Raw genomic sequence first — 113,164 nt, 5'->3', positions numbered from 1 at the left:
ATAGTCGCGGGCAACAGGGATTCGCGGTATTTCGACACCAAAAATGCTGGTTTTCAGGGCTTCGGCCGGCGGCAGGCGCTCCGCATCGGCTGCAGCCAGATCGACCACGAGACTGACGGTCGCATGCTCCACGAAGTCGCAGCGGCGGATTCCGAGGCCCCGGATCTCGATCAGGCCCGCCAGGCGAGGCGCGGGGCGGACCTCAATTTCGTGGCCGAGTGTCGCCAGATGGACACGGTCGTCACCGACCAGAACGGCCCTTTCCACGATGCCCGAGCGCCCCGCCATGATCAGATCGAAGGCAAGCCGCGACTTGCCGGACCCCGAGGGCCCGCGGATCAGCACGGCGTAAGGCCCGACCTTGACGGCAGAGGCGTGAACGCTGGGCCCGCCTTCGTTCATAGCGCCGGCAGCCTGACCACGAAGCGCGCACCGGCAATTGTCGGAGTGCCGTCGGCGTCCGGCCGGCCAGGGCGGTTCTCCGCCCAGATCCGTCCGCCATGGGCGTCGACGATCTGCTTGGAGATCGAAAGGCCGAGGCCGGAGTTCTGGCCAAAGCCCTGATGCGGGCGGTCGGTGTAGAAGCGCTCGAAGATGCGCTCGAGCGCGTCCTCGCGAATGCCGGGCCCGTCGTCGTCGACCACGATCTCGATCTCCGAGCGGACGCGGCGGCAGGTGAGGCGCACCTTGCTGCCGCGTTCGGAGAAGGATTGCGCGTTGGAGAGCAGGTTGGAGACCACCTGTCCGAGCCGGGAATCGTGGCCGCTCACGGCGAATGTGTCGGTCGGGCCGCGGCCCTCGAAGCGCGTTTCGACCGCGACGTCGTGGCCGAGCTTGGTTTCGTTGGCGACGGAGGTCAGCGTCGTCAGCAGCCGGCGCAAATCGACCGGGATCGCATCCTGGCGCTGCAGCTCGGCATCGAGGCGGCTGGCGTCGGAGATGTCGGAGATCAGCCGGTCGAGCCGCTTGACGTCGTGCTCGATCACCTCGAGCAGGCGGGCGCGGCTGTTCTCGTTGCGCGCCAGCGGCAGCGTCTCGACCGCCGAGCGCAGCGAGGTCAGCGGGTTCTTCAATTCATGGGCAACGTCGGCAGCGAACATCTCGATCGCCTCGATGCGGCTGTAGAGCGCGCTGGTCATGTCGCGCAGCGCGCCGGAGAGGTGGCCGATCTCGTCGCGGCGGCGGGTGAAATCGGGAATCTCGATGCGGGCCTTGATGCGGCGGCGGACCCGTTCGGCGCTGTCGGCGAGCCGGCGCACTGGACCTGCGATCGTGCTCGCCAGCAGCAGTGACAGCATGATCATGACGGCGGCGGCGACGCCGCCGACCTTCAGGATGGCGAGGCGCTCGGCGGTGACCATCTGGTCGATGTCGTCGCCCTGCGTCGACAGCATCAAGGCGCCGTGGATGGCGCGCGAGCGCAGCACGGGGACCGCGACCGAGACGATCACCTCGCCGCGTGCGTTGACCCGCACCATCGAGCGTTTCTGGCCCTGGAGGGCGTCGCCCACTTCGGCATAGCCATTGCCGTTCTCGGGCCCGAGTTCGCGATAGAGCGGCAGGTCGCCGCGGTTCAGCCAGGTCCGCACCGCGACCTTGCCGCGCTCGATGATGCCGGGTTGCTCGGCCGGCGGCGGCAGAGGAAAGCGCAGCACGTTTTCCAGGTTGCGGCTGTCGAGCAGCAGGCTGCCGTTCGGATCGTAGATGCGGGCGCGCGTCTTGGTTGGCGAGATCAAGGTGCGCAGCACCGGCGCGACGCGCTCCGGATTGATCGGGAAGTCCAGCGGCGAATACTCGTCCGAGCCGCCATAGGTCTCGCCCGGCTTGAGGTCGAGCAGCCGGTCGGGATCGATGGTGATGGCGTTGGTCTGCACCGTGGCAGAGGCCGCGATCGCGCCGGCGATGATCTCGGCCTGGACCAGGAGGCTCTGGGCGCGGGCATCGATCAGGCCGGCACGGAATTGCGACAGGTACAGGATGCTCGCCACCAGCGCGACGAGGCCGGCGAGGTTGAGCGAGACGATGCGGCGGGTCAGGCTCGAGAAGGACAGCGCGAAGAAGAACTGCCCGGCGCGTTTCAGCCAGTTCAGCGGCCGGAAGCCCTGCGGCTTGTCGTCGGCAACGTGCTCCTGAACGCCGTCGGATGCGATCCCGGCGCTCTGGTTAGGGTCAGGCTGCGTTCGGTCAAGCAATGCTTACGCCCGCGTTAGGACGGCCCGTGCGAAGGTCCCCGCATCCTAGAGCGATCCTCGTCCCGATGGAACGAGAACCGGAGATGCTCTCGATCGCCGTAGAGGGGGCGCCCTCAGGCTTCCTTGAAACGGTAGCCGACGCCGTAGAGCGTCTCGATCATCTCGAACTCGTTGTCGACCACCTTGAACTTCTTGCGCAGCCGCTTGATGTGGCTGTCGATGGTGCGGTCGTCGACATAGACCTGGTCGTCATAGGCGGCGTCCATCAGCGCGTTGCGGCTCTTCACCACGCCGGGCCGGGTCGCGAGCGCCTGCAGGATGAGGAATTCGGTCACGGTGAGCGTCACCGGCTCGTTCTTCCAGGTGCAGGTATGGCGCTCGGGGTCCATGCGCAGCAGACCGCGGTCGAGCGCCTTGGCGTCGTTCTCCTTCGGCGCGACGGTCGGATCCTTCGGCGCCGAGCGCCGCAGCACCGCCTTGACGCGCTCGACCAGCAGACGCTGCGAGAACGGTTTGCGGATGAAGTCGTCGGCGCCCATCTTGAGGCCGAACAGTTCGTCGATCTCCTCGTCCTTGGAGGTGAGGAAGATCACCGGCAGGTCTGACTTCTGCCTGAGACGGCGCAGCGTCTCCATGCCGTCCATGCGCGGCATCTTGATGTCGAGGATAGCGAGATCGGGCTGGGTGGTGCGGAAACCGTCGAGCGCGGAGGCGCCGTCGGTGTAGGTCATGATACGGTAGCCTTCGGCTTCCAGCGCGATCGAGACGGATGTGAGAATGTTGCGGTCGTCGTCGACCAAAGCGATTGTGGGCATGAGCCTCTCTGCTTTCTGCTTTCCGTTTGGGTCGTGGCTTGAAACGGCGAGCGATCAGTGATGCGCCGCATACATGGGTGCCGAAGTGGCGTTCGAACCGTGTCACCGAGCAATGCAAGCTGGGCTGAAGTGTGACCAAGTTCCACGAAACACGGCAGATTCGCCGCATCTCGACCCATAACCGGGCCCCCGTTTACCTGAAAAAAGGCCCTCCTTGCAACCACCTGAGCCGAGAAAGCCGATGCAACCGACCCCCGATCTCGACCCCGCAAAGCTCGCCAAATCGCTGCTGAGGCGGTCCCGGCAGGGGGCTCTGGCGACGCTGATGGCCGGTAGCGGCGATCCCTATTGTTCCCTGGTCAATCTCGCCAGCCATCCCGACGGCTCGCCGATCCTGCTGATCTCGCGCCTTGCCGTGCACACCAAGAACGTCCTCGCGGATTCCAGGGTCTCGCTGATGCTGGACGAGCGCGCGGCCGGCGATCCCCTGGAAGGCGCCCGAATCATGCTCTCCGGCCGGGCCGGGGAGGCCAATTCCGACAAGGATATGCTCCAGCGACGGTATCTGAGTGCCCATCCTTCGGCAGAAGGCTTTGTTTCCTTTAAGGATTTCTCCTTCTTCCGGATCCGGCCCACGGGAACCCATCTGGTCGCCGGCTTCGGCCGGATCGTCGACCTCAAGCCGGAGCAATTCCTGACGGACCTCACCGGCGCCGAGGACCTGCTGGCGGCGGAGGCAAGCGCCGTCGAGCACATGAACGCCGACCATCGCGACGCCCTCAATCTTTATGCCACGAAGCTGCTCGGCGCCGCCGAGGGCGACTGGCGCTGTACCGGCTGTGATCCTGAAGGCCTCGACATGCAGGTCGGCCAGGCCACGCTGCGACTGGACTTCCCGGAGCGGGTGACGGATGGCACGGCGCTTCGCAAGATGCTGGTCCGTCTCGCTGGCGAAGCGCGAACGAAGGTGGACCAGGGCGCAACCGCTTGAACGCGGCTACCGATCGCCGCGACCCATGACCGTGATGGTTTTCGGGCTCGCAGCGAGAGGGGTCATGACGCGTCAACGTTTGGCATGGACGGCGGCTCTCGCGATCGCCATCACCACCTTGCTCGCCACGCCAGCCCTTGCGCAGAAAGGTCTCGCCGCGGAGAGCGCGCGGCTCAACGCGCTCATCGGTGCCGGAAAATATTCGGAAGCGCTGCCGTTGGCGCAGGCGATGGTCGCCAGCCTGGAGAAGGACAACGGCCGCGATCTCTCGGGCGCGTTGAACAATCTCGGCCAGGTCCATGCCGGTCAGGGACGGGACGATCTGGCTGAGCCGCTCTACAAGCGTGCGATCGCACTCATGGAAAAATCGCTCGGCTCCGACAACGCCCTGGTTGCGGCCGAGTTGACCAACCTTGCCGCGCTCTATCAGCGGCAGGGTCGCTTCGCAGAGGCCGAGCCGCTGTTCAAGCGTGCACTTGCCGTGCGCGAGAAGGCGCTGCCGCGCGAGCATCCCGACGTCGGTCAATCCCTCAACAATATCGCCACGCTCTACGCCAAGCAGCAGCGTCCGGCCGATGCCGAGCCACTGTTCCGCCGTGCGCTCGCGATCTATCAGAAGGCTGCCGGTCCCGAGCATCCCGCGGTCGCCACGGTCCTGAACAACATCGGACAGGTCGAGCGCGACCTTAATCGCGACGCCGATGCCGAAGCGCCGATCAAGCGCTCGCTCGCGATCCGTGAAAAGGTGCTGGGGCCTGAACACCCCGACGTCCCGCGCTCGCTCAACAACCTCGCCGGGCTGTATCAGCACCAGCAACGCTATGCCGATGCCGAGCCGCTGTATCGCCGCGCGCTGGCGATCCGCGAGCGTGCGCTCGGGCCTGATCACCCTGATGTCGCGACCTCGACGAGCAATCTCGCCGATTTTCTGCAGGCGACGGGACGGACGGCGGACGCCTTGCCGTTGGCGCAGAAGACGCTCGCGGCCAATCGTGCGCAGCTGCGCGTCGTGCTGCCGATCCTGTTCGCGGCACGGCAGCAATCGCTGCTGGCGAGCGAGAAGGCGCTCGACGATGCGCTCGCTGCGATCCAGCGCGGCACGCAATCCTCTGCCGCTTCTGCCGTGAACAAGCTCGCGGTGCGGCTCGCCGCCGGCAGCGACCGGCTCGCCGAGCTCGTGCGCAAGGATCAGGATCTCGCGGCCGAGTCCGAAGCGCTCGACAAGGCGATCATCGCTGCAGTGTCGAAGCCATCGGCGCAGCGCGACGTCGCGGCCGAGCAGCGCAGCCGCGTGCGGATCGCGGCGATCGCGGGCGAGCGCAACGGATTGCAGAAGACGCTCGCCGTCGAGTTTCCCGACTATTCCTCGCTGTCCAACCCGCTGCCGCTGACCATCAAGGACATCCAGCCGCTGCTGGCGTCCGACGAGGCGATGGTGGTCTATTCCGTCGTCGACAGGCGGAGCTATGTCGTCGCGATCACGCGCGAGAGCGTCGACTGGAAGGAGATTCCGCTCGGAGCGGACGCGGTCGCACAGAAGGTCACGGCTTTCCGCAGGGGGCTCGATGTTGGCAAGGCGCGCGATGCATCCGGCAAATCGGGATTGTTCGACCTCGGTCTTGCCAACGAGCTCTATGTCGCACTGCTCGGCCCGGTTGAGGCGCTGACCAGGGACAAGCGCAACCTGCTGGTCGTGCCGTCGGCGGCATTGACCGCATTGCCGTTTCATCTGCTGGTCACGGAGAGGCCGCAGGCTGCAATCCCGGACCGGCTCGAGGGCTATCGCAGCGCTGCCTGGCTGCTGCGGCGACAGGCCGTCTCGGTGCTGCCGTCGGTGATCAGCCTGAAATCGCTGCGCGCTTTCGCCCGCAGGGATCAAAGCGTCAAGCCGATGACCGGTTTCGGCGATCCCGTGTTCAACCCTGCAGCCGAAGGGCCCGCCGACCGGCGCGCCGCGAACGGCAAGGTCGCGGCACGCAGCATCGCGACGATGGCCTATGCCGACTTCTGGCGCGGCGCGGGCGTGGATCGTGCGCGGCTGGCCCAGGCGCTGCCGCAGCTGCCCGATACCGCCGACGAATTGAACGCGGTGGCGAGGGACGTCGGCGCTGCCGAGGCTGACATCCATCTCGGCCGCGACGCCAGCGAAACGACGCTCAAGCGTGCAGCGCTTGCCCAATACGGCATCATCTACTTTGCCACCCACGGCCTTGTCGCCGGCGACGTCAAGGGATTGGGGGAGCCCTCGCTGGCGCTCTCCATCCCCGACCAGCCGACGGAGCTCGACGATGGACTTCTCACCGCGAGCGAAGTGGCCCAGCTCAAGCTCAATGCCGATTGGGTTGTGCTGTCCGCCTGCAACACCATCGCGGGCGACAAGCCCGGTGCGGAGGCGTTGTCGGGATTGGCGCGCTCGTTCTTCTACGCAGGTGCTCGCGCGCTCCTGGTGTCCCATTGGGCCGTGGATTCGGAGGCTGCGACCCGCTTGACCACGTCGACGTTCGAGCTGCTGAAGAACGAGCCAAAGCTCGGCCGCGCCGAAGCCTTGCGCCGCGCGATGTTAGCCTATCTCGACGACGCCTCGTCGCCGCGCAACGCCTATCCCGCGATGTGGGGACCGTTCGCGTTGATCGGCGAGGGCGAGGTAAGATAGGGGTGTTGACGCAGTGATTGTGCGCCGCAATAACCAGACATAACGCGCAGATGTGCATTTGGTTGCGCGATCATCCGCACTTTCTCGATGCGGCCTTTCAGAGCTGACATGCGCGACGTTTGGCGCGGTCCTTGAATAAACCAAATCCTGCGGGATCAGCTTGGCAACGCCAGCGTTCATCAGTATTAGGTCGTTCAGCCGAGGCCGAACGGCCCATATTCACGGTGATCGCGACGGCGCCAAACTTGGCCGCGCTTGATGTCGCGGGTTCTAGGAGGATTTCTTCGTGCAAGAGACGGGCGTGCGCAACGGTGCCTTCGGCGCCGACAAATTCGGCTTAAAGAATCTCAAGCAGGTTCACTGGAACCTGGGTGCGCCGCAACTCTATCAATACTCGCTCGCAGCGGGTGAGGCAGTGCTCTCCGCCGATGGCGCACTCTGCGCCGACACCGGCGAGTTCACCGGGCGCAGTCCGAAGGACAAGTTCACGGTGCGCGACGCCACCACCGACAAGAAGATGTGGTGGGCCGGCAACCAGTCGATCACCGCAGAGCAATTCGAGACGCTCTACCAGGACTTCCTCAAGCACGCCGAAGGCAAGCGCCTGTTCGCGCAGGACCTCTATGGCGGCGCCGACCCGGCCTACCGGATCAAGACGCGCGTCTTCACCGAGCTCGCCTGGCACTCGCTGTTCATCCGCACGCTGCTGATCCGCCCCGAGGCGATCGAGCTGCCGACCTTCGTGCCGGAGCTCACCATCATCGACATGCCGAGTTTCCGCGCCGATCCTAAACGCCATGGCTGCCGCTCGGAGAACGTGGTCGCGATCGATTTCGCCCGCAAGATCGTCCTGATCGGCGGGTCTTATTATGCCGGCGAGATGAAGAAGTCGGTCTTCACGACGCTGAATTATTATCTGCCCGAGCGCGGCGTGATGCCGATGCACTGCTCGGCGAATGTCGGCGCCAAGGGCGACACCGCGATCTTCTTCGGCCTGTCGGGCACCGGCAAGACGACGCTATCGGCCGATCCCAACCGCACCCTGATCGGCGACGACGAGCACGGCTGGGGCCCGAACGGCGTCTTCAATTTCGAAGGCGGCTGCTACGCCAAGTGCATCAAGCTGTCGCAGGAAGCCGAACCTGAGATCTATGCCGCCTCGACTCGCTTCGGCGCGGTGCTCGAGAACTGCGTGCTCGATGAGGACACCCGCGTCGTCGATTTCGACGACGGCTCCAAGACCGAGAACACGCGTTCGGCCTATCCGCTCGACTTCATCCCGAACGCTTCGCGCACCGGCCGCGCGCCGCAGCCGAAGAACGTGGTGATGCTGGCCGCCGACGCCTTCGGCGTGCTGCCGCCGATCGCCAAGCTCTCCCCGGCGCAGGCGATGTATCACTTCCTGTCCGGCTACACCGCCAAGGTCGCCGGCACCGAGCGCGGTCTCGGCAACGAGCCGCAGCCGGAATTCTCGACCTGCTTCGGCTCGCCCTTCCTTCCCCTCGATCCATCCGTCTACGGCAACATGCTCCGCGACCTCATTGCCCAGCACAATGTCGATTGCTGGCTGGTCAACACGGGCTGGACCGGCGGCAAGTATGGCGTCGGCAGCCGCATGCCGATCAAGGTGACGCGCGCGCTGCTCACCGCGGCGCTCGACGGCTCGCTGCGCAACGTCGAATTCCGCACCGACAAATATTTCGGCTTCGCGGTCCCGACCGCGCTGCCGGGCGTGCCGGCCGAGATCCTCAACCCGGTCAACACCTGGAAGGACAAGGACGAGTTCGACAAGACCGCCCGCGCGCTGGTCGGCATGTTCCAGAAGAATTTTGCCAAGTTCGAAGCCCAGGTGGATGCAGAAGTGCGCGCAGCAGCTCCGGACGTGAAGCTCGCGGCGGAGTAAACGCTCTATCTTGACGCAAAAGGGCGGCCGAGAGGCCGCCCTTTTTTTGGCGCCATATCTCTGCACCGTCATTGCGAGCGCAGCGAAGCAATCCAGGAATTCCCTCCGCGGAGACAGTCTGGATTGCTTCGCTGCGCTCGCAATGACGAGTTTGTGGAAGCGGCTACGCCTTGAAATACGCGATCTGCGTCGTGGTCGCGAGCAGCCGGCCGTTCGGCGACCACAGCTCGGCGTTCTGGTCGGCGTAGCTCTTGTGCATGATCTTCGAATCCGCCGTCGTCAGCACGCGCGTGATGTCTTCAGCCGCGAGCTCCTCGGCGTCGGTGTGGAAATAGGTCGTCAGCGACACCGTGCCGAACGGCACCAGCTCGCGCCTTGCGTGGAAGATGCGGCCGAAGAAGGCGTCCGACATCGACATCAGCGACAGCATGTCGAGCTTGCGCGGCGTGCGGTCGCTGATCCAGATCTTCGAGTAGGTGCTGGCGGGCTCGGCCTGCGGCGGGCCGATCCGCATCTCGCCCTCGACGAAGCGGAATTCGTACTGGTTGGCCCAGGATGCCGAGATTTTTGGGAACGGCAGCGTCTCCTCGAACGGCTTGGCGTCCGGATATTGCGCCACCCTGTGCTCCCAGGACGGACGGCGTTCGGCGAACACCGCCGTGGCGAGCGTTGCGACCTCGCCGCCGCCCTGGCTGAGCTCGACGCTCCAGTGCTGGCTGGAGCGGTTGGCCTTGACGAGGCGCACGTCGAGATCGAACGGACCCTTGGCGATCGGCGCACAATAATTGACGGTGAGCGCGAGCGGATCGCCGGCGGCTTGCGGATGCTCGATCAGCGCCCGCAAAATGGTCGCGGCGGTGGCGCCGCCGAACGGGCCGACAAAGGCCCAGTAATCGTCGCTGGTGTGTCCCTGCCAGCTAGAGTCACCGGCGGTGACGCGCGTGGCCTCGTCGAAGGGGTGCGGGAGCTTGGCGTGCATGTTGGTCCTCGATGCCTCCACAGCCGTCATTGCGAGCGTAGCGAAGCAATCCAGACTGTCTCCGCGGAAGATTCTGGATTGCTTCGCTGCGCTCGCAATGACGGCGGTTGAGGTTGCGGCGTCGTGTCACAACGCCGCTTAGGGGATGATGACGATCATATCATCATCCCTCGCGAAGGATGCAATAACCTCGCAGGTAACGCCGCTTCCACGCCGCGGAAAAATCAGCCTGCGGCGTCGCGCAGGTTCGGCAGCAGCGGCGTGGTCGGATTGACCGGCACGTTCCAGATCTCCTCGGCATATTCGCGGATGGTGCGGTCCGAGGAGAACCAGGCCATGCGCGCGACATTGAGGATCGAGGCGCGGGTCCAGGCCGGCGCCACCTGCCAGCGCGCATCGACCGCGCGCTGCGCCTCGTAGTAGGAATCGAAATCGGCGCTGACCATGTAATGGTCGAGATAACGCAGCGCGTGCGCGATGGATTCGAAACGGCCGGGGTCGCCGGGCGAGAACTCGCCGGCGCCGATCGCGTTGATGGCACGCTGCAGCTTCGGCGACCGGCGGATCACGTCGGAAGCATCCAGTCCCTGCTTGCGCCGGATCATCACGTCGCCGGCTTCCATGCCGAAGATCGCGATGTTCTCGGTGCCGACATGGTCGCGGATCTCGATATTGGCGCCGTCGAGCGTGCCGATGGTGATGGCCCCGTTCAGCGCCAGCTTCATGTTGCCGGTGCCGGAGGCTTCCATGCCCGCGGTCGAGATCTGCTCGGACAGATCGGCCGCGGGAATGATCACCTCGGCGAGGCTGACATTGTAGTCGGGCAGGAACACGACCTTGAGCTTGCCGCCGATCGCGGGATCGTTGTTGACGATTTCGGCGACGTCGTTGATCAGCTTGATGATCAGCTTGGCGTAGCGATAGCTCGCCGCCGCCTTGCCGGCGAAGATCTTCACCCGCGGCACCCAATTGCCGTTGGGCTCGTCCTTGATCGCCTGGTACAGCGCGACCGTTTCGATGACGTTGAGCAGCTGGCGCTTGTATTCGTGGATGCGCTTGATCTGCACGTCGAACAATGCGCCCGGGTCGACCCTGATGCCGAGCCGTTCGCCGATCAGGCGGGCGAGCTGGGCCTTGTTGTGGTGCTTGACGCTGCGGAACTTCTTCTGGAACTCGACGTCGCTGGCGCGCGCCTCGATCAGCGAGAGCTGGGTCGGATCGTCGAGCACGGCATCGCCGCAGCTCTCGCGCAACAAATCGGTCAGCTTCGGGTTCGCCAGCATCAGCCAGCGTCGGAAGGTGATGCCGTTGGTCTTGTTGGTGATCCGTCCGGGATAGAGATGGTTGAGGTCGTGGAACACGGTCTCGCGCATCAGGTCCGAATGCATCGCCGAGACCCCGTTGATGCGATGCGAGCCGACGAAGGCGAGCTGGCCCATGCGCACGCGGCGGCCGCTCTTCTCGTCGATCAGCGAGACCGAGGCGCGGAAGTCGATGTCGCCGGGGCAGCGCGCCTCGGCGAGCGCCAGATGCTGCACGTTGATGCGGTAGATGATCTCCAGATGCCGCGGCAGCAGCCGCTCGAACAGCTCGACCGGCCAGGTCTCCAGCGCCTCCGGCAGCAGCGTGTGGTTGGTGTAGGAGAGGGTGGCGACCGTGATCTTCCAGGCCTCGTCCCAGCGGAAATTGTGGAGGTCGACGAGGATGCGCATCAGCTCGGTGACGGCAAGGCTCGGATGGGTGTCGTTGAGCTGCACGGCGACCTTGCCGGCGAGGTTGCGCAGCTGGCCGTCGGAGGCGAGATGCCGCTTCACCAGGTCCTGGAGCGAGGCGGAGACGAAGAAATATTCCTGGCGCAGCCGCAGCTCGCGGCCCGCCGGGCTCTCGTCGTTCGGATAGAGGAACTTGCAGATCGCCTCCGCGCGCGCCTGCTCGGCGCTGGCGCTGACGTAATCGCCTTTGTTGAAGGCGTCGAGCTTGAGCGGATCGGGCGAGCGCGCCGACCACAGCCGCAGCGCGTTGACGTGCTGGCCGCGCCAGCCGACGATCGGCGTGTCATAGGCGATCGCCTGCACGGTTTCAGCAGGATGCCAGATCGAGCGGTCGCGGCCCTTGTCGTCGACATGCTCGACGCCGCCGCCGAAATTGACGTCGTAGATCACCTCGGGCCGCTGCAACTCCCAGGGGTTGCCGAAGCTCAGCCATTCGTCGGGATATTCCTGCTGCCAGCCCTGATTGATGATCTGGCGGAACAGGCCGTAATCGTAGCGGATGCCGTAGCCGATCGCGGGGATCGACAGCGTCGCCATGCTCTCCATGAAGCAGGCGGCGAGCCGGCCGAGGCCGCCATTGCCGAGCGCCGCATCCGGCTCGCATTTGCGCAGCTCCGGCAGCGAGACGCCGAGATCGCCGAGCGCGACCTCGAAGATCTTGAGCAGGCCCATGTTGTTGAGCGCGTCGGTGAAGAGCCGGCCGATCAGGAATTCGAGCGAGAGATAGTAAACCCGCTTGCGGCCGGCGTCGTAGCTGTGCTTCTCGGCCGTGAGCCAGCGATGCACGATGCGGTCGCGCAGCGCGAGCGCCGCGGCCTGGTACCAATCGTGCCTGGTCGCCATGCCAGCGTCCTTGCCGATGGCAAGGCGCAGCTTTGCCAGGATTGCGCCCTTGATCTCGGCCAGCGCGAGTTCGTCGATGGGCTGCCCGGGGGCCGGAAAACTGGGCTGGAACGATGAATCCTGCAAAGCCGTTACTTCCTAGGTCGAAACAACTCTTAACTGTACGCGTCTTGCCCTTGCACCGGAACTGTCGCCCGCGTGGCCGTGCACTGCGCTGGCGCAAATTTATGCAAGGAATGGGCCGAATTGGGAACCCGGAGGAGCACGGAGAAACCCAGATTCGGTGCTAGATTACGAAAGATTCAGCCATCAGTGTGGAGAAGCGGACCGTGAGACTGCTGATCGAAATCGCCACTGCGGCCCTGCTCGTCGTCTGCATCAGCGCCACCAGTGCGGCGTTTGCCGCCGGCACGACCGGTCGCAGCGCCGATGGCCTCAGCTGCGGCTTCACAGTGCCGCAGAAGGCGTCGCCCGCAGCCCGCTGCGCTGCGATCAAGCGCCAATGCGGCGGCAAGTTCTACGCAAGCGCGTGCGGCGACAAGCTGATATCCGCAGCGAATTGAGAGCCGTAGGAGCTTTGGCGAGCTCAAGCCGCCTTGCTCTGCACCGCATCGCAAAACTCCGCGAGACGGTCCGCAAGCCGCAGCGTCGCCGGGCTCGCATCCGGCGAAGCCATCAGTGCGACCTCGGTCTTGTTGATCGGCGCAAAGCCGTCCTTCGCCGTCAGCACGCGGTGGTCGGTCTGGATCGCCATCTCCGACAGGATGCTGAGGCCCATGCCGGCGGCGACCGCGGCCTGAATGCCGGCGAGGCTCGATGAGGTGTAGGCGGTGTGCCAAGCGCGGCCGGCCGTTTCCAGCGCGTGGATGGCGCCGGCGCGGTAGATGCAGCCGAGCGGAAAGCCGATCAGCGGCACCGACGGCACGTTGACGTCGACCGGGTGGCTCTTGCTGGTGACCCAGTGCACCCGCTCCGGCCACACCGCGATCGCGTCCTTCGCGCCAGCCTCGCGCTTGTAGAGCGCAAGGTCGAGCTCGCCGCGTTGGAGATCGCGGGCGAGATGCTTGCTCTGGTCGGCGCGCACGTCCAGCCGCAATCCCGGATGCGAGCGCGAGAACGCGCCCAGCAGTTTTGCCAGCCGGTAAGCGGCAAAGTCCTCGGGGATGCCGAGCCGGATCGCGCCTTCGCTGTCAGGCTGGCGCAGCACGTCACGCGCCTCCTCGGCCAGCGAGAGCAATCGCCGCGCATAGGACAGCAGCCGCTCGCCGGCCTCGGTCGGGCGCACGTCCTTGCCGTCGCGGTGCAGCAGCACCTGACCGACATCCTCCTCCAGCCGCTTGATCTGCTGGCTCACGGTCGATTGCGTGCGGTGGACGCGCTCGCCGGCGCGGGTGAAGCCGCCGGCCTCGACCACCGAGACGAAGCTGCGCAGCAGCTCGAGATCGAGCATGGCCGCCTCCATTAAGAAATCCACTGGGCATGAGTTAATCATTTAATTTCCAAATGACAAGCAGCCTCCCTAGATCGAGGGCAGAAGAAAACATCCGAGAATGCCCCTCATGTCGCTCGCGACCTCGCTTCCCGCCCCCCGCAGCCGCTTCAACACATTGCCGCTCGCGATCGGCCTGTTCTGCCTGCTCTGGAGCTACGCCTTCATCGCTGGCAAGATCGGCGTCACCCATTGCCCGCCGCTGATCCTGCTCGCCGCGCGCTTCTCGCTCGCGGGTATCTTGATCCTGGGCGCCACGTTGATCCGCGGCGAAGCCTGGTCGTTGTCATGGCGCGATGCCGCGATCTTCGCGGTGCTCGGCATCGCCAACAACGCGCTCTATCTCGGCCTCGGCTACACCGGCCTGCAATCGGTCTCCGCCGGCCTCGGCGGCCTGATCGTGTCAGCCAATCCGGTGTTCACCGCGGGCCTTGCCACGCTGCTGCTCGGCGAAGGCATGACCTGGCGCAAGGCGAGCGGCCTCTTGCTCGGCATCATCGGCGTGACCGCAATCGTCTGGCACCGCCTGTCGGTCGGCACCGATTCGCTGCACGGCGTCGTCTTCACGCTGGCCTCGCTCGCTTCGATCGTGGCCGGCACCATCCTGTTCAAGCTGCTGGCGCCGAAGGGATCCCTGTGGATCGGCAATGGCGTGCAGAACCTCGCGGCCGGCATCGTGCTGACACCGGTCGCGCTCACCTTCGCCGATGTCGACGCGATCGACTATACGCCGAGCCTGATCGGCGCCTTCGCCTTTCTCGTGCTCGGCGGCTCGATCATCGCTTCTTGGCTCTGGTTTCGTCTCTTGAAGACGTGTGGCGCCACCGCCGCCAGCGCCTATCATTTCCTGATGCCGCCGCTCGGCATGCTGTTCGCATTCCTCGTCCTCGGCGAGCACATCGAGGCGCGCGACCTGCTCGGCATCATTCCGGTCGCGCTCGGCATCTATCTGGTGACGCGGCCGGCGAAGGCGGTGGTGTAGGTGGAGGCCCCGCTGTTCACTACCGTCATTGCGAGGAGCTCTTGCGACGAAGCAATCCAGACTGCCGCAGCGGAGGCAGTCTGGATTGCTTCGCTGCGCTCGCAATGACGGGGCTAGTCCTTCCTGAACACGATCGAGGCCATCCACCCCGTCATCAGCGCCATCGCCACGGTGGCGAGGCCGTAAATCAGGCCGTTCTGGCGGGCGGTGGTGGCGACGAACTGCTCGAAGCCGACCTTGACGATCTCGAAGGCGGTCTCGGTCTTGCCGATGAACGCGCCGTTGGCAAACAGCTTGATCTCGATCTCATAGGTGCCGATCGGCACCTCCGCGGGCAGCGGAATGCCGGTGCGGAACAGCGTCGGCGTCAAGAACGTGACCGCGCTTCCGTCTTCGCGATAGAGCCCGCGCTGGGTGCGCAGGCGAATGAAGGCCGAGCGGAACGCATCGTTCGGCACCACGTCGGCAAAGTCGCCGCTGACCCGCTGCGTCAGCAGCACGTTGTTGAGCCCGATCTGCTGTCGCCGCGCGATCTCGGGCGAGGTGATGGCGTCGAGCGGGCGGTTGGCGAACAGCGCGAGATAGCTCGGCACCTGCAGGAACTGGCGGTAGTCGGTGTTGATCCAGATGCCGAAGGTGCGCTCCTTCCGCCGCGTCACCATGTCGGCGCGCGGGCCCATCACGGTGACGACGAGATCGTAGGCCGTGCGGTCCGCGGGCGTCGTCGTATCCTTCTCGACCGAGCCGAACAGCACCAGCTCCTCGCCGGAATAGTTCGGCGTCACCGTGACGCGGTGATTCGAGACCGACACGATCAGCCGCTCGGCCCGCGCAGCGCCGCCGAGCAGCAGGACGAGGACGATGGCGAGAAGCATGCGCCTCATCGGCTCGCTCCGAGCTCGCGGATGGTGAAGAGATCGGAGGGCTGGATCACCAGCTCGATCGCGAAGCGGATTCCGACCGAGAGGATGAGCAAGCCCAGCAGCAGCCGCAGCTGCTCGCCGCGGATCTTCTGGCCGGCACGGGCGCCGAACTGCGCGCCGGTGACGCCGCCGACCATCAGGATCAGCGCCAGCACGGCATCGACCAGGTGATTGGTCGCCGCGTGCAGCATGGTCGCGAACAGCATGGTGACGACGGTGAGAACCATCGAGGTCCCGATCACTGTCGAGGTCGGCACCCTCAAGAGATAGATCATGATCGGCACCAGGATGAAGCCGCCGCCTATACCCATGATGGCGCCGATGAAACCGATCACGATGCCGACGATCACCACGGGGATGACCGAGAGATAGATCTTCGAGCGCTTGAACCGCATCTTCAGCGGCAGGCCGTGGATCCAGTTGTGGGTGCGGCGCGGCGGCAGCGCCCCGCGCCGGGTCCGCATCAAGGCGCGCAATCCTTCCGAGAACATCAGGCTGCCGACCGTGGTGAGCAGCACGACGTAGGAGAGCGCGATCATCAGGTCGAGCTGGCCGAGCGCGCGCAGCTGGGTGAAGGTCCAGACGCCGAGCGTCGTGCCGGTCACGCCGCCGCATAACAACACACTCGCCAGCGCCGGATCGATCGCGCGCCGCCGCCAATAGGAGAGGGCGCCGGAAAAGGAGGAGGCCGCGATGTGGCTCGCCACGGAGGCCACCGCGACCGCCGGCGTGATGCCGATGAAGATCAAAAGCGGCGTCATCAGGAAGCCGCCGCCGATTCCGAACATGCCGGAGACGAAGCCGACCGCAGCGCCCATGGCGAGCACCAGGAAGACGTTGACCGGAAGATCGGCGATCGGGAGGTAAAGCTGCATTGAACCTGCGCACCGGCGAGACGGATCGACGAACGCGGAATGCTCGCGGAGAGGACGGAACGATTACCGCGTCCTTCAATAGCGGAATTCGCCGGCGGGCGGGACCGGGAATTTCAGGCGTGGTGAATGGGTATGACGCGCGCGTGATGATCTCTGCGATCGTCCGCACTCCCGCTGCAGGCGGAGAGGCGAAAGGTCAGAACGGACTGACCGAGAAATACCGTAGCCAGAGATCAGTGTAGCGGCCTTTTTCCCAGATCCGGAACATCGCCCAGTTCAGGGCCTGGCGCAGCACGTCGTTGCCCTTGCGCACGGCGATGCCGATGCCCTCGCCGAAGAAGCGGCTCTCGACGAACGGACCGCCGGAGAAGGCGCAGCAATCGGCCGAATCCGTGCCGTTGATCCAGAACGCCAGCGAGATGGCGTCGCCGAAGATGAAGTCGACCTCGCCCCTGCGCAGAGCTGCGCGCATCGCATCGTCATTGGGGTAGGCGTGCAGCTCGGCGTCGGTGAACATCGCCTTGAGATACGCCTCGTGCGCCGAGCCGGCGATGGCGCCGACCTTCTTGCCCTCGAGATATTCGGGGCGGATCTCCGGCATCACCGCATCCTTGCGCGAGACGAAGCGCGCCGGCACGCGATAATAGGGATCGGTGAAGTCGACGCGGGCGCGCAGCTGCGGGCTCACCGCCATGGAGGCGATGATGGCATCGCCCCGGTTGGAGGTGAGCGCATCGACCAGCGTCTCGAAACGCCGCATCTGCACCGTGCACGTGACCTTGATCTCCTCGCACAGGGCGCGGGCGAAATCGACGTTGAAGCCGGCCGGGTTGCCGTCCGCACCGGTGTAGTTGAACGGCGGATAATCGGTCTCGGTCAGGAAGCGGATCACGGTGAGGCGCGACAGGTCAGGCCGTTCGGGGCGCCGGCGCGGGTCCCAAAACCCGGGCACCGCCTGCGGGGCGGCCTGGGGCGCCGCCTGAGGGGTGGTCTGAGGTGCCGTCGGCGGCCGCTTGGCGGGGGCTTGCGCGTTCGCCTCGGTGAGGCCGCCGAGCAGGCAAAGGCCGGCAACCAGCCCTGCCAGCAAGCCACGGACAGATTTGAGCGATTTCGCCTGTTGCGATGGAGCCATCGGCCGAAGGAATGAATTTCGTCGGGATCGGAGGGCCTTATAGACCATCCCGCCGGGAACGCGAGCGCCGATTGTAGCCAGCGTGAAGCTCAGAGATAGCGCTTCAAATCAACCGCTGCCTCTTCCGGCGTCCGCTTCAAATTGAACGGCGAGACGAACCTGCCCTCGCGGTCCATCAGGTAGATCAGTGCGGTGTGGTCCATCGTGTAGTCGCCGTCCTTGGTCGGGACCTTCTTGGCATAGACCCGGTAGGAGGAGATCACCTTGGCGGTCTCGGCGGGGTCGCCGGACAGGCCCTGGAGGTGCGGATCGAAGCTCGACAGGTAATCCTTCATCGCCGCCGGCGTGTCGCGCTCGGGATCGACCGAGATGAAGATGGCATTGACCTTGTCGGCGTCCTTGCCCAGCGCGCGCAGCACTTCCGAGATCTCGAACAGCGAGGTCGGGCAGACGTCGGGGCAATGGGTGTAGCCGAAGAAGATCAGGGTCGGCTTGCCCTTCAGGCTCTTGTCGGTGACGGCCTTGCCGTTCTGGTCGGTCAGCTGGAACGGGCCGCCGATCGCGGCCGGCTGTGCCACCTTGCCGACCCCGCCCATGGCCCAGAACATGATCAGGAGCCCGACGACGAGGCTTGCGGCGAAGGCGGTCGCGATCACCAGCGGACGGGTGGCGGAGCTCATGGGCGGAAAACTTCCTGTCGCAGGTCAGAAGCAGGCGGCAAAGCCGGTCCTGATCATTTCGAAGAACACCTGGCTGCCATAGTGGAACCAGAGCGCCAGCGCGCCGATCACGGCGAGTCCGCCGATTGCAGCGCCCGCCCACAGCAGCACGGATGGCATCCGCCCGGCAGTGGGCGAATTGTCCGATAGCCGATGTGCCGGGTGCAGCGGTTGAGCCATGACAACGATCGGGACGAAGGCCCCGGTTCCCTGGCTTTCAGATAGGCTTTGCGCCGGCTGCGGGCAAGGCGCCGCCAGCAGGCAAGACGCCGCGGCGGCGCCAAAGGACGCCGCCAGCCTGTGGATGTCAGTGGAGGAGCTGGCCCCGGGCGGATTCGAGCGGGTCCGCTTGCGGGAGCGACCGGCGCGACGGCCTGGTCGTCGAGGCCTGCGCGTCAAGGTAGCACGGCTTGTACATGGCCTGGAGCTGCTTGCCCCTCAGGAAGAGCATCCGCGGGGTGAGGCCGCCCCGCTGGCCGATCCAGCGCCTGATCTGCGAGGGATACATCGCGTACAGCATCTGGGTCGCTTCGGGATTGGTGATGGCGCGGCCGTTGGCGCCGAAATCCCAGGCGGCGTGGAAGCCCAGCGTCGCATGCGAGGTCACGCAAATCCGGTCGTGCGGGATAGCACCGAGGACGATGGTGCAGGCCGAGGCACAGAGGCCATCGATGATGACCGTCTCGCCCGATTGCCTGAGGTCCTGGTACTTGTCGACGTAGGTTCCGATCCGGCCGCCGCGGTCGTCCGCGATCCGAACCACCGCGTGAGAAGCCCCCATGCCTGCGATCAAGAGAACCGCCGCAAGCAACCCCGTCAGAAACTTCATTTTCCCCCGCCCCAGTCGAATTCGAATCTGTGTGTCAGGTGGTGATGCACGGCTAGCGTCGGTCGTAACCGAGGTTTTGTCTAGGCAGGTCTGCTGGCTCAAAACAAATTCAAATCCAGTGTTGCGTCCGCGCTGCACCCGGCCGGTCTCCATCCCAAAGTGGAACAAGTTAACGAGGTCTTGCGCGCCATACCCTTGATCTCAGTTGCCACCGCTGGCTTCAATCCGGGCAACTACAGGGGGGAACCCTTGGGGAGGAGAAGAACTTGGAGGGGGAAACGCATGGTTGAAGAAACGGATGTCATCGTCGTCGGCGCGGGACTATCGGGCCTCGTCGCCGCCACCGAGATCGCTGATGCGGGCAAGCGCGTGATAGTTGTCGACCAGGAAGGCGAGCAGTCGCTCGGTGGCCAGGCGTTCTGGTCGTTCGGCGGATTGTTCCTGGTCGATTCGCCCGAGCAGCGCCGGCTCGGCATCAAGGACTCCTACGCGCTTGCCATGCAGGACTGGCTCGGCACCGCCGGCTTCGACCGCGACGATGATTTCTGGCCGCGCCAATGGGCCGAAGCCTATGTGGCCTTCGCGGCCGGCGAGAAGCGCGGCTGGCTGCGCGCGATGGGCCATCGCTTCTTTCCCGTGGTCGGCTGGGCCGAGCGCGGCGGCTATGACGCGATGGGCCACGGCAATTCGGTGCCGCGCTTCCACGTCACCTGGGGCACCGGCCCGGGCATCGTCGAGCCGTTCGAGCGCCGCGCGCGCGAGGCGATGAAGACCGGCCGATTGATCTTCCGATTCCGTCATCGCGTCGATGCGCTCTCTATCAGCAATGGCACCGTGGATGGCGTCAGCGGCGTCGTTCTTGCGCCCGATGATGCAGAGCGCGGCAAGAGCTCCTCGCGCAACGTGGTCGGCGACTTCGCGTTGAAGGCGCAGGCCGTGATTGTCGCCTCCGGCGGCATCGGCGGCAACCACGAACTGGTGCGGCAGAACTGGCCGAAGCGGCTCGGTGAGCCCCCGAAGTTCATGATCTCCGGCGTGCCCGAGCATGTCGATGGGCGCATGATCGGCATCACGGAAAAGACCGGCGCGCGGCTGATCAACCGCGACCGCATGTGGCACTACGTCGAGGGCATCCAGAACTGGAACCCGATCTGGCCGCGCCACGGCATCCGCATCCTGCCGGGTCCTTCCTCGATGTGGTTCGACGCCACAGGCACGCGGCTGCCGGCGCCGCTATTCCCGGGCTCCGACACGCTCGGCCAGCTCAAATACATCATGTCGACCGGCTACGATTATTCCTGGTTCATCCTGACCCAGAGCATCATCAAGAAAGAGTTTGCGCTGTCGGGCTCGGAGCAGAACCCGGACCTGACTGGCAAGAGCTGGCGCATGACGCTTCGCCGCGCCACCAACAAGGGCGCGCCGGCGCCGGTGGAGGCGTTCAAGAGCCATGGTGTCGACTTCATTGTCCGCGACAAGCTCGATGAGCTCGTTGCGGCCATGAACAAGCTCGCCGGCAGCGATCTCCTCAAGCTCGAGCACATCAGGATGCAGATCGAGGCGCGCGACCGCGAGATCGCCAATCCCTACGTCAAGGATGCGCAGGTCATGAACATCCACAATGCGCGCCGCTATATCGGCGACAAGTTGATCCGCACCGCTTCCCCGCACCGCATCCTCGATCCCGCGCATGGACCGCTGATCGCGGTGAAGCTCAACATCCTCACCCGCAAGACGCTGGGCGGGTTCGAGACCGATCTCGACTCCCGCGTGTTCGGGGAGGAGGGCCGCGTCATTCCCGGCCTTTACGCCGTCGGCGAGGCCGCCGGCTTCGGTGGCGGCGGCGTGCATGGCTATCGCTCGCTGGAGGGGACTTTCCTGGGCGGCTGCCTGTTCTCGGGCCGCAATGCGGGCCGGGCCGCCGCCAAGACGGTGGGGTGACCGACGAGGTTGGCCGTGCACGGCCTCGCACCGGCCTCAACGGCGGCGAAGCATCTCCTGCAACAGGCGTTCAGTCAGTGAGAGCTGATCGAGCCGCAAATACAACAGCTCGTTCAGCTCAGCCATGTGGGCTCGAAGTCGCTCGGCCTCCTCCGGTCTGTCATCGAGATTTCGGACAAGGTCGCGGAGCGCCCTGAGACATTGCTGCATCGCCACGATGCCTTGCCGCAGCAAGTTGCAGTCTCTCATGGTGCTGGCGACCAGGCTGGTTTGGCGAAGCGGCAACGGGATGACGTTGTCGCGCGCGCCCGCTAGCGACTCTTGCGTGTTTCGATCGGTCATCGCGTTCGCTCATGTGGTCACGGCGGAGACCTGTCCCAGGGTCAGGCCGCGCGCACGGTGGTCAGGAACTGCTCGACCTCGGAGTGCAACCGCGCGCTGTCCTTCGACAGCATTTGCGCCGAGGCAAGCACCTGATTGGAAGCCGAGCCGGTTTCCGTCGCGCCGTGCTTCACCTCGGTAATGTTGGCGGCCACCTGGTCGGTGCCTTGGGCTGCCTGCTGGATGTTCCGGGCTATCTCCTGCGTGGCCGCTCCCTGCTCTTCCACCGCGGAGGCGATCGCAGACGATATCTCGGAGATTCGAGCGATTGTGCCGCTGATCTCCTTGATGGCGATCACCGAGTCCTGGGTGGCCGCCTGGATGTCTGAGATCTGATGGCCAATCTCTCCGGTTGCCTTTGCGGTCTGTTCGGCCAGTGCCTTGACCTCGGAGGCGACCACGGCAAAGCCGCGCCCCGCTTCGCCGGCGCGCGCCGCCTCGATCGTCGCGTTCAGGGCCAACAGGTTGGTCTGTCCCGCGATCGTGTTGATGAGCTCGACCACGTCGCCGATACGGGATGCGGCCTGCGACAGCTTGTTGACCTGGTCATTGGTCCGGTGCGCTTGTTCAACGGCTGCGCTGGCGATCCTGGCGGCATCCTGGACCTGGCGACTGATTTCACTGACCGACGAGCTCATCTCCTCGGTGGCGGAGGCAACAGACTGAACGTTGGTCGAGGCCTCCTCGGACGCGGCGGAGACCATGCCGGACAGCTCCTGCGTCGTCTCGGCCGTTTTGGTCAGGGTCCTGGCGGCGGCTTCAAGCTCCGTCGAGGACGACGAGAGCGTCTTGACGATGTCTCCGACCGTCTCCTCGAACTGACCGGCAAACTTGTTCATTTCCGCCTTGCGCTGAGCGGCGGCACGGGCTTCGGCCTGCGCCTGCTCGGCGCGCAGACGCTCGGTTTCGATCATGCTCTCCTTGAACACCTGGACCGCATCGGCCATCTCGCCGATCTCGTCGGCGCGACCCACGCCGGGGACTGACGTGGACATGTCGCCGGCAGCGAGCTTGCCCATGGCGGAGGTCATTCCTTGAATTGGGATTGCGATCGAACGCGAGGTGAGCAGCGCGATGATTGCGCCAAGCGCGAGTCCGAGCACAAGCAAGACCCACAAGACCAGCTTCAACAGCGAAATGCCCGACGCAACGTCGATGGCTTCCTGGATCAGCATCTTCTTCTGGTTGGACTTGATTCCACCCGAGCGCGTACCATCGCCACCTCTTGCGCCGTCAAGCAGGTCGAGAAGCTTGGCCGCACGAGGCGCTGCCTCGGTCACCAACAGGTAGACCGGCGCATTCCAGGCGGGAGACTCCCGAAGAGCGAAGATCTTCTCAAACAGCGGCGCGAACTCGGTCTTGGCCTTGGCGATCTTGTCGAAGGCGGCATGCTGTCCGGTCGTAAGCAGGTCCTTTCGCGAATGGACTCCGCCATAACCCTTCTCGAAAGCCTCCCAGGGCTTGAAAAATCTCTCCTTATCGGCCTGATCGCCCGTGAGCAGATACGTGCGGAGCTGGGCCGTTGCGGCAGCAAAATTGCCGCGCGTATCGGCCATCGCCTTGAGCAGCTTCTTTCGTTCCGCGGTGGCCTCCAGACCTTCCTCCTCATTGATCATCTTGGTGATCTCGGAAAAGATCGTTTCAGCACGCGGGGCCGCTTCGGTCGTCAAGAGCTTGGTCGCCGGATACGCGTCGGAGGTGAAGGCGATCGCTTCGGCCTTGTCCTGTGCGGCGCGAAACTCCCCGAGCAGCGTTCTGGCCTCCTGCCATTTCTGCTTGTTCTCTGGATTGGTGAACTGACCGGCCTTCTCGTCGAAAGCAGCAACCGTCGCATCCATCTCCTTCCACATCGCGGCGCGGTCGAGCTTGCCTTGCGGATTTCCGGTGAGCAGATAGCCTCGCAGGGTCGCCAGCGTGGAATAGAGATTGCCGACGAGTTCGGTGCTCGCGAGCGCGACCGGCACGCGCAGGTTCGCCATCCGATCGACGGTCATGGCAACTCCCCCCACCGCAAATACTGTATAGCCGACCGAAGCCGCAATGATCACGCATACCGCCGCAAAACCAGCGATCAATCTGCCGCGAATACGAAATTGAAAGAAGGACATAGGCAATACTCCTCAATATCCGAGTATCTCTTTGACACGCGTCGAAAGGCCACACGTGCCGATCGGGCAGCAGGCGATGATCCCTTCCACCGTCCACAGGGAATGAGGCAGATCAGCGTGACAGCGCTTGCCACAGCAATGAATGGAGCCGCTCCTTCGAGGCTGATCCATCCCGTTCTGCCGCTGCAAATTTGCCGATGCCACCGCCGGTCTAATAACAGCCCCGACCCCGATCATTACGTGTATCGGGAGGGTGGAAGAAGGTGCTTATCGCGACATTAAGAAAGATTTGCCGGCGACATTCGACGGACACGCAAAATTTGCGCTTACGGCCGCAAGCGCCTCAGTGCGGCGGCAGGGGAGCGCAATTTCGGCTCGGTTCGCCAGATCGTGGCGCACCACCATTCAAGAATTGCGGGTAAGACGAACTTAGTTTCATCTTCAAGGCGCAGGAAGTACGCAGGCCATCTTCGAATTTTTTTCTCCGATCATCGTGGCCTCACGCCCGGCTTGCCCACCGCGGGAAAAATGAACTCGACGCCCGCGGCCGAAAGTGTATCGCGAAGCTGGTTGATCGTCCCCTCGGGCATTCGCAGCATGCCATTCTGCTCCTCCAGCCGCCTGACCACCGCGGCGGAGAGTCCCGTTCGCGAAGCCAGTTGCTTGACCGACCAGTTCAGCATGCCGCGGGCTGCCCGCAGTTGCGCACCCGTAAGTTTCGCAGCTCCCGCAGGCTGAAGCGATAGTTTTGCCTGGTGCACATCCATGGAAATGCCGAGCCACTCCCGAATGACGCCGTCCGCCTCCGGGACCGGTACGGCCTTACAGCGGTACCAGCGGTAGGAGCCGTCGGGCTGGCGCAGCCGGTGCTCGACATCGTAGGGCCGCCCCGTTTCAGCCGCCACCAGCCAGTTGCGCAACGCCGTCTCGCGCTCCTCTTCGGGCAGGAGATCGATCCAACCGTTGCCGAACAATCGCTGCGCTTCCGCATTGTCGTCGGCCTTCAGAAGAGCCGTAATCCGACCGTCCTGGGTGCCAATCCACAGCACTCCACCCGTGATATCAATCAGCGCAGCGTAGCGGTCGGAGTCCATCTTGAGCGGCTGCAGCAATCTTCGTTGCTCGGTGATGTCGATAGCAAGGCCAAGCACGGATTCTTTCGCGCTGGCAGGATCCAGCAACACCTCCGACTGAATACGAATCCAGCGCAGCGCACCATTCGGCCGCACGATCCTAATCTCACCATTGAGCAAGGACCGGTCGAACATGAACTCGCGTGGATCGCGCTTCGGCCGGCGATCCTCCGGATGAATCCTTTTCTCGATCTCCGCGTAGGAGGGGGCAATCGTGAACGGATCGAGCCCAAGCAGGCGGTAGAAGCCGCGAGACCACTGCATCCGGCCCTCGGCGTCGTAGCGCCACAGACCAGCTCCGACCTTGTCTTCAAAAAAGCGAAGTATATCCCAGGGATCGAGATGATCTTGAAACTGGAGCAAGTCAGTGCCCCCAAACTAACAATGACCTATTTCAACCCTTAGTTGGGACAAACTCAATCCCCGATATACACGGAGCTTAAGATTTGAGCGGAAAACCTGCGACCGCCATGCAAGTCCGTGATGGCATTATTGAAACTCCAAACCAGGACGCGCCGCATTGAGCCTCGACCGGGTGCCAACCATGGCCTTTTCACGCCCCAGCTGGCTGTCTCCGCTTCTTTGCCTGACGATAATAATCTGCTGCGGTTTTCGCGCGTCCGCCGATACGGTCGACGTCAACGGGGTGAAGCGCTCCTACACCGCGCAGCTGCCGGCCAAGCGGCCCGCACCGCTCGTAATCGTGCTGCATGGCAAGACCCAGCGCGGCGCCGACATGGTTACACGGACGGCCTGGCCGCAGGTTGCCAAGCGCGAGGGCCTCGCCGTGGTGTTTCCGGACGGACTCAACAACGCATGGGCGGACGCGCGCACCAAGGCGGGGCCGGCCCTGCGCGGACCACCGGCGGGCACCGATGACGTCGCCTTCATCGCAAGGCTGGTCGAGAAGCTGGTGGCCGACGGCACGGCCGATGCGAAGCGCGTCTACGTCGCCGGCGTCTCCAATGGCGGTGCCATGGCGATGACCTTGGCCTGCGCGCGCGCCGATCTGTTTGCGGCGGTTGCGAGTGTCATCATGAATCTCAACGATGAAGCCGCCGTCACCTGTCATCCGTCGCGGCCGCTGCCGATGCTGCTCATGAACGGGACCGCCGATCCGCTGGTCCCTTATGAGGGCGGGCGCGGATCGAGCTATTTTGCCGCAGAGGGATTCTGGTCGACGGACGAGACGCTGGCGTTCTGGCGCAGGCTCAATGGCTGCGAGACCGACGACGCCGGGATCACCGACATGCCCGATGCGGCGCTGGCGGACCAGTCCACGGTGACGCGGATCAGCTCGCGCTGCCCGGCTGGGCACGACGTCGTGCTCTATCGCATCAATCATGGTGGCCACCGCATGCCAGGCTTCGCTCCGGATGCCCGCTTCCCGAAGGTCGCCAGGAACCTGCTCGGATCGCAAAACGGCGACATCGACGGCGCAGAAACGATCTGGACGTTCTTCAGTCGGTTTCCGTGAGCGGCGCAATGTTGGCCAACGCATGCGTGCCGGGCAACGCATGCGTGCCAGGGCTGGCACAGTGCAAATCGCTGGGCTAGACAGGGCCGCCATTCCAGTCAGGAGATCCCAGATGAGCATTCAGCGTTTTGAAACCGGCCCGCGCATGAGCCAGGTCGTCGTGCACGGCAACACCGTCTATCTCGCCGGTGTCGTCGCCAACAAGGCGGCCGGCGAAAGCGTGACGAAGCAGACCCAGGACATCCTGGCGACCATCGACGGCCACCTCGCCAAGGCCGGCACCGACAAGTCGAAGCTGCTCTCGGCCACGATCTACATCACCGACATGAAGACCTTCGGCGAGATGAACGCTGTGTGGGACGCCTGGGTCTCGCCCGGCAATACGCCTGCGCGCGCCACCGTCGAAGCCAAGCTGGCGGCCCCGCAATACACCGTCGAGATCATGGTGACGGCGGCGAAGTAATTTTTGCGAACACCTCACGCGCGTTGATGACCTCCGAGGTAATCGATCAACGCGCGTGAACCTTCGATAGTGACGGTCAGCCGGACAGCACGGCGCCATCGAAGGAGAGAACCATGACCGATCCCGTCACCATCGCCCGCCGCTACATCGAGCTCTGGAACGAGCGCAGCGCCGGCCGCCGCCGCGAGCTGCTGAGCGAAGGCTGGACGACGGATGCGAGCTACGTCGACCCCCTGATGAAGGGCGACGGCCAGGACGGCATCGAGGCGCTGATCGCAGGTGTGCAGCAGCGCTTTCCCGATTTCACATTCAAGCTGATCGGCGAGCCCAATGGCTACAGCGATCACATCCGCTTCTCGTGGGGACTTGGCCCTGACGGCGCCGACAGCCCGATCAAAGGCACCGATTTCGCCGTGCTGAAGGACGGCCGGATCAGGAGCGTGACCGGATTTCTCGATCAGGTCCCGGCCGGGGCGTGAGAGCGCTGGCCCTCGTCGCGCAGGCGAGGAGAGGACCGAAATTTGCACCTCACAAGCGGTCGTCATGCCCGGGCTTGTCCTGGGCATCCACGTTCTTCGTGCCGCGGGTAAGACGTGGATGGCCGGGACAAGCCCGGCCATGACGATGTCGAGTCTATCGTGCCTCAAATGGACAGCGCGTGAGCGATCGCCCTGTCGCAGGCCATAGTCCCCCTCGACGAAGCCATCCCTACGGCTTACCTGTCATGCCGTGCCGCCCCGTATCCTCCAGACATCGACCGAGCCGGCCGCCCTGCTGCCGGATCGCTTTCGGGCCTGGTTCGCAGCCCGCGGCTGGTCGCCGCGTGCGCATCAATTGGCGCTGCTGGAGAAGGCGGGCGAGGACCGGTCGGCGCTCCTGATTGCGCCGACCGGCGCCGGCAAGACGCTGGCGGGATTTCTGCCGACGCTGGTCGAGCTGTCGATGCAGCCGCTGACACGCGAGGCGGGTGCGAAGAAGAACCTCGTCTCCACCGGCCGCAGCGTGCAGCGCAGCGGCGGCCTGCACACCCTCTACATCTCGCCGCTCAAGGCGCTCGCCGTCGACATCGCGCGCAATCTCGAGCGTCCGATCGCCGAGATGGGCTTGCCGATCAAGGTCGAGACCCGCACCGGCGATACGCCGGTCTCGCGCCGTCAGCGGCAGCGGCGCTATCCGCCTGACGTGTTGCTGACGACGCCCGAGCAGCTCGCGCTGCTGCTCTCCTCGGACGACGCACCGTTCCTGTTCTCCTCGCTGAAGCGCATCGTGCTCGACGAGTTGCACGCGCTGGTCACGTCCAAGCGCGGCGATCTGCTCTCCCTCGGGCTGGCGCGATTGTGGCGCCTCGCGCCACAGATGCGCGCGATCGGCTTGTCTGCGACCGTAGCCGAGCCGGAGCAGCTCGCGCGCTTCCTGGTGCCACAGCCCGACGGCACGGAGCAGGCAGCCGACATCGTCCTCGCCGGCGGTGCCGCGCCGCCCGTGGTCGAGATGCTCGACACGCGCGAGCGGCTGCCCTGGGCCGGCCACAGCGCGCGTCATGCGCTCCCTGAAATCTACGAGCTGATCAAGGCCAACAAGACCACGCTGGTGTTCGTCAACACCCGCAGCCAGGCCGAGATGTTGTTCCAGAATCTCTGGAGCATGAACGACGATGGCCTTGCCATCGCGCTGCATCACGGCTCGCTCGACGTCGCCCAGCGCCGGAAGGTCGAGGACGCCATGTCGGCAGGCCGGCTGCGCGGCGTGGTCTGCACCTCCTCGCTCGACCTCGGCGTCGACTGGGGCGACGTCGATCTCGTCGTCAATATCGGCGCGCCCAAGGGCTCCTCGCGCCTGATGCAGCGCATCGGCCGCGCCAATCACCGCCTCGACGAAGCCTCGCGCGCGGTGCTGGTGCCCGCCAACCGTTTCGAAGTCCTGGAGTGCCGTGTCGCCATCGACGCCATCGCCGAGAATGCGCAGGACACGCCGCCCTTGCGCACGGGCGCCCTCGACGTGCTGGCGCAGCATGTGCTGGGCTGCGCCTGCGGCGAGCCGTTCTTGAGCGACGAGCTCTACGGCGAGGTCCGTACAGCCGCGCCTTACGCAAGCCTGTCGCGGCAGGATTTCGACGACGTCGTCGATTTCGTCGCCTCCGGCGGTTATGCGCTGAAGACCTATGAGCGCTTCGCCCGCATCAAGCAGGACAAGGAGGGACGCTGGCGCGTCGCCAATCCAAAGGTGCGGCAGAGCTACCGCATGAATGTCGGCACCATCGTCGAGGACGACATGCTGAAGGTGCGGCTGGTGCGCTCGCGCGGCAGCGGTGCAGGATCCACGGGCGTGATCGCGCGCGGCGGCCGGCTGCTCGGCGAGATCGAGGAAGCCTTCATCGAGGGCTTGAGTCCCGGGGATACCTTCGTGTTCTCAGGCGAGGTGGTGCGCTACGAGACCCTGGTCGAGGACCAGGTCTATGTTTCGCGCGCACATGACAAGGACCCCAAGGTGCCGTCCTACATGGGCGGAAAGTTTCCGCTCTCGACCTATCTCGCCGAGCGCGTGCGCCGCCTGCTCGATGATGGCCGCGCCTGGGGCGGCTTGCCAGAGCAGGTGCGCGACTGGCTGTCGCTGCAGAAGGATGTCAGCAGAGTGCCGGCGGTCCGCGAGCTCCTGGTGGAAAGCTTTCCACGCGCCAACAAGCATTATCTGGTCTGTTACCCCTTCGAGGGACGTCTCGCGCATCAGACCCTCGGCATGTTGCTGACGCGGCGGCTGGAGCGCGCCCGCGCGCGGCCGCTCGGTTTTGTCGCCAATGAATATGCCGTGGCAATCTGGGGCCTTGGTGATCTCTCCTTCATGATCCGCGACGGGCGGATCGACCTCGACGCGCTGTTCGATCCTGACATGCTTGGCGATGATCTCGAAGCCTGGCTCGCCGAATCCGCGCTGATGAAGCGCACCTTCCGCAACTGCGCGATCATCTCCGGCCTGATCGCCCGCCGCCACACCGGCGAAGAGAAGAGCCGCCGCCAGGTGCTGTTCTCGACCGATCTCGTCTACGACGTGTTGCGCAAGCACCAGGCCGATCACGTCCTGCTCCGCGCTGCGCGCGCCGATGCCGCGACCGGCCTGCTCGATTTGCGCCGCCTCAGCGACATGCTGATGCGCATCCACGGCCGCATCACGCACCGGGAACTCGACCACGTCTCTCCGCTCGCCGTACCCGTGATGCTGGAAATCGGCCGCGAGTCAGTTTATGGCGAAGCTGCAGACGAGCTCTTGGCCGAAGCCGCCGACGAACTCGTCAAAGAGGCGATGGATAGAAGCGGGTAAGACGTGACGGCAGGCGCGCTGATTTCGGGAGATGTCGAGGACATGCGCGTTTCCAGAGTCACGATCAGCGATGTGACCTTCGCGGCCGATCTCTCCGGCGCTCTGTTCTGGGACGAGCAGCGCCTGCTCGTGGTCTCCGACCTGCATCTGGAGAAAGGGTCGAGCTTCGCCACGCGCGGCGTGCTGCTGCCGCCTTACGATACCATTGCGACGCTCGGCCGGCTCGCTGCTGTCATCTCCCGCCATGATCCTCGAATCGTCATCGCGCTCGGCGACAGTTTTCACGACCGCAGCGCGCATGAGCGGCTGTCCGCCGAGGACCGCGACGCGGTGGCCGCACTCCAGAGCGGCCGCGACTGGATCTGGATCTCGGGCAATCATGATCCCATGCTGCCGCGCGATCTCGGCGGCACCATCGCGGTCGAAGTCGCGATCGGCCCGATCACCTTCCGCCACGAGCCCACCGGCGCCCACGGCGAGATCGCCGGCCATCTGCATCCGAAGGCGCGTGTCTCGGCACGTGGCCGCTCGATGGAGCGCCGCTGCTTCGCGAGCGACGGGATGCGGGCGGTGATGCCGGCATTCGGTGCTTACGCGGGGGGCCTCAGTATCCGCGACGCCGCCTTCGCCAAAATCTTTCCGGAGAACGGCTTTGTCGCCCATCTCCTCGGCGACCGCCGCGTCCACGCCATTGCGGCCTCGCGCTGCTGTTAAGGTGCCGGCCGAATTAGGACAGCACCACGATCGGTATTTTTCCGGAATCGCGCAAAGCCCGTTGTCGGTATTAAGGTCCGCCCTCGCCGGGGCTGGAATTTCATCCCGAACAAGATTGCAACCGGCAAGGGGTCGCCTCGGGCGGCCCCTTTCGATTCCGTACACGCCTGGAACAAATTAAGAACACTTTAGCAAGTCTTTGATATATCATTGTGATTCGGCGCTTCGCCGCTACAATATCTAGCGTCTGTCCGACTTTGCGAGGACTACATGTCCACGATTGCCTTCGACCAGTTTGCCCTCACCCGGATCGCCGATTTCGCGCGCTCGCTGTCACGGCTGCATCAGGCCGCGCGGCGCCAGAGGGTCGATGACGACCAGTTCGACCGCGAGTTCAACGCGGTGTGCCAGTCGATCTGGGGCTACACCATCAACGATATCAGCGACGATCTGTTCTCGCCCGAGGACCATCTGTTTTTGGACACGCTGGACGAAGCGCATGCGCGCATCTTCGCGGCCGAGCAGGGCTATGACCTCGTCGGCGATCAAGGCATGCTGACCGATTGGTGGGGCTTCTGCTGGATGATCCTGGCCGAGAAGCGCGGCCTCCTGACGCCGGAGAACCGCGCCGCCGCGCGAGCCGCGATCGAGGAGAAATATCTGGCCGCGCCCAATGTGATCGGGGTGATCATCGGGAGGTGAGCTCTCGTGCCCCGGACGCAGCGCAGCGCTTCTTCAGCGGTGCGCTGCAGAGCCGGGGCCCATCTCGCAGCATGCCGGGTCCCGGCTCGGCGTCGCGTCACTGCGTGCCGCGCCGCGTCCGGGACACGAAACTGCTACTCCAACCCCGCCCGCTTCGCCGGCTTCGCGGCGGTCTTCGGCACTGTCACGTCCGGCAGCGGTTCACGCACGATCTCGTTTGACGCCGGTGCATCTGCCGACACCGTCTCGGCCCGCACCGGCGCCACCTTCATCTCGCCAAGCCGGGCGCGAACCTGCGCGGTGAGACCGGGATAGGAGGCAACCGGGGTGAAATCCGCAGCCTGGTCGTTGCCGACGCGGACGCCGGTATAGGCAACGAGGCCGTCGCTGGTGGCGATCACGTCGCCGGCCTTCAGCGAGGAATCCAGCGCAAGGTCGACCGGGGCCAGGCCGACCGGTTCACGGCCGTTGCAGGTGCAATCGGCGCGCAGCGCCTTGCGGTAGGCGAACGCGTTCTCGCTGTCGGCGTAGCGCTCGCCGGTCTGGGAATAGGCACCGTCGATCGACGAGCCGAAATAGACCTTGGTCGCGCTGGCAGGGCAGAATGCCTGACACATCTGCGCGGGCGAGACGAGGCCGCGCATCAGCGGAAAGTATTTCCCGTCGCAACTGCGTACGCAGAAGGCCGGGCCCGAGCCGCCGGCCGCGGCCGAGCGAGTCGGCGGCACATATTGCGGCGTGGCGCCATTCTGCTGGCTGCTGAAGGGATCGACATAGGAGTTCGCCGGCGGCACCTCGCGCTGCGGCCGCTGCTGCTGCATTCCGCCGAAGAGGAAATCTAACAGACCTTCTGCCGAGACCGGGGCAGGAGCTGCGAGCAACGGCGCCGCCAGCATGGCGGCCACAAGCATCGCGCGACGCCGCCGGCGCGCATGGGACATGACTGTACGCAATGCTTACTCCACCCGACGCTACTGAACCGGCTGGGACCGAGAGGTCTCAGCACGCGATTCACCATAAAGCGGGATGGTAAATGAGCAGTTGAGCAGAGGCGGTTTCAAGACGAGGCGGTGGCCTCTTTAAGGCCGGGCGCAGCTTTGGACCGATGGTTGCTACCGGGACACATTGAGGCATGACGGCGGAGAAATTTCCGCCACTTCACCCCTTTAAGAATTCCGACGCCTTGTACAGCGAACGGAACGGCAGGCCGGCCGCACCGAAAGTGTCGGTGGCGCCTTCCTCGCGATCGATCATGGTCAGCACCAGCACGACATTGGCTCCGGCCTCGCGCACCGATTCCACCGCCTTCATCGCCGAGCCGCCCGTGGTGGTGACGTCCTCGACGATCACGACGCGCTTGCCCGCCAGCGTCTCGCCCTTGGGCAGGCCCTCGATCGCGAGCTTGGCGCCGTGCTCCTTCGGCTTCTTGCGCACGAAGAAGGCCGCGATCGGATGACCCTTGATCCAGGAGATCTGCGCCAGCGCGCCGGCGAGCGGCACCGCGCCCATCTCGAGCCCGCCGATGAAATCGAGCTGGTCGTCCTTCAGCGCCTCGTAGGTTAGCTCGGCGAGCAGCGTTGCGCCCTCGGGGTCGAGCATGGTCGGCTTGAGGTTGAAGTAGAAATCGCTCTTGCGGCCCGACGCGAGCGTCACCTCGCCGCGGCCGAATGAGCGCCGGCGGATGATCTCGAACAGGCGGGCGCGGGAGGCGGATTTCGACACGGCGGTCCCTCGAACAGCGTTTTTGGTGGGGGCGGAATTTATCCGCGACCGACGCGACATTCCAGAGGGGGCGTCTCCCGTCAACAGGGATCGGCCATCCCGGTCCGCCGGTTGTGAGGGCGCAACCTTCTGGAGTAGGTGAGGGGGCAAGCCTTCGGGCAAGCCTCTTGGGGAAGGACACGGAATGACCATCGAGCTCTATACCTGGAACACGCCGAACGGCCGCAAGATCTCGGTCGCATTGGAGGAGATGGGGCTGCCCTACAAGGTGATCCCGGTGAACATCACCAAGGGCGAGCAGATGGCGCCCGAGTTCCTCAAGCTCTCGCCCAACAACAAGATCCCCGCGATCGTCGACCCCGAGGGGCCCGACGGCAAGCCCGTCAGCATCTTCGAATCCGGCGCGATCCTGCTCTATCTCGGCGAAAAGACCGGCAAATTCCTGCCGAAATCGCTTATCCAGCGCATCCCGGTCTACGAATGGCTGATGTGGCAGATGGGCGGCTTCGGCCCGATGCCCGGCCAGGTGCACCATTTCATCGCACTCGAAAACGAGCAGGACCGGGCCTATGGCCTGAAGCGCTTCATGGCCGAGACGCGCCGGCTCTATTGCGTGCTCGACCGCCGCCTGGAGGGGCGCGACTTCGTCGCCGGCGAGCTCTCGATTGCGGATTTTGCCATCCTGGGCTGGGCCTGGCGCCATCCTCGCCACAAGGTTGATCTGGCCGACTTCCCCAACGTCAAGCGCTGGTACGACGCCCTGATGGCGCGCCCGGCCGTGAAGCGGGGGATGGAGGCGAAGCTGGATTGATCTCTCTTCTCCCTCTCCCCGTTCTTACGGGGAGAGGGTTGGGGTGAGGGGCCTCTCTCCCCATGCGAGATGGTCGAGAGACCTGTACCCCCTCACCCGAATTCGATCTGCGATCGAATTCGACCTCTCCCCGCAGGCGGGGAGAGGTGAAAACCATCCTCACACCCTCTTCGCTTCCACCGCCATCCGCACCGCGAGCCCGGCCAGCACGGTGCCCATCAACCAGCGCTGCACCAGCATCCAGCTTGGCCGGTTCGCCAGGAACAGCGCGATCGATCCGGCCGCGAGTGCGATCATCGCATTGACGCTGACGCTGATCGCGATCTGGATCGCGCCCAGCACCAGCGACTGCGTCAGCACGCTGCCGGCCGCGGGATCGATGAACTGCGGCAGCAGCGCCAGATACAGCATCGCGATCTTCGGGTTGAGCAGGTTGGTGACGAAGCCCATCGCGAACAATTTGCGCGGGCTGTCGATGGCGAGCTTCCTCACCTGGAACGGCGAACGCCCACCCGGCTTCACCGCCTGCCAGGCAAGCCACAGCAAATAGCCGGCGCCGGCAAAGCGCAGCGCGTCATAGGCGAAAGGAATGGCGAGCAACAGCGCCGTGATGCCGAACGCCGCGCACAGCATGTAGAACACGAAGCCAAGCGCCACGCCGCCGAGCGAGACGATGCCGGCCGCGCCGCCTTGCGTGATCGAGCGCGAGATCAGATAGATCATGTTCGGTCCCGGCGTGAGCACGAGGCCGAGGCTGACGAGGGCAAAGCCGAGCAAGGCGGAGGTGTGGGGCATGATTGAACCGGTGCGGGAGATGCAAAGGTTCTAATATGCGCGGGATCGCGGAGCCATCGCGCAATTGCTCGGAGGACAATTGAGCGCTTGCGCCGCGAATTCAGTGCGCTCCCTCGCTCCGTTCTTACGGGGCCGGGACGAGCTTCGCTCGCCCTGAGAGGGTTGGGATGAGGGGCTTTCTCCACACGGGCGGTCGTCGATAGACCTGTACCCCTCACCCGGATCGCAAGAGCGATCCGACCTCTCCCCGCAAGCGGGGAGAGGTAAAGGAAGAGCGCTAATGCGCCTCGTCCCAATTGTTCGCGGCGCGGGCGTCGACATGCAGCGGCACCGAGAGCAGCACGGCCGGGAACGGCGCGTCCTGCATCACCTTCTGCACGACGGGGAGCGTTGCCTCGACCTCGTCGTCCGGCACCTCGAAGATCAACTCGTCATGCACCTGGAGCAGCATTTGCGCCGAGAGCTTCTTCTCGGTGAGCGCATCCTCCACCCGCGTCATGGCGCGGCGGATGATGTCGGCGGCGGTGCCCTGAAGCCGCGCGTTGATCGCGGCGCGCTCGTTGAAGGCGCGCACCGAGGCATTCGAGGCCTTGATGTCGGGGTAGTGGCACTTGCGGCCGAACAGCGTTGTGACGTAGCCGTGGTTGCGGCAGAAATCGCGCGTCTCGTCCATATAGGCGCGGATGCCCGGGAAGCGCTCGAAATACTTCTTGATGTAGGCGGAGGCTTCCTCACGCGCGATGCCGAGCTGGTTGGCGAGGCCGAAGGCGGAGATGCCGTAGATGATGCCGAAATTGATCGCTTTCGCGCGGCGGCGGATCTCGCTCGGCATGCCCTTGATCGGCACGCCGAACATTTCCGATGCGGTCATGGCGTGAATGTCGAGCCCGTCGCGGAACGCCTGCTTCAGCACGGGAATGTCGGCGATCTCGGCCAGCAGCCGCAGCTCGATCTGCGAATAGTCGGCAGAGACCAGCTTGTGTCCGGGCGTGGCGATGAAGGCGCGGCGGATCTTGCGGCCGTCCTCGGTGCGCACCGGAATGTTCTGCAGGTTCGGCTCGTTCGACGACAAGCGTCCCGTCGTGGTCGCAGCCAGCGCGTAGGTGGTGTGCACGCGGTGGGTCTGCGGATTGACGTAGGTCGGCAGCGCGTCGGTGTAGGTCGATTTCAGCTTGGAGACCTGGCGCCACTCCAGAATCTTCTTCGGGAAGTCGTGGCCCTGCTCGGCGAGCTCGTCGAGCACCTGTGCGGTGGTCGACCACGCGCCGGTCTTGGTCTTGGTGCCGCCAGGCAATCCCATCTTGCCGAACAGGATGTCGCCGATCTGCTTGGGGCTGCCGACATTGACCGGCTCGCCCGCGATCTCCTGGATCTCGGCTTCGACGCGCGCCGCGGTCTGGGCGAAGTCGCCGGACAGACGCGACAGCACCTGGCGGTCGATCGAGATGCCGCGCCGCTCCATGCGCGCGAGCACCGACACCAGCGGCCGCTCCAGCGTCTCGTAGACCGCACTCATGTGCTCGGAAACGAGGCGCGGCTTCAGCACGCGCCACACCCGCAACGCAATGTCGACGCCTTCGGCTGACAGCGGTGCGGCCTTGTCGATTGGCACCTGGTCGAAGGTGATCTTGCCCTTGCCGCTGCCGAGCAGCTCGCTTTCCTTCAGCATGGCATGGCCGAACCATCGCTCCGACAACGATTCAAGCGCATGCGAGCCGCGGCCGGCATCGAGCACGTAGGAGATCAGCAGCGCATCGTCGATGTTGCGCAGGGTGATGCCGTGCTGCGCCAGCATCACGGCGGTGAACTTGACGTCGAAGCCGATCTTGAGGATGCCTGCCGATTCCAGCACCGGGCGTAGCGCTTCGATGGCATCGGTGTGCTTGACCTGGTCCGGCGCGAGGCCGGCATCGAACAGGCCGGCGCCGCCGCCGGATTGCTTGTGCGCCAGCGGCACGTAACAGGCCTCGTTCGGCGCCAGTGCCAGCGCGATGCCGCAGAGATCGGCCTGCATCGGATCGATCGAGCTCGCTCTGGTCTCGATCGCGACATGGCCGGCATCATGGATGCGCGCGATGAAGGCCTCGAGCTCCTTCAGCGTCTTGATGGTCTGGTATGTGCCGCGATCGACCGGAAGCTTGCGCAGCGCCTCTTCGCGCGCGGCGGCGAGGGAGATCGGCGCCCCCTTCGGGCTCGCAGCCTTGTCGTCCTTGCCCGCCGATCTATTGGGCTGGTTCGGCCGGGCTGGCGCTGGGGTTCCTGTGCCGGGTGCGGGCACGACGTCAGAGGGCGGCAGCGTCGTGAACACGCTGGCGCCGCTGGCATAGCCGGGATCGGCATCGACATTGGCGGGATCGATCTGCGCATATTCGGCGACGCGCCGCGTCAGCGTCGTGAACTCCATCGCCTTCAGGAAGGCGATCAGCTTGCGCGCGTCGGGCTCGTGGACGGCGAGGTCGTCCAGCGGCACCTCCAGCTCGACCTTGTCGTCGAGCAGCACGAGCTGCCGCGAGATGCGCGCCTTCTCCGCGTTCTCGAGCAGCGCCTCGCGCCGCTTGGGCTGCTTGATCTCGCCGGCGCGGAACAGCAATTGGTCGAGATCGCCATATTCGGTGATCAGCTGCGCCGCGGTCTTGATGCCGATCCCGGGTACGCCCGGCACGTTGTCGGTGGAATCGCCCGCGAGCGCCTGCACCTCGACCACCTTGTTCGGCGGCACGCCGAACTTCTCGATCACCTCTGATATGCCGATGCGGCGGTCCTTCATGGTGTCGTACATGGTGACGCAATCGGTGACGAGCTGCATCAGGTCCTTATCGGACGACACGATGGTGGCGCTGGCGCCGCGCTCGCAGGCCTGTCGCACATAGGTCGCGATGAGATCGTCGGCCTCGAAGCCGATCTGTTCCAGGCAGGGCAGGTCGAAGGCGCGCACGGCTTCGCGGATCAGCGCGAATTGCGGAATGAGATCGTCGGGGGCGGGCGGCCGGTGCGCCTTGTAGTCCGGATAGATCTTGTTGCGGAAGGTGATCTCCGACTTGTCGAAGATGATGGCCAGATGCGTCGGCCGGTTGTCCTCGGGCATCTCGCGGAGCAGCTTCCACAGCATGTTGCAGAAGCCGAGCACGGCGTTGACCTGGAGTCCGTCGGATTTGCGGTTCAGCGGCGGCAGCGCGTGATAGGCGCGGAAGATGTAGGAGGAACCGTCGACCAGGAAGACGTGGTCGCCCTTGCCGGCCGCCTTCGCCGCGACCGGTTTGGCAGCAGCTGTCGCGGGTGCCGCCTTGGCAGCAGGCTTATCGGCGGCCGCCTTCGGCTCGGCAATCTTGGTCTCAGCCTTGGCGGTGGTCTTCTGCGATGTCTTGGGCATGGCCGCAATGTATGAATTTTTGCGGGCTTTGACAGCCTTCGGAGGCGGATTTTTGGCGTGGTGACGCCGCTATCCCCACTGTCATTCCCCGCGAAAGCGGGGAATCCAGTACGCTGCGCCCCCATCGATCGACAACGACTGTCTCTGGAATACTGGATGCCCCGCCTTCGCGGGGCATGACGGTCACTCCGCCGCCTGCAACGCCGCTCCCGTCTTCTTTGGGGCAATCCAGAATGCCTCTGGCCGCTCGAACAGGAAGCGCGCATTGAACCGCAGCGCGGCCTGCCAGATCGCGAGCGCTCCGAGCACGCCGGCGACGGTGACGAGCAGCGACACCGTGCCGATATCGGCAATGACCCCCGTGCGCAGCAGCAGCGTCCGCGTCGCCGCCATCGGCAGGAAGAAGGCGAGATAGATCACGATCGAATGCTCGCCGCAGAAGCGGAGGAAGTTGAGCCAGTGTGCCCGCGCGAGCAGCGTGCCCGCCGCGATGATGGCGCAGGCGCCGGCGAAGCCGAGCGCGAGCGAGACGATCGCCCACTCGCTGGCGCCCGCTGCGACGAGGCCGGCATTGATCACCGCCCAGGCAGCGAGCGCTGCAAGCGCCAGCGCCGGATGCTTCCGCGCCCGGTCCGACAGGGCGAACACGTAGGGCGCGAACAAATAGCCCGAATAGAAATAGACGAAGCGCGCGCAGAACTCGTCGACGGCGGTCCAGCCGGTCGTGATGTGCGCGGTCTCCAGCGCGGCGGCGACGAGCCAGACCGCGAGCGATGGGACCTTGCGTGTCAGTTTCGTGACGACGAAGAAGACCGGCAACAGATAGATGAACCACAGCGTGCCGAACGGCTCGATGAAGGATTCGAGATACAGTAGGCCAACATGCTGCCAGCTGGTCTCGGCCGCAAAGGCCGGGGCCTTGAAGCCGAATTGGATTGTCACCCAGACGACATAAAAATAGGCGAAATGCACCACCTTGCGGTCGAGATAGGTTCGCCAGTCTCGGTCGATCACCAGAGACAGGAACAAGCCCGAAATCAGAAAGAAATCCGGCATCCGGAACGGCTTTGCGAAGGCTACGAGCACGTGCATGAACCCGGTCTGCCCGGCGGCAAGCTCCACCCCCAGCACCGAATGCATCATCACCACCATGACGATGCAGATGCCTTTGGCGTAGTCGACCCAGTCGATACGCACGGTCGAAGCGGCCGTGGAGGGGCTGGCCGCCGCGATTGTGCCTGATCGTGCCATGGTGTCCCTTTCCGAGGCGCGTTCCGCCCGTGCCTGTGCGGTCCTGGGGCAGTTTGGAGCCCAGTAGTTTCCGACTTCTTTACCGGTTCAAATCGCGGGCCGGTTTTTGCATGCGGACTGTTCCATGGCCTCGGGAAAATGCTAAACCGCCCCGGATTGGGCTGAGTTGGACGTCCGTTAACCAAGCTGGAACAGGATTTTTCATGCGAATTGCGATGATCGGCACGGGCTATGTGGGATTGGTGTCCGGCGCCTGCTTTGCGGATTTCGGCCACGACGTCACCTGCGTCGACAAGGACGAGAGGAAGATCGCGGCACTCCATCGCGGCGAGATCCCGATCTACGAGCCCGGGCTCGACGAACTGGTCGCGAACAACGTGAAAGCCAAGCGGCTCGACTTCACCACTGACCTGAAGCAGCCGGTCGCCGATGCCGATGCCGTGTTCATCGCGGTCGGCACGCCCTCGCGCCGCGGCGACGGACACGCCGACCTGTCTTACGTCTATGCCGCCGCAAAAGAGATCGCGCAGTCGCTGCAGGGCTTCACCGTGGTGGTGACGAAATCGACCGTGCCGGTCGGCACCGGCGATGAGGTCGAGCGCATCATCCGCGAGGCCAACCCCAAGGCCGACGTGGTTGTCGCCTCGAACCCAGAGTTCCTGCGCGAGGGCGCGGCGATCCGCGATTTCAAATTCCCGGACCGCATCGTGGTCGGCACCTCCGACGAGCGCGGCCGCAAGATGATGGGCGACATCTACCGCCCGCTGTCGCTGAACCAGGCGCCGCTGATGTTCACCGCGCGCCGCACCGCCGAGATGATCAAATACGCTGCCAACGCGTTCCTGGCGACCAAGATCACCTTCATCAACGAGATCGCCGATCTCTCCGAGAAGGCCGGCGCCAACGTTCAGGAGGTCGCGCGCGGCATCGGCCTCGACAACCGCATCGGCACGAAATTCCTGCATGCCGGTCCCGGCTTCGGCGGCTCGTGCTTCCCGAAGGACACCAAGGCCCTGATCAAGATCGCGCAGGACTACGACGTCTCCTTGCGCATCGTCGAATCGGTGCTGGCGGTCAACGAGAACCGCAAGCGCGCGATGGCGCGCAAGGTAGCCCAAGCGCTCGGCGGCAATCTGCGCGGCAAGACCGTCGCGGTGCTCGGCCTCACCTTCAAGCCCGACACCGACGACATGCGCGATGCGCCGTCGATCCCGCTGGTAACAGGCCTGATCGACATGGGCGCGAAGGTGAAGGCGTTCGATCCGGTCGGCATGGAGCAGGCCAAGGGCGAATTGCCCGATATCATCTATTGCGAGGACGCCTATGCCTGCGCGCAAGGCGCCGACGCGCTCGTCATCGTCACCGAATGGGTCCAGTTCCGCGCGCTCGATCTCGACCGGTTGAAGGCGACCATGGCGCAGCCGGTCGTCGTCGACCTCCGCAACATCTACCGCCCCGAAGACATGGAAGCTGCCGGCTTCGTCTACGAGAGCGTCGGGCGGCCGGCGGTGCAGGGCTGATTGCTGCATATTCTCATTGAACGAAGCCGTCATGGCCGGGCTTGTCCCGGCTATCCACGTCTTGTTCACTGCCAGACGAAAGAACGTGAATGCCCGGCACGGGGCCGGGCATGACGAACGGATAGATCTTGCCCCGCAGCTTCGACACGCCCCTCCCGATCGATGCCGTGCTCGACGATTTGTCGCGTACGCTGGAGGCCAGCAACGCTGCAGTGCTGGTGGCCCCTCCCGGCGCCGGCAAGACCACGCGCGTGCCGCTGGCCTTGCTCGATGCGCCCTGGGCCAAGGACAAGAAGATCATCGTGCTGGAGCCGCGCCGCATCGCCGCGCGCGCCAGTGCCGACCGCATGGCCAAATCGCTCGGCGAGCGCGCTGGCGAAACTGTCGGCTATCGTGTCCGCTTCGGCTCGAAGATCTCGCGCGCGACGCGCATCGAGGTGGTGACCGAGGGCATCTTCACCCGCCAGATCCTCGACGATCCCGAACTCTCCGGCGTTGCCGCGATCCTGTTCGACGAATTCCATGAACGCTCGCTCGACGCCGACATGGGCCTTGCGCTGGCGCGTGATGCGCAAACCGGCTTGCGCGAGGATTTGCGCATCCTGGTGATGTCGGCGACGCTCGACGGTGCGCGGGTGGCAAGGCTGCTCGGCGATGCCCCTGTCGTCGAAAGCGAGGGCCGTGCATTTCCGGTCGAGACACGCTATCTCGGCCGCAAGGCGGATGCACCAATCGAGCGGCAGATGGCGGATGCGATCGCATCTGCGCTGCGCGCCGATAGCGGCTCGGTGCTGGCCTTCCTGCCAGGCGCCGCCGAGATCCGCCGCACGCAGAATTTCCTCTCCGAGCGCCTGCAGGACGCCTCCGTCGAGATCGTGCCGCTGTTCGGCGCGCTCGATGCCGCCGTGCAGGATCGCGCCATCGCGCCGGCACCCAAGGGAACGCGCAAGGTGGTGCTGGCGACCTCGATCGCGGAGACCTCGCTCACCATCGAGGGCGTGCGCATCGTCGTCGATAGCGGTCTTGCCCGCGTTCCTCGCTATGAGCCCGATATCGGCCTGACCCGGCTCGAGACCGTGCGCGCCTCGCGCGCGGCGGTGGACCAGCGCCGCGGCCGCGCCGGCCGCACCGAGCCCGGCGTCTGCTACCGGCTCTGGGACGAGCCGCAGACCGCCTCGCTCGCGCCCTACACCCAGCCGGAAATCCTCAGCGCCGACCTGTCCTCGCTGGTGCTCGATCTGGCGCAATGGGGCGTCAGCGATCCCGCGGCTCTATCGTTCCTCGATCCGCCGCCGCAGCCGGCCTGGAAGGAAGCCAAGAGCCTGCTGAGCGAGCTCAACGCGCTCGACAGCGACGGTCGCATCACCGCCGAAGGCAAGAGCCTGCGCGCACTGGCGCTGCCGCCGCGGCTGGCGCGCATGATCGTGGATTCGCATCGCGCCGGCGAGGGCCAGGCCGCCGCCGAGATCGCGGCCATCATCACCGAGCGCGGCCTTGGCGGCGACAGCGTCGATCTCGAGCACCGGCGCGACCAGTTCCGCCGCGACCGCTCGCCGCGCGCGGCAAGCGCGCGCGATCTCGCGCGCCGCTGGGCCTCGCAGGTCGCGGCCTCGGAGAAGGTGGCGCTGCAGGAGGGTCTCTCGACCGGCCTGATGCTCGCTTACGCGTTTCCGGACCGCGTCGCGCGCAATCGCGGCAATGGCAGTTTCGTGCTGGCCAACGGCCGTGGCGCTTCCATCGAGCAGACCTCCTCGCTCGCCCGTGCGCCCTACATCGCGATCGGTGAGATGACCGGGACGGCGGCGAGCGGACGCATCTTGCTCGCCGCGCAAATCACCGAGGACGAGATCGAGCGGCATTTCGCCGAGCATATCGAGACCGCCGACGAGATCTCCTTTGATCGCGGCGCGATGGCGCTGCGGGCACGGCGCAAGCGCGTGCTGCACGCGATCACGCTGTCCGAGGCGACGCTTTCAGTATCGCCCTCGGAGGAGACCGCGCGCATCTTCGCAGATGGCTTGATCGCCGCGGGCCTCGACCGGCTGCCCTGGTCGAAAGCCGCCAAGCAATGGCGTGATCGCGTGACGTTCCTGCGCAAGGCCGAGGGCGACAGCTGGCCCGACCTGTCGGACGACGGTCTGATCGCGCGGCGGGATGATTGGCTGGTGCCGGCGCTCTACGACAAGATCGCGCTCAAGGACATCTCCGCGGGCGATCTCTCCGATGCCCTGATGGCCCTGTTACCGTGGGAGATGCGCGCGCGGCTCGATCGCGAGGCGCCGACCCATTTCGAGGCGCCTACGGGGAGCGTGCTCGCGATCGACTACGAGGCCGAGCAGGGACCGACCATCGCGGTGCGGCTACAGGAATTGTTCGGCCTCAACACCCATCCCTCGATCGCCGCTGGCAAGGTGCCGCTGGTGCTGGAATTGCTGTCGCCGGCTCAGCGGCCGGTGCAAGTGACGCGCGATCTGCCCGGCTTCTGGCGCGGCAGCTACGCCGCCGTCCGCTCCGACCTGCGCGGCCGCTACCCCCGTCACCCCTGGCCCGACGATCCCGCGAGCGCCGTGCCAACAAGGCGGGCGAAGCCGCGCGGGACGTGAGGTGGTAGACCCTCATGGTGAGGAGCGCGGAACGCGCGTCTCGAACCATGCAGGCCCCGCTCTCGCGTGCGGCCATCCTTCGAGACGCCGTTTCGCGGCTCCTCAGGATGAGGGCCTGGAGTAGCTGCAACGGCGCCCATTAACCCTCCGCTCATCCTTTTCGTCAAAATGACAGGAGCCCCGGCGTGCCCGCGCTCGCCGCCGGCCTCGTCGCGTGATGAAATCGAGCTTTCGGCTCGGAAGTGGTGTGATGCGTAACATTATGATCATCGCGGCCGTCATGATCGGCCTCGGCACCTTCATGGCGCAGATGGCGGACAAGATGAGCTCGGCTTCGGCCACGTCAGTGCCGCGCACGACGGTCGCAGTCGCCGCCACAGCGCCGGCCGGCGGCCGCAGCCTGGCCATTGCCCGTGACGCCCGCGGTCATTTTCAGACCGAGGGCCGCATCGACGGCCAGCGCATCGGCTTCATGATCGATACCGGCGCCTCCGTCGTTGCGCTGAACGAGACCTCGGCCGCCCGCTTTGGTCTCCGTCCCTCGCGCAGCGACTACAACGCCACCGTCTCCACCGCCAACGGCACCATCAAGGCCGCGCGAACCCGCATCGCCATGCTCGATGTCGGCGGCCTGATCGTGCGCGACGTCGATGCCATGGTGCTGCCCGACGAGGCGCTGTCGGAGAACCTGCTCGGACTCTCCTTTCTGTCCCGCCTGAAGCGTTTTGAATACGCCAACGGGCAGATGGTGCTGGAGCAGTAGAGGCACCCCGCGCCATTGCGCGGTCGTCGAATTCAAGAAGATATCATTGCTCTGGCCGCCGTCGCGGCACGTTTCTTCGTTACCAAACTGCCGCAATTATCGGCCATAAGCCTTCATTCCCGCCTTTCGCTGCGGCTTGGCGTTCGCTAAGCCTGCAGCAAATCCCGCCCCCTTTCCATGAGACCGAATCAATGTTCCCGAAGCCGAAATCCGTATTGTTGCCCAACACCTACGCCTTCGAATCCGAGCCGATGGTGAAGCCGACCGGCTTTCGCGAATACGACGCGCGCTGGTTGTTCCAGAAGGAAATCAACCTGATGGGTGTGCAGGCGCTCGGCATGGGGCTCGGCGCGCTGATCGCCGAGCTCGGCGTCCGCCAAGAGATCGTCACCGGCCACGATTTCCGCGGCTACTCGGCCTCGATCAAATACGCGCTGATCTCCGGCCTGATGGCGGCGGGCTGCAAGGTGCACGACATCGGCCTTGCGGTGACGCCGATGGCCTATTTCGCACAGTTCGATCTCGACGTGCCCGCTGTTGCGATGGTCACGGCCTCGCACAACGACAATGGCTGGACCGGCGTGAAGATGGGCGCCAACCGCCCGCTGACCTTCGGCCCCGACGAAATGACGCGGCTGAAGGAGATCGTTCTCAACGCCGAGTTCAAGAATAAGGCCGGCGGCTCCTACCAGTTCCACGAGAACTATCCGGCGCGCTACATCGCCGACCTCACCTCCCGCCCGAAGCTGACGCGCAAGCTCAAGGTGGTCGCGGCCTGCGGCAACGGCACCGCCGGCGCGTTCGCGCCGCAGGTGCTGGAAGCGATCGGCTGCGAGGTGATCCCGCTCGACACCGAGCTCGACCACACCTTCCCGAAATACAATCCGAACCCGGAAGACATGGAGATGCTGCACGCGATCCGCGACGCGGTGTTGCAGCACAAGGCCGATGTCGGCCTTGGTTTCGACGGTGACGGCGATCGCTGCGGCGTGGTCGACAACACCGGCGAGGAGATCTTTGCCGACAAGGTCGGCGTGATGCTGGCGCGCGACATGTCGGCGATCCATAAGGACGCGCAGTTCATTGTCGACGTGAAATCGACCGGCCTGTTCATCACCGATCCCGTGCTGCAGAAGCAGGGCGCGAAGACTGCCTATTGGAAGACCGGTCATTCTTACATGAAGCGCCGCACCAACGAGACCGGCGCGCTCGCGGGCTTCGAAAAGTCCGGCCACTTCTTCTTCAACAAGCCCTATGGCCGCGGCTATGACGACGGCCTGGTCTCGGCGCTCGCGATCTGCGACATGCTCGACCGCGCGCCCGGCAAGTCGATGGCCGATTTGAAGAACGCGCTGCCGAAGACCTGGTCGTCGCCGACCATGTCGCCGCATTGCGCCGACGAGACCAAATACGGCGTCATCGACAAGGTGGTGAAGCACTTCGAAGGCCTGCAGGCCAAGGGCGCGAAGATCGGCGGCCAGGCGATCCGCGACCTCGTCACTGTCAACGGCGTCCGCGTCACGGTCGAGGACGGCAGCTGGGGCCTGGTGCGCGCCTCCTCCAACAAGCCCGAGCTCGTCGTCGTGGTCGAGAGCCCGGTCTCGGAGCAGCGCATGCACGACATGTTCGAGATGGTGAACAGCGTGCTGCGCACGCATCCCGAAGTCGGCGAGTACAATCAGAAGATCTGATTGGTGACTGCCGCTGCGACGGCGGTGCGCTCCCTCGCCCCGTTCTTGCGGGGAGAGGGTTGGGGTGAGGGGCTTCTCTCCGCGGATTCGAATGTCGCGAGACCTGTACCCCCTCACCCGGATTGCTTCGCAATCCGACCTCTCCCCGCAAACGGGGAGAGGTGAACCTACGCCGCCACCACCGCCGGGATCGGCAGCGCCGTCACCGACTTGATCTTCTCCATCGCGAAGCGCGAGGTGACGTTCTTCAGCGGCACGGCGCTGATCAGCTTCTTGTAGAACACGTCATAGGCCTGCATGTCGGCGACCACGACGCGCAGCATGTAATCGACGTCGCCGGCCATGCGGTAGAACTCCATCACCTCGGGCATGGCACTGACGGCCTCGGCGAATCGCTTCAGCCAGGCATCCGAATGGTCGGAGCTCTCGACCGACACGAACACGGAGATCCCGAGCCCGATCTTGTTCTGGTCGACGAGGGCGACGCGCTTGATGATCACGCCGTCGGCCTCCAGGCGCTGGATGCGCTTCCAGCAGGGGGTCGAGGACAGGCCAACCCGGTCGCCGATCTCGGCGACGGAGAGGGAAGCGTCTTCCTGGAGGACCATCAGAATCTTGCGGTCGATGGCGTCGAGGCGGCGGCTGGTCTCGGGGATCTGGACGGCGACATCAGTCATTTGAAGAACTTTGTTCCATTTCAGGGGCAGATTTACCTGATATAGAGAAAATCCTTCCACGACAAGCCCATAATCTCGGCGCTTCCATGGAATCGCTCTACGGGCGATCGCGCAAAAACCCTTCAACTTCAACGCGTTGCGGGGCGGCCAGGCCGCCGCCATGGCGGGTGCATTTCAGCGCTGCGGCGGCCGTGGCGAATCGCATCGCTTCCCGCAACCCCTTACCCTCAGCGAGGCCGAGCGCGAACGCGCCATGGAAGACGTCGCCAGCGCCGAGCGTATCGACCGCCTGGACCGGGAAGGCTGGTGTTTCCTCCAGCGCGCCCGCCTGGTTCAGCCAGATCGTGCCGCGCGGGCCGCGGGTGACCGCGAGGAAGGCGGGCGTCAGCTCCGCCAGGCGCTTCAAGGCCGCGCCGTCGTCAGCGATGCCGGTCGTCTCCTGCAGCTGGGCGCTGGCGAACAGCAGATGCGAGGCGGCCGTGAGCAGGCCGTCCTGCAGCGCCATCGCGCGGTTGACGCCGACGATGACGGGAATGCCGCGCCGGCGTGCCTCGGCGCAAAGCGAGGTCGCGAACGCCGCACAGCGGCTTTCGACGAGCACCGCCTGACAATCGGTCAGCAAGGCGTCGGCCTCGGGTAGCCTCACGGTCCACAGCGCGGGATCGCGATAAATGGTGAGCGTCCGCTCGCCCGAGGGCTCGATCATGATCGCCGAGACCGGCGTGCTCAGGCCCGGCATGCGCACGATGTGCGTGCTATCGACGCCCTCCTGCGCCATCTGCGCGAGGATGAAAGCGCTCGACGTCTCCCGCGCATCACCCATCGGCCCCGCGAAGGCGAGGCGGCCGCCGAGCCGCGCCATCGCGATGGCAGCGTTGAGCGCGTTGCCGCCGCAGATCTCGGCGAGATGGCTGGCGTTCGCCTTGCTGCCACGTTCGGGCAAGGCCTCGACGCGCAGGATGAGGTCGCGCACCGGCATGCCGATGCAGAGGATGCGCGGCGCGGTCCCGGCCATCGTCGTTCGACTCAGCTGCTCTTGTCGTGCACCCAGCGGCCGAGCAGATGATGGGCGATGGCGAAGGGATGCGGACCGGCGAGCCCGTCAGGATGCGTCCGCGTCAGCATCTTCGCCGCCTCCTCGCGCGTGAACCAGCGCGCGTCTTCCAGCTCCATCCGATCGATGACGATGTCCTCGTTCAGCGCCTGCGCGCTGCAGCCGATCATCAGCGACGACGGATAGGGCCAGGGCTGGGTCATGTAATATTGCACGTCGGTGCAGCGGATCCCGGACTCTTCAAAGATTTCTCGGCGCACCGCGTCCTCGATGGTCTCGGCCGCCTCGACGAAGCCGGCGAGGCAGGAATACATCCCTGCCGGAAACTGCTTCTGGCGTCCGAGCAGGCACTTGTCGCCGGACGCCACCAGCATGATCACGACCGGATCGGTGCGCGGAAAATGCTCGGCCTTGCAACTCGGGCAGTCGCGCTTCCAGCCGCCTTCCTTCATGCTGGTGCGTACGCCGCAATTGGCGCAATAGCCGTGGCGCTGATGCCATCCCACCATCGACTTTGCCATCGCGACGGCCGAGAGCTCCTCGGGCGGGATCGCGCCCTGCATCGCCATGCCGCGCAGCTCGGTCACGGTATAATCCTCGCGGCCGACCAGCTTCTCGGCGGCGGCCTGCGACAGGCCCATGCCGAACACGGCCGCACCGTCGCGAAGCCCGAGGAACACCGTGCCGGGATTGGCACCGCATTTCAGCGCCTCGTCGATTCCGAGCAGCGCCCGCACCTTGTCGCCCTCGCGCTTCACCAGCAGCGAGTCGCGATAGACCACATAGGCGCGCGAGGACGGCTTCTGCTCCAGCGCGAACAGCTTTTCGTCGTCGCGGCGCAGATGCGCGGCGCGGTCGAGGACGTTGGTGACGAAGGCCGGCTGCCCCAGCGGAAACGCGTTGAATGCTGACATTATTGTTCTTTCAACCCAACCAGATCTTGCGGCGAAGCGCGCTGATGAAATTCTGAACCTCCGCGGCGTCATGCGCCAGCGGCGGCATCACGCCCCACACCGGCCGCGGCCAGGCCGCGTCACTGGTGCGGCGCGCGATGATGTGGACGTGCAGCTGCGGCACGAGGTTGCCGAGCGCGGCGATGTTGAGCTTGTCGCATTTGGTGATGTCCTTCAGCGCGCGCGAGACGCGGGAGATCTCCGTCATCAGCTGCGCCTGCTGCACCTCGTCGAGATCGATGATCTCGACCGTATCGGCGCGTCGCGGCACCAGCAGCAGCCAGGGATAATGCGCGTCCTTAATGACCAGCACCTTCGACAGCGGCAGGTCGCCGATATCGATAGTGTCCTCTTTCAGGCGGGAGTGCAGCGACCAGGCGGGTTCGGGCATGAAGGCTTCTCTGGATTGATTCTTACCGTCGCAGAGACCACGCCCCCAGACAACATCCGTATGCGCCATGGTCCTTATGCGCCGGACCCGGTGGGGCAGGCCGAATGAGGGCGAATTCGGCGCTGGAAGTCCCAAGCGCCGTCGGAACAGCCCCAGACCCCGCTTGCTTTCCGCTCCCTTTGGCCCCAAATAGGGACCGGGAGATTGGCGGTGGACGAGCCACTCGCCAACCGGGTCAGGTCCGGAAGGAAGCAGCCCTAACGAGGTCCGGATCGGGTCGCTCGTCAGTCTCCTACCTGTTTTCGAGCGAACCAGCGCCGGCGGCACCAGCCGCCAGCGCGCTCCTTTCCGCAAAAGCCGGCCAAGAGACATTTCATTGCGGATCGACCGATGACCGACGCTGGCGCCCCTCCCGATCCCGATAGCGCCGGCCAGGCCGGCAATGCGCCCTACCGGGTGCTGGCGCGCAAATACCGCCCATCTTCGTTCGATGATCTGATCGGCCAGGAGGCCGTGGTCCGCACCGTCTCCAATGCGTTCGAGACCGGCCGCATTCCGCAGGCCTGGATTCTCACCGGCGTCCGCGGTGTCGGCAAGACCACCACCGCGCGCATTCTCGCCCGCGCACTCAACTACGAGATGCCGGATGGATCGGTGAAAGGGCCGACCATCCACATGCCGACCCTGGGCGTGCATTGCCAGGCGATCATGGAAAGCCGGCACATGGACGTGCTGGAGATGGACGCGGCCTCGCATACCGGCGTCGACGACGTCCGCCAGATCAATGACAGCGTGCGCTATGCCCCGGCCAGCGCCCGCTACAAGGTCTACATCATCGACGAAGTCCACATGCTCTCGACGGCGGCGTTCAACGCCTTCCTGAAGACGCTGGAGGAGCCGCCGGAGCACGCCAAGTTCGTGTTCGCGACGACCGAGATCCGCAAGGTTCCGGTCACCGTGCTGTCGCGCTGCCAGCGCTTCGACCTGCGCCGCGTCGAGGCCGACGTGCTGATGAAGCACCTCGCCAGCATCGCGGCCAAGGAAAACGTCGAGATCGAGCCGGAGGCGCTCGGCATCATTGCGCGCGCCGCGGAGGGCTCGGTACGCGATTCGCTGTCGCTGCTCGATCAGGCCATTGCGCATGCGGCGGGGCAGGTGAAGGCCGATGCCGTCAGGCAGATGCTGGGCCTTGCCGACCGCACCCGCGTCATCGACCTGTTCGAGTCGCTGGCGCGCGGCGACATCGCGTCCGCCTTCAAGGAGTTCCGCGACCAATACGATGTCGGCGCCGATCCCATCGTCGTGCTCTCGGACCTCGCCGAGTTCGTCAATTTCGTCACCCGTGTGAAGGTTATCCCGGCGACCGCCGACAACGTCGCCTATGGCGAGACCGAGCGCGTGCGTGCCAAGGAGTTCGCCTCCAAGATCTCGATGCGCGTGCTGTCGCGGATGTGGCAGATGCTGCTTAAGGGCATCGCCGAGGTGCAGGCCGCAACGCGTCCCGCAGCCGCGGCCGAAATGGTTCTGGTGCGCATCGCCTATGTCGCCGACCTGCCGACGCCCGACGAAGCGATCAGGATGCTGGAGCAGAACGGCGGCGGCTCGCCGGTCGTGAACGGCGGAAGTAGCGCGCGCAGCGGCGCGCCCGCCGCGCCGGTTGCCTCCGCAGCGCCGATGTCGGCTGCGCCCGTGCGGATGCCGACAGCCTCGGCTCCAGCGTTTGGCGGTGGCGCCCGGCCGCAGATGGCGGCGCCCGCGCCGGATACGCAAGGGGCGGCGCCCCAGCTGCGCATCGCGAGCTTCACCCAGCTGGTTGCGCTCGCAGGGCAGAAGCGCGACATCATGACCAAGAGCGCGCTCGAAGGCGACATGCGCCTCGTCCGTTTCGAGGAGGGGCGGCTGGAAGTCGCGCTCGAGCCCAACGCTTCCAAGACCATGATCTCGGAACTTGCGAAGAAGTTCGAGCTGTGGACCGGCCGCCGTTGGACCGTGATCGTCTCCAACGAGCAGGGCCAGCCGACTTTGCGTTCGGTGAACCAGGCGGCCAAGCAGGAGCATGCCCGTACCGCGGAAGCCGATCCGCGCGTGCAGGAGGTGCTGTCGCGTTTCCCCGGCGCCAAGGTCGTCGAGGTCCGCAGGCTTGCTCCCGAGACCCCGGAAACCGATATTAACGCCGACTATGGCAGCGACGATCCGCCCGACGGTTCCGACGGCGACGATCTCTGAACCATTCTTTCCAAGGACACGCACCCATGGCTGATTTTCTCGGCATGATGAAACAGGCGGCGCAGCTGCAATCCAAGATGCAGGAGATGCAGGACCAGCTCGCCAACGTCGAGGTCGAAGGCATTTCCGGCGGCGGTCTCGTCGCCGTGCGCATGACCGCGAAGATGGACGTCAAGGGCATCAAGATCGATCCTTCGCTGATGAAGGCCGAAGAGCGCGAGGTGCTGGAAGACCTGCTCGTCACCGCCTTCGCTGATGCGCGCCGCAAGGCCGAGACCGCCATGCAGGAGAAGATGCAGGCCCTCACCGGCGGGCTCGGCCTGCCGCCGGGGCTGTTCGGCCAATAAAATGGGCGCTGTTGCAGGTCCCGAGATCGAGCGGCTGGTTCAGCTGCTCGCGCGGCTGCCGGGCCTCGGTCCGCGCTCGGCGCGGCGCGCGGCGCTGCATCTGATCAAGAAGCGCGAAGCGCTGATGATGCCGTTGTCGAGCGCCTTGCAGGTGGCGCTGGACAAGGTCCAGGTCTGCAAGACCTGCGGCAACATCGACACGCAAAATCCTTGCACCGTCTGCACCGATCCGAAGCGCGATCCGGCGATTATCGTCGTCGTCGCCGACGTCGCCGACCTCTGGGCGCTGGAGCGGGCCAATGCGACCCAGGGGCGCTATCATGTGCTCGGCGCGACATTGTCGCCGCTCGACGGCGTCGGCCCGCAGGATCTGACCATCGACGCGCTGGTGGCGCGCGCGCATGATTCGCAAGTGCGCGAAATCATCCTGGCGCTGAATGCGACGGTGGACGGCCAGACCACGGCGCATTACATCACCGACCTGCTTCAGGACGCCAATGTGAAGGTGACGCGGCTCGCCCACGGGGTTCCCGTCGGCGGCGAGCTTGATTATCTCGATGAAGGTACGCTATCGGCTGCGATGCGGCAGCGCACCCTGTTCTAGCCATCCAGACTTCACGGAACGGACGACATGACGAAACTTTTCGCCACACGCTTCGCTTTGGTCGCGACGATGCTGATGCTGGTGACCCCGGCCATCTCCGCGCAGCAGCGTGACGAGGCACCGCCGCCGTCCAAGCCCGGCAAGCCGATCAACACTGGCGACGTGCTCTCCGGCGAGCTGAACGCGATGAAGGTGCGCGACGCCAAGAACGGCAAGCGCGTCGCGACCTACCAGATCACGTCGGAACCGCGCCGCCTGCCGCCGCCGAACGGGCTGTGCAATCTCGAAACCGGCCCCGAGACGTTCCAGCTCGTCACCTCCAGCGAGGCGCAGGCCGCGCAGCTGAAATCCTTCGTCGGCAAGGAGATCTCCGTGAAGGTGGACGAGGTCGCCTGCGCCAGCGATCCCGGCCAAATGAGCGAGGCCGTGATCACGAAGTGGAGCCTGATCAAGAAGCAGTAGGGAGCTCCACTCCCTCGGTCGTCATTGCGAGGAGCCCTTGCGACGAAGCAATCCAGACTGCCTCAGCGGTGACAGTCTGGATTGCTTCGCTTCGCTCGCAATGACGAAAGAGAGAGGTGAGTCCTACACCCGCACCGGCCCCAGCGCCTCGAAATGCCCGCGCCTCTGCAAATACGCCAGCAGCATCAGGCTCGGGATGGCGACGAGGACGGAGATCGCGAAGAACATCGGCCAGCCCGTCGCTTTCGCCAGATAGCCTGCGCCCGACGACAAATAGGTCCGTCCCACCGCGGCGAGCGCCGTCAGCAGCGCATATTGGGTCGCCGTGTGCAGCGGGTTCTGGCACAGCGCCGAGAGATAGGCGACGAAGATTACGGTGCCGATGGCGTTGCAGAAATTGTCGGAGGTGATCGCGAGAGTCAGCGCCCATTCGTTGACGCCGACGAGCGCCAGCCACGAGAACGACAAATTGGACATCGCCTGCACGATGCCGCCGATCCACAGGCTGGTCGCGAGCGAATAGCGCCGGGCCACAAAGCCGCCGGCAAAGCCGCCGGCGAGGGTCGCGACGATACCGACGCCCTTGACGATCACGGCATAGTCGTTCCGCGTGAAGCCGATATCGATGACGAACGGCACGGTCATGTTGCCGGAAAACGCGTCGGTGAATTTGAACAGCACGACAAAGGCGAGCACGACCCATGCTTCCTTGCGTCGCAGGAATTCCGAGAACGCGCCCAGCGCCGCATGGAACACCCGCGTGAGCGCGCCCTCGTCCTGCGTGGCGGCCTCTGCGCGCGCGGATTGTGCGGGCTCGGTGGCGGCGAGCGCAGTCACCGTGCCGATCAGCACCAGAGCCGCCATCACTACATAGCCCCACATCCAGGCGGCGCCACGAGGAACGATCGCCTCGAAGCCGGTGACGATGAACAGGGCGCCTGCGGTCGATACCAACATGCCGATGCGATACGCGGCGACATAGGCGGCCATGCCGGCGGCCTGCTCGCTTTCGGGCAGGCTCTCGACGCGGAAAGCATCGACCACAATGTCCTGCGTCGAGGACATCGTCGCGACCAGCAGCGCGCCAAGCGCGACGAGCAGCGGCGATCGTGCCGGATCGGTCAGCGCCAACAGCAGAATCGCGCCGATCAGCAGCAGTTGCGAAAACACCAGCCACCCGCGGCGACGTCCGAAGGACTGCGTGAACAGCGGCACATGCAGCGCATCCACCAGCGGCGCCCACAGGAATTTGAGCGTGTATGGTGTTCCAACCAGTGCAAACAGCCCGATCGTTCCAAGATCGACCCCTGCTTCGGCCATCCACACCAGCAGCGTCGATCCCGACAGCGCCAGCGGCAGCCCCGAGGAGAAGCCGAGAAACAGCACGATCAGCACCCGCGGCTGCAGGTAAACGGCCAGGCCGTCGCGCCAGGAGGGCGAGGCGGCGGAAGTCGCGGCGGGGGAGGTCGCGTCGGGTGCGGTCATGGAGGGGTGTTAGCAGATTCTGGGGGAAATGACTCTTGCGAGCTCAGTGGGGCGGATGCTCTCTCCACCCTCTCGGTGTCATCGTCCGCGAAGGCGGACGATCCAGTATTCCGCGGCGTCTCGGTTCAATCACAACTGCTGCGGCGTACTAGATACCCCGCCTTCGCGGGGTATGACCGCCTTACGGTGGTCCGGCTATGCCAGGATAGAGATCATCCCAGTTTGGGTTATGCTGCTCGATCAAGCGGACCTTCCAGGCCCTGTTCCACTTCTTCAGCCGCTTCTCCCGCCTGATCGCGTTCTCGGGATCATCGAACTGCTCGAAGTAGACCAGCCGAACGACATCATACTTTTCGGTGAAGCTTTCGATGACCTTCAACTTGTGCTGCGCCACTCGGCGGACGAGATCGTTCGTCACGCCGATATAGAGCGTGCCGCCAATTCGGCTGGCGAGAATGTAGACGTAGTAAAGGCGTGCACCCATGTGACCATCTCACCGCCCTTATCGTCCGCGCGCAATTGCGCAGGGGGGCGGACGATCCAGTAACCACCAGCGTCTCGGTTCGATCACAACCGCCGCGGCGTACGGGATGCCCCGCCTTCGCGGGGCATGACAGTGTGCCCCAATCTCACTCCCCTGCCTGGAGCTTCCGCGGAAACAGCTCGGCCGCTCCCGTCGCCACCAGCCGCGGCGCCTCCGGCGCATCGCTCTTGCTGAAATCGAGTTCCTCGATGCGGCCTGCGCGCTTCTCGATCTTGTCGGCGGAGATCAGCACCTGGCGGACGTCCTCGCTCACGTCGGCGAAATGCTTCTGCAGCTTCAGGACGCGGTCGCGCAGTCGCCCCAAATCGTCGCCGAGCTTGATCACCTCCGTGCGGATCTGGTCGGCGGCATCGCGCATGCGCGCGTCCTTCATGATCTGCTGCATCACTTGGATCGCGAGCATCAACAGCGAGGGAGACACCAGCACGACGCGGGCGCGATAGGCTTTCTGGATCACGTCGTCGAAGCCGTCGTGGATCTCGGCGTAGACCGATTCCGACGGCACGAACATCAGCGCCATTTCCTGGGTCTCGCCGGCGACGAGATATTTTTCGGCGATGTCGCTGACATGCTTCATCACGTCGCTGCGCAGCCGCTGCGTGGCGACGCGTCGCTCCTCGTCGGTGCGGGCATCGTGCAGCGCCGTCATCGCCTCCAGCGGAAACTTCGCGTCGATGCAGAGCGGGCGCTGGTCGGGCAGGAACACGACGCAGTCCGGCCGTTTTCCGGTCGAGAGCGTGAACTGGAACTCGTAGGAGCCCTTGGGCAGACCGTCCTGGACGATCGCCTCCATCCGCGCCTGGCCGAAGGCGCCGCGCGACTGCTTGTTGGCGAGCACGTCGCGCAGAGTGGTCACCTGCGTGGTGAGGTCGGTGAGGTTCTTGTGCGCGTTGTCGATGATGCCGAGCCGTTCATGCAGCGCGCGCAGGCTCTCCATGGTGTTGCGGGTCGAATGTTCCATGGACTGGCCGACCCGATGCGTCACCGAATCAAGCCGCTCGTTGACCGCCCGCGCCATCTCGGCCTGGCGTCCCGCGAGCGCCTGGGTCATGGCGTCAACCCGCCCCGAGGCCTCGCTCTGGGCGCGCAGCACCTGGGCGAGGCGCTCCTCGAGCTCGTCGGCCCGGATCGCGTTCGCCATGGCGAGTTCCGCGCCACGCCGCCCCGAGCGCGCGATCACGACCGCAATCACAACCAGCAGGATGAGGACGAGCGCACCGAAGCCGATCAGCGCATCGACGATGCGCACCGGCCAGTCGCCCAGCATGACAATGATCTCGTTCATGCCGCCTTGTAGCCGATTCGCTGCACTCTCGCGAACGAAGAGGGAACATTCTGGGTTAACCGGCCCTTAATTTTCATGGTTAATGAAAGGTGAAGTTTTATGGTTAGCGAGGGGTTAACGGGTTCCGGGCCGCATTGACCGCATCCGGCGCGCGGCTTAAATCGCGGCCATGGCCCTCAGAGAAATCATCATCCTGCCCGACAAGCAGCTGCGCCTGGTCTCCAAGCCGATCGAGAAGGTCACGGCGGAGATCCGCAAGCTTGCCGACGACATGTTCGAGACCATGTACGACGCGCCCGGCATTGGGCTCGCGGCGATCCAGGTCGCGCAGCCGCTGCGCCTGATCACCATGGACCTCGCCAAGCGCGACGAGAACGGCGAGACCAAGCACGCGCCGCGCGTCTTCATCAATCCTGAGATTATCGCCTCGTCCGAGGAACTCTCGGTCTACGAGGAAGGCTGCCTCTCGATCCCGGAATATTACGAGGAGGTCGAGCGGCCCGCGAAGGTGCGCGTGCGCTTCACCGATCTCGACGGCAAGGTGCATGAGGAAGATGCCGAAGGCCTCTACGCCACCTGCATCCAGCACGAGATCGACCATCTCAACGGCGTGCTGTTCGTCGACTATCTGTCCAAGCTCAAGCGCGACCGCGTCATGAAGAAGTTCGAGAAAGCCGCCAAGCGCGCGGCGGAGTAGGCCTCGGCTCTCTCAGGTCGTTATGGCCGGCTTGACCCGGCCATCCACGCCTTGCTTGCTTTGTCGCCAAGACCGTGGATGCCCGGGACACGCCCGGGCATGACGGAGAACCAGAACTCTCACCGAACGCAGCTACATGCCCCTCCGCCTCATCTTCATGGGCACGCCCGATTTCTCTGTGCCAACGCTGCTCGAGCTGGTCGCTCATGGCCACGAGATCGCGGCGGTCTACACCCGCGCGCCGAAGCCGGGCGGGCGGCGCGGCCTGCAATTGCAGCCGACGCCGGTCGAGGAAGCCGCGCGAAAGCTGGGTATCCCCGTGCTGACGCCGAAGACGTTGAAGACCGAGCAGGCGCTGGCGGAGTTCCGCGCGTTTGATGCGGATGCGGCCGTCGTCGTCGCCTACGGCATGATCCTGCCGCAGGCGATCCTCGATGCGCCAAAACTCGGCTGCTACAATCTGCATGCCTCGCTGTTGCCGCGCTGGCGCGGCGCTGCGCCGATCAACCGTGCCATCATGGCAGGCGACGCCGAGAGCGGCGTGATGGTGATGAAGATGGATGTCGGCCTCGATACCGGCGATGTCGCCATGGCCGAGCGCATCGCGATCACGGACAATATGACCGCGCTCGACCTGCACGATCGCCTGTCCCGGCTGGGGGCCGACCTGATGGTGCGCGCGATGGCCGCGCTCGAACGCGGCGGGCTCCAGCTCAAGGCGCAGAGCGAGGACGGGGTCACCTATGCCGCCAAGATCGACAAGGCCGAGGCGCGGATCGATTGGAGCAAGCCGGCGCGCGCGGTGCTGCGCCACATCCACGGCTTGTCGCCATTTCCCGGTGCCTGGGCCGAGCTGGGGGATGCGCGCGTCAAAATCCTGCGTTGCGAATTGGCGCAAGGCTCCGGCGCGCCTGGCGAGGTGCTCGACGATCAGCTTACCGTCGCCTGCGGCGACGGCGCCATCCGCATCATCGAGCTGCAGCGCGAGGGCAAGGCCCGCATGCAGGCCGCGGACTTCCTGCGCGGCGTGCCGTTAAAGGCGGGATCCAAATTCACCTGACACTGTCATACCCCGCGAAGGCGGGGTATCCAGTACGCCGAGGCTTCTCGGTCAATCGGATAAGCTGCGGAGTGCTGGATTGCCCGCCTTCGCGGGCAATGACGACGAAACTGGACACGATGCCCCGCTACAAGCTCACCATCGAATATGACGGCGCGCCGTTCTTCGGCTGGCAGGTGCAGGACACGCTGCCGTCGGTGCAGGGCGCGCTCGAGGCGGCCGTGAAGGCGATGACCGGGGCGGATCTGCGCGTGCACGGCGCCGGCCGCACCGATGCCGGCGTGCATGCGCGCGGCCAGGTCGCCCATGTCGACGTCGACAAGCAGTTTCCGCCGGGCCGTTTTCGCGACGGGCTCAACGCGCATCTGCGCCCGCATCCGATCGCGGTGCTCGAGGCCGAGATCGTGCCCGACGATTTCGAGGCGCGCTTCTCGGCGGTTAAGCGCCACTACCGCTATCGCATCGTCAACACCCGCGCCAATCTCGCGCTCGATGTCGGCCACGCCTGGCGCGTGCCGCGCAAGCTCGACACTGAGGCGATGCATGCGGCGGCGCAGCGCCTGCTCGGCAAGCACGATTTCACCACGTTCCGCGACACCGAGTGCCAGGCCAAGTCGCCGGAGAAGACGCTCGACCAGCTCGACGTGATCCGCGATGGTCGCGAGATCAATGTCATCACCTCGGCACGCTCGTTCCTGCACAGCCAGGTGCGCTCGATGGTGGGATCCCTGGTCTGGGTCGGCGAGGGCCGCTGGACCGCCGACGATCTCTCCGCCGCGCTCAAAGCCCGCAACCGCGCCGCCTGCGGCATCGTCGCCCCGCCCGAGGGCCTGTATTTGATGAAGGTGGATTATTAGGCGAGCGGCGCAGAGAGCGGGCATGCTCTCGCCAAACCTCGGTGTCATGCCCCGGCTTGACCGGGGCATCCAGTACGCCGCGGCCTCTCGGCTCAATCACTGCCGTCTCTGGAATACTGGATCGCCCGGTCAAGCCGGGCGATGACGGTCGTGTTTGCGGAGGCAACAGTGCCTCAAGCAAAATACCGCGCCAAGATCCCGCGATACACCTTCGTCAACCTCTCCAAATCCGCCACCGGCACGCGTTCGTCGACCTGGTGCATGGTCTGCCCGACCAGGCCGAACTCGATCACGGGGCAATAGAAGGAAATAAACCGCGCATCCGATGTGCCGCCTGAGGTCGACAGCTCGGGCTTGCGTCCCGTCACCTCCTCGATCGCGGAGACCGCGAGATCGGTGAACGGCCCCGGCTTGGTCACGAACACGTTCGAGTTGGAGGGCTCCCACACGATGCGGGCCTTGATGCGGTTGCCGCAGGCTTTGGCGAGACGCGTCTCGACCAATTCACGCAAGCTCGCCTGGGTGTGGTTGTCGTTGTAGCGGATGTTGAATCTTGCGCGGGCCTCGCCGGGGATGACGTTGAAGGCCTTGTTGCCGACGTCGACCGAGACGAATTCGAGATTGGACGCCTGGAATTGCGCGCTGCCATGGTCGAGCGGCTCGTCGGAGATCGCGACGATCAGCCGCGAGATGTCCGGCACCGGATTGGAGGCGCGGTGCGGATAGGCGACGTGGCCCTGCACGCCGTCGACGACGAGCGTGCCGGATTGCGAGCCGCGCCGGCCGATCTTGATGGTGTCGCCGAGCGTCTCGACGTTGGAAGGCTCGCCGAGCACGCAGTGGTCGAATTTCTCGCCGCGCTCGGCGGCCCATTTGAGCAATTTGATGGTGCCGTTGATCGAGACGTCTTCCTCGTCGCCGGTGATCAGGAACGAGATCGAGCCCTTACCGTCGCTGCGCGGCTTGCCGCCGTTGGCGGCGAGATGCTCCAGCACCGCCGCGACCGAGCAGGCGATGCCGCCCTTCATATCGACCGCGCCGCGGCCATGCAGCACGCCCTCCTTCACCTCTCCGGAGAACGCCCCGACGCTCCAGGCGCTCTCGTCGCCGGGCGGCACCACATCGGTGTGGCCGGCAAAGGTGATGTGCGGACTTTCCGTGCCGATCCGCGCATAGAGATTGTCGACGTCGGCGGTACCAGGCTCGCTGAAGGTCACGCGGTGACAGGTGAAACCGGCAGCGCCCAGGATTTTTTCGAGCACCCCGAGCGCGCCGGCATCGGCCGGAGTGACTGAAGGGCAACGGATCAGGTCGCGGGCAATGGAGAGAGCATCGGTCATGCGCCCCGCTTAACATGCATGCCGCCGGGTGGGCTAGCATGGAGCGGGACAATTTCGATCTCGCGGCCCTGGTCCCAGCGTCTCGCAGGCGGCGTCAGCGAGGAGTCGTTCTGGGCCAACGGATCCGGACCGAACCGATTGGGCCCCCGGGTGCCGCGCAGGAAGCCGGTCTCGACGAAGCCGGCTAGGGGTAGGACGAAACAGGCCAGCGCGATGGGCGCTATCCAGTAACTGTCTGGAAGTCGCTCTTCGAACTGCTTGAACAGACCAGGCATCACGAAGTAGGCGAGCAGCCACCAGGCGGACTTGTCGCGGTCGTGGAGACGCTTGACGAAGGTCGCGGCGAACACCCACGTGAACAGTGGCGTGCCGATCAGCTTGGTCAGGACCAGCGGGAGATCGGCGCGCGACAGCGCGCGATAAGTGTCTGGGTCGAGCACCTTGAAGATGTCGCTGATCGAAATGGCGAACGAGCCGGCGCCGAACGCCACCGCGATTGCCGCCATGAAGATCATCCAGCAGAGGATGATCAGCCCGGCCAGCCAGAATTTGGCGCGGCCAATGCGCCCGTCGAAGCGGAAAAGGTACCGAGTCCAATCCATGCGAGTGGCTCCGGGCGGAACGGAGCCGCCCGGACATTGGTCGCCATGGAGAGTGGGTGGGTTCGATCCTAGCAGCGATTGGTGAATGGCGAATGGGGAAGAGGGTCCGCGCCCTATTCGCCACTGGCTACTCGCTGCTCGCCTTGCATCAATCCCGCAGCAGCTCGTTAATGCTGGTCTTGGAGCGCGTGCGCTCGTCGACGCGCTTGACGATGACGGCGCAGGCGGTGCTCGGGCCGATCTGGCCGTTCTTCATCGGCTTGCCTGGCAGCGCGCCGGGCACCACGACGGAATATTCCGGCACTTCGCCCATGAAGACCTCGCCGGTCTCGCGGTCGACGATCTTGGTCGAGGCGCCCAGGAACACGCCCATCGCCAGCACCGCGCCCTTGCGCACGATCACGCCTTCGGCGACTTCCGAGCGCGCGCCGATGAAGCAATCGTCCTCGATGATGACAGGCTCGGCCTGCAGCGGCTCGAGCACGCCGCCGATGCCGGCGCCGCCAGAAATGTGCACGCGCTTGCCGATCTGCGCACAGGAGCCGACGGTGGCCCAGGTGTCGACCATCGTGCTCTCATCGACATAGGCGCCGAGATTGACGAAGGACGGCATCAAGACGACGTTCTTGGCGATGAAGGCCGAGCGGCGCACCACCGCGCCCGGCACCGCGCGAAAACCGGCATCGCGAAAGCGGTTCGGACCCCAGCCTTCGAACTTCGAGGGCACCTTGTCCCACCAGCTTGCCTTGCCGGGGCCGCCGGGAATGACGTCCATGTCGTTGAGGCGGAACGACAGCAGCACGGCCTTCTTCAGCCATTGATTGACCTTCCACTTGCCGTCGCTGCCGCGCTCGGCAACGCGGGCCTCGCCCTTGTCCAGGGTCTCCAGCGCCTGGTCCACGGCCTCGCGCACCTCGCCCTTGGTCGAGGTCGAGATGCCGTCCCGCGCGTCGAAGGCGCTGTTGATGGTGGATTCGAGGGCTGCAAGGGACATCGTGATTTCCTCTGGGAAGCGCGTGGTTTCGCGAGAATTGGAGCGCTTTTTCGGGATTTGCAGGGGTGGAGTCAAGGCAAACTCCACTGTCGTCCCGGGCTCGCTTCGCGCCCCGGGATGACTTCGGTCATTGGGGCGACAGCCCCGCCAAAAACCCCGCCAGATCATCCGTGACGTGGTCGACATGGGCGGCGTCGCGGCCTTCCAGCTCCCAGTCCTCGCGCACCACCTCCTTGGTGCCGTCAGGCACCACCAGCACGGTGGTCATGCCGAGCTGGTGCGGGACAGTGAGGTTGCGGGCGAGGTCCTCGAACATGGCGGCGCGGGTCGGATCGACCGCATGCTGGCCGAGGAACTTGCGGTAGGTCTGCTCCGCCGGTTTCGGTTCGAACTCGGCGGCGATGATGTCGAACACGCCGTCGAAATGGCCGGCGAAGCCGAGCCGCGCCAGCACGGCATCGACATGGTCGACCGAGCCGTTGGTGAGGATCAGCTTGCGGCCCGGCAGCTTTGCGATGGCCGCGCCAAGCGCCGGGTTCGGCTCCAGCGGCGAGTGGTCGATCTTGTGGACATAGGCGAGGTAGTCGTCGGCGGAGACGCCGTGCAGGGTCATCATGCCGCGCATCGTGGTGCCGAAGCGGCGATAATAGTCTTTCTGGATCGCCCGCGCTTCCTCCGGGCCGACATTCAGCCAGTTGCAGACGAACTCCCCGATCCGCGCATCGACCTGCTGCCACAGATTGACGTGATGCGGATAGAGCGTGTTGTCGAGGTCGAACACCCAGGTGTCGACATGGCTGAAGCTGCGGGGTGGGCTCATCACAAGTCTCTCGCTCACGGTACGGCAAAGCGCAGCGTCTTGCCGCCGGTCGACATGTCTACCGCGCCGAAGCCCGTTGGTGCAAAGCCGCGCGCGCCGCAATCGGTCTGCTCGCTGGTCTCGAACTTGGTCTCGCGTGTGCAGAGCTGCCTGTCGCCGCCCCAATTCAGCGGCTTGTCCTTCAGCTTGACGATTCGGTTGTCGGCGTCGACCGCTTCCGCGAAGCTGAAGATCTGCTTCGGCTGGCCGGTCACGTCGGGATGCAGGCAGGTCTTGGGATCGATGCGATACCAGCCGCGGCTGGTCACGGCCTTGCCGTCGTCGGTCGCGATCGCCGCCATCACCTTGTGCGGCGTGTCGTTGCACCAGGTGAGGCCGGTCGAGGACGGCGTCTGTACGGCATCGACCATGGTCTTGAAGAAGGTCTGCGAGCCCACGATGTCGGACGACAAGCCCCGGCTCTTCAGGAATGCGGCCAGCGCGCTCTGCGTCTTCGGCCCGTCGACGCCGTCGATCGGCGCGGCGTCGTAGCCTGCGATCACCAGGAGCCTCTGGATGCCGGCGAGGCGCGCCTGCTCGTCGTCATATTCGGAATCCTCGGCGAGATAAGCGACGAGGTTGCCGTCCGGGCTTTGCGTCGGCGTCACCTGCGTGAAGGGAACCTGCGTCTGGCCGCTGCGGCACTGCCGCGCCGCGGCGATGACGAAATTGTCCTGCGCGACGCACAGCATGTCGTTGCCGCTTTGCGGGATCGGGGACGCGCCGTAGACGCCGAGCGCGCGGGCATTGAGCAGGATGCGGTCGGCGGTCAGCGTGCCCTGCACCACCACGCGGCAGGCCGCGGGATCGATCCTGAACCAGCCGCGCGTCGCGGTCGCCGCCTTGTCGTCGATGCCGATCGCGGCCTCGACCACATAGGACATGCGGTTGCAGATCTTGAGGTCGGCGATCGCCGGCGCCGAGGAGAAGAAGAAGGAGACAGCGGCCGCCGGCAGCGACATCAGGAAGCGGGTGAGGCGGGAGCGGCGGTGTTTCGACTTTCTCCGGTCGTCATGGCCGGGCTTGTCCCGGCCATCCACGTCTCGCTTCGGCAAAGAAAGAACGTGGATGCCCGGGACAAGCCCGGGCATGACGCCCTCTCTTCTTCGCTGCTCGTCTCTCACTTGTGGATCAGCGTGCCCGTGCCCTGGTTGGTGAAGAGCTCGAGCAGCACCGCGTGCTGCATCTTGCCGTCGATGATGACGACGCCCTCGACGCCCTGCTCCAGCGCGTAGATGCAGGTCTCGACCTTCGGGATCATGCCGCCGGAGATGGTGCCGTCGGCGATCAGTTTTCGCGCGTCCTTCACCGAGAGCTGCGGGATCAGCTTCTTCGACTTGTCGAGCACGCCGGGCACGTCGGTGAGCAGCAGCAGGCGCTTGGCTTTCAGCGCGCCGGCGACGGCCCCTGCAAAGGTGTCGGCATTGATGTTCAGCGTCTGGCCTTCCTTGGAGGTCGCGAGCGGCGCCAGCACCGGGATCAGCTCGTAGCCGATCAGCTGGTTGAGCAAAGTGAGGTCGACCTTTTCAGGATCGCCGACGAAGCCGAGGTCGACCGCCTTCTCGATGTGCGAGTCCGGATCGACGATGGTGCGCGTCGTCTTGGTCGCCTTCACCATGTTGCCGTCCTTGCCGGACAGGCCCACCGCCTTGCCGCCGGCCTCGTTGATGTAGCCGACGATCTGCTTGTTGACGGAGCCGGCGAGCACCATCTCGACGATCTCGATGGTCGCGGCATCGGTGATGCGCAGGCCCGCGGCGAATTCCGAGACGATCCCAAGACGCTTGAGCATGGTCGCGATCTGCGGCCCGCCGCCATGCACCACCACCGGATTGATCGCGGTCTGCTCCAAGAGCACGATGTCGCGGGCAAAGTTCTTCGCGGTCTCCTCGTCGCCCATGGCATGGCCGCCATATTTGATGACGATGGTTTCCTCGTCATATTGCTGCATGTGCGGCAGCGCTTCGGACAGGATGCGGGCCTGGTCGAGCGGAGAGATGTCGGTCATTCGCGGGTCTCGCTGCGGGTCGGTCGGTTGCGCGTTCTATCCGATTGGCGGGGACAGCGCAAAGCAGTCTTGGTGCCCCGGACGCAGCGCAACGCTCCTTAAGCGGTGCGCTGCAGAGCCGGGGCCCATGTCGCTTCTGGGTCCCGGCTCTGCGGAGCGTCACTGCGTGCCGCACCGCGTCCAGGACACGAGAGCATCACCTTTTCGCCGCCACCGCGGCCAGCGTCACCGCCAGCCAGCTCGCAATCATCACCATCCCGCCCGTCGGCGCCGCCATCGGAAACAGCGCGTGCCCGGCATACTGCCGCAAGGTGAGGTCGCCTGCGAACAGCGCGGCACCGATCGCGAAGCCGAACGTCGCCACGAGTCCAATTCCGTCGTGCAGAAGGCCGCGCGTGAGCAAGGCGATGGTCGCAAGTATGGCACTTGCATGAAACAGCAGCATGGCGCTGGCGGAGGCAAGACGGCTCGCGTCCGCGCCATGGGCGGACGCGGCGGCCAGCGCGACGGCGGCCGCGCCCATCAAGCCGGCAAGCCCGATCAGCAGGCGGTGCGCTGGCATCACGAGGCCCGCTCTTCCAGGAGCTTCGCCACGGCGGCGCGAAGCTCGGCCATGCCGGTCGCGCTCCGCGAGGAGGTCGCGAGCACGTTCGGGAACGCGGCCGGATGCTTGGCGAGCGCGGCCTCGGTCTCGGCGATGCGCGCTTGCAGCTCGGCGGCCTTCACCTGGTCGGCCTTGGTCAGCACGATCTGGTAGCTGACGGCGGAGCGGTCGAGCGTCTTGAGCACCTCGAGATCGACATCCTTGATCCCGTGCCGCGCGTCGATCAGCACGTAGACGCGCGCGAGACTGGCGCGTCCCAGCAGGAATTTGTGGATCAGCTCGGTCCAGGACGCGACCTGGCTCTTCGGCGCCTTGGCATAGCCGTAGCCGGGCATGTCGACGAGGCGCAGGTCGTTCTTGCCGGGGACCTCGAAGAAGATCAGCTCCTGGGTGCGGCCCGGCGTATGCGAGGTGCGCGCCAGCGCGTTGCGTCCCGTGAGCGCGTTGATCAGGCTCGACTTGCCGACGTTGGAGCGCCCGGCAAAGGCGATCTCCAGCCCCGCCATCGGCGGCAGCGTTTCGATCGAAGGCGAGGCCCAGATGAACTGCCAGTCGCGGGCGAACAGCTTTCGCCCGGCCTCGATCAGTCGCTCGTCGGTCTTCTCGTTCATGCGAGCGGTCTATCCTCTCGTCATGGCCGGGCTTGTCCCGGCCATCCACGTCTGTCTGTCGAGCATCCTCCCAAACGTGGATGCCCGGGACGAGCCCGGGCATGACAACGTGGAGGCACTTGCGCGCGCAATGACGACGCTTACGTCGCCTTCCTCGCGAACGTCGCCTTGAGATTGTCGAGTAACTCCACCTTCACGCCGTTGCGGCGCATGATGTAGCCCTGCTGGACCACCGAGAGCAGGTTGTTCCAGGCCCAGTAGATCACGAGGCCCGCCGGGAATCCCGCCAGCATGAAGGTGAAGATCAGCGGCATCCAGTTGAAGATGATCTGCTGGGTCGGATCCGGCGGCGTCGGATTCAGCTTCATCTGGATCCACATCGTGATGCCCATGATGATCGGCCAGATGCCGAGCGCGAGATAATAGCCGAACACCGGAATCGTGGTCGGATCGAACGGGAGCAGCCCGAACAGGTTGAAGAGGTTGGTCGGATCCGGCGCCGAGAGGTCCTTGATCCAGCCGAAGAACGGCGCGTGCCGCATCTCGATGGTGACGAACAGCACCTTGTAGAGCGCGAAGAATACCGGGATCTGGATCAGCACGGGAAGACAGCCGGCGACCGGATTGATCTTCTCCTTGCGGTAGATCTCCATCATCTCCTGCTGCTGCTTCACCTTGTCGTCGGGATAGCGTTCCTTCAGCGCCAGCAGCTGCGGCTGGATCGACTTCATCTTCGCCATCGAGGCGTAGGACTTGTTCGCCAGCGGGAAGAACAACAGCTTCACGATCACCGTCACCAGCAGGATCGAGACGCCGAAATTGCCGAAGAAGCGGAAGAAGAAGTCGAGGCCGAGGAACATCGGCTTGGTGAGGAAGTAGAACCAGCCCCAGTCGATCAGCAGGTCGAACTGGTTGAGGCCGAGCGCCTTGTTGTAGCCGCCGAGGCCCGCGAGCGGGAAGTTGATGCCGACCACGCCGGCTTCCTTGGCGCCTGCGAACAGCCGCGCGTTGGCCGTCGCGGTGCCGCCGATCGCGACGGTGACGGGGTCGAGCAGATAGTCGGTCTGGTAGGTATGGACCTTGCCGACCGGGTTCGACGAGAAGCGCGCCTGGAGCTGGGCATTGGTATCCGGCAGCAGCGCGGAGGCCCAGTATTTGTCGGTGATGCCGAGCCAGCCATTGGTGGCCTTGAAGTTCACCTGCTTGGCTTCGTCGATCTTGCTGTAGGCATATTCCTGCAGCCTGTGTTCGCCCAGATAGCCGATCAGGCCCTCATGCAGGATATAGTAGCCGGAGACATGCGGCGCGCCGTGGCGCGAGATCAGCGCGAACGGATAGAGCGTGACGGGCGCGTTGCCGACATTGCTCACCTCGTCCTTGATGGTGAAGAGATAATGATCGTCGACGGCGATGGTGCGGCGGAAGGTCAGGCCGTCGCCATTGTCCCATTTCAGCACCACGGGCGTCGACGGCGTCAGGCTGCCGCTGCCCTCCTGCTGCCAGACGGTCTGGGCATCCGGCATCTTTGCCGTCACGCCCGTCGCCGCGACCCAGCCGAACTCGGCGTAATAGGGCTCCGCCGTGCCCGACGGCGAATAGAGGACGATCGGGGGCGATTTCGGATCGACCGTCTCGCGATATTGCACCAGCGCGATGTCGTCGATGCGGCCGCCCTTCAGCGAGATGCTGCCGGCGATCCGCGGCGTCTCGATCTTGACGCGCGGGCTCGCTGCAATGGCAGTCTCGCGCGAAACGACCGCTTGGGGCGGGCTCGCGGCCGGCGTCGACGGCTGGGCCGCGCCGGGCTGCGGTGCGCTGCCCGGCGTCGGGGACGCGCCCGGCTGCGGCGTGCTGCCCTTCTGGAGCTCGGACTGCGCCTGCTGCTGGGCGCGCTGCTTCTCCATCTGCGGCACATTGTAGAAATACTGCCAGGCGATCAGCACCAGGCCGGACAGAATGACGGCGAGGATGGTATTGCGATTGTCGGTCATCTCGATTGTCTCGTCATCAATCCGGTTTGCGGCTGGTCGCTGCGGCGTGACCCGGCCTGTGGCCGCGCGCTTTGGCCGTATGCCGCGCGGGCTTCGTGAACGCTATGCGCAGATCGTCGAGCATGGTGGCGAAGTCGCGCGAGAGCGCGTCCTTTCGTCCAACCAGGACATAATCATGGTGGGGCTGCATCGATATCGGATCGAGCCGCTTCACCAGTTCGCGCAACCGGCGCCGGATGCGATTGCGCTCGGGGGCGTTGCCGTTCTTCTTGGTGACGGTGAAGCCGATCCTGACAGGGCCGGAATCATCGCGGCGGCGGCTTTGCAGGACGAACGCGGGACTATTCACCCGCGCGCCATTGGCAACGGCGAGGAAATCCGCCCGCTGCCTCAGCCGATCCATGATGAAATCCCAAAAAGGGGGTCCGGCTCAGGCGCTCAGACGCTTGCGGCCGCGGGCGCGGCGGGCGGCGAGAACCTTGCGGCCGCCGGCAGTGGCGAGACGGGCGCGGAAGCCGTGACGGCGCTTGCGCACCAGTTTGCTGGGTTGATAAGTCCGCTTCACGGGTTTTTCTCCGCTGACCGGGCAATTTGCCTGTAGAATTGATGGTAAAGTCCGGAAGATGCGGCCCAAAACGGGCCCTTTTTCGGCCCCAAGAGAGCCGCTCCCGGTGTCGCACCGGGTCATCGCGGACAATTCGCGCGGCTTATAAGGGAGCGCCTTGTCTTCGTCAACGCCGCACAAGCGCGCGATTGTGGTGAATATCGCTGTTTGCGCGGCGTTTTTAACCCTTGAGGTGGCGACTCGCGCTATCAGCGCTTACATCCGACCTCGGCAGATTAGCGATCCGTAATTTGACCGGACATCGGTCGGGTCGCATCCTCCATCAGCCAAGGCCAACAGGGGCGAGTTTCGTGCCAGCCACAGATCGCCAGCCGATCCAGGATCTGGATCAGCCAGACCAGCCGGCGACGCGGCCCCGCGGCTCGCGCGGGCTCGGGTTGTCCGGCAAGCTGCTGCTGCTCACCATTCCCTTGGTGATGATCGCCGCGGTGCTGCTCTACGTGCCCGCCATCGCGAATTTCTGGGTCAATCGGCTGAACGACCGCGTCGCGGCGGCCAACACCGCGGCGCTGGTGCTGGATGCGGCGCCGCTCGGCATGGTCCCCGATTCGCTGTCGCGGCAGATCCTGAAGAGCATCAATGCCCGCGCCGTCGCCATCAAGATGGGCCAGCAGCGCCGGCTGCTCGCCAGCGACAACATTCCCGCCGCCATCGAGCACGACATCGACCTGCGCGACATGACGGCCTGGGAGGCGATCACCGGCTCGTTCCGGATGATGCTGGAGACCGGCAACCAGGCGATCCGCATCGTCGGCCCCGGGGTCGGCAATGCACAGTTCATCGAGATCGTCACCGATGAGCTGCCGCTGCGGAAGCAGATGTACCGCTTCTCCCGCAACCTCGTCGTGGTCGCGCTGATCATCGCGGTGCTGACCGCGGGCCTCGTCTATCTCGCGCTCCATTATCTCTTCGTACGGCCGATGCGGCGGCTGACCGCGAGCCTGGTCGGCTTCCACGAGAATCCCGAGAGCTCGGCCGGCATCATCGTGCCGAGCCAGCGCAGCGACGAGATCGGGGTCGCCGAGCGCGAATTGTCCGACATGCAGCGCGACCTGATGTCGATGCTGAATCAGAAGAGCCGGCTCGCCGCCCTCGGTCTCGCCGTCTCCAAGATCAACCACGATCTGCGCAATCTGCTCGCCTCGGCCCAGCTGCTGTCGGATCAGCTCGCCAGCGTGCCGGATCCGCGCGTGCAGCGCTTTGCGCCCAAGCTCGTCCGCTCGCTCGAGCGCGCCATCGCCTTCTGCCAGTCGACATTGTCCTACGGCCGCGCCCAGGAGGCCGCGCCCGACCGCCGCATGATCCTGATCGAGCCTGTTGTGATGGAGGTGCGGGAGACCGCGGGGCTCGCCAACGACGCTTCGATCGCCTGGGTCGCCGCGATCGAGCGCGGGCTCGCGGTCGACGCCGATCCCGACCAGTTGTTCCGGGTCTTGCTCAACCTCGTCCGCAACGCCGCCCAGGCGCTCGAAAGCCATGCGGCGGGTGAGGGGCGTGTGCAGCAGATCCGGATCACCGGGAAGCGCGAAGGCGCCGTCGCCATTCTCGAGGTCTCCGACACCGGCCCCGGCGTCCCCCCGAAGACCCGGGAGCGCCTGTTCGAGGCCTTCCAGACCTCGGGCCGCCCCGGCGGCAGCGGCCTTGGCCTCGCCATCGCCGCCGAACTGGTCCGCGCCCATGGCGGCGAGATCCACCTGGTCGAAGGCACCATCGGCGCCACTTTCCGCATCGTCATCCCCGACCGTCCCGTGGAACTGCTCTCCATCCGCAACGAGCGCCAGAGGGCTTAACTCGGCCGGCGGCCGACTGAAGCGAGCGGGCGATCTCCATTGCTTCCGTTATTCCGGGGCGACCCGAAGGGTCGGGCCCGGAATCCATAACGCCGGCTGGTGGTTATGGATTCTGGGCCTGGCCCTCCGGGCCATCCCGGAATGACGACGGTGAAGTCGAGATGCGCCAAAATCTCCCCGTCCCAGACCTTGCCAATCGGGGCAAGAGCGGTTAGTCAGAGCGCTCTTTCGCACCCCCTCCGGCTCCGCCGGGGGCTGCTTGCGGGCCTTGGTCCGCGCTGCTTGCGAAACACGCGCCCGTAGCTCAGCTGGATAGAGCATCAGACTACGAATCTGAGGGTCGGACGTTCGAATCGTTCCGGGCGCGCCATTCTTTGCCGAAAGGTCAGGACAGGACAGCATCTGGTCGCCAGACCGGCCCGAGACCGGATGGCCATGCCGTGTGGGGAGCTGGATGAGGATATCGCAGGCGTTCAAGTTCGAGGCGGCGCATCGGCTGCCAAACGTGCCCGAAACTCACAGGTGCAGCCGGCTGCATGGTCATTCCTATCGGGTCGAAGTCCAGCTGGATGGGCCGGTCGACCCGCACACCGGCTTCGTCGCTGATTTCTTCGATATCGAAGCAAGCTTCGCCGGCATCATGGCGGCGCTGGACCACCAGTGCCTGAACGAGGTCGACGGCCTCGCGAATCCGACCGCCGAGAACATCGCGGTCTGGATCTGGGACCGCTTGAAGCCCAGCCTGCCACTGCTGTGGGCGGTCCGCGTCTATGAAACGACGGATTGCTGGGCCGAATATCAGGGGGCGGTGACGACGGCCCGCTGACCCCAGCGCCGGCCTCACCGTCGCCATATGGGAACCCGCAGGGCAACTCAGGATCAGCCATATGAGCAGAGTGGTGCTGCTTGCGCGCCGCCGGACGGATCTCATTACTCACGAATATATGAGCTGTGTTGATAACCGCATGCGGGTTGGAAGGTTTAATTTCAAGCTGGCGTAGAATGTCCGCAATGCCAGTTGCGCCTGGCCCCTGTACAGGGAAACTGTTGATGGAACGCAAGCTCGCCGCGATCATGGCCGCCGACATCGTCAGCTACAGCCTGATGATGGCCGAAAACGAGGCCTCCACCTATAAAGAGCTGCGCACGGTCTTCGACAATCTGATCGAGCCCACAGTCGCGCAGCATGGTGGACGCATCTTCAAGAAGACCGGCGACGGGTTTCTGGCGATGTTTCCCAGCGTCAACGAAGCCGTTGATGCGGGCACTGCCATCCAGCAAGGGTTCGACAACGCCCCGTTTGAGCTGCGCATAGGCATCAACCTCGGTGATGTCATCGAGGACAATGGCGACATGTACGGCGACGGCGTTAATGTCGCCACACGGCTTGAGACGATGGCCGATCCCGGTAGCATCTTTGTTAGCGGCGCTGTCGTCATGGCCGCAGACCGCAATCGCGGCGACGTGTTCGCGCGTGTGGGCCGCAGGCGCGCCAAAAACATTCCCGAGCGTCTTAATGTCTACCGGGTCCGGCGCGCGCAATCATCATGGTATCGCTGGCGAAAAGTCCCGCGCGTTCTACGCGGTACCGCTGCGCGCTGGTCATATGGCGTCGCCGCCGTAGCCCTTGTCCTCATCGGCACCCAAATCCAACCGCTTTCCCTGGCGGCGATGGTCAGCCGGCTCCCGGCCGCGCTATCTTTCGACCAGACCCGCGCCGACCCGCGGCCGTCAGTTGCGGTCATGCCCTTTGCGACCATGGGTGGGGACCAATCGTACTTTGCAGACGGGCTGACCGAGGATGTGACCACCGCGCTTGCAAGGAATTCCGAGCTTCAGATCATCGCGCGCGACTCCACCTATGCTGTGCGCGGGCAAGACAGCGATATGCGCAAGCTCGGGGCAAAGCTGGGCGTTTCCTACGTGGTGGAAGGCAGCGCGCGCCGCGAGGGCGACCGGCTGCGCGTCTCGGCGCAGCTGATCGACGTGAAATCGGGCGCGCACCTTTGGTCGCGCAGCTTCGACAGGCAGGTTGCCGACGTCTTCACCGTACAAAGCGAGCTGACCACGGAAATCGTCGCCCAGCTCGCGCCGTATATCGGCCGAAATGAAGCCATCGCTGCCGCGCAACGTCCGACCGACAACCTTCAGGCTTACGATCTTCTCCTGCGGGCCCGTCATCGATACCGGCATGGCGTCCAGGATGCGGAAGCACTTATGGAGGCACGCGGCCTATATCAGCGCGCGCTGGAAATGGACCCGGCCTATGCCACCGCCCGTGCGGGCTTGGCCCTCACTTACATCGCGGATGTGGCCAAGAGGTCGAGTGGTCGGGCGACAGCGCATGAGCTGGAACTAGGTCTTAGCGAAGCGCGCCAGGCTGTGCGCCTCGATCCCAATCTCTCGCTCGGCTATCAGGTGATCAGCTTCGGGCTGGCGGTGCAGGGCGATTATGCGGGCGGCTTGCAGGCCGCCAAGCGCGCCGTCGAACTGAATCCCAATGACCCGGACAGCATGATGGCATTGGCAAAAGCACAAGTCCGTTTCGGGGACTACGCGGACGCCGTTGCCAATGCCGAGCGGGCGCGTCGCCTTCATCCCATGGCGCCGGAATATTACGCCTATGTGCATGGCCAGGCTCTTTACGCCGCTGATCGTCGCGATGAGGCGGCTACCGTGATCTCCGAATGCCTTGTAAGGGCGCCGCGCGATGCCAACTGCCTGCTCATCCAGGCTGCGCTGCAAGGGCGGCGCGGTGATATAGAAGCGGCGCAGCTGACGATGGCAAGCTTGGTAGGGGCCCAACCGACATTTTCGTTGGAGGCAGAGCGCTCTTATCGCCGGTTTGGCAACAAGCCGCTCATGGAGCAGTTCCTGAAGGACCTGACGGTGGCGAAGGCACCGGGGGCTGCGTAATAGGATTTCCTGTAGCTAAAATTCAATGAGATAGCAGTTCTCAGTTTCATCTCGTCGGGCGCGCCGCTAAGTTTGCCCGATGCGCACGATCGATCATCTATTCTCCCGGCTCGTTTTATTCCTTGCCATCGCATCCGCCCCGGTGCTTCCCGCGCGCGCGGCCGAAACCTGCCCGTTCATCAGCGCCCAGGAGCTCGCCCGGGCGATGCCGGCGCTGAAATGGTCGCTGATTTCGAACCAGGACGGCCGCGGCTGCATCTACCAGGCCGGGCGCGGCGACACGATGATGCTCTCGGTGTTCCGCAATCCCGACAAGGACCGCGCCAGGGAATTGTACGCGACCTTCGTCAAGACGCTTGGCGAACGCATGCCGCTGAGCGCAGTGTCCGGAGCCGGCGACGAGGGCCAGGGTGGAACGAGCGCGGCGGGCGCGGAGCGCCAGGAGGCCTCGGTCGTCGCCCTGTCCGGCGATTACATCCTGCAGATCAGCGTCTATCCGATCGGCCGGCGTGCCGATGATGCGCTGCTCGCGCCGATTGCCGAAGCCGCGCGCGTTGCCGTCGGCAATGTGAGCAGGAGCAGCGAGCGGTTCGGCAATTGCGAGTGGCTCACCGCCGCCGATGCCGACGGCTTTCTCGACAACAGCACGCTGACGGTGCAGCGGACCGGGGCAGGCAGCTGCATGATGTTCGATCGTGAGGCCAACACCATGACCGTCGCGGTGATCACGACCTCGCGCGATACCGCCCTCGGCATGATGAAGCGCGCAGGCCCCTGCACGCACGTGGCGATCCCCGAGCTCGGCCGCGAAGCCTTCGGCGAGCATTCCTGTACCAAGGGCAACGGGAACGCCGTCAACATCCACGTCTGGAAGAACGGCCGGCAGGCCTCGATCCTGTTCGCCCCGGTCAAGCCGCATCCGGAGTCCGCCTCGGTCGAGCGCCTGAAGGCGGTGGCCGCGCGGGTGTATGGGAAACTGTAAGGGGACGTGACCTCTTCCTCCAGCTGACGGGCAAGCGGCTGCGCCTCGCCGCTCGGCTTCACCGCCCCGCCAGCACCTCCTTGCACTTGGCCGCGAACGCATTGAGATATCCGCCGAGCTCGGTCGTCAGCGCGTCGGAGCGCTCGACATTCTGCAGGCTCATATTGAGCGCGTAGACCGGAAGGCCCTCCAGCACGATGGGCGTTGCGACGGCGAGAACGGCGGGCTGCCACGACACCGCGCAATAGCCGTCGTGCTCGACCGAGCTGATCGATTGCCTGACCTCCGCCAGCAGCGCCCTGGTTGCAGCCGCGCTGCGCCGCTTGAACTGCTTCAGCAATCGTTCGCGCTCGGTCTCTGTAGTGCCGGCGAGATAGGCGCGACCCAGCGACGTCAGCTCCATCGGCACCTGCTGGCCGGCGACCACGTTGCGCAGCGCCGCGCGAGGGCTGTAGCGGATCGATTCCAGATAAACCATCATGGTCCTATCGGCAGTCGCGAGCCCGACATTTAGCCGCCGCCTAGCCGATTCCGCGCGCATCATCGGACCGATCGCGTTGAGCACGGGCGATCCCGTCCTCATGGCGTGACCGATGCTGATGACCGATGCGGCAAGCCGGTAGGCCCGCTCGCTGCGGACTTCGTCGAGCATCCCGGAATTGACCAGCGTCCGGGTCAGCCGGCTGACCGTCGATCGCGGCAAGCCTGTTCGCTCTGCGATCTCGCCGTTGCCGAGCGTGTCGACGCCGGGGCGGAACGCCCGGAGGATCTCGACGCCCCGCTCGAGCGACCGGTTGCCGTCGACTCCGCCCGCATATCTGCGGACCTGCGCCATGTTCCACCTCCACCACCATTTCCACTAAGTGGAATTATGGGGATGCTGCGGCCGGTGCAAGCCGCTATCAGCACCAGAACAAGAATGCCCGGCCGCAGCTGGCTCGACGAGGAAACGGCAACGGCTTGAGATCGGCACTCGAAATCCGCAATCCCCGCGGAGTTCGATCCGATGCCAACCACGGAGGCTGCCATGTCCTATCAGCTCATCGAATTTTTCGTCGAGGCCGGAATTGCGACGATCGCATTCAACCGGCCGGACCGGCGCAATGCCATGAGCGACGAGATGCGCGCCGAGTTCTCAGGCGCGCTCGAAACCGTGTCCCGCGACAAGGCAATCAAGGCGCTGGTGCTGACCGGGCGCGGCAACGCGTTCTGCGCCGGCGGCGACATCAGCGGCATGAAGCGCCGGCTCGAGGCGCCGCAGGGCGAAGTCGCATTCAACGGATGGAGTCGCCAGCAGGGCGTGCATCACGTGCAATCGCTGCTGCTGGGCCTGCCGAAGCCGACGATCGCCGCCGTCAACGGCGCCGCGGCGGGCCTCGGTGCCGACATCGCGCTCGCCTGCGACTTCGTGATGGCAACGGAGCGATCGAAGTTCACCTGGTCCTACATCAAGCGCGGCTTGATCCCCGATGGCGGCGGCCTGTACTTCCTGCCGCGCCGCGTGGGGCTCGCCAGGGCCAAGGAGCTGATCTTCACCGGGCGCGTCGTCGAGGCCGACGAAGCGCTCGCGCTCGGCATCGTCGATCGCAAGGTGGCTGCGACCGAGCTGCTGTCGGCCGCGCAGGCCTGGGCGGCGGAACTGGCGCAGGGGTCTGCCACCGCGCTCGCGCTCGGCAAGAAGATCCTGAACGAGACGTTCGAGCATTCCGCGCACGACATCTTCAATCTCGGCAGCCAGGCGCAGGCCATCTGCTACACCAGCGCGGAGCATCGCGAGGCCGTGGCGGCCTTCCTGGCGCAATCCTCGGCGAAGGGTTGAGCGATGAACGCGATCGAACGCCTGATCCGGCCGCGCAGCATCGCCGTGATCGGTGCATCGGCGGACCCGAGCAAGACCTCGGGGCGACCGGTCTCCTATCTCCGGAAACACCGCTTCGCGGGTGCGATCTATCCCGTCAATCCCAAGGTCAAGGAAATCGGCGGTCTCGCCTGCTACCCCGACATCGCCTCGCTGCCTGATGTGCCCGACGTCGGCCTTGTCCTGCTCGGCGCCGAACGCGCCCACGTCGCGGTGCGCGAATTGTCCGCGCGTGGTGCTGCCGCGGCGATCGTTCTCGCCAGCGGTTTCACCGAAATCGGCGCCGAAGGCGCCGCGCGCCAGCAGCAGCTGATGCAAGCCGCCGGATCCATGCGCCTGCTCGGGCCGAACACGATCGGCCTCGTCAATCTCACCGACAACATCGTGCTGTCGGCGTCCGGCGCGCTGGCCATGGACCATTTCCCGGCAGGTCCGGTCGGACTGGTCTCGCAGAGCGGAGGTATTCTCGGCGCCATCTTGTCGCGCGCCGCGGCGCGCGGGGTCGGGCTGTCGAAGCTGGTGTCGACCAGCAACGAAGTCGATCTCGATCTCGCCGACTTCATCGACTTTCTGGCCGACGACAATGCGACCAAAGTCATCGCGCTCTATATCGAGGCGATCCGCAATCCGGCGCGCTTCCGCGAAGCGGTGCGCAAGGCACGAGATGCCGGCAAGCCAATCGTCGCCTTCAAGATCGGGCGATCGGAAGCGGGCGCAAAGGCGGCTATCTCGCACACGGGCGCGCTCGCAGGCTCCGACCGCATGTACGACGCCTTGTTCAGGCAGCTCGGCGTGATCCGCGCGAAAACCTTCGAAGACCTGCTCGACATTCCGGCAGCGCTTGCCGCAGGACGGAAGCTTTCCGGCCGGCGCGTGACGATCCTTACCTCGACCGGCGGCGCCGGCACCATCGTGTCCGACAGTTTGGGTGTCGCGGGCTTCGCAACGCCCGCTCCCGACGCGGATACGGCCGCGCAACTGCGCGCCCTGCAGTCGGGGTCGCACGCCATGCTCGACCGCAACCCGATCGACGTAACGCTGGCCGGCCTGCAGCCGGACGTGCTGCGCGCCGCAATCCGCATCCTGCTCGCAAGCCCGTCCTATGATGCGCTGGTCGTCATCGCCGGCTCGTCAGCCGTGGGATCGCCGGCGCTGATGGCCGACGCCATCCACGATTGCCTGCCGCTCAGCGACAAGCCCGTCATTGCCTATGTGAGCCCTCACGCGCCCGACGCGGTCTCCGTCCTCACGCAGCGAGGCGTCCCCGCCTACACCTCCGCCGAGAGCTGTGCCGCTGCGCTCGACGGCTTGTTGCAGGCCGGAATGCCGGAGCAGGTCCCGACGTCCGGCTCGACTGCGACGGTTGTCGACATCACCGATCTCCCGGCGGGAACGCTGGACGAAGCACAGGCCAAAACCTTGTTCGCCCGCTTTGGTATTCCGATCGTGGCAGAGCAAGTGGTCGCAACGGCTGGAGAGGCGGAACGGGCTGCGCAAGCCTTCGGCGGCAGAGTCGTGCTCAAGATTCTCTCACGCGAGATCGCACACAAGAGCGACGTCGGCGGCGTCGCGGTCAACCTGACAGCCGAGAGCATTGGCGGCCGGCTCACGGCGATGGCCGACGAGGTCGAGGCAAGGACCGGGAAACGACCCGAGCAATTCCTGGTTCAGGAGATGATTTCAAGCGGCGTCGAAATTATTCTCGGGCTGTACCGTGATCCCTTGGGCGTCGCCATCCTTCTCGGCATGGGCGGCGTCGCCGCCGAGCTGTTCAAGGACACGACGATGCGCCTGCTGCCGCCGAACGGCGGTCTCGGCCTCGCCGAGGCGCGCGCGATGGCGCGCGATCTCGTCACATGGCCGTTGCTGGACGGTTTTCGGGGCCGACCGAAATGCGATGTCGAAGCCCTTACAGCAGCGATCGTCGCTTTCTCGCAGATGGTCGCGCAGCTCGGCGACCGGCTTCTCGAGGCCGAGATCAATCCGGTCTTCGTGCTGCCGGCCGGCCAGGGCGTGAAGGCGGCCGACGGGCTGGCTGTTCTCAACGCGAGCAAGTGAAGCCGCACCGCCAAGAACTTGCAGAAAGGCGCGCGGCTACGTTCGTCCAAAACGACAAGCCTCGTTGAATAACTCAACCAGAACCGGATGGGAGGTCCGCATGGCAATCGGCAAGATCATCAGTCGCGACCGCGCTGCAGGAAGTAGCTGGCCGCGCTCCGCCATTCTCGTCTCGTCGGCGTTGCTGGTGCTGGCGGGATCGAGCACTGCGCCGGCGCGGGCCGAGTATCCCGAGAAGATCATCAAGATCGTGGTGCCCTTCGCAGCCGGCGGCGGGACCGACATCGTCGCGCGAACGACCGCCCAGGAGATCCAAACGGACCTCGGCAAGCCCGTCATCATCGAGAACAAGCCGGGCGCCGGAACCATCGTCGGCACCCAGACCGTCGCGACGAGCGAGCCGGACGGCTATTCGCTGCTGCTGGCGACCTTCGCGCACGCGGTCAACCCGAGCCTCTACAACAAGCTGCCGTTCGATCCGCACAAGGATTTCGCCGCGGTCTCGCTGATCGCGCGGTCCTTCAATGTCGTCGTCGTCAACCCCGCATCCAAGATCAACTCGATCTCCGATCTGATCGCCGAAGCCAAGGCCAAGCCGGGCAAGCTCAATTTCGGCACGTTCGGCATCGGCACCTCGGCCCATCTCGCCGGCGAGCTGTTCAACGCCATGGCGAAAGTCAAGATGACGGCGGTCCCCTACAAGGGTGCGGCGCCTGCGATCAGCGATCTCCTAGGCGGGCAGATCGACGTGATGTTCACCACCGTGGCGAGCGCAGCATCGCTGGTGGCGGCGGGTCAGCTCAGGGCATTGGCCGTCACCTCGGCCGAGCGGTCGGCCGCGTTCCCGCAACTGCCAACCGTTTCCGAGGCCGGATTGCCCGGCTACGCCGCCGAGTCCTGGTACGGATTGTACGCACCGGCCAAGACCCCCGCGCCGGTGATTGCGCGTCTCACCCAGGCGGTCGCGAAGGCCGTTCAGTCCGGTGCCTTCAAGAAGCTGTCGGCCAACGAAGGCCTGATCATGGTCGGCAGCGCGCCCGAAGAGCTCGATCGCTACGTTAGGCAGGAGGAGGAACGCTGGCGCAAGCTGGTCAAGGACGCGAATATCGAGGTGCAATAGCCTGGGATCGAGCAACATCCGGGACCCCCGGAGGTCCCGGATGTCACCCCCTTAGACCGTCAGCCCGCAAGCCCGCCGGATCGCGATCTGAACCGGCGAAGGTGGCAGCGCCGGATCGAACTCGCGCTTCGGCAGCAGCGGAGGCTGTGCCATGAAGCGCGGTTGTTTCCCGCGGTGGGGTTGCGCGGCATGAACCAGGAACGGGTGGCACAGATAGACGGTGCCTGGCTTGCCGGTCGCAAGTTCAACCTCGCAGTCCCTGGTCGACGCCCAGTCGCCGGCAGCAAGTTGCCGGAGCGTTGCGCCCGCCTTGCCATGGGGCAGTAGCTCCCGCGCGATGGCCGCATGCGAGCCTTTCCGGATTCGCGTGGGCGCATCATCGTTTCCGACGTCCGAGAACAGGAAGAGCATCAGCAGCGCACGGCCGCTGCTCTTCACATTGGCACGCCATTCCATGAAGTCGGCATCGGCGGTGCCAAAGCTCATGTCCAAATGCCAGCCATCGTCGCCCGGCGATTGCGATGACGGGAAGCGGATCGGAAAGGTTCCGAGGCCCGTCGGCGCAAGCCAGCGCCCTTCACCGGCGAGCTGATCATAGGCCTTGTGCAGAAGCGGCGTATTCGCGGCTTCAATGAAGGGGGGCGTGGCTTTGGCGCCGACCCGGACCACGGGCTGGGTCCAATGTTCGGGCTCGTCCGGCGACAGGCCGATATCCGCCCACAACTCGTCCCTGCATTGCTTGGCAAGGTCGGCGCTGAAGGCATTCTCGAGTTTGACGAAACCGTCGTCGATGAAGGTCTGGACCTGTCTTGGCGTCAGGCCAGCCTGTTCGGTCTTGGGCATTGCACATCTCTCCGTTCGGCTATCGCAGCGCGCGAAGCCGTTTGATCTGAGTGGCGCAGGAGCGCCGGAACGACGTTCTGCCGTTCAGATCAGCGGGAAGAATGTGGAGATGAACATCATGGCGGGAACGTATAACGCGGTGGAGCGCCGAATCAAGGCACACGCGCGGCTTGCGGAGCGCATGTCGAGCGTCGGCAGCCTCGCACCGAACGCGGAGGCTGCCGCAGGCTTATGCATGGGTCATGGGCAGGAGTGGCGCAGACCATCGCGGCCCAGATAGGTCCCAGAGGCGGGATCGTAGGAGCGATAGCGCTGCGCACAATAGGAGGCGGCATTGGATTGAGCCTGGCTGTTGGCGATGGCGCCGCCGATGATCGCGCCCGCTGCGAGGCCGCCGAGGACGGCTGCGCCCGTGCCGTAATGGCGGTGATGGTGCCTGTGGCCATACCGATGACCATGTCCATGCCAGTGCCGGTACTGCACCTGTTCCACGCCGGAATCGGGGGCGGGATTTGCGATCGGCAGAGGTGCCGCGAGCGCGGGTGAAGCCATCGAGAGCATCGCTCCAGCGGCCGCGAGGGCAACGAAAGTTCGACGCATCGTCATGTCGGGCTCCCTGTTGGTGAGGATGCGAGAGCAACGGCCGGTTGCGCGCTCCGTTCCTCCAGCGGGTGGCGAGCGTCAGAGGGTCGCAGAAAATGAAATGTTCGTAACGGTGCGTGCGGAGCGTCGCTACTGCCGTGCCCGTCGCTCGCGCAGGCGCTTCGTTACTATCTGTCCTCGCTATCCCGCCGGCGGAAGGGATCGGCGACATCGTCGTGACCGCTGCGGCTGCTGAAGAACATTAGCGCCATCAGCCCGCAGCCGACGAGCAGGGAAAAGAAGGCGCCAAGGCCAAGCGCGATCCAGCCATGCTTGTCCATCTCGACCCCGGCGCTGGCTCCCCAGACCGAGAATCCCCAAATGCCCGTGAGGATCAACATGGCTCCGAGAGCGACCAACAGCGCGACCTGGCCGGCACTCATGTTCTTCATGGCTGTTCCCATTGTCGTGCCCGACGAGGGGGCAATTGCGAAAAGCGCGCAGGCGTTTCTGTCACCACACTGACCTTTGCGTGGCCGCTGAGCGCGCACGGAACGCGCCCGCGGGCGCGTTCCTGCAAGGAGCAGGCCTATGCTCGGTCGGATTGCCGTTTCCTTTGTCAGGAGACGGCGAGAACGGTGAGCCCTCTCGTCCGCTTGTCGGGCGTCTCGAACTCGATCCGCTGTCCCACCGAGAGACCGATCAGGGCGGCTCCAACGGGCGTCAGGATCGAAATCTGGTTGAGCTCGATGTTCGCCTCGTGCGGATAAACCAGCACGATCTCCCGACTGGAGCCCGCCCCGTCATCGCGATAGATCACTCTGGAGCCCATCCGAACCACGCCGCTCAAATCGCTCTCTTGCGCGATCGTTGCGCGTTCCAGCTCCCGGGCCAGAAACTGGGCGACGCGGGGAAACAGGTCCATAGTCGAATTCGCAAGCGAGTTAAGACGCCGCGATTCCTCGTCTGCGATCTTGATCGGCGGCAGCGCCGACTGTTCTCTTCGGATCTCGGCTTCGAATTTCTGCATTTTATCCTCCTAGGCTGCGCTTGGTCCCGGGTCGTCATCGCACGGCCCTTTGCGCCGACTTGATCGGACGAGAGGGACGACGTTCGGGCTCGATTGGCTGACGCTCTGAACCCTGACGACGTTCAGACAGCCCGCGACCACGTACGGCATCTGATCGCCGACCTGCAGGCCGATCAAAGCGGCTCCCAAAGGTGTCAGCACCGAAATGCGAGCGGGGTCCGACCAACACTCCTCGGGCCACACGAGGTGCACAGTGCGGCGCGGAACGCCCCAATTCGTGCAGAACGTGACCCATGATCCCACGGTCACCCGCGAATTGAGATCGTCCCATGTGTCCGGCACGATCTCGGCGCGGTTGATCTCACTGAGCAGGAAGATCCCGTCGAGATCGCCCCTTTGGGAGGCGCGGCAGGCAAGCTGTTCAAGCCGTGGATAGTCCGATGCGATGAGCTTGATTCTTGGAAGAGGCAGCACGGCACACTCCTTCTGCTTCAATACGACCTCTCAGACGGAGGTCACGAAAGCTGGAAAAGAGCCCGGACGGCGCACAGCGCCGTCCGGCTAACCGCCTGCTTGGAGGCGGCCGGCGTGAAGACTGAAACGCGCGGTGCGCGCGTCTATGTCGACGACATATGCCATGACATTCCGACTATAGTGATTCATTCCTGCGGTACCATTGCGGCGAAACCGCACAGCCGCGAGCAGTTGATTCTCCGCGGGCGATACGGCTCCAGCTGCTACAGCTCCGAGGCTTTCACCGCAGGCCCTGCTCGTCGATCAGGATGCGGTGGATCTCGATGCGCTCCGGCAGTTCGATCAGGAACTCCGCGTCGCGCGCGAGATGATGGACCTTGGTCGGCTCGCCCTTGGTGAAAGCGGTCATGGCCGCGATGTCGGCCCAGTAGGAGATGGTGGTGAACCACGTCTCCTCGTCGCGGTCCTCGCGCAATTGCTGCACACCGAGCGCGGTCTTTCGCAGCGGCGGGATGCCCTCGGCTTGCAGATAGGCCTGGTAGGCGTCGGCGAGGTCGCGGCGGGTACGGCCGCGCCAGATGCGGGCGATGGTCGGCTTGGTCGGCATGGCAGGATTCTCCTCGCTGCCGAACGCAATGCGGCGCTTCCCGTTCCAGCGTCCTCATGTCACGGCCACGACGCGGCGCCGGAACAGCTCGATCGCTATGTCGGGCAGGAGGGATCGCTGGCGCAAGCCGGTCAAGGACGCGCACATCGAGGTGCGACAGTTCACTAATCGATCTCCGCCTTGGTCTTCAGTCCGGGCAACACGGTGCGGACGTGCTCGGCCAGCGTCGTCGCCAGCAGCGAGGGCCTCGCCTCCGAAAATTCGAGCGCGATGCCGATGGTCGGAAGCAGGGGCAGTCCGGCCGAGACGACGTGAAGATCGAACGGAACGGCGGTTCGTGTCAGGACGCTGATCGCATGACCGGACCGCGCGATCGCGATCAGGCCGGCGAGGCTGTTGCTCGCGTAGGCGACCCTGTAGCGCCGATTGACCGCGTCCATCGCGGCGCAGGCGGCGCGGTAGTCCAGGCTCATCGGCGCCGCCAGCGCCAGCGGCAGCACATCCTGCGTCAGTATTTTCGGTTCGGCCTCGTTCGCGACCCAGACGAAGCGCTCCTCGCGGATCACCTCGCGCGCTCCGGCATCGGACAGCGAGACCAGCGCCATGTCGATCTGGCGCCGCGCCAGCATCGGGCGCAGCTCGGAGGTCGGTGCGCAGACCATGCGCAGCTCGACATTGGGATGCAGCGCGCAGAACCCCTTCAGCAGCGCCGGCAGGAAAGCGATCGAATAGTCCTCCGGGCAGCCGAGGCTCAGCGTCCCCTTGAGACTCTCGCCGCTCATGTCGGCGAGAATCTCGTCGTGCTGCGCCAGCAGCGTCTCGGCGTGGGCGAGCAGTTTCTCGCCGGCCGCGGTCAGCCTCATGCCGGATCCGCTGCGGTGAAACAGCGGCTGCGTGATCGTCTGTTCCAGCCGTTGCATCTGCATGCTGAGCGCGGACTGTGTCCGGCCAATCTGCAAGGCCGCCAGGCTGATCGAGCCGGTGCGGGCCACGACGACGAAATTCCTCAGAAGGTTGAGATCCAGCATCGACATCAAGAAGATTGATATCCAGATTGAATTATATCAATTAGCCTGAAGTCAAATTCTTGACTAGAGGTCAGACATCCCAAGCGAGAGGTGGCTGTCATGACCTTGAATGCCGATCCCGATTTCTGGGCGTCCGCCAACACGCATCTGACCCGCTATGGGCCGAGTTTCGAACCCGTCATCATCGAGCGTGCAGCCGGCAGTTTCGTCTACGACGCCGACGGACGCGCCATCCTCGACTTCACCTCGGGTCAGATGAGCGCCGTGCTGGGGCACACGCATCCCGACATCGTCGCCACGGTCGCACGGCAAATGGGTGCGGTCGCTCATCTCTTCAGCGGCATGCTCTCGCGTCCGGTGGTGACGCTGGCCGAGCGGCTCGCTGCGCTTGCGTCCGGTCTCGACCGCGTGCAGCTGCTGACGACAGGCGCGGAAGCCAACGAAGCGGCGATCCGGATGGCCAAGCTCGTCACCGGCCGGCACGAAATCGTCGCCTTCGCGCAAAGCTGGCACGGCATGACCGGCGCGGCGGCGTCGGCGACCTACAGCGCGGGCCGGCGCGGATATGGGCCCGCCGCGGTCGGATCGTTCGTCATTCCCGCGCCGAACGCCTATCGGCCGCGCTTCAGGAACGTCGACGGCAGCAACGACTGGCAGACCGAGCTCGACGATGCGTTCGCACTGATCGACAGCCAGTCCACCGGTAGTCTGGCGGCCTTCATCGCCGAGCCGATCCTCTCCAGCGGCGGCATTCTGGAACTGCCGCTCGGCTATCTCGCGGCCTTGAAGCAAAAATGCGAGCAGCGCGGCATGCTGCTGATCCTCGACGAAGCTCAGACCGGAATCGGCCGCACCGGGCACATGTTTGCCTTCGAGCGTGACGGCGTGGTGCCTGATATTCTCACGCTGTCGAAGACGCTCGGCGCCGGTCTGCCGCTCGCCGCGGTCATGACGACAAAGGCCATCGAGCAGGCCGCGTTCGAGCGCGGCTTCCTGTTCTACACCACCCATGTCTCCGATCCCTTGCCCGCCGCGGTCGGCGTCACGGTGCTCGAAGTTGTCGCGCGCGACGGGTTGGTGGCGCAGGCAACCGCCAGGGGCAACAGGCTCCGGGATGGATTGCTGTCGCTGCAGCAAAAGTTCGAATGCGTCGGCGACGTCAGGGGCCGCGGGCTTCTGCTCGGTCTCGAAATCGTCGTCGACCGACAGTCCAAGACGCCGGGGTTTGAACTCGGCGCGCGGATCATGGAGGAGACCATGCGTCGCGGTCTCAGCATGAACATCGTCAAGTTGCCCAGCATGGGCGGCGTATTCCGCATCGCGCCGCCGCTCACAGTGTCCGAGGCCGAAATCGATCGCGGTCTCGAGATCATGTCGGAGGCGATCCAGGCTGCGACGATGCACTGATCGGCGGAAGGCCTTTTCCGGATGCAACTCGCCAGGACATATGGGCGTCCGACGCTGTTCTCGCGGCACGGCATGGTCGCCGCCGCGCATCCGCTCGCGGCACAGGCCGGTGCACGAATCCTGATGCAGGGCGGCAATGCGTTCGATGCGGCCGTTGCCACCGCGGCCGCCCTCAATGTGGTCGAACCGTTCATGTCGGGGCTTGCCGGGTTCGGACTGGCCACGGTCTGGGTCGCAAGCGAGCAGCGCATTCGCGTGCTCGACTTCGCTCCGCCGATGCCCACAAGCTTCCCGGTCGGCAGATACACCAGCAGATTCGAGCTCGAGCGCGGTCCGCAGGCGGCCTCGACGCCCGGCAATCTCGCGGGCTGGTGCGAGCTGCTCTCGCGCTATGGACGCAAATCGCTTCCAGATGTCTTTGCGCCGGCGATCACGCTGGCGCGCGACGGCTTTGCGCTCTCGGACTTCGGTGTTGATGAGATCAACGAGCAGGTGCCGCTGCTCGAACCCTGGCCGCAGCTGCACGCCGCCCTGGTCAGGAACTATCTCCCGGATGGAATGCCGGTGAAGCTCGGCAGCATCGTCGCGCAGCCCGATCTCGCGCAGACTCTTGCCGAGATTTCCGAATCGGGGCCCGAGTATCTGTATGGCGGCAAGCTCGGCCGGCGGATCGTGGACTATCTCGCCACGCTCGGCGGCAGCCTGACGCTGGACGATGTCATCGCCGTCAAGCCGCATTGGTTCGATCCCCTGACCGTGTCCTATCGGGGGCTCGAGCTTCACGTCCCGGCGCAGCAATGCGGCGGCTTCCAGTTCGCCCTCACCCTCAAGATCCTTGAAGGCTTTGACCTCGGGCGTCTGCAGAAGGACGGCGCCGATCATCTCGATACGGTCTATCGCGCGATCCGTCTCGCCGCCGGCGAGCGCATCGCCCATGGCAATCTGGGACCGGATCAAGCCGCTGGAGCAATGTCCGACGCGACAATCGCGCGGCTTCGCCAGCGTGTGAGCGACGGCCGGCCGATCACGGGCCCGACAGAGCAATGGACGCCGCAGGATCGTGCCGATCCCGGCCACACCACCTCATTCTCGATCGCCGACGCCGAAGGCAATCTGGTCTGCATGACGCAAAGTCTCGGCAGCCCGTTCGGCAGCGGCGTCGTGGTGCCGGGGACCGGCGTTTGCCTCAACAATCATCTGCATTGGGCCGACGTGCAGCCGGGAAGCCCGAACCTCGCCAAGCCGGGCGACGCGTTGCCGGTGACGATGGCGCCGTCGATTGCGACGCGCGGCAGCCGTCCGGTGCTCGCGCTGGGGACGCCCGGCAGCTACGGCATCCCGCAAACCCAGGCCCAGGCTTATGTGCAGCACATCGAGTTCGGCCTTCCGCTGCAGCAGGCGATCGAGGCGCCGCGTTCACGGCTGTGGGACGGCCGCTTCATTCAGGCAGAGAACCGCATCGCGCCGGAGACCATCGCCGAACTGAAACGCCGCGGCCACGAGATCGAGATCTTGGACACCGGCTGGACCATGCTCTGCGGAGGCATGCAGGCCGTCGCGCTCGATCCGGTAACCGGCGTGATGACGGGTGCCGCCGATCCGAGGCGGGACGGGTATGTCATCGGCTTGTGAGCGGTAGCACATCGAGGCGAGCGCAGGCAGGCGCCGCTAATGCGCGCCGCGCCTGAATGCAACTAAGCGGACGGATGCAAGAGCCGGTTGATGAGCTGAACCAGGGTGCTTTCCAGCTCTTCAGGAGAGCTGATCGTGAGGCCCTCCTTGTAATACTGCTCGACCGGATGGCCGATACCAATTGCGGCAAGCCTGATATCGCCGGCCTGCTCGATCTCGCCGATGACACGGCGCAAATGGCGATCCAGATACAGGTCGCCATTCTCGAGCAACGTGGAATCGTCGACCGGCGCGCCGTCGGACAGCACGATAAGGCATTTCTGTCTTTCGTCGCGCTGGCGCAAGCGCGACGCAGCCCATTCGATGGCCTCGCCATCGATGTTCTCCTTGAGGAGATCCCGCCGCAGCATCTCGGCACAATGTCGCGCGCTCAGCTTCTCTGCGGGGCTGCAATAGACGACATGCAGCAGATCGTTCAAGCGGCCGGGATAAGAGGGCTTGCGGTCGTTCAGCCATTTCTCCCGGCTCTGTCCGCCCTTCCAGCGTGCCGTCGTGAAGCCAAGCACTTCGTGGGTGACGCCGAGGCTATCGAGCAAATCCGAGGCGACCAGTGCAGCCCTTGCTGCGAACAGGATCGGCTGTCCGCGCATGGATCCGGAATGGTCGATGAGCAGTGTCACGATCGTATCCGAAGGGGACCTGTCCCGCTGCTGGGTGGCGGCAAGGTCCGCGCGTCGTCCCGCAAGCTCCGCTTCGAGGTCGTACAGCGGTCCGGTGTCGACTTGCGGAAATCGCTCCGCTGAGCGGCGATCGGGCGACGCGGCCAGGACCGCATCCAGATCGCCGGCCTTGATCTCGAGGTCAAAGTCCTTTGTATAGGCCCGATAGGGCCGGGCGGGATCGAATGGGACCGGCGTCTGCCGGGACTTCCGCAGCGATGGCAGAAAGCTCAACGCCATCAGTACAACGAGTGCCGTCAGGAAAGCGTCACGCGAAAGCAAGCCGGCCTCCAGTGATCTCGATGGTCAAATACAGCAGCGTGGCTGGCGGCGTCGCGTTAACGAATCGTTCACCGCCCAAGACCATCCCAGCCCAGTCCAGCCGTAACCGCCGGTTAACCATGGATATTTACGGTGTAGCAAGCCTCTGAGCTATGACTGTCAGTTGATTTCGAGTCCAACCCATGGCGTTCGGTAGCCGCGCATCTCCGCGAAGCATCGCCCCGACGGAGCAAGCGGCTTCGTGGGAAGCGCCGCGCGCTGCGAAGGCGAAGCCTGACGCCGCCGCGCCGGGACTGACCAAGGGATCGCTGACCGTCTCCGGTACGCTGTCCTTTCTGCGCGAGAACGGCCGGCGCATCCTGACGCTGGCGCTGGCGCTGTTCGCCCTCGGCGTCGTCGCCCTGATGGTGCTTCCGGTCCGCTATGCCGCGACGGCCCTGGTCGTGCTCGATCCGCGCGAGCTGCGCGTGACCTCGGAGCAGGACGTGCTGCCCGGCATCGGCCAGGATGCCGCGGCGCTGCAGAGCCAGATCGAGATCGCCAAATCCGACGGCTTCCTCCGCCCCCTGATCGAGCAGCTCAAGATCGCGGACGACGAGGACATCGCGGGCGGTTATACCGACATGACGCGCCTGCTCGAACGATTCCGCAACCGCCTCGAGATCACCCGGCGCGGGCTGACCTACGTCATCGCGATTTCCTTCACCTCCAACCGGCCGGATCGCGCCGCCTACTACGCCAATGCCATCGCCGAGGCCTTCGTTGTCAGCCAGGGCCGCGTCCGCACCGAGGCGACGGACGAGGCGGCCGGCTGGCTCCAGGACCGGCTGAAGACGCTGAGCGAGCGCCTGCGCGCGTCGGAAGACGCCGTCGCCGCTTTCCGGCTCGAGCACAACATCGTCAATGCCGGCAAGGAATCCACCACGCAGCAATTGCGGGTGACCGACCTGACCCAGCAGGTCTCCGCCGCCCGCGCCCGCACCGAGGAGGCCAAGGCGCGCTACGAGCAGGTGCAGCGCGACGTCAAGGCCAATGTCGAAGGGCCGGTGAAGCAGGATCTCCTCAGCATGCTGCGTGCACAGCGCTCGGCCCTGAACGACCAGATCGCGCAGAAGAAGGCGGTCTATGGCGACCGCCATCCGGACCTTGCGATCTCCTACAGCCAGTTGGCGGACATCAACCGGCAGATCGAGATCGAGCGGAAGAAGAACATCGACACCGCCAAGTCCGAATATGAGGCCCAGCTCGAGCAGCAGAACGCGCTGGAAAAGCAGCTCAAGGCGGTCGAGACCAAGATGCTGCGCGACGGCCAGGCGCTGGTGAAGCTGCAGGAGCTGCAGCGCGACGCCGATGCCAACCGCAACATCTACGAGCAGTTCCTGTCGCGGTTCAAGACCACCAATGAGCAGCGTCAGCTGCAGGCGTCCCAGACCAAGATCGCCTCAATTGCCATTCCGCCGTTGCGCTCGACGCGTCCGCCGCTCGCCTTGCTGCTTGCGGCGCTGGCGATCGGCTCGCTGCTGACGTCGACCGCTGCCGTCGCGGTGACGGCGAGCCTGTCCGCCGACAAGCCCGAATCCGTTGAGGCGCCTGTCTCACGCGAAGCGGAGGAGGCGCCCAACCGGCAAGTTTCCCCGCCTGTCGCCGCCGCGCGCCCAGCCGAGGCTATGCCCCGCCTTCCTGTCTGGGCCCGCATCCCCGAGCTGGCGCCAGGAGGCGGGTTCAACACGGTCTGGCAAAGACCGGTCAGCGCGTCGGCCGAGCTCGATCTCGGCCCCCACTTACGGCCGCTGCTCGAACGCATCGAACGCGTGCCGGTGCGCGGCTGCAAGGTCGCGCTGGTCTTGTCGGTCGGCAAGAGCGCCGGCGGCAACACGGTAGCGCGCGCCCTCAATCGTGCCGCCGTCAACCGCGGCATGATGAGCGTGCTGATCCGGCTCCAGCCGGAATTTGCAGGCACTCAGCCGCCGGTGACCGAATGGCAGGACGGCTCGACCACGGCGGGACTTCAGTCGATCGACGAGCTGCTCAGTGCCGGGCGGAAGCTCGATGCGCGGCCCGAGGACGATATCCGCTCGGAGTTCGACCTGATCGTGGTCCACGCCGGCAATCTCGCCTTGCAGCCGGACGCCATTGCGCTGGCCGCGCATGCCGACCTGATCGTTCTGGTGGCGCGCGCCGGCGAGCTTGGTTCGTCGGCGATGCGCAGAGTGACCGCGGCGCTGGCGAGATACGCGGCGGTGCCGACCGGCCTCGTCGTCAATCACGTGCCCGCTGATTCAATGGTGGCTCAGCCCGACGGTGGCGCTTTGGGCCTTGCGGTGTGACGATGACAGCCTTGCGCTGCCGTCTGCTGGCTGCGGCGATGCTGTTGTCGGTCGCGGTCGGCCGTCCGGTATTCGCGGAGGATTGCGTGCCCCTGCCGTCGACGGTTTCGCCCGAGCGGCTTGCCGCGCTCTCGCGCGGCTTCAACGCCGACGGCTGGATCAACGGTGCGCCGCCGAGCCGCGCGCTGCTGCAGCAGCTGCGCAAGGCGGGTATGAGCCACGTTCGCCTGCCGGTGCCGGCGGAGCGCGTGATGCCGCGCTTTGCCGCAAAGGACGAGCGCGAGGCGACGCTGCGCGTGCTCGACGGCGCGTTGAAGCAGCTGACCTCGCTCGGCTATTCCAGCTCCGTCGACCTTCATCCGGGCGAGCGCTTCAATCGCCTGCACAAGGATGATCCGGATGCGGCGATGGGCGAGATGCAGGAGGCCTGGCGCGCGCTTGCAGGGATCATTCGATCCTATCCTGCCGATCTAGTCTTCGCCGAGCTGCTCAACGAGCCCGATATCGAAGCGGCTAGATGGCAAAAGGAGGTCGAGGCGCTCGCCGCCTTTGTTCGCCGGTTGCTGCCCTCAACCACGCTCATCGTCGGCCCGGTCAACTGGCAGCGCGCGGACTCGCTGCCGCGGTTTCGTCCGCTGGCGGACCCTGACGTCGTCTACGCCATCCATTTCTACGACCCGATGGTGTTCACCCATCAGGGCCACTGGGACGCGCGCGATCCGCTGCACGACATCATGGATCTGCCTTATCCGATCAATGCCGGCGATCCCAAGGTTCAGGCGCTTCGGCAGGATTTGCAGGACAGGGACGCGGTCACGGCGCTCGCCATGCTCGATACCGCGATTGCCGCTGCCAAGGACAAGCCGGGAGCCGATCGCTGGCTCGCGCCCGCGCTCGCATGGCAGCGGCAATTTTCGCGGCCGATCATCGTCAATGAGTTCGGCGTGTTGAAAGCCGGCGCCCCCCGGCAGAGCCGGTTGCGCTGGCTGGCGGAGGTCACTGCCTATGCCCGCGCGCATTGCTGGGGCTGGGCGCATTGGGAACTGGCGCAAGGCTTTGGCCTCGTCGACTCCGCAACCGGCAAGCCCGATCCCGACGTGCTACGGGCGCTGCTCGGCACGCCCGGCCGGCCTGAACGGGCTCCCGCCGCGCGTCGCGATCGTTAACGGATCCTTACCCCTCGCGCGGCTATCTTGTCCGGCGCGATGGCAAAGGACGATTGATGAGCGCCGGGTACTCACCGCAAGGCCAGAGCGTGCAGGCCGCGCCGTCGCCTCCGGCCTGGCGCGAACTGGCCGCGACCTTCTGCATCGCCATCGCGGCGATCGGTTCTGCGCCGGTTCTGCACCTCGCCAATCCGGCGCTGGCCATCACCATCGAGGTCCTGATCGGCATCGCCATCGTCGTTGCGGTCCCGACCTCTGCGCCGGCGGTCGCGATCTTCGTCCTGTTCTTCCAGAACCTGTTCGTCTCCATCCTGTCGCCGCTGGTCCCGCTACCCTCCGATCTCGACTTCATCAAGGGCTACAATTTCCTGCTCTGCTCCGTGATGTGGCTGGCGACGTTTGCGCTCTACGTGCTGGGCCAGAGGAATCAGTCGAGGGAAATCAATCAGATCATGCGCTGGGGCGTCGTCACCCTAGCCGTGGTCTCGCTCTATTTCGCCATCGGCTTCGTCCAGGACGGGCAGCCGGCGGCGGTCTATTTGCGCAACATCGTTCTGCCGCTGTTTCTGTTTCAGCTGTCGTTCCTGACCGCGGCAACCTTTGAGGTGCGCATCACGCCGTTCCTGGTTGCGCTAGCGGTCATCCTCATGCTGTGCGGCTATGTCGAGCTCGTCTTGCGCGATGTCTGGCTGGCCGTCACCAACGGCCATACGTTCTGGGGCTTCGACGAGCTCAAGGCGACCCATTCCGGCGTCTGGGAAACCCAGATGCGGCAGACCGGCAACGTGCCCGTCACACTCAAGGATCGTTTCAGCTTCGACTTCCTGAACACGCCCTTGCTTGAAGGCTTCGGCCTGTCGAAGATGCTGCGCATTCACGGCCCGAACATGCACCCGATCAGCTTCGCCTACGGGATCGGCTTTCTCGCCCTGTTCCTGTTCTCGGTCGGACGCCCGCTGCTCGCCCTGGCAGCCCTGCCGCTGCTGGTCTTCTGCAGCGTGAAGGGGGCGCTCATCACCGTCATCTTCGTGGCTGCGGGCTGGATCGGGACTCGCCTCATCGGCGCCGTCGCGACATTGCTGCTGGGGTTCGCCGGGATGATCGCCTTTGCGATCCTGGCGATCCGCATCGGCCTGCAGATCGGCGACTATCACGTCATCGGCCTGATGGGAGGCCTCGACGGGTTCGTGCAGAGACCTTACGGCCGGGGCCTCGGCATCGGCGGCAATTTGTCGGACAGCTATTTTTCGATCGATTGGAGCGCTGCGCAGGCGGCCGGCACGATCGACGGCGCGGTCGAAAGCGCGATCGGCGTCCTCTTGTACCAGATGGGCATCGCGGCCTTCGTGCCGCTGGCCTTCTATTTCGCGATGGCGCTCAAGGCCTGGCGCCTGTACGCGTCGTCGGGATATCTGACGCAGGGCCTCGCCGGCTTCGGAATCCTGGTCGTTCTGCTCAACGGATTATTTCAGGAAGAGGCTCTGTTCGCGCCGCTCGCGCTGGGCCTGATGCTCTCGCTCGCCGGTCTCGTCATCGGCAGCCACGCGAGGGTGCAGAGCGTTGCCAACGAGGATGCCGAGCCCGCTGGGCTCACCCGCTACCAGCCGGCTGCGTGAGCTGCCGGCCTGCCGACGGTCCCAGTACGTGTCCATCCAGGAACTTCCGTTTTTTCCCGGCGTTGAACACGATCCGCACAAGCGGCCGACGGATGCGATGAAGAATTTTTCCAACGCCGAATTTTCTCCCGAGGTGATCGAGATCATGACGACCGCGCTGGAAGCTGCCGTTGCGACCCTGCCGGATCCCGTGCATTCCTCGCACGTCAACGCGCTCGCCGAATCCATCCTGCGCACCGCCGGCGCCGGCGAGCGGAACGTCTCCAACCTGCAAAGAATCGCCCTGATGGAGCTGCAACTGGCGCCGCGCAAATGACGAGGCGGACATGAAGGCACTGCTTGCCGCAATCATGGCGCTCTGTGCGACATGCTCGGTTGCCTCGGCAAACGGCTGGAGGATCTACCGCATCCCGGAATCCGGAACGTCGGTCGACATTCCCGCCTCGATTTTCACCGAGCCGGCCGGCAAGCCCGACGGATATGGGCAGCGGTTTCGCAGCTCCGACGGCAGTGCGGATCTCACCGTTCAGGCCGCCGAGAACCGGCAGGGCCTGTCGCCGGCCGAATTCCTTGCCAGCAAGAATCCGCCGACGGGGATCATCTACAGGCGGATCACCTCGAGCTTCTTCGTGGTCTCGAGCATCAAGCGCGACAAGATCTGGTACAACAGGTGTAATTTCGCGCGGGGCTATGTGCACTGCGTGTTGATCAACTATCCCGCCGCCCAGAAGCGGCGATGGGACGCCGTCGTGACCCGGATCAGCCGCAGCCTGCATGGTGGCTGAGCCAGCTCCCAAGACGGAAAAGCCGCAAACGAAAGCTGCCCGAGCAAGCCGGGCAGCAGGTGGTTGAGAGCCGCGCGATTCTAGCGCGCCGTCGTCGTCGTCCTCGACATGGTCGGCTTCGAGCCCGGCACATGCGACATCGTCTTGGTGGTCGAGCCGACTTGCTCGCCGGCCTTGACCTTGGTGCGGGTGTGCGAGCGGCTGAACGTGCCGCCATCATGGGCTTGCGCGCGAGCGTTGGAGTTCATCACCGGACCGTTGCCCTTGTTCATGCTGACGCCGGTCTTGGTCTTGCCGTCGACGGCAGCCGCGCTTCCGCCGGCCGCGATCGAGGAGCCGGTGCGGCCCGTCGCCGAGGTGGACGTGCCGCCGGTGCCGACGGTGGAGGCGGAGGTGCCGCCTGCTGCGGCCGAGCCGCCGCTGCCGCCGGTGATGCTGGTCTGCGCCAACACGGGTGAAGCGGCGGCAAGCAGAAGCGCGACCGCCGAGGTCGTAACGAGCGTTCTCATGGTTCAATCCTTTCTATGCATCAAGGCGACGAGGTCGAGATCGTGCAGCCGTTGACGGTGATGGTGCTGGCGCTGGTGGAGCCGGGCCCGCCCGCCGTCGACGAGGAGCTCGAGACGTGGCCGCCGCCCGCTTGCACATTGACCGACGATCCGCCCGCCGAGCTCGAGCTCGACAGCGAGCCGCTCGATGCGGTCGAGCCCGTCGTGCCCGAACCCGATGCGCCCGCGGCCGTGATGCTGCCGTCCGCATGCTTCACCACCGTCACCTTGCACGTCTCGCCCGACGCCGTTTTACCGGTCTTTTCGATGGTTTCTGCCGATGCGGCGCTGCCCATCAAGGCCAGCACCGTGATCGCAACGATTGACTTGTTCATTGCGTCTCCTCCTCAACATGGACAAGGGGAGCGGCACCGTGCCGCTCCCCGGATTGGACTAGTTCTTGTCCTTCTTCCACTCGTCCTTGTTGTGGCCCTTGCCCTTTTCGAGGCCCATGTCGCTGGCGTGGCTACCGGACTTGCCGTCGCCCATGCCGGGCGATTTCGACGAACCGGACTGGCCAACGGTCGAGCCGCCCGCAGCCGAGCCGCCGGTGCCGACGCTGGACGAGCTCTTGCCATCGCCCGCCGATGAACCACCGGTGCCGAGCGTCGAGGCCGAGCCGCTGCCCGAGCCACTGCCCGCCGCCGATCCGCCGGTGCCGACGGTCGAAGAGCTGGTGCCGCCGCCCGCCGACGAGCCGCCGGTGCCGAGCGTCGAAGCAGAGCCTGACCCGCTGCCGCCAGCCGAAGAGCCACCGGTGCCCACCGTCGAAGAGCTGGTGCCGCCGCCGGCCGATGAACCGCCGGTGCCGACCGTCGAGCTCGATTGCGCAACGGCGAGCGCCGTGCCGGCCAGCAGCGCGGCCGCAGCCGCAGAGAGCTTCAGGATCCTCATGTGCATTTCCTCCAGGTTTCCAAAAATCAAATCGCCAATCAGGCACGGGATAAACTGGCAATCGCGCAAACGTTCCTTCGTGTCGGACGCGTTGATGTGTTGATGCGGTCGGAACCAGTCCGCGATGCGAAAGCGCGTCGCCGTTCATTCATTCGGCGTTCATCTGTGCTTCGGCCATGGAGTCGCGTTCGCTACGTTGCCGACTCTCAGAAGGCTCCGGCCGTCACCTGACGTGTGGAGAGGCGAGAGGAGGCCGCGCGGCCATTCCGATTCGAATGCAGGCCGGCTGCGCGCGCCGTGTCGCGCCGAGATGCCGCGACGTCCGGCTTTCGCGTTTCAAGCATCGTCAATGCGCCGCTCGTACCGCGATCAGGCGCGTCGGCGGCGAGCAGGGGCGTGGAGACGGTGGCGGCGATCCGAGTGGATGTGTCGAAGATGATTTTTTCAGGCAGCGCCCGTGCGGAGTGGATGCGAATGGTGGCCCGAGCGGCCTCCGGGCCGGCAGCACGCTCCGCGGGCTGCGGCAGAGAGTGATCCAGCAACAAGAGCAGCGCCTCCGCGAAAATGCTTGCAAATGCGAGGTATCGAACGATCGGCATCAGGCGCTACCGCAAACGAGCTGTCGAAAGAATGCACGGGCGGGTCGCCGCGACGACCCGCCGTGCGGCGGTTTAGTCGATCTCCTGGACGACCATGCGGCTGCCGGGATCGACCAACATCACGCGGTTGCCGGAATAGACGTAGCGGTACTTGGTGAGCGAGGGACCCCAGTCACTCGGGACGGCCGCGAGCTCGACGTCGCTCGGCACGGGCGAACCGACGACGATCTTTTCGCGCGTTTCGACCGGGCGGATCTTGCGCTCGGTGACGTAGGACCGGATCTTGGTGCGGTATTCCGGTTCGATCTGCACGGCGGCGCCGTGCCCGGCCCCGGTCGTCGTGGTGACGGTGGTTTGTGCCATCGCGCCCGTCGACACGAGCAGAGCGGCGGCCGAAATCAACATGAGCTTCTTCATTGCGTTCTCCCTCGCCGCTGCATGCGGCGCTGCAATGAACTCGCCATCAGCTGCGCCGTTCCGGAGAAACCCGGAACGTTTGCCGTTTTTTCCCGTTCTCTCCCCGGGAGGACTCAACTGGAGGAGAGGAAAATGCCTGTGTTGATTCTTTGGGCGGTGCCCGCGCTCATCGTCCTGGGCGGCGGCATCTATCTCATCGGCTACCTGCACTGAATGTGAAGGTTCCGGTTTCCGGACGAAGCAAGAAACCGGACCCCACATCCGCTCGCGCGCGTCGAGGCCGCTGCTCCGGCCGCGCCGTCGCCGTCGGCTTCCGATCATCGCATTGTCACGCTCCGGTCATCTCCGCTGCATCGTCCGTTGCTCTTGTCCCGCGCGCCAGAGCCTGCTTTGTCCGGTGACGTCGGAACGGAGCTCTGGATCGTCGTTTGGCACTTTCGCGATGCGATTCCGACGCCGCTTCGCTCGAAAACGCTCTGGGGAGAGCTGACATGCAACGAATCAGGACGATTTCAGCGGACCGCCGCGCGATGCTTAAGGGCCTCGCGATAGCGGCCGTGGCGCCGCTTGCGGGGCCGGCCTTTGCCGCCGAGGGACTTCCGCCGCAGCCGACCGGCTCAGTGGCCGCCATCGCCACGGACAAGTCCTATTGGGCGGCCGTGAAGGGGCTCTATGCCGTGACGCCCGACATCGTCAATTTCGAGAACGGCTATTGGGGCATCATGGCCGAGCCCGTGCGGCGCGAGTTCATCCGCCAGTCCGACATGGTCAATTATCAGAACACCTATTACGCGCGGCTGCGTGCGGGTGCGGATTTCGAGGCGGTGCGCACCAAGGTGGCGGAGGCGGTCGGCGCGCTTCCTGCTGAGATCGCGCTCACCCGCGGCGCCACCGAAGCGCTCCAGCTCCTCATCAGCGGCTACAACAGGCTGAAGCCGGGCGACAGCGTGCTCTATGCCGATCTCGACTATGATTCGATGCAATATGCGATGAACGCGCTGAAGGCGCGCCGCGGCGTCGACGTGGTCAAGTTCGACGTGCCAGAGCCCGCCACCCGTCAGGCTGTGCTCGACGCCTATGCCCGCGCCATCGAGGCGAACCCGAAGACGAGGCTTCTGCTCCTGACCCATGTGAGCCACCGCACCGGCTTCGTCATGCCGGTCGCCGAGATCGCCCGCATGGCCAAGGCCAAGGGCATCGACACCATCGTCGATGCCGCCCATTCCTGGGGGCAGCTCGACTTCCGGGTGAGCGAGCTCGAGGCTGATTTCGTCGGCTTCAATCTGCACAAATGGATCGGCGCGCCGCTCGGCGTCGGCTTCCTCTACATCAGGAAGGATCGCCTTTCGGCCATCGACCGCAACATGTGCGACGAAGATTTTCCGGAAAGCGACATCCGCTCGCGGGTGCATACCGGCACGGTCAATTTCGCCACGATGCTGACGGTGCCGACGGCGCTGGCGCTGCATCAGCAGATCGGCGGCGAGGCCAAGCAAGCGCGCCTGCGCCATCTGCGCGACTATTGGGTGAGCCGCGTCCGCGGCTTCAAGGACATCGAGATCCTGACGCCGGATGAAGCCGGCTCATATGGCGCGATCACGTCCTTCCGCCTTGCCGGCAAGACCGGCAAGGCCGACAACGAGGCCATCGTTGCGAAGCTTCGGGACAGCTACCGGATCATGACGGTGCGCCGCGCCGGCGTCGCCAAAGGCCAGTGCATCCGTGTGACGCCGGCGCTCTTCACCGACGAGGCCGATCTCGACCGCCTCGTCGAGGCGCTGGCCGTCATCACGGGGACGAAGACGGGGTGAGGCTGGGTAGGGTCCGGGCTATCGCATGTGAGGTTGCTTGAGGCACGATAGTCCCCACATCGTCATGGCCGGGCTTGTCCCGGCCATCCACGCCTCGCCGCGCGGCACCGAGAAACGTGGATGCCCGGGACAAGCCCGGGCATGACGACCGTTTGGGAGGGTCCAAATGTGATTCCTCTGGGACATATTGCCGTTCGTGTCACCGCCACCCCAGTGCCGGCGCGACATGCATCAGGATCGCTTCGATGGCATGCGCGCAATAGTCCACCCCGAGCTGGTTCGGGATCGTCAGCAGCAGCGTATCGGCTTCGGTGATCGCCTCGTCCTGGCGCAGCTGCTCGATCAGCACGTCGGGCTCGGCCGCATAACTCCGGCCGAAGATCGCGCGGGTGCGCGGGTCGATGAAGCCGATCTGGTCTTCGCTGCCGCGCTCGCCGCCGAAATAGGCGCGGTCGCGCTCGTCCATCAGCGCGAAGATGCTGCGGCTGACGGAGACGCGGGGCTCGCGGCTGTGGCCGGCTTCCTTCCACGCCGTGCGATAGGCGCGGATCTGCGCCGCCTGCTGCAGGTGAAAGGCCTCGCCGGTCTCGTCGTTCTTCAGCGTCGAGCTCTGCAGGTTCATGCCGAGCTTCGCCGCCCACACCGCGGTGGCGTTCGAGCCGGCGCCCCACCAGATCCGCTCGCGCAGGCCCGGCGCATGCGGCTCCAGGCGTAAGAGCCCCGGCGGGTTGGGAAACATCGGCTGCGGATTGGGCTCGGCGAATCCTTCGCCGCGCAGCAGGTCGAGGAAGACCTCCGCATGGCGCCGCCCCATGTCGGCATCGCTCTGGCCCTCGGCCGGCCGATAGCCGAAATAGCGCCAACCGTCGATCACCTGCTCAGGCGAGCCGCGGCTGATGCCGAGCTGCAGCCGTCCGCCGGCGATGAGATCGGCGCTGCCGGCGTCCTCCACCATGTAGAGCGGGTTCTCGTAGCGCATGTCGATCACGGCCGTGCCGATCTCGATTCGGCTGGTCCTGGCGCCGACGGCCGCGAGCAGCGGAAACGGCGAGGCCAGCTGTCGCGCGAAGTGGTGGACGCGGAAATAGGCGCCGTCGGCCCCTAACTGTTCGGCCGCGACCGCCAGCTCGATCGATTGCAGCAGCGTATCCGCCGCCGAGCGCGTCCGCGATTGCGGCGAGGGCGTCCAGTGCCCGAAGGAGAGGAATCCGATCTTTTTCATGCGGGCAACATATGGCCGATCGGAAGAGTTTGCGAGACGTTCCTGGAGGCGACCTCAGATTTCGCAGCCGGTCAGGTTCAAGGCCTTGAGCAGCCCGCCGAACGCCTTGAGCCGACAGTGCTCGGTCTTGCTGGCGGTCTTTGTGCGCTGAACAGTGGCGGCTCGTTTGACGCCAAATGCCTTTGGCTTCGGCTTGGGAGGTTCAGCGGTCGCGATCCGTTTCGGTTTGCTTCGCGGACGGACGACCGGCGCCGGCGCGAATGAACGGACATGCACGTCCTGCGGAGCAACCGGGTTATCCACCGAAGCGGTCTGTGTCGGCATCGCGCGGCTCTCAGCGGCAACCTCGAGGCGATCGGCCTTCGCCAGCGCATCGTGCGAAGCGGGGATGCTTGCGTTCTGCTCGGCAGGCGGCTGGACCGTGGCGGCGATGCGACGCGGTGGAGAGCTAAGCTCCATGGCCGATAGCATTCCCACACTCAACAGGATGAGGAGGCCCAACAACGCCATTCTCAGCATAACGCGCCTCTGACCCAGGTTAGCGCCGCTAAAAATTCTGCGCGTCAATGAGGCAACTTTGCCGGCGGCCACCGCCCAACGGCAATCATTTGTCGACAGGGTTAATTCGATGCCGCATTTTGCCAACGCAGACCGGCTTTGGTCGCGCAAGATGGTCTGTTCGGCCGTGGCTACCGACGTGTAGTGACGACTTGAATTGCCTCTTTGTCCTCGGGGCAGAGCCAGGAGGAAGGACCGAACTACTGCACCTCGGCGATCTTCGGTCCGGCTGACGGCAGCTGTGCGCTGGTCGCCGACGGCCGGTTCGACGGCGAGGCCGGGTCCGGCGATCGGGATGCGGCGTCGGGCGGCGCACCCTGAGACGGTCGACGGGCCGCATTTGTCGGAAGCACGATCACCTTCGCGCCGACCTTCACCCGCTCGTAGAGATCGACGACGTCCTCATTGGTCAGGCGGATACAGCCCGACGACACCCGCTTGCCGATCGTCTCGGGCTTGTTGGTGCCGTGAATACGATATTCGGTCTCGCCGAGATACATTGCGCGGGCGCCGAGCGGATTGCCGGGGCCGCCTGCCATGAACCGCGGCAGATAGGGCTGACGCGAGACCATCTCCGCAGGCGGGCGCCAGTCTGGCCATTCTGCCTTGCGCGCCACGGTCTGCTCACCGGACCACGCAAAACCTTCGCGGCCCACACCGATGCCGTAGCGCATCGCCTGCGTGTCGTTCAGGACGAGATAAAGGAACGTGTTGTTGGTATCGATGATCACGGTGCCCGGCGTCTGGCGGCTGGCATAGTCGACCACCTGCCTTACCAAGGCTCCGGGAGCATCAGTGTCGGCCTTGGGCGGCTCGATCAGCGGCGCCGGAGCCGGGATCGCGGCCGGCGCGGGCGCTGCTGCATGAATCGGCGGCGCCACGTAGACCGGACTTGACGATGCCTTGACCTGGGGCGCGGACGGCTTCCGCGCCGGCTGCACGTTTCCCGCGGGGGCCAGCAGGCCGTACCCCAATGCTGCCACGGCCACGGCGCCGATTCCAACTCTTGCGGCCATCGGCAATGCGATCGCCTCGACCTTCCGGCGTTTGGCCCGCTTGCTCATGTCTTCTCCCAGGTCGCCACGCCTAGGAGAGGTACCCCGCAAGATTTAAGAAAGCTCGAAGCGATTGCGCTGGGACTGGAACCGCTAGCGATGGTTAACGCCGTACGGAGACGCGTGCGCTACACGAAAAGATCCTGCGTCGGATGGTGGTCAACGCCTCTTGCGTGGTCCACTGCGCTTTGCTCCGCGTGCGAATGGCTAATTGGGTCCGAAGTTAGGATCGACGCCAGTTCAGCATGTCCGGCGTGGTGAAGACCACGTCCAGCCGTATCGGCGCCGGAGCCAAGTTCGAGATGATCTGAATGTCTTGGCGCTGGCAGGTCATTCTTGAAATGAAATGCATCTTCGGCCTTGGGCGCGGCAGCCGCTTTTTCTGGACCTGAGTCATGCTGTGCTTGGCCGTTGCCGCCGGCCTTCTGGGTCGAGTCGCCTGGATGTGCCTGATGCAAGTCACGCTGCGCGTGGCCGGAACTGGCATGGCTTGCCGGGACATCATCCTCGGCATGGTGCTTGGCAGCTGCAGAACCGTCATCCGAAACGCGATGCAGTTGTCCTGAATTGGTGTCGTGTCCGGTTGAATCCGGCTTGGCCTGATGCTTGCCGGCTGCTGCGCCCTTCTCTGAAGCGTGCAGGTCGCCCTGCGATTGCTCATGACTTGGATCGTGGCCGGGTGGCTCGTGCTCGGCGTGCTTGTTGCCGGCTGCTGCATCCTTCTCCGAAGCGTGCGATTGCCCCTGGCTTGATGCGTGGTCGGGTGGCCCGTGCTCGGTCTCCGGCTTGCCGGCTGCTGCGCCGTCTTCCGAAGCGTGCAAATCGCGCTGCGCTGGTCCATGATCGCGTGCGTCGATCGCCGCTGCCTGTGTCGTGCCGCGTTCGGCATTCCTCGCGCCCGTTGCGGCCGCCTGTTCCAAGCCGCCATGATCGCTCAGAGCGTCGATGGCGCCGGATCCGATATGAGGGTTGCCGTTGTCGCCGAAGCCGTCCTCGCGCGCGGCCGCGTCGATGGTCTGAACCTCGTCGGCTCTGGCCATGGCGTCGCCTCGGGCAGCGGCGAAGGCGAATGAATCATGGTGTAGTTCGGGATCGGGCCAGGGCAGCTTGTCGAAGCCGTCGAGGTTCGCATCCGGCCTTGCAGGGTTGAGGGCGGCGAACGCGCTGGTCTCTGCGGAAGCCGACGCAAAGACGTCGCTCAGGCCGTCGGAAACCGTGAACGCCTGCGCGTGATTGCTGAAAAGTTCGTAAAGCGAGACTCCGACTGCCGTCATCATGAACGTGCCGGCGCTGCTCAAGCCCGCTCTTGAAGGGGTGAGGGGCGGCGCCGTGATCGTGCTGCCAGCAATATCGGCTCGGGATTCGATGAGCTTGGCGGCCCGCGTCGGCATGTCTGCCGGGGAGTTCTCGATACGGAAGGCTTTGGCCGTTTTGGCCGGAAGGGTCGTTTTTGCGGAGGTGATCTTGATGCTCACGATCGCGCCGGCGCCGTCTGCGGTTATGACCGTGAAATTGTCGGCATCCGCATGATCGAAGGCCGCCGCGTTCGCGGATTGAACGTCATCCAGCGCCGCCCAAATCAGAGCTGCAAGCGCGCCGACGCCGCCGTAGAGGCGGGACAGGGCGAAGCTTGCGAGCTCCGTCCGGCCCTTGATGTCGAGCCGCGCGGACATGCGATCGATCCGCGCCTGAATGGCGCCTGGGGCGACCTTGAGCTCGCGCGCAATCTCCTTGTTCGACATGCCGCTGGCGACCAGACGCATGATCCTGCGCTCCTGGTCCGTCAGCGCTGCCAGGCCATTTTCGCCAGACGCGCCATTGCCTGCCTTGCCGGCCGCCGGATGCGCGTTCGGCGCCACCAGCCTCAGGGACTGCAGCAGGTTTTCAGGCTCCTCGCGCATCGGTATAGCCGTGCAGGCACCCGCTGCGACGGCCGCAGCGAGATCGCCGCGTGCGATCGATGCGGTGTAGAAGACCAGCCGTGTGCGAAGGCTTTCGGCGTTGACGGCGGCCAGCATGGCTGAGGCCGTCAGATCGGGAAATCCATCCTCGACAAGCGCGACGTCCGGCACCAACGTCCGGACGGCTTCGAGGCAATCGGCTCCATTGATGCAGGACGCAACGATCTCGAAGTCACGTTCGGTCGCAAATAGCGTCTCAAAACCCTGCAAGACGATCGGACGGCGATCTGCGATCACGAGTCGGATACGACGCATCTGGTTTGGCTCGCCCGGCGTTCCCGTCTTGATTGGCCCAGCAAGGCGACCCGGCTTCAGCTGCGTCACCTTCTAGAGCAGCGCGGCAACGCGCGACACCCTCGTTGGTTCCACGAGGTGTGAAGCCCAGGGATGTCAGTACGGAGCAGCGGATGGGTTCGGCCCATCTTGATTCTTCCGATGCGCCCTGCTCCTGTTTTTCCCGACGGTGCAACGCTTTCGTAAGATGAGCAGAGTGCGCTGCGGTCATTCGAAAGATCGTGCTTGCTGGAGCAGCCAGTCCCGCCGCGGAGATCTATTCCGTCTCGCCGCGCTCTAAGTCGCTGATTCTGTTGCCCCGCCTATCGTGCGTGGGGTTGTTTTCGACTTTTTGTTGCGGGGGTGCAAAGATATCGGTCCGAACCCGATCTGGTACGGCGCTCGCATTTTCATCCAATCATGTTCCGGAGGCGCGTCATGCAGGTTTACAACGTCGTCAAGTTCAAGGTGAAGCCGGGCCAGGAGGGCGCCTTCCTCGATGCGCACCGAGACGGCAAGGCCAAATGGCCGGGGCTGGAGCACGGCGTCATCATCAGGACCGGCGATCAGACCTTCTGCCTCATCGGCACGTGGTCCAGCCAGGATGCGCTGGTCGCGGCACGCTCGGCGATGATCAACACCCTCGACAGTTTCAGGTCGGTGCTCGAGGACCAGGGCAGCGGACGCGGCGTGACGGACGCGGTGTCGGGCGAGGTCGTGCTCGCGCTGTAGCGCGAGCCGCGCCGCGACTTCATCACCCGCAGGGGCCCCTCGTCGTGAACCGCTGCGTCTTGACGCCGGGGCCACGGGCTCGTCGGAAAATGACGCAGGGTTGAGGCGTGTCGTCGGCTATTTGCCGACTGCCGTTGTACGCCATTGGCCGTCAGGCGTTACTTTCCGCCGTCAAAGATGGAATGAGCGTCGATATTGGGATGGACTCTGGCCGGTCATTGACCGGAAGACGCGGGCAAAATGCGCGGGACTGAGAAAACCGACGCGTAGCGCCATCTGCGCGACCGAAAGCTTGCTGCTCGCCAGCAGTTGTTTTGCCATCGCGACACGCCTCGCATGGACGAATGCCAGCGGCGTCTGCCCGGTCGCTGCCCTGAATGCGCGATGGAAATGGCCTTCCGAGAGCTGCGCAAGATCAGCGAGATCGGCAATCCGAATTGTCGCGCTTAAATGCGCGTCGATGAATTCGGTGACACGCCGTAACCGCCACGCCGGCAGCTTGATCGATGTATCCTTCACCCTTGCACCACCGTATCGGCGTGCAAGGTATACAACGAGAGCAAGGCTCATCGTGTCGCAATAGATCGCGTCGAGACCTCCCTCGAGCGCGTCAACTCGTTCGAACTCCGCGAGCATGTTCCAGACAAAGCTGTCTTCCGCGCCCGACAGGGGGCCCAGTCCTTCGATCGATGCGCCGGCGATTGCTGAAATCCTGGCGGGGTCGAGGGCGATCGCTGCCCATCGCCAACCCACATTGTGAAGCCGAAGCCGTCGTTCGCAGCCAGCCGGGAGAAATGAAACGGTCGACGGTAGATCGGGGCCGTCATAGCGATGCCCGCCATCGGCTGAAATTACATGTCGCTCGGCGCCGCCGGACAGGGTCGCCATGATGAGGTGATTTGGCGACAGGATGCGTCCTTCGACGATGGAGGTCATCGGCCGGTACGCCGTTTCGAATGCGCCGTTCGCCCATTGGGTGCGCCGCCAGCCATCCGGCCGGGAGCTCAACCGATCGATTGTCGACGCATTCTCAATGACACGGTGCATCGCGACTTCCTGCGCAGCGACGTCGCCTGAATACACATTCAAGCTTGGAACCGCAATTCCTTGCAGGCCGGAAAGGGAGCATCGTCGCGTCAGGATCCGAGTGATTTGGTCAGAATCCCGCGCGACAAAGCGAGCGGTCGATCCTTTCTATTGGCAGGCGACAAGTGCCGCAGGCGAAATCACGGAGATTTGCAATGGATAAGACACCACAGGATAGGCCGACGGCGACCGATCGCCGCCAGTTTCTCGGCGCCGCCACCGCGATGGGCGCCATCGCGGCGACAGCTGTTCACGCAACTGCAGTCGGCGTTTCGAGCGCCAGTGCGCAAGCGCCAACCGGCACTGCATCGCGTGCGCCTGCGGCGGGGCCGGTACTCACCCGAACGATCGGCCGCACCAACGAAAGTCTGCCCGCGCTCGGACTGGGAACGTTTCTGACTTTTGACCTGCTGCCGGGCAGCAATCGCGACGCGCTGCGAGAGGTCACCAGGAAATATATAGATGCCGGCGTCCGGGTGATCGATACATCGCCGCTCTACGGTACCGGCGAGGTCAGCGTCGGTGGCTTTCTCAGCGCCATGGGCGTGACGGACCAGATGTTCATCAGCAACAAGATCTGGTCGACCGGCGACTACCTGGCCGACGAAAGCCACGCCTTGGCCAGCATGGAGCAATCGAGGGTTCGGCTGTGGCGCGACAAGATCGACGTGCTCCACTGCCACAGCCTGGTCAATGTCGACGCGATCGTGCCACTGCTGCGCGTATGGAAGAGAGAGGGCAAGATTCGTTATGTCGGCGCCTCGGTCCACGAGAATGACTATCACAACATTCTCGCAGGATTGATCGACAAGGATCTGGTGGACATCATCCAGGTTAACTATTCGATCTTCAATCGTCACGCCGAGGAGCGCGTCCTTCGCGCGGCGAGCGACAAGGGCGTCGGCGTGCTCACAAACATGCCGCTGGAAAAAGGCCGCTTGCACAAGATCGTCGAGGGCCGGCCGCTGCCCGATTTTGCCCGCGATATCGGTGCGGAGAACTGGTCGCAGTTCTTCATCAAATGGGCCATGGGCCACCCGGCGGTGACGACCGTTCTTGCCGCGACGTCGAACCCGGATCACGCGGCCGAGAACGTCGGCGCACTGCGCGGTCCTCAGCCGGATCAATCCATGCGGCAGCGGATGGCACGGCGTATGGAAAGCATTCCCGGCTTCGCCAATCTCGCGTCGATGCAATGGTATCCTGACAAGCAGAGCATGTACCAGGGCGTCATCCGCCGTTCGCAGGCGGCATTGCGTCAGCGCATGAGTTGATCGGTGAATGGCAGGCGCGCTGGGTCGGCGCCTGCCACGTCTCACCTCGAGGCAATACAGGAGAAGTTCTTACATGAAATGGCGCTCGATTGCTTTGCGATGTGGCTTGATGGCTGTTACCAGCGTTGCATTCGCCGAGCCTGGCCAACGCGAGAATCTGGGCAAGTTTGCCATCGACCGGACCGAGGTCACGATCGGCCAGTTTCGCAATTTCGCTGCTGACAAAGCTCTGAAGACCGCGGCCGAACAGGAAGGAGGCGGACACGAATTCGCGGGCAGCTGGGTCCGTCGCCGCGGCTGGACATGGGCGACGCCGTTCGGAGAACCGGGCCGCGACGATGAGCCGGCGGTGCATGTGTCGTGGAACGAAGCTCGTGACTACTGCTTAGCCGTGGGCGGACGCTTGCCGACCCTGGAAGAATGGGAAAGAGCCGCCCATACCGAAACGCGTGCGAATCCTACCGACGATTTTGTAAATGGACGCACCTATCCTTATCCTGTCGGCGACAAACCTGACGGCATGAACACATCCGATAGAGATCGCTGGCCGCTGCATGCAGCCGTGGGTACCACCAAGCGGGGTGTCAACGGTCTGTACGATATGGGTGGCAATGTCTGGGAATGGCTCGCGGATCGGCGGGGCGATGAGGCACTGACGGCCGGCGGGTCGTGGTGGTACGGTGCGGACAAGACAAAAGCGTCAGCCGTACAGTGGAAATCGGCCGACTTTCACGCGGTCTATATCGGGTTTCGTTGCGTTTACACGGCCCAATAGCCCGTTCAGGTGAGGCCCAACACATCCTGGGTAAAGGCCGACGGCCGGCGAGTTGCGCTAAAGACAAAGCAACGTGTGCGGCGCCGCCGACGATGGGATTATTGGTTTGCCGCCGCCGCAGCAGTCGCCACATACTTCGTGTAGAATTCGGCGACCCGGCCGCGCCACATGCCGACGAACGCTTCTGACGTCACGTTGTCGACCGATTTCCAGGTGCGCTTGAAGGCCGGAAGTGCATTGCCCCAAATCGCGCGTTTGCACCACCTCTCGCCCTTCTCCTTGCCTTCGCTGGTGGCGCACATTGATTTCCACGCAAGGCGAGCGGGCCGGCTGATGTGCTCGGCGGCGCCTTCCCAGCCCTGCTGATGGATCAAGTAGAGATCGCTCATGTCCGGCTTACGGTGGGTGATCCACTCGAACAGGACGCCTTCGGTAATGATCTTGTAGGCGGCCGCGACGGCGTTATCCCGCGGACTGCGAATCTGCCCGAAGCCGAACTTTCCGAACTCATAATAGCTCAGCTGAAACAGCCCGATATACGACCCGGTGCGTTGATTGGGGTTGAAGCCGGATTCGATCTTGGCAACCGCCATCATGAAATTGAAATCGAGACCAAACGCGTCGGCAGCGCGCTTGATCTCTTCGGTCGGCGTTCCCAGCGGAATATCCCTAAACGCACGCAAGACGATCTCTGCCGGTTTCTCGGCGGGCGGCAGTTCGGACCAGACGTAGTAGGCCAGATGACGGAAATCCTGCGTCGACGCCGCTTTCGGAGCTCCGTTGGACGCATCGCGTTCCGGCGGCAGCGATTGGACGACATCCTGTCCCAACGACGCCAATTTCGGCGCGACGGGTTCATCGACGATCTCGGCTTCCGTGCGCAGCGGCGCCGAACCTGCCGACGTCACCGAGCCCGGCTCCGCTCTTTCTGCCCGAAGCGCCGCCGCGAGTTTGGCGGATGCCTCTGCGTAGGTGGCAGGCGTCACCACGTTCGCAGGAGCCGCTGTGCTCGCTGCAGCCGGTATGCTCGCAGCCGCTTCCGACAGGACGTCCGGCAACGTCGCGGCCGGTCTGTTCCCGGCGGCCAGAAAGAGTCCCGCGGATGCGAGAACAGCCACGATGCAGCTGGTCTGCCAGGCCTTCATTGGCCGAAGTCCAATGACGGCTTCTGTAGGAAGGCTGTTCGCATGTTCCTGCGACCTGTGGGTGAGCACTCTTCGTACAATCTTAAGGTTTAAATGTGGTGAACGAGAGCAGGCATTCTGCTTCGCAACCCGATATGTCCCTCTTGGGCCACAAGCGGCTCCTGGCGGAGGACGCTCGTGGGTCGGCCATGGGCGCATATGCTGCCAATGGGATCCGATCTCAGCGGCTTCCGCTCTACACCCCGCAACCGACGCGCCGACAGCCACCGGAACCTTCGGCTACGGGGCCAGAAGCGAAAATGATACGCCCAGTGGTTTTAGCGGGCAGCCTATGCGTCGCGGCGAGCTCGGCTACTCAGCGCCGCTCGTTCCGGAAGATGGATCTGAACAACTCAACTGAAGGCCGCACCAGCTGCCATCCTCGCAATCCAAGAATCTTCTTGCAGGCAAGAAACCACCAACGACGTGAATGTTGAACGCTTGGGTCAATACTCAACGCAAGTTCGGCAAGGCGTGCTGAGGTGTCTATCGCTCCTTCGTTGAAGGCAATGCTTGCGCGGACGATCGCGTCAAGTGCCAATTGGCGGGTCAACCAGTTCCTGAGATCGTTTGTCAGCATCGCGGCGCCGCCATTCAGGAAATGTTCGATAGCCGCCTTGCGTTGGAGCAGGTTTAGCTCCGGTGAAGGTTCACTCGACATGTTGACTGAGTGGTATCGATACACGGCCTGGTCCGCACCAATGAATCCGACGTCGCCATGTGCGGCGAGCCGCATCCACATTTCCATGTCGGAGGCGTAGGGCAAGTCTGCTAGATACCCGCCCAGTTTTTTCTGCAGGCTCGTGCGAACGACGACGGTCGGTGACACCACAATACATTGTGCACGACTAAGAGTGATGAACTCGAGTCCGGACACGATGCGCGTTCGGAGATCCACTTCCGTTCCATAATAGCTTCTGTAGAATGGATGATCCCCGCGCTGGTCTAGAACAACCGCGCCTCCGAAGGTGAAAGCGACAGAAGGGTGATTGTCCATCAGATCGACCGATCTCGACAGGGCACCGGGCAGCAGGTAGTCGTCCGCAGACAGCAGAAGCATATAGTCGGCGCTCGCCCAGGCAATGCCTTCGTTGGCGGTCGCGATGAGACCTTGATTCGAGATGTGCCTGCGGTAATCGACGCGGGGATCGGAGCACCGTAACTCTTGCGCAACTTCCGCGGTATTGTCAGGTGACGCATCATCGATGATGAGCACGCGCAATTCGGGACCGGATTGCGTCAAAACGCTCTCGACGCACTCTCGCAGGAAGTGCCCATACCTGAAGCAGGGAACAACGACGTCTACGGAGCTCATTTTTTGTCGGATACCACCGACGATCGAGCCTCGATCCATCTGTTCAAGAAAATACTATTGAAAGGGTTCCGGCCCGGCTGGCACCGGCCAGCTCATCCGCTCCAACGCCGCCGATGGCAAATCCCCTCCTTTCGACGATCTAAGGTTCGTTGCGCATGTATGACCCGATGCTTTCTCGAAGACTTCAGGCTCGGCTTGCCTCAAGAACTGAGATCGCCCGGGCGGTCGAAATGACCCGCTCAAGCCGCAGACCTGCGGCGGCAAGCAAAGCGGCAAATTCGCTCTCGGTTCGCTCGACGCCCCCCGTAACGACAAGCATGTTCGCATCGATTAGCTTGATCGTATTTCGTTCGTTTCCTGGGGGAATAATAGTCTCCGCAATTAAAACTCGTCCGTGGGGTTTCATTACCTCTCGGCAATTGCGCAGGATGCGTACCGCTTGCTCGTCATTCCAATCGTGAATGACCTTTTTCATGATATAGACGTCCGCACCGGCTGGAACGGCGTTGAAGAAATTGCCGGCCACGAACGAGGTCTGTGGCGGGAAGCTTGCCGCATTAGCCCGCGCTGCCTCAACCCCGGCCGGTAGGTCAAACAATATGCCGGAAAGGTGAGGGTGTCTCTTTAGGATCTCCGAAAGCAGCTGTCCATGGCCGCCGCCGACATCGACAATCTGAGAAAACGCACCAAAATCACACGCCTCTGCTACAGCTTCATTGGCGCCTTGGCTAAGCGCGATCATCGCCTGCTGGAATAGCGAGGCCGCGTCCGGATGGTCCGCCAGCCAATCGAACCTGGGCTTTCCAAATACGGTTTCGAACGTCGGCAAACCCGTTTGCACTGAATGAGTGAGCTGGGCGAAGGCGAGATACGGCTCCCTGTTCATCATTCGGATCAGGTCGCGGGGACTTGAGGGTGCGTCGGAAAGCAAGGCTGCGCCCAATTCGGTGAGTTGGAAACGGCGGGCCGAGGTTTCGCTAAAGACCCCCTCGGCGGCGAGAAGCCGCATAATCCTATAGAGCGCATCGCAGTGACAATGCGTTTCCTCCGCCAGATCGTCGACGCTCCGCTCTCCGGCGACCAAGCGATCCGCAACGTTGAGATCTGTCGCAACGCGCAAGGCTTGGGAGACCATGAAGCCAAGGCCCAGGTGAATGAGTTGTTGAGAAGGACTATACATAGCTTTCCTTTCAAACAGCCGCCGCCTCACGGCGCGCGTGGTCTCAATATCACGACCTGAAGTGCCGGTAAGGGATGATAATTTAGCCGAGGGTGCAGTGTTTGTCGTTCGATGTAGACATCCCGCTCAGGTCGATGTCCGGTTGGGGACCAGAAGCAGACAAAGTCACGACCATCTATTTGCCGCATCCACGACCGTTTCTGGCCAGCTGGGTCACGAAACGAATACCTTCAACGTCGAGTGACGGAGCGGACGCGAGCATCATTCCGTCCACGTCGCGGCGTGCGGGCAGCCAGTCTCCCCCACCCGATTAGCGCACAAAACACGATGGCGGCAGCCATCGTGGTATGACCGCTGAACATCACGAGGCCCATGCTCCAGCTCTTTGCGGCCACGAGGATGCCGAGCGCCAGCAGCAGCACCCCTGCACCGACGGCCCGAAGTCCATAGGTCGTCACCCGCGGCAGCGCCGTGCCGAAAATATCGCGCTGCTGGCGGTGCGTGGCGAAAGCCAGCGCAGCAAAGCCCCCCAGACACAGCCCAAGGGCAAGTAGATGGATCATTCCGCCGCACCGCTTGAAGCAATGGCGACCGGCACCTGCGGCATGCGCTTCGATTGCACAATGGATCGGTTCCGGGCGGTGCGAACAGCCAGAACAACATGGAGCAGTGCGAGTGCCCAGCACGTCACGTCGATGCCGGCGAACACCCAGTCGCCTTGCGCCAGGCTGTGCCACAGCGGCCGCTGCGTCGTCAGCGCGTTGAGGACGGGCAACAGGAAGAGCAGCGCAGCCGCCGTCCATAATTGCTCGATCCAGGCCGCCTTGGCCGGACGCAGCAGGGCGTGGAGCAGCGTCAGAGCCCAGACCGCGAAGAATGCATCGATCTCCCAGTCGGCGCGGGCTTCCATCGGGTGCGGCAGAAGGCGGTTGGCCCACAGGAACGCCGTCATCGCGATCGACAGGCCGGCAATGCTCGCGATGTTCAGGCGCTCGACGAAACGGAAGCCGAAATGCGGGCGCTCCGGATCGCGCAGCCGGCTGCGCCGCTTGACGGTCCACATCACGAGGCCGGTGCCCACCATGGCCGTGCCCATGAAGCTGACGAGAAAATACAGCCATCGCGTTTGGGTGTCGCTGAAGCGCCCGAGATGGAGCGCATAGAGTACACCCCGGGTTTCGGCGGCGGCGCCGACGCTGTCGCGGACGTTCAGCAGTTTGCCGGTGGTGCCTTCGAACTCCATATATTGCGGGCTCATCGAAACACGGCCAGCCTCTCCGCGTGCCACCGCCACACGTGCGGCCGCGTCGCCGGGATGAACGAAGGTCACGCGTCCGACATTGCCCTTGCCCCAGCGCTCCTGCGCCTGCCGCACCATGTTTTCGACCGATGCCAGCGGAGCGCTTTGTCCGCTGGGCTTGCCGGGCTGAATAAAGACGCTGAGCTCGCTCGTCATCTGCTGGCGCTCGGCCGGCGTCTTGAAGGCCGCGTTCTCGCCCCATGGCATATAGAGCGCCATCAGCGTCACGAGGCCGGTGTAGGTGATCATGAAATGGAACGGCAATCCGAAGACCGACAGCGCGTTGTGAGCCTCCAGCCACGAGCGCTGGCCTTTGCTCCAGCGGAAGGTGAAGAAATCGACGAAGATCTTCTTGTGGGTGATGACGCCGCTGATGATGGCGACAAGCATGAACATCGCGGCGATGCCGGCGATCCATCGTCCCCACACCACGGGCATGTAGTGAAGCTGGAAGTGGAAGCGGAAGAAGAACTCGCCGCCCAGCGTCTCACGCGAGGAGATTTTCTGACCCGTCGCTGGGTCGAAATTGGCTTCGCCGAACGCGCGCTGGCCCTGGCCACGCGTCCGCCAGAACGCATAGACGCTGTTGTTGCGGCCGTCCGGCAGTCGGATGCTCCACTGCGAACTTCCGGCGGCAACGTTGCCGAGTTCATCGGCGATCCGCTGCGCCACTGCGGCCTGATCAGGAACTTGCGACAGCCGCGCCAATTCCGGCCGCGTCCATTGCGAAAGCTCGTCCTTGAAGTAGGACACCGTGCCCGTGAGGAACATGGCGTAGAGCACCCAGCCGAGCAGCAGCCCCGCCCAGGTGTGCAGACCGGACATGCTTTGGCGGATACCGCGGCCCGCCCTCTGTGTCTCCTTGTCGGCTTTCACGCGCCGGCCCTCAGCCAACGGACCAGGCCAGCGGTGTCAGCACCGCGGCCGCGACGATCAAGCCCGCCCATGACTTCCACGCACTGCGTACGGCAAAGACCCAGATCACGGCTCCGGCGTAGATGGCAAAGCTGGCCAGCATGCCCGTGAGCACCGCCTGCGGCTTGCTCATGGGCAATGCCAGCACAGCCACGCTCGCAAGCGCTGCCAATGCATAGCCGCCGAACACCGCCGCAATGATGCGGGAAATCAGCGGCCCCGTCGCCCAGACCTGTCGGATCAGCGCGTTCATTTAGCGGGTGTTGCCGGTGGCCCGGCCGGAATCGGCGCCAGGCCTTTGGCGTTCACGAAGGTGACGGTCGTGGAATAGCTTACCGCATCGTACTTTTCGGTGCCGTTCGTCCCGGCGCGTTCGCCGCCATTGTGGTCGTTGAAGCTGACCTCGACCACATAGACGCCCTTCCACGGCATATCGAACGTCACGTGGCCCTGCTCGTCGGTGTGGGCGTCCTTCTGCCAGCCCGACTCCGTCACCAGCGTGACCTTGGTCTTGGCCTTGGGCTGGTCCTTGAAGATGAGCTTGAACTGGCCTTCTTGGCCGGTCGGCACGAGATCGAACACCAGTTTCGGCTGCTGCGCGGCAAAGCTGGTGATGTAGCGGGCCGCCGGATAGAACCAATTGTTGACGTCCTTGCCCGGCTGTTTCCGGACGTAGAGCGGATAGCTGGCGTCCTCCGCCACGATGGTGT

The 113,164-nt window shown here is 64.8% G+C and carries 106 protein-coding genes, 1 tRNA gene and 1 other RNA gene (2 of these 108 running past the window's edge); 44 read left to right on the top strand and 64 right to left on the bottom strand.

All coding sequences use genetic code 11. From position 1 onward, the window contains the following. From ACM43_RS08105 to ACM43_RS08095, 3 genes are all read right to left on the bottom strand, one after another. Positions 1-402, bottom strand: partial view of an HPr kinase/phosphorylase gene (locus ACM43_RS08105; protein ID WP_157283401.1) — the 5' portion only. It extends 123 nt beyond the left edge of the window; the window shows 402 of its 525 coding nt (coding positions 1-402); the start codon lies at positions 400-402; the stop codon falls past the left edge of the window. After that, on the bottom strand, positions 399-2,192 hold the full coding sequence (locus tag ACM43_RS08100; protein ID WP_157283400.1) for a sensor histidine kinase: 1,794 nt from the start codon (positions 2,190-2,192) through the stop codon (positions 399-401). Before ACM43_RS08100 ends, ACM43_RS08105 begins: the two co-directional genes overlap by 4 nt. A gap of 113 nt (positions 2,193-2,305) precedes the next feature. Continuing rightward, a complete protein-coding gene (locus ACM43_RS08095) occupies positions 2,306-3,007 on the bottom strand; it encodes a response regulator transcription factor (protein ID WP_008542552.1) in 702 nt (233 codons plus the stop codon). Between the two features lie 241 nt (positions 3,008-3,248). On the opposite strand from ACM43_RS08095, the gene ACM43_RS08090 reads away from it, so the two are divergent. From ACM43_RS08090 to ACM43_RS08080, 3 genes are all read left to right on the top strand, one after another. Then, positions 3,249-3,998 (top strand): HugZ family pyridoxamine 5'-phosphate oxidase, encoded by a 750-nt coding sequence (locus ACM43_RS08090; protein ID WP_271539539.1) that lies wholly within the window; start codon positions 3,249-3,251, stop codon positions 3,996-3,998. A gap of 64 nt (positions 3,999-4,062) precedes the next feature. Beyond that, on the top strand, positions 4,063-6,651 hold the full coding sequence (locus ACM43_RS08085) for a CHAT domain-containing tetratricopeptide repeat protein (protein ID WP_271539537.1): 2,589 nt from the start codon (positions 4,063-4,065) through the stop codon (positions 6,649-6,651). A gap of 286 nt (positions 6,652-6,937) precedes the next feature. Further along, positions 6,938-8,554 (top strand): phosphoenolpyruvate carboxykinase, encoded by a 1,617-nt coding sequence (locus ACM43_RS08080; protein ID WP_109145474.1) that lies wholly within the window; start codon positions 6,938-6,940, stop codon positions 8,552-8,554. Between the two features lie 163 nt (positions 8,555-8,717). Here the strand turns inward: ACM43_RS08080 and ACM43_RS08075 are convergent, their stop codons facing one another. Both ACM43_RS08075 and ACM43_RS08070 read right to left on the bottom strand, forming a co-directional pair. Beyond that, positions 8,718-9,533 carry an acyl-CoA thioesterase gene (locus ACM43_RS08075; protein ID WP_157283396.1) on the bottom strand — a complete coding sequence of 272 codons (816 nt, stop codon included), beginning with the start codon at positions 9,531-9,533 and terminating at the stop codon, positions 8,718-8,720. A gap of 224 nt (positions 9,534-9,757) precedes the next feature. Beyond that, positions 9,758-12,274, bottom strand: a complete 2,517-nt coding sequence (locus tag ACM43_RS08070) for a glycogen/starch/alpha-glucan phosphorylase (protein ID WP_271539533.1) — start codon at positions 12,272-12,274, stop codon at positions 9,758-9,760. Between the two features lie 203 nt (positions 12,275-12,477). Between ACM43_RS08070 and ACM43_RS08065 the strand changes: the two genes are divergently transcribed. After that, a complete protein-coding gene (locus ACM43_RS08065; protein ID WP_036014169.1) occupies positions 12,478-12,711 on the top strand; it encodes a hypothetical protein in 234 nt (77 codons plus the stop codon). Positions 12,712-12,734: 23 nt separating this feature from the next. On the opposite strand, the gene ACM43_RS08060 is transcribed toward ACM43_RS08065, so the two are convergent. Further along, entirely contained in the window at positions 12,735-13,598 is an 864-nt protein-coding gene (locus ACM43_RS08060) for a LysR family transcriptional regulator (protein ID WP_036041864.1), read from the bottom strand. Between the two features lie 109 nt (positions 13,599-13,707). Here ACM43_RS08060 and ACM43_RS08055 point away from each other — a divergent pair, with 109 nt between their 5' ends. Then, positions 13,708-14,619, top strand: a complete 912-nt coding sequence (locus ACM43_RS08055) for a DMT family transporter (RefSeq protein WP_157283392.1) — start codon at positions 13,708-13,710, stop codon at positions 14,617-14,619. 113 nt (positions 14,620-14,732) lie between these two features. Here ACM43_RS08055 and ACM43_RS08050 read toward each other — a convergent pair whose 3' ends face one another. The 6 genes from ACM43_RS08050 to ACM43_RS08025 all read right to left on the bottom strand — a co-directional run bounded on the left by ACM43_RS08050 (position 14,733) and on the right by ACM43_RS08025 (position 19,097). Continuing rightward, positions 14,733-15,503, bottom strand: coding sequence for a TIGR02186 family protein (locus tag ACM43_RS08050; RefSeq protein WP_036014162.1), 771 nt, complete (start codon positions 15,501-15,503; stop codon positions 14,733-14,735). After that, positions 15,500-16,417: a sulfite exporter TauE/SafE family protein gene (locus tag ACM43_RS08045; RefSeq protein ID WP_057027507.1), complete on the bottom strand. Its 918-nt coding sequence runs from the start codon at positions 16,415-16,417 to the stop codon at positions 15,500-15,502. Before ACM43_RS08045 ends, ACM43_RS08050 begins: the two co-directional genes overlap by 4 nt. A gap of 196 nt (positions 16,418-16,613) precedes the next feature. Beyond that, on the bottom strand, positions 16,614-17,549 hold the full coding sequence (locus tag ACM43_RS08040; protein WP_157283391.1) for a transporter substrate-binding domain-containing protein: 936 nt from the start codon (positions 17,547-17,549) through the stop codon (positions 16,614-16,616). Between the two features lie 89 nt (positions 17,550-17,638). Continuing rightward, entirely contained in the window at positions 17,639-18,229 is a 591-nt protein-coding gene (locus ACM43_RS08035; RefSeq protein ID WP_271539528.1) for an SCO family protein, read from the bottom strand. Between the two features lie 24 nt (positions 18,230-18,253). Continuing rightward, entirely contained in the window at positions 18,254-18,448 is a 195-nt protein-coding gene (locus ACM43_RS08030) for a hypothetical protein (protein ID WP_036014155.1), read from the bottom strand. Positions 18,449-18,575: 127 nt separating this feature from the next. Then, positions 18,576-19,097: a hypothetical protein gene (locus tag ACM43_RS08025; protein WP_198399710.1), complete on the bottom strand. Its 522-nt coding sequence runs from the start codon at positions 19,095-19,097 to the stop codon at positions 18,576-18,578. Between the two features lie 282 nt (positions 19,098-19,379). On the opposite strand from ACM43_RS08025, the gene ACM43_RS08020 reads away from it, so the two are divergent. Continuing rightward, a complete protein-coding gene (locus tag ACM43_RS08020; RefSeq protein ID WP_271539525.1) occupies positions 19,380-21,038 on the top strand; it encodes an FAD-binding dehydrogenase in 1,659 nt (552 codons plus the stop codon). Positions 21,039-21,074: 36 nt separating this feature from the next. Here the strand turns inward: ACM43_RS08020 and ACM43_RS08015 are convergent, their stop codons facing one another. The 3 genes from ACM43_RS08015 to ACM43_RS08005 form a co-directional block, all read right to left on the bottom strand. Continuing rightward, complete coding sequence (locus tag ACM43_RS08015; protein WP_271539523.1) at positions 21,075-21,380, bottom strand: hypothetical protein; 306 nt, start codon at positions 21,378-21,380, stop codon at positions 21,075-21,077. Positions 21,381-21,421: 41 nt separating this feature from the next. After that, the gene (locus ACM43_RS08010; protein ID WP_271539521.1) at positions 21,422-23,527 is read right to left on the bottom strand and encodes a HAMP domain-containing methyl-accepting chemotaxis protein; all 2,106 of its coding nucleotides are present in this window, start codon (positions 23,525-23,527) and stop codon (positions 21,422-21,424) included. 488 nt (positions 23,528-24,015) lie between these two features. Beyond that, the gene (locus ACM43_RS08005) at positions 24,016-25,023 is read right to left on the bottom strand and encodes a PAS domain-containing protein (protein ID WP_271539519.1); all 1,008 of its coding nucleotides are present in this window, start codon (positions 25,021-25,023) and stop codon (positions 24,016-24,018) included. A 181-nt stretch (positions 25,024-25,204) separates the two neighbouring features. Here ACM43_RS08005 and ACM43_RS08000 point away from each other — a divergent pair, with 181 nt between their 5' ends. The 6 genes from ACM43_RS08000 (at position 25,205) to ACM43_RS07975 (ending at position 31,331) form a co-directional block, all read left to right on the top strand. Continuing rightward, positions 25,205-26,137, top strand: a complete 933-nt coding sequence (locus ACM43_RS08000) for an alpha/beta hydrolase family esterase (RefSeq protein ID WP_271539517.1) — start codon at positions 25,205-25,207, stop codon at positions 26,135-26,137. A 112-nt stretch (positions 26,138-26,249) separates the two neighbouring features. After that, positions 26,250-26,600 carry a RidA family protein gene (locus tag ACM43_RS07995; protein WP_027575148.1) on the top strand — a complete coding sequence of 117 codons (351 nt, stop codon included), beginning with the start codon at positions 26,250-26,252 and terminating at the stop codon, positions 26,598-26,600. 113 nt (positions 26,601-26,713) lie between these two features. After that, positions 26,714-27,079: a nuclear transport factor 2 family protein gene (locus ACM43_RS07990; protein WP_271539515.1), complete on the top strand. Its 366-nt coding sequence runs from the start codon at positions 26,714-26,716 to the stop codon at positions 27,077-27,079. 250 nt (positions 27,080-27,329) lie between these two features. After that, on the top strand, positions 27,330-29,915 hold the full coding sequence (locus ACM43_RS07985) for a ligase-associated DNA damage response DEXH box helicase (protein WP_271539513.1): 2,586 nt from the start codon (positions 27,330-27,332) through the stop codon (positions 29,913-29,915). Between the two features lie 42 nt (positions 29,916-29,957). Further along, positions 29,958-30,629 (top strand): ligase-associated DNA damage response endonuclease PdeM, encoded by a 672-nt coding sequence (gene pdeM, locus ACM43_RS07980; protein WP_271539511.1) that lies wholly within the window; start codon positions 29,958-29,960, stop codon positions 30,627-30,629. 270 nt (positions 30,630-30,899) lie between these two features. Beyond that, positions 30,900-31,331 carry a hypothetical protein gene (locus ACM43_RS07975; RefSeq protein ID WP_271539509.1) on the top strand — a complete coding sequence of 144 codons (432 nt, stop codon included), beginning with the start codon at positions 30,900-30,902 and terminating at the stop codon, positions 31,329-31,331. A 134-nt stretch (positions 31,332-31,465) separates the two neighbouring features. On the opposite strand, the gene ACM43_RS07970 is transcribed toward ACM43_RS07975, so the two are convergent. Then, positions 31,466-32,242: a DUF2865 domain-containing protein gene (locus tag ACM43_RS07970; RefSeq protein ID WP_198399709.1), complete on the bottom strand. Its 777-nt coding sequence runs from the start codon at positions 32,240-32,242 to the stop codon at positions 31,466-31,468. 247 nt (positions 32,243-32,489) lie between these two features. Next, positions 32,490-33,053: an orotate phosphoribosyltransferase gene (pyrE, locus tag ACM43_RS07965; RefSeq protein WP_271539507.1), complete on the bottom strand. Its 564-nt coding sequence runs from the start codon at positions 33,051-33,053 to the stop codon at positions 32,490-32,492. Positions 33,054-33,237: 184 nt separating this feature from the next. Between pyrE and ACM43_RS07960 the strand changes: the two genes are divergently transcribed. After that, positions 33,238-33,864 carry a glutathione S-transferase family protein gene (locus tag ACM43_RS07960; RefSeq protein WP_271539505.1) on the top strand — a complete coding sequence of 209 codons (627 nt, stop codon included), beginning with the start codon at positions 33,238-33,240 and terminating at the stop codon, positions 33,862-33,864. 159 nt (positions 33,865-34,023) lie between these two features. On the opposite strand, the gene ACM43_RS07955 is transcribed toward ACM43_RS07960, so the two are convergent. The 3 genes from ACM43_RS07955 to ACM43_RS07945 all read right to left on the bottom strand — a co-directional run bounded on the left by ACM43_RS07955 (position 34,024) and on the right by ACM43_RS07945 (position 39,280). Further along, positions 34,024-34,659, bottom strand: coding sequence for a LysE family translocator (locus tag ACM43_RS07955; RefSeq protein ID WP_157283382.1), 636 nt, complete (start codon positions 34,657-34,659; stop codon positions 34,024-34,026). Between the two features lie 277 nt (positions 34,660-34,936). Further along, complete coding sequence (polA, locus tag ACM43_RS07950; RefSeq protein WP_271539502.1) at positions 34,937-38,029, bottom strand: DNA polymerase I; 3,093 nt, start codon at positions 38,027-38,029, stop codon at positions 34,937-34,939. A 183-nt stretch (positions 38,030-38,212) separates the two neighbouring features. Further along, complete coding sequence (locus ACM43_RS07945; protein ID WP_271539500.1) at positions 38,213-39,280, bottom strand: acyltransferase family protein; 1,068 nt, start codon at positions 39,278-39,280, stop codon at positions 38,213-38,215. 203 nt (positions 39,281-39,483) lie between these two features. On the opposite strand from ACM43_RS07945, the gene ACM43_RS07940 reads away from it, so the two are divergent. The 4 genes from ACM43_RS07940 to ACM43_RS07925 all read left to right on the top strand — a co-directional run bounded on the left by ACM43_RS07940 (position 39,484) and on the right by ACM43_RS07925 (position 45,857). Then, positions 39,484-40,800 (top strand): UDP-glucose dehydrogenase family protein, encoded by a 1,317-nt coding sequence (locus ACM43_RS07940; RefSeq protein WP_271539498.1) that lies wholly within the window; start codon positions 39,484-39,486, stop codon positions 40,798-40,800. 128 nt (positions 40,801-40,928) lie between these two features. Next, positions 40,929-43,403, top strand: a complete 2,475-nt coding sequence (gene hrpB / locus ACM43_RS07935) for an ATP-dependent helicase HrpB (RefSeq protein WP_271539496.1) — start codon at positions 40,929-40,931, stop codon at positions 43,401-43,403. A 250-nt stretch (positions 43,404-43,653) separates the two neighbouring features. Beyond that, on the top strand, positions 43,654-44,166 hold the full coding sequence (locus ACM43_RS07930; protein ID WP_271539494.1) for a TIGR02281 family clan AA aspartic protease: 513 nt from the start codon (positions 43,654-43,656) through the stop codon (positions 44,164-44,166). Between the two features lie 191 nt (positions 44,167-44,357). Further along, the gene (locus tag ACM43_RS07925) at positions 44,358-45,857 is read left to right on the top strand and encodes a phosphomannomutase/phosphoglucomutase (protein ID WP_157283377.1); all 1,500 of its coding nucleotides are present in this window, start codon (positions 44,358-44,360) and stop codon (positions 45,855-45,857) included. Between the two features lie 167 nt (positions 45,858-46,024). On the opposite strand, the gene ACM43_RS07920 is transcribed toward ACM43_RS07925, so the two are convergent. The 4 genes from ACM43_RS07920 to ACM43_RS07905 all read right to left on the bottom strand — a co-directional run bounded on the left by ACM43_RS07920 (position 46,025) and on the right by ACM43_RS07905 (position 48,932). Beyond that, a complete protein-coding gene (locus ACM43_RS07920; RefSeq protein WP_025032510.1) occupies positions 46,025-46,534 on the bottom strand; it encodes an Lrp/AsnC family transcriptional regulator in 510 nt (169 codons plus the stop codon). A gap of 97 nt (positions 46,535-46,631) precedes the next feature. Continuing rightward, the gene (locus ACM43_RS07915; protein WP_271539492.1) at positions 46,632-47,549 is read right to left on the bottom strand and encodes a sugar kinase; all 918 of its coding nucleotides are present in this window, start codon (positions 47,547-47,549) and stop codon (positions 46,632-46,634) included. Between the two features lie 11 nt (positions 47,550-47,560). Next, positions 47,561-48,502, bottom strand: coding sequence for an NAD(+) diphosphatase (nudC, locus tag ACM43_RS07910; RefSeq protein WP_271539490.1), 942 nt, complete (start codon positions 48,500-48,502; stop codon positions 47,561-47,563). A 10-nt stretch (positions 48,503-48,512) separates the two neighbouring features. Continuing rightward, positions 48,513-48,932, bottom strand: a complete 420-nt coding sequence (locus tag ACM43_RS07905) for an HIT domain-containing protein (protein ID WP_271539488.1) — start codon at positions 48,930-48,932, stop codon at positions 48,513-48,515. 199 nt (positions 48,933-49,131) lie between these two features. Here ACM43_RS07905 and ffs point away from each other — a divergent pair. The 5 genes from ffs (at position 49,132) to ACM43_RS07880 (ending at position 52,571) form a co-directional block, all read left to right on the top strand. Beyond that, an RNA gene (gene ffs / locus ACM43_RS07900) (signal recognition particle sRNA small type) lies at positions 49,132-49,228 on the top strand. Positions 49,229-49,322: 94 nt separating this feature from the next. Continuing rightward, positions 49,323-51,158 carry a DNA polymerase III subunit gamma/tau gene (locus ACM43_RS07895; RefSeq protein WP_271539487.1) on the top strand — a complete coding sequence of 612 codons (1,836 nt, stop codon included), beginning with the start codon at positions 49,323-49,325 and terminating at the stop codon, positions 51,156-51,158. 26 nt (positions 51,159-51,184) lie between these two features. Further along, complete coding sequence (locus ACM43_RS07890) at positions 51,185-51,505, top strand: YbaB/EbfC family nucleoid-associated protein (protein ID WP_271539485.1); 321 nt, start codon at positions 51,185-51,187, stop codon at positions 51,503-51,505. Between the two features lies 1 nt (position 51,506). Beyond that, the gene (gene recR / locus ACM43_RS07885; RefSeq protein ID WP_271539484.1) at positions 51,507-52,109 is read left to right on the top strand and encodes a recombination mediator RecR; all 603 of its coding nucleotides are present in this window, start codon (positions 51,507-51,509) and stop codon (positions 52,107-52,109) included. A gap of 27 nt (positions 52,110-52,136) precedes the next feature. Further along, positions 52,137-52,571 (top strand): hypothetical protein, encoded by a 435-nt coding sequence (locus ACM43_RS07880; protein ID WP_157283373.1) that lies wholly within the window; start codon positions 52,137-52,139, stop codon positions 52,569-52,571. Positions 52,572-52,694: 123 nt separating this feature from the next. On the opposite strand, the gene ACM43_RS07875 is transcribed toward ACM43_RS07880, so the two are convergent. The 3 genes from ACM43_RS07875 to ACM43_RS07865 all read right to left on the bottom strand — a co-directional run bounded on the left by ACM43_RS07875 (position 52,695) and on the right by ACM43_RS07865 (position 55,885). Beyond that, positions 52,695-54,056: an AmpG family muropeptide MFS transporter gene (locus ACM43_RS07875; RefSeq protein WP_271539480.1), complete on the bottom strand. Its 1,362-nt coding sequence runs from the start codon at positions 54,054-54,056 to the stop codon at positions 52,695-52,697. A 181-nt stretch (positions 54,057-54,237) separates the two neighbouring features. Beyond that, positions 54,238-54,540: a GIY-YIG nuclease family protein gene (locus ACM43_RS07870; protein ID WP_271539478.1), complete on the bottom strand. Its 303-nt coding sequence runs from the start codon at positions 54,538-54,540 to the stop codon at positions 54,238-54,240. Between the two features lie 145 nt (positions 54,541-54,685). Next, a complete protein-coding gene (locus ACM43_RS07865; RefSeq protein ID WP_271539476.1) occupies positions 54,686-55,885 on the bottom strand; it encodes a DNA recombination protein RmuC in 1,200 nt (399 codons plus the stop codon). A 169-nt stretch (positions 55,886-56,054) separates the two neighbouring features. Here ACM43_RS07865 and def point away from each other — a divergent pair, with 169 nt between their 5' ends. The 3 genes from def (at position 56,055) to truA (ending at position 58,499) form a co-directional block, all read left to right on the top strand. After that, entirely contained in the window at positions 56,055-56,582 is a 528-nt protein-coding gene (gene def / locus ACM43_RS07860; protein ID WP_157283369.1) for a peptide deformylase, read from the top strand. Positions 56,583-56,718: 136 nt separating this feature from the next. Next, on the top strand, positions 56,719-57,642 hold the full coding sequence (gene fmt / locus ACM43_RS07855) for a methionyl-tRNA formyltransferase (RefSeq protein WP_271539472.1): 924 nt from the start codon (positions 56,719-56,721) through the stop codon (positions 57,640-57,642). A gap of 119 nt (positions 57,643-57,761) precedes the next feature. Beyond that, on the top strand, positions 57,762-58,499 hold the full coding sequence (truA, locus tag ACM43_RS07850) for a tRNA pseudouridine(38-40) synthase TruA (protein WP_198399719.1): 738 nt from the start codon (positions 57,762-57,764) through the stop codon (positions 58,497-58,499). 173 nt (positions 58,500-58,672) lie between these two features. On the opposite strand, the gene dapE is transcribed toward truA, so the two are convergent. The 11 genes from dapE to rpmH all read right to left on the bottom strand — a co-directional run bounded on the left by dapE (position 58,673) and on the right by rpmH (position 68,073). Beyond that, positions 58,673-59,839 (bottom strand): succinyl-diaminopimelate desuccinylase, encoded by a 1,167-nt coding sequence (dapE, locus tag ACM43_RS07845; protein ID WP_271539470.1) that lies wholly within the window; start codon positions 59,837-59,839, stop codon positions 58,673-58,675. After that, a complete protein-coding gene (locus ACM43_RS07840) occupies positions 59,836-60,441 on the bottom strand; it encodes a DUF805 domain-containing protein (RefSeq protein WP_271539468.1) in 606 nt (201 codons plus the stop codon). The genes dapE and ACM43_RS07840 overlap by 4 nt, the downstream gene beginning before the upstream one ends. Positions 60,442-60,589: 148 nt before the next feature. Then, the gene (dapD, locus tag ACM43_RS07835; RefSeq protein WP_271539467.1) at positions 60,590-61,435 is read right to left on the bottom strand and encodes a 2,3,4,5-tetrahydropyridine-2,6-dicarboxylate N-succinyltransferase; all 846 of its coding nucleotides are present in this window, start codon (positions 61,433-61,435) and stop codon (positions 60,590-60,592) included. 127 nt (positions 61,436-61,562) lie between these two features. Then, positions 61,563-62,255, bottom strand: a complete 693-nt coding sequence (locus ACM43_RS07830; protein ID WP_157283363.1) for a pyrimidine 5'-nucleotidase — start codon at positions 62,253-62,255, stop codon at positions 61,563-61,565. A 14-nt stretch (positions 62,256-62,269) separates the two neighbouring features. Continuing rightward, positions 62,270-63,256 carry a DUF1036 domain-containing protein gene (locus ACM43_RS07825; RefSeq protein WP_271539823.1) on the bottom strand — a complete coding sequence of 329 codons (987 nt, stop codon included), beginning with the start codon at positions 63,254-63,256 and terminating at the stop codon, positions 62,270-62,272. Positions 63,257-63,414: 158 nt separating this feature from the next. Then, a complete protein-coding gene (argB, locus tag ACM43_RS07820) occupies positions 63,415-64,302 on the bottom strand; it encodes an acetylglutamate kinase (RefSeq protein ID WP_130363552.1) in 888 nt (295 codons plus the stop codon). A gap of 196 nt (positions 64,303-64,498) precedes the next feature. Then, a complete protein-coding gene (locus ACM43_RS07815; RefSeq protein ID WP_271539822.1) occupies positions 64,499-64,864 on the bottom strand; it encodes a DUF423 domain-containing protein in 366 nt (121 codons plus the stop codon). Beyond that, positions 64,864-65,517 (bottom strand): ribosome biogenesis GTP-binding protein YihA/YsxC, encoded by a 654-nt coding sequence (gene yihA, locus ACM43_RS07810; protein WP_271539464.1) that lies wholly within the window; start codon positions 65,515-65,517, stop codon positions 64,864-64,866. The genes ACM43_RS07815 and yihA overlap by 1 nt, the downstream gene beginning before the upstream one ends. Positions 65,518-65,657: 140 nt before the next feature. After that, entirely contained in the window at positions 65,658-67,508 is a 1,851-nt protein-coding gene (gene yidC, locus ACM43_RS07805) for a membrane protein insertase YidC (RefSeq protein WP_036014059.1), read from the bottom strand. A 16-nt stretch (positions 67,509-67,524) separates the two neighbouring features. After that, on the bottom strand, positions 67,525-67,911 hold the full coding sequence (rnpA, locus tag ACM43_RS07800) for a ribonuclease P protein component (protein ID WP_271539461.1): 387 nt from the start codon (positions 67,909-67,911) through the stop codon (positions 67,525-67,527). Between the two features lie 27 nt (positions 67,912-67,938). Next, positions 67,939-68,073 carry a 50S ribosomal protein L34 gene (gene rpmH, locus ACM43_RS07795; RefSeq protein ID WP_008542748.1) on the bottom strand — a complete coding sequence of 45 codons (135 nt, stop codon included), beginning with the start codon at positions 68,071-68,073 and terminating at the stop codon, positions 67,939-67,941. A gap of 350 nt (positions 68,074-68,423) precedes the next feature. On the opposite strand from rpmH, the gene ACM43_RS07790 reads away from it, so the two are divergent. The 5 genes from ACM43_RS07790 (at position 68,424) to ACM43_RS07770 (ending at position 73,821) form a co-directional block, all read left to right on the top strand. Continuing rightward, positions 68,424-69,923: a sensor histidine kinase gene (locus ACM43_RS07790; protein ID WP_036014057.1), complete on the top strand. Its 1,500-nt coding sequence runs from the start codon at positions 68,424-68,426 to the stop codon at positions 69,921-69,923. A gap of 293 nt (positions 69,924-70,216) precedes the next feature. After that, positions 70,217-70,293: transfer RNA gene (locus ACM43_RS07785), tRNA-Arg, on the top strand. A gap of 84 nt (positions 70,294-70,377) precedes the next feature. Further along, positions 70,378-70,749 carry a 6-carboxytetrahydropterin synthase QueD gene (gene queD / locus ACM43_RS07780; RefSeq protein WP_271539458.1) on the top strand — a complete coding sequence of 124 codons (372 nt, stop codon included), beginning with the start codon at positions 70,378-70,380 and terminating at the stop codon, positions 70,747-70,749. Positions 70,750-70,973: 224 nt separating this feature from the next. Continuing rightward, positions 70,974-72,839, top strand: coding sequence for a tetratricopeptide repeat protein (locus tag ACM43_RS07775; protein ID WP_271539455.1), 1,866 nt, complete (start codon positions 70,974-70,976; stop codon positions 72,837-72,839). Positions 72,840-72,918: 79 nt separating this feature from the next. Beyond that, positions 72,919-73,821, top strand: a complete 903-nt coding sequence (locus ACM43_RS07770; protein ID WP_271539453.1) for a hypothetical protein — start codon at positions 72,919-72,921, stop codon at positions 73,819-73,821. Positions 73,822-73,879: 58 nt separating this feature from the next. Here the strand turns inward: ACM43_RS07770 and ACM43_RS07765 are convergent, their stop codons facing one another. Further along, positions 73,880-74,656, bottom strand: coding sequence for an IclR family transcriptional regulator (locus ACM43_RS07765; RefSeq protein ID WP_271539451.1), 777 nt, complete (start codon positions 74,654-74,656; stop codon positions 73,880-73,882). A 192-nt stretch (positions 74,657-74,848) separates the two neighbouring features. On the opposite strand from ACM43_RS07765, the gene ACM43_RS07760 reads away from it, so the two are divergent. From ACM43_RS07760 to ACM43_RS07750, 3 genes are all read left to right on the top strand, one after another. Next, on the top strand, positions 74,849-75,640 hold the full coding sequence (locus ACM43_RS07760; RefSeq protein WP_271539449.1) for an enoyl-CoA hydratase/isomerase family protein: 792 nt from the start codon (positions 74,849-74,851) through the stop codon (positions 75,638-75,640). Between the two features lie 3 nt (positions 75,641-75,643). After that, positions 75,644-77,737, top strand: a complete 2,094-nt coding sequence (locus ACM43_RS07755; RefSeq protein ID WP_271539447.1) for an acetate--CoA ligase family protein — start codon at positions 75,644-75,646, stop codon at positions 77,735-77,737. 100 nt (positions 77,738-77,837) lie between these two features. Further along, a complete protein-coding gene (locus ACM43_RS07750; RefSeq protein WP_271539445.1) occupies positions 77,838-78,857 on the top strand; it encodes a Bug family tripartite tricarboxylate transporter substrate binding protein in 1,020 nt (339 codons plus the stop codon). A gap of 51 nt (positions 78,858-78,908) precedes the next feature. On the opposite strand, the gene ACM43_RS07745 is transcribed toward ACM43_RS07750, so the two are convergent. The 7 genes from ACM43_RS07745 to ACM43_RS07715 all read right to left on the bottom strand — a co-directional run bounded on the left by ACM43_RS07745 (position 78,909) and on the right by ACM43_RS07715 (position 83,421). Then, positions 78,909-79,700, bottom strand: a complete 792-nt coding sequence (locus tag ACM43_RS07745) for a phytanoyl-CoA dioxygenase family protein (protein WP_271539443.1) — start codon at positions 79,698-79,700, stop codon at positions 78,909-78,911. Positions 79,701-79,940: 240 nt separating this feature from the next. After that, positions 79,941-80,306, bottom strand: a complete 366-nt coding sequence (locus tag ACM43_RS07740) for a BA14K family protein (RefSeq protein ID WP_271539441.1) — start codon at positions 80,304-80,306, stop codon at positions 79,941-79,943. A gap of 164 nt (positions 80,307-80,470) precedes the next feature. Continuing rightward, the gene (locus tag ACM43_RS07735; protein ID WP_128264973.1) at positions 80,471-80,734 is read right to left on the bottom strand and encodes a hypothetical protein; all 264 of its coding nucleotides are present in this window, start codon (positions 80,732-80,734) and stop codon (positions 80,471-80,473) included. A gap of 167 nt (positions 80,735-80,901) precedes the next feature. Beyond that, complete coding sequence (gene rnk, locus ACM43_RS07730) at positions 80,902-81,312, bottom strand: nucleoside diphosphate kinase regulator (RefSeq protein ID WP_271539439.1); 411 nt, start codon at positions 81,310-81,312, stop codon at positions 80,902-80,904. 9 nt (positions 81,313-81,321) lie between these two features. Further along, positions 81,322-81,807, bottom strand: coding sequence for a GreA/GreB family elongation factor (locus ACM43_RS07725; RefSeq protein ID WP_271539437.1), 486 nt, complete (start codon positions 81,805-81,807; stop codon positions 81,322-81,324). 259 nt (positions 81,808-82,066) lie between these two features. After that, a complete protein-coding gene (locus ACM43_RS07720) occupies positions 82,067-82,393 on the bottom strand; it encodes a hypothetical protein (protein WP_025032467.1) in 327 nt (108 codons plus the stop codon). 164 nt (positions 82,394-82,557) lie between these two features. After that, a complete protein-coding gene (locus tag ACM43_RS07715) occupies positions 82,558-83,421 on the bottom strand; it encodes a LysR family transcriptional regulator (protein WP_271539821.1) in 864 nt (287 codons plus the stop codon). A 99-nt stretch (positions 83,422-83,520) separates the two neighbouring features. On the opposite strand from ACM43_RS07715, the gene ACM43_RS07710 reads away from it, so the two are divergent. Beyond that, complete coding sequence (locus ACM43_RS07710) at positions 83,521-84,828, top strand: aspartate aminotransferase family protein (RefSeq protein ID WP_271539433.1); 1,308 nt, start codon at positions 83,521-83,523, stop codon at positions 84,826-84,828. 21 nt (positions 84,829-84,849) lie between these two features. Next, positions 84,850-86,460 carry a gamma-glutamyltransferase family protein gene (locus tag ACM43_RS07705; protein WP_271539431.1) on the top strand — a complete coding sequence of 537 codons (1,611 nt, stop codon included), beginning with the start codon at positions 84,850-84,852 and terminating at the stop codon, positions 86,458-86,460. A 62-nt stretch (positions 86,461-86,522) separates the two neighbouring features. Here the strand turns inward: ACM43_RS07705 and ACM43_RS07700 are convergent, their stop codons facing one another. Then, on the bottom strand, positions 86,523-87,461 hold the full coding sequence (locus ACM43_RS07700; protein ID WP_271539429.1) for a cobaltochelatase CobT-related protein: 939 nt from the start codon (positions 87,459-87,461) through the stop codon (positions 86,523-86,525). 182 nt (positions 87,462-87,643) lie between these two features. Between ACM43_RS07700 and ACM43_RS07695 the strand changes: the two genes are divergently transcribed. From ACM43_RS07695 to ACM43_RS07675, 5 genes are all read left to right on the top strand, one after another. Then, positions 87,644-89,788, top strand: a complete 2,145-nt coding sequence (locus tag ACM43_RS07695) for a GumC family protein (RefSeq protein WP_271539427.1) — start codon at positions 87,644-87,646, stop codon at positions 89,786-89,788. Positions 89,789-89,790: 2 nt separating this feature from the next. Beyond that, positions 89,791-90,954: a glycoside hydrolase family 5 protein gene (locus ACM43_RS07690; protein ID WP_271539425.1), complete on the top strand. Its 1,164-nt coding sequence runs from the start codon at positions 89,791-89,793 to the stop codon at positions 90,952-90,954. A gap of 56 nt (positions 90,955-91,010) precedes the next feature. After that, positions 91,011-92,570 (top strand): hypothetical protein, encoded by a 1,560-nt coding sequence (locus tag ACM43_RS07685; RefSeq protein ID WP_271539423.1) that lies wholly within the window; start codon positions 91,011-91,013, stop codon positions 92,568-92,570. Between the two features lie 97 nt (positions 92,571-92,667). Beyond that, positions 92,668-92,886: a hypothetical protein gene (locus ACM43_RS07680; protein WP_271539421.1), complete on the top strand. Its 219-nt coding sequence runs from the start codon at positions 92,668-92,670 to the stop codon at positions 92,884-92,886. Between the two features lie 10 nt (positions 92,887-92,896). Then, a complete protein-coding gene (locus tag ACM43_RS07675) occupies positions 92,897-93,355 on the top strand; it encodes a hypothetical protein (RefSeq protein ID WP_271539419.1) in 459 nt (152 codons plus the stop codon). Between the two features lie 80 nt (positions 93,356-93,435). Here the strand turns inward: ACM43_RS07675 and ACM43_RS07670 are convergent, their stop codons facing one another. The 5 genes from ACM43_RS07670 to ACM43_RS07650 all read right to left on the bottom strand — a co-directional run bounded on the left by ACM43_RS07670 (position 93,436) and on the right by ACM43_RS07650 (position 95,813). Next, the gene (locus ACM43_RS07670) at positions 93,436-93,864 is read right to left on the bottom strand and encodes a hypothetical protein (protein ID WP_271539417.1); all 429 of its coding nucleotides are present in this window, start codon (positions 93,862-93,864) and stop codon (positions 93,436-93,438) included. Positions 93,865-93,884: 20 nt separating this feature from the next. Next, on the bottom strand, positions 93,885-94,238 hold the full coding sequence (locus ACM43_RS07665; RefSeq protein ID WP_271539415.1) for a hypothetical protein: 354 nt from the start codon (positions 94,236-94,238) through the stop codon (positions 93,885-93,887). Positions 94,239-94,296: 58 nt separating this feature from the next. After that, positions 94,297-94,797, bottom strand: coding sequence for a hypothetical protein (locus ACM43_RS07660; protein ID WP_057027814.1), 501 nt, complete (start codon positions 94,795-94,797; stop codon positions 94,297-94,299). 206 nt (positions 94,798-95,003) lie between these two features. Continuing rightward, a complete protein-coding gene (locus ACM43_RS07655) occupies positions 95,004-95,396 on the bottom strand; it encodes a hypothetical protein (protein WP_271539412.1) in 393 nt (130 codons plus the stop codon). A gap of 72 nt (positions 95,397-95,468) precedes the next feature. Continuing rightward, complete coding sequence (locus tag ACM43_RS07650; protein ID WP_036026829.1) at positions 95,469-95,813, bottom strand: DUF1236 domain-containing protein; 345 nt, start codon at positions 95,811-95,813, stop codon at positions 95,469-95,471. 491 nt (positions 95,814-96,304) lie between these two features. Between ACM43_RS07650 and ACM43_RS07645 the strand changes: the two genes are divergently transcribed. Beyond that, entirely contained in the window at positions 96,305-97,624 is a 1,320-nt protein-coding gene (locus tag ACM43_RS07645; protein ID WP_271539410.1) for an aminotransferase class V-fold PLP-dependent enzyme, read from the top strand. Positions 97,625-97,823: 199 nt separating this feature from the next. Here the strand turns inward: ACM43_RS07645 and ACM43_RS07640 are convergent, their stop codons facing one another. The 4 genes from ACM43_RS07640 to ACM43_RS07625 form a co-directional block, all read right to left on the bottom strand. Further along, positions 97,824-98,846 carry an LLM class flavin-dependent oxidoreductase gene (locus ACM43_RS07640; protein WP_271539408.1) on the bottom strand — a complete coding sequence of 341 codons (1,023 nt, stop codon included), beginning with the start codon at positions 98,844-98,846 and terminating at the stop codon, positions 97,824-97,826. Between the two features lie 54 nt (positions 98,847-98,900). Continuing rightward, entirely contained in the window at positions 98,901-99,365 is a 465-nt protein-coding gene (locus tag ACM43_RS07635; RefSeq protein ID WP_271539406.1) for a hypothetical protein, read from the bottom strand. A gap of 239 nt (positions 99,366-99,604) precedes the next feature. Continuing rightward, positions 99,605-100,468, bottom strand: coding sequence for a L,D-transpeptidase (locus ACM43_RS07630; RefSeq protein ID WP_271539405.1), 864 nt, complete (start codon positions 100,466-100,468; stop codon positions 99,605-99,607). A gap of 119 nt (positions 100,469-100,587) precedes the next feature. Then, positions 100,588-102,675, bottom strand: a complete 2,088-nt coding sequence (locus tag ACM43_RS07625; protein WP_271539402.1) for a LuxR C-terminal-related transcriptional regulator — start codon at positions 102,673-102,675, stop codon at positions 100,588-100,590. A 456-nt stretch (positions 102,676-103,131) separates the two neighbouring features. Between ACM43_RS07625 and ACM43_RS07620 the strand changes: the two genes are divergently transcribed. Beyond that, the gene (locus tag ACM43_RS07620) at positions 103,132-103,425 is read left to right on the top strand and encodes a DUF718 domain-containing protein (protein ID WP_271539399.1); all 294 of its coding nucleotides are present in this window, start codon (positions 103,132-103,134) and stop codon (positions 103,423-103,425) included. Positions 103,426-103,596: 171 nt separating this feature from the next. Here the strand turns inward: ACM43_RS07620 and ACM43_RS07615 are convergent, their stop codons facing one another. Continuing rightward, the gene (locus tag ACM43_RS07615) at positions 103,597-104,472 is read right to left on the bottom strand and encodes an AraC family transcriptional regulator (protein WP_157283330.1); all 876 of its coding nucleotides are present in this window, start codon (positions 104,470-104,472) and stop codon (positions 103,597-103,599) included. Positions 104,473-104,636: 164 nt separating this feature from the next. Between ACM43_RS07615 and ACM43_RS07610 the strand changes: the two genes are divergently transcribed. Both ACM43_RS07610 and ACM43_RS07605 read left to right on the top strand, forming a co-directional pair. Then, entirely contained in the window at positions 104,637-105,785 is a 1,149-nt protein-coding gene (locus tag ACM43_RS07610; RefSeq protein WP_271539396.1) for an aldo/keto reductase, read from the top strand. Between the two features lie 73 nt (positions 105,786-105,858). Continuing rightward, a complete protein-coding gene (locus ACM43_RS07605; RefSeq protein WP_271539394.1) occupies positions 105,859-106,560 on the top strand; it encodes a formylglycine-generating enzyme family protein in 702 nt (233 codons plus the stop codon). 98 nt (positions 106,561-106,658) lie between these two features. Here ACM43_RS07605 and ACM43_RS07600 read toward each other — a convergent pair whose 3' ends face one another. The 7 genes from ACM43_RS07600 to ACM43_RS07570 form a co-directional block, all read right to left on the bottom strand. Next, entirely contained in the window at positions 106,659-107,705 is a 1,047-nt protein-coding gene (locus ACM43_RS07600; RefSeq protein WP_271539392.1) for a transglycosylase, read from the bottom strand. Between the two features lie 355 nt (positions 107,706-108,060). Then, positions 108,061-109,059, bottom strand: coding sequence for a glycosyltransferase (locus ACM43_RS07595; protein ID WP_271539390.1), 999 nt, complete (start codon positions 109,057-109,059; stop codon positions 108,061-108,063). A gap of 184 nt (positions 109,060-109,243) precedes the next feature. Next, a complete protein-coding gene (locus ACM43_RS07590) occupies positions 109,244-110,239 on the bottom strand; it encodes a methyltransferase (RefSeq protein WP_271539388.1) in 996 nt (331 codons plus the stop codon). Positions 110,240-110,469: 230 nt separating this feature from the next. Beyond that, a complete protein-coding gene (locus ACM43_RS07585) occupies positions 110,470-110,802 on the bottom strand; it encodes a DUF3325 domain-containing protein (RefSeq protein WP_271539386.1) in 333 nt (110 codons plus the stop codon). Then, positions 110,799-112,364 (bottom strand): PepSY-associated TM helix domain-containing protein, encoded by a 1,566-nt coding sequence (locus ACM43_RS07580; protein ID WP_271539384.1) that lies wholly within the window; start codon positions 112,362-112,364, stop codon positions 110,799-110,801. The genes ACM43_RS07585 and ACM43_RS07580 overlap by 4 nt, the downstream gene beginning before the upstream one ends. 61 nt (positions 112,365-112,425) lie before the next feature. Beyond that, positions 112,426-112,707 (bottom strand): DUF3649 domain-containing protein, encoded by a 282-nt coding sequence (locus ACM43_RS07575; protein WP_271539382.1) that lies wholly within the window; start codon positions 112,705-112,707, stop codon positions 112,426-112,428. Further along, positions 112,704-113,164 carry the 3' portion of a cobalt ABC transporter substrate-binding protein gene (locus ACM43_RS07570; protein WP_271539380.1) on the bottom strand. The gene runs 277 nt beyond the window's last position, so 461 of the gene's 738 nt are visible here — the last part of the coding sequence; the start codon falls outside the window, past its right edge; it ends in the stop codon at positions 112,704-112,706. The genes ACM43_RS07575 and ACM43_RS07570 overlap by 4 nt, the downstream gene beginning before the upstream one ends.

Origin of the sequence: Bradyrhizobium sp. CCBAU 45321, assembly GCF_028128975.1 — a bacterium.
In the GTDB taxonomy this organism is placed as follows: domain Bacteria; phylum Pseudomonadota; class Alphaproteobacteria; order Rhizobiales; family Xanthobacteraceae; genus Bradyrhizobium; species Bradyrhizobium yuanmingense.
Note: the sequence above shows the minus strand (reverse complement) of the source record. Positions and strands in the feature narration are given on the sequence as shown.

Coding starts and splice junctions, on each gene's coding strand:
- ACM43_RS08095 (WP_008542552.1), bottom strand. CDS start 3,007: ATGCCCACAATCGCTTTGGTCGACGACGACCGCAACATTCTCACATCC.
- ACM43_RS08090 (WP_271539539.1), top strand. CDS start 3,249: ATGCAACCGACCCCCGATCTCGACCCCGCAAAGCTCGCCAAATCGCTG.
- ACM43_RS08085 (WP_271539537.1), top strand. CDS start 4,063: ATGACGCGTCAACGTTTGGCATGGACGGCGGCTCTCGCGATCGCCATC.
- ACM43_RS08075 (WP_157283396.1), bottom strand. CDS start 9,533: ATGCACGCCAAGCTCCCGCACCCCTTCGACGAGGCCACGCGCGTCACC.
- ACM43_RS08060 (WP_036041864.1), bottom strand. CDS start 13,598: ATGCTCGATCTCGAGCTGCTGCGCAGCTTCGTCTCGGTGGTCGAGGCC.
- ACM43_RS08055 (WP_157283392.1), top strand. CDS start 13,708: ATGTCGCTCGCGACCTCGCTTCCCGCCCCCCGCAGCCGCTTCAACACA.
- ACM43_RS08050 (WP_036014162.1), bottom strand. CDS start 15,503: ATGAGGCGCATGCTTCTCGCCATCGTCCTCGTCCTGCTGCTCGGCGGC.
- ACM43_RS08045 (WP_057027507.1), bottom strand. CDS start 16,417: ATGCAGCTTTACCTCCCGATCGCCGATCTTCCGGTCAACGTCTTCCTG.
- ACM43_RS08040 (WP_157283391.1), bottom strand. CDS start 17,549: ATGGCTCCATCGCAACAGGCGAAATCGCTCAAATCTGTCCGTGGCTTG.
- ACM43_RS08035 (WP_271539528.1), bottom strand. CDS start 18,229: ATGAGCTCCGCCACCCGTCCGCTGGTGATCGCGACCGCCTTCGCCGCA.
- ACM43_RS08030 (WP_036014155.1), bottom strand. CDS start 18,448: ATGGCTCAACCGCTGCACCCGGCACATCGGCTATCGGACAATTCGCCC.
- ACM43_RS08025 (WP_198399710.1), bottom strand. CDS start 19,097: ATGAAGTTTCTGACGGGGTTGCTTGCGGCGGTTCTCTTGATCGCAGGC.
- ACM43_RS08020 (WP_271539525.1), top strand. CDS start 19,380: ATGGTTGAAGAAACGGATGTCATCGTCGTCGGCGCGGGACTATCGGGC.
- ACM43_RS08015 (WP_271539523.1), bottom strand. CDS start 21,380: ATGACCGATCGAAACACGCAAGAGTCGCTAGCGGGCGCGCGCGACAAC.
- ACM43_RS08010 (WP_271539521.1), bottom strand. CDS start 23,527: ATGTCCTTCTTTCAATTTCGTATTCGCGGCAGATTGATCGCTGGTTTT.
- ACM43_RS08000 (WP_271539517.1), top strand. CDS start 25,205: ATGGCCTTTTCACGCCCCAGCTGGCTGTCTCCGCTTCTTTGCCTGACG.
- ACM43_RS07995 (WP_027575148.1), top strand. CDS start 26,250: ATGAGCATTCAGCGTTTTGAAACCGGCCCGCGCATGAGCCAGGTCGTC.
- ACM43_RS07990 (WP_271539515.1), top strand. CDS start 26,714: ATGACCGATCCCGTCACCATCGCCCGCCGCTACATCGAGCTCTGGAAC.
- pdeM (WP_271539511.1), top strand. CDS start 29,958: ATGCGCGTTTCCAGAGTCACGATCAGCGATGTGACCTTCGCGGCCGAT.
- ACM43_RS07975 (WP_271539509.1), top strand. CDS start 30,900: ATGTCCACGATTGCCTTCGACCAGTTTGCCCTCACCCGGATCGCCGAT.
- ACM43_RS07970 (WP_198399709.1), bottom strand. CDS start 32,242: ATGCTTGTGGCCGCCATGCTGGCGGCGCCGTTGCTCGCAGCTCCTGCC.
- ACM43_RS07960 (WP_271539505.1), top strand. CDS start 33,238: ATGACCATCGAGCTCTATACCTGGAACACGCCGAACGGCCGCAAGATC.
- ACM43_RS07955 (WP_157283382.1), bottom strand. CDS start 34,659: ATGCCCCACACCTCCGCCTTGCTCGGCTTTGCCCTCGTCAGCCTCGGC.
- polA (WP_271539502.1), bottom strand. CDS start 38,029: ATGCCCAAGACATCGCAGAAGACCACCGCCAAGGCTGAGACCAAGATT.
- ACM43_RS07945 (WP_271539500.1), bottom strand. CDS start 39,280: ATGGCACGATCAGGCACAATCGCGGCGGCCAGCCCCTCCACGGCCGCT.
- ACM43_RS07940 (WP_271539498.1), top strand. CDS start 39,484: ATGCGAATTGCGATGATCGGCACGGGCTATGTGGGATTGGTGTCCGGC.
- ACM43_RS07930 (WP_271539494.1), top strand. CDS start 43,654: ATGCGTAACATTATGATCATCGCGGCCGTCATGATCGGCCTCGGCACC.
- ACM43_RS07925 (WP_157283377.1), top strand. CDS start 44,358: ATGTTCCCGAAGCCGAAATCCGTATTGTTGCCCAACACCTACGCCTTC.
- ACM43_RS07920 (WP_025032510.1), bottom strand. CDS start 46,534: ATGACTGATGTCGCCGTCCAGATCCCCGAGACCAGCCGCCGCCTCGAC.
- ACM43_RS07915 (WP_271539492.1), bottom strand. CDS start 47,549: ATGGCCGGGACCGCGCCGCGCATCCTCTGCATCGGCATGCCGGTGCGC.
- nudC (WP_271539490.1), bottom strand. CDS start 48,502: ATGTCAGCATTCAACGCGTTTCCGCTGGGGCAGCCGGCCTTCGTCACC.
- ACM43_RS07905 (WP_271539488.1), bottom strand. CDS start 48,932: ATGCCCGAACCCGCCTGGTCGCTGCACTCCCGCCTGAAAGAGGACACT.
- ACM43_RS07895 (WP_271539487.1), top strand. CDS start 49,323: ATGACCGACGCTGGCGCCCCTCCCGATCCCGATAGCGCCGGCCAGGCC.
- ACM43_RS07890 (WP_271539485.1), top strand. CDS start 51,185: ATGGCTGATTTTCTCGGCATGATGAAACAGGCGGCGCAGCTGCAATCC.
- recR (WP_271539484.1), top strand. CDS start 51,507: ATGGGCGCTGTTGCAGGTCCCGAGATCGAGCGGCTGGTTCAGCTGCTC.
- ACM43_RS07880 (WP_157283373.1), top strand. CDS start 52,137: ATGACGAAACTTTTCGCCACACGCTTCGCTTTGGTCGCGACGATGCTG.
- ACM43_RS07875 (WP_271539480.1), bottom strand. CDS start 54,056: ATGACCGCACCCGACGCGACCTCCCCCGCCGCGACTTCCGCCGCCTCG.
- ACM43_RS07870 (WP_271539478.1), bottom strand. CDS start 54,540: ATGGGTGCACGCCTTTACTACGTCTACATTCTCGCCAGCCGAATTGGC.
- ACM43_RS07865 (WP_271539476.1), bottom strand. CDS start 55,885: ATGAACGAGATCATTGTCATGCTGGGCGACTGGCCGGTGCGCATCGTC.
- def (WP_157283369.1), top strand. CDS start 56,055: ATGGCCCTCAGAGAAATCATCATCCTGCCCGACAAGCAGCTGCGCCTG.
- fmt (WP_271539472.1), top strand. CDS start 56,719: ATGCCCCTCCGCCTCATCTTCATGGGCACGCCCGATTTCTCTGTGCCA.
- truA (WP_198399719.1), top strand. CDS start 57,762: ATGCCCCGCTACAAGCTCACCATCGAATATGACGGCGCGCCGTTCTTC.
- dapE (WP_271539470.1), bottom strand. CDS start 59,839: ATGACCGATGCTCTCTCCATTGCCCGCGACCTGATCCGTTGCCCTTCA.
- ACM43_RS07840 (WP_271539468.1), bottom strand. CDS start 60,441: ATGGATTGGACTCGGTACCTTTTCCGCTTCGACGGGCGCATTGGCCGC.
- dapD (WP_271539467.1), bottom strand. CDS start 61,435: ATGTCCCTTGCAGCCCTCGAATCCACCATCAACAGCGCCTTCGACGCG.
- ACM43_RS07830 (WP_157283363.1), bottom strand. CDS start 62,255: ATGAGCCCACCCCGCAGCTTCAGCCATGTCGACACCTGGGTGTTCGAC.
- ACM43_RS07825 (WP_271539823.1), bottom strand. CDS start 63,256: ATGTCGCTGCCGGCGGCCGCTGTCTCCTTCTTCTTCTCCTCGGCGCCG.
- argB (WP_130363552.1), bottom strand. CDS start 64,302: ATGACCGACATCTCTCCGCTCGACCAGGCCCGCATCCTGTCCGAAGCG.
- ACM43_RS07815 (WP_271539822.1), bottom strand. CDS start 64,864: ATGCCAGCGCACCGCCTGCTGATCGGGCTTGCCGGCTTGATGGGCGCG.
- yihA (WP_271539464.1), bottom strand. CDS start 65,517: ATGAACGAGAAGACCGACGAGCGACTGATCGAGGCCGGGCGAAAGCTG.
- yidC (WP_036014059.1), bottom strand. CDS start 67,508: ATGACCGACAATCGCAATACCATCCTCGCCGTCATTCTGTCCGGCCTG.
- rnpA (WP_271539461.1), bottom strand. CDS start 67,911: ATGGATCGGCTGAGGCAGCGGGCGGATTTCCTCGCCGTTGCCAATGGC.
- queD (WP_271539458.1), top strand. CDS start 70,378: ATGAGGATATCGCAGGCGTTCAAGTTCGAGGCGGCGCATCGGCTGCCA.
- ACM43_RS07775 (WP_271539455.1), top strand. CDS start 70,974: ATGGAACGCAAGCTCGCCGCGATCATGGCCGCCGACATCGTCAGCTAC.
- ACM43_RS07770 (WP_271539453.1), top strand. CDS start 72,919: ATGCGCACGATCGATCATCTATTCTCCCGGCTCGTTTTATTCCTTGCC.
- ACM43_RS07765 (WP_271539451.1), bottom strand. CDS start 74,656: ATGGCGCAGGTCCGCAGATATGCGGGCGGAGTCGACGGCAACCGGTCG.
- ACM43_RS07760 (WP_271539449.1), top strand. CDS start 74,849: ATGTCCTATCAGCTCATCGAATTTTTCGTCGAGGCCGGAATTGCGACG.
- ACM43_RS07755 (WP_271539447.1), top strand. CDS start 75,644: ATGAACGCGATCGAACGCCTGATCCGGCCGCGCAGCATCGCCGTGATC.
- ACM43_RS07750 (WP_271539445.1), top strand. CDS start 77,838: ATGGCAATCGGCAAGATCATCAGTCGCGACCGCGCTGCAGGAAGTAGC.
- ACM43_RS07745 (WP_271539443.1), bottom strand. CDS start 79,700: ATGCCCAAGACCGAACAGGCTGGCCTGACGCCAAGACAGGTCCAGACC.
- ACM43_RS07740 (WP_271539441.1), bottom strand. CDS start 80,306: ATGACGATGCGTCGAACTTTCGTTGCCCTCGCGGCCGCTGGAGCGATG.
- ACM43_RS07735 (WP_128264973.1), bottom strand. CDS start 80,734: ATGAAGAACATGAGTGCCGGCCAGGTCGCGCTGTTGGTCGCTCTCGGA.
- rnk (WP_271539439.1), bottom strand. CDS start 81,312: ATGCAGAAATTCGAAGCCGAGATCCGAAGAGAACAGTCGGCGCTGCCG.
- ACM43_RS07720 (WP_025032467.1), bottom strand. CDS start 82,393: ATGCCGACCAAGCCGACCATCGCCCGCATCTGGCGCGGCCGTACCCGC.
- ACM43_RS07715 (WP_271539821.1), bottom strand. CDS start 83,421: ATGCTGGATCTCAACCTTCTGAGGAATTTCGTCGTCGTGGCCCGCACC.
- ACM43_RS07710 (WP_271539433.1), top strand. CDS start 83,521: ATGACCTTGAATGCCGATCCCGATTTCTGGGCGTCCGCCAACACGCAT.
- ACM43_RS07705 (WP_271539431.1), top strand. CDS start 84,850: ATGCAACTCGCCAGGACATATGGGCGTCCGACGCTGTTCTCGCGGCAC.
- ACM43_RS07695 (WP_271539427.1), top strand. CDS start 87,644: ATGGCGTTCGGTAGCCGCGCATCTCCGCGAAGCATCGCCCCGACGGAG.
- ACM43_RS07690 (WP_271539425.1), top strand. CDS start 89,791: ATGACAGCCTTGCGCTGCCGTCTGCTGGCTGCGGCGATGCTGTTGTCG.
- ACM43_RS07685 (WP_271539423.1), top strand. CDS start 91,011: ATGAGCGCCGGGTACTCACCGCAAGGCCAGAGCGTGCAGGCCGCGCCG.
- ACM43_RS07680 (WP_271539421.1), top strand. CDS start 92,668: ATGAAGAATTTTTCCAACGCCGAATTTTCTCCCGAGGTGATCGAGATC.
- ACM43_RS07675 (WP_271539419.1), top strand. CDS start 92,897: ATGAAGGCACTGCTTGCCGCAATCATGGCGCTCTGTGCGACATGCTCG.
- ACM43_RS07670 (WP_271539417.1), bottom strand. CDS start 93,864: ATGAGAACGCTCGTTACGACCTCGGCGGTCGCGCTTCTGCTTGCCGCC.
- ACM43_RS07665 (WP_271539415.1), bottom strand. CDS start 94,238: ATGAACAAGTCAATCGTTGCGATCACGGTGCTGGCCTTGATGGGCAGC.
- ACM43_RS07660 (WP_057027814.1), bottom strand. CDS start 94,797: ATGAGGATCCTGAAGCTCTCTGCGGCTGCGGCCGCGCTGCTGGCCGGC.
- ACM43_RS07655 (WP_271539412.1), bottom strand. CDS start 95,396: ATGCCGATCGTTCGATACCTCGCATTTGCAAGCATTTTCGCGGAGGCG.
- ACM43_RS07650 (WP_036026829.1), bottom strand. CDS start 95,813: ATGAAGAAGCTCATGTTGATTTCGGCCGCCGCTCTGCTCGTGTCGACG.
- ACM43_RS07645 (WP_271539410.1), top strand. CDS start 96,305: ATGCAACGAATCAGGACGATTTCAGCGGACCGCCGCGCGATGCTTAAG.
- ACM43_RS07640 (WP_271539408.1), bottom strand. CDS start 98,846: ATGAAAAAGATCGGATTCCTCTCCTTCGGGCACTGGACGCCCTCGCCG.
- ACM43_RS07635 (WP_271539406.1), bottom strand. CDS start 99,365: ATGCTGAGAATGGCGTTGTTGGGCCTCCTCATCCTGTTGAGTGTGGGA.
- ACM43_RS07630 (WP_271539405.1), bottom strand. CDS start 100,468: ATGAGCAAGCGGGCCAAACGCCGGAAGGTCGAGGCGATCGCATTGCCG.
- ACM43_RS07625 (WP_271539402.1), bottom strand. CDS start 102,675: ATGCGTCGTATCCGACTCGTGATCGCAGATCGCCGTCCGATCGTCTTG.
- ACM43_RS07620 (WP_271539399.1), top strand. CDS start 103,132: ATGCAGGTTTACAACGTCGTCAAGTTCAAGGTGAAGCCGGGCCAGGAG.
- ACM43_RS07615 (WP_157283330.1), bottom strand. CDS start 104,472: ATGCACCGTGTCATTGAGAATGCGTCGACAATCGATCGGTTGAGCTCC.
- ACM43_RS07605 (WP_271539394.1), top strand. CDS start 105,859: ATGAAATGGCGCTCGATTGCTTTGCGATGTGGCTTGATGGCTGTTACC.
- ACM43_RS07600 (WP_271539392.1), bottom strand. CDS start 107,705: ATGAAGGCCTGGCAGACCAGCTGCATCGTGGCTGTTCTCGCATCCGCG.
- ACM43_RS07595 (WP_271539390.1), bottom strand. CDS start 109,059: ATGAGCTCCGTAGACGTCGTTGTTCCCTGCTTCAGGTATGGGCACTTC.
- ACM43_RS07590 (WP_271539388.1), bottom strand. CDS start 110,239: ATGTATAGTCCTTCTCAACAACTCATTCACCTGGGCCTTGGCTTCATG.
- ACM43_RS07585 (WP_271539386.1), bottom strand. CDS start 110,802: ATGATCCATCTACTTGCCCTTGGGCTGTGTCTGGGGGGCTTTGCTGCG.
- ACM43_RS07580 (WP_271539384.1), bottom strand. CDS start 112,364: ATGTCCGGTCTGCACACCTGGGCGGGGCTGCTGCTCGGCTGGGTGCTC.
- ACM43_RS07575 (WP_271539382.1), bottom strand. CDS start 112,707: ATGAACGCGCTGATCCGACAGGTCTGGGCGACGGGGCCGCTGATTTCC.